Below are 104,658 nucleotides of genomic sequence, written 5' to 3'. Positions count from 1 at the left end.
AGATGAGTGAGAATCTCATCCACCGATTGACTAAGGTTTCCTGAGGAAGGCTCGTCCGCTCAGGGTTAGTCGGGACCTAAGCCGAGGCTGAAAAGCGTAGGCGATGGACAACAGGTTGATATTCCTGTACCACCAAAATCCGTTTGAGTGATGGGGGGACGCAGGAGGATAGGGTAAGCGCGCTGTTGGATATGCGCGTCCAAGCAGTTAGGCTGCAGGTGAGGAAAATCCCACCTGCGTGAAGGCTGAGCTGTGATGGCGAGGGAAATATAGTACCGAAGTTCCTGATTCCACACTGCCAAGAAAAGCCTCTAGCGAGGATTAGGTGCCCGTACCGCAAACCGACACAGGTAGTCAAGGAGAGAATCCTAAGGTGAGCGAGAGAACTCTCGTTAAGGAACTCGGCAAAATGACCCCGTAACTTCGGGAGAAGGGGTGCTTTTTAGGGTGTTAAAGCCCTGAGAAGCCGCAGTGAATAGGCCCAGGCGACTGTTTAGCAAAAACACAGGTCTCTGCGAAGCCGCAAGGCGAAGTATAGGGGCTGACGCCTGCCCGGTGCTGGAAGGTTAAGAGGAGAGGTTAGCCGCAAGGCGAAGCTTTGAATTGAAGCCCCAGTAAACGGCGGCCGTAACTATAACGGTCCTAAGGTAGCGAAATTCCTTGTCGGGTAAGTTCCGACCCGCACGAAAGGCGTAACGATCTGGGCACTGTCTCAACGAGAGACTCGGTGAAATTATAGTACCTGTGAAGATGCAGGTTACCCGCGACAGGACGGAAAGACCCCGTGGAGCTTTACTGTAGCCTGATATTGAATTTTGGTACAGCTTGTACAGGATAGGTAGGAGCCTTGGAAGCCGGAGCGCCAGCTTCGGTGGAGGCATCGGTGGGATACTACCCTGGCTGTATTGAAATTCTAACCCGCAGCCCTTATCGGGCTGGGAGACAGTGTCAGGTGGGCAGTTTGACTGGGGCGGTCGCCTCCTAAAGAGTAACGGAGGCGCCCAAAGGTTCCCTCAGAATGGTTGGAAATCATTCGTAGAGTGTAAAGGCACAAGGGAGCTTGACTGCGAGACCTACAAGTCGAGCAGGGACGAAAGTCGGGCTTAGTGATCCGGTGGTTCCGCATGGAAGGGCCATCGCTCAACGGATAAAAGCTACCCCGGGGATAACAGGCTTATCTCCCCCAAGAGTCCACATCGACGGGGAGGTTTGGCACCTCGATGTCGGCTCATCGCATCCTGGGGCTGTAGTCGGTCCCAAGGGTTGGGCTGTTCGCCCATTAAAGCGGTACGCGAGCTGGGTTCAGAACGTCGTGAGACAGTTCGGTCCCTATCCGTCGTGGGCGTAGGAAATTTGAGAGGAGCTGTCCTTAGTACGAGAGGACCGGGATGGACGCACCGCTGGTGTACCAGTTGTTCTGCCAAGAGCATCGCTGGGTAGCTATGTGCGGAAGGGATAAGTGCTGAAAGCATCTAAGCATGAAGCCCCCCTCAAGATGAGATTTCCCATAGTGTTAAACTAGTAAGACCCCTGAAAGATGATCAGGTTGATAGGTTTGAGGTGGAAGCATGGTGACATGTGGAGCTGACAAATACTAATCGGTCGAGGACTTAACCACACATTCATGATTGTCTAGCATACATTATCTAGTTTTGAGGGAGCAATACCTCAAACATAATAGTCTGGTAACAATGGCGAGAAGGTCACACCCGTTCCCATCCCGAACACGGAAGTTAAGCTTCTCAGCGCCGATGGTAGTTGGGGTTTTACCCCTGTGAGAGTAGGACGTTGCCAGGCTGATATTGGCCCGTTGGTCAAGCGGTTAAGACACCGCCCTTTCACGGCGGTAACACGGGTTCGAATCCCGTACGGGTCACCATATGGAGGATTAGCTCAGCTGGGAGAGCATCTGCCTTACAAGCAGAGGGTCGGCGGTTCGAGCCCGTCATCCTCCACCATATTTGCCGGCCTAGCTCAATTGGTAGAGCAACTGACTTGTAATCAGTAGGTTGGGGGTTCGAGTCCTCTGGCCGGCACCAGGCTTCATTGTCCTGAACATGCTAGGTGAACTTAGTATAAAATCATTGTATTCGTACAAGTTATATTGAGCCATTAGCTCAGTTGGTAGAGCATCTGACTTTTAATCAGAGGGTCGCAGGTTCGAATCCTGCATGGCTCACCATTTTGCGGGTGTGGCGGAATTGGCAGACGCACTAGACTTAGGATCTAGCGCCGCAAGGCGTGGGGGTTCGACTCCCTTCACCCGCATCATTTTCTCTACGTGATATGCGGAAGTAGTTCAGTGGTAGAAGATTGACCGCCTCGAAGAGGCTCAATCTGCAATAAAAGCCATAGGCTTTTAGCGCACAAGACCACAGACCTCATTCTGAAATAATTCCGAAATTCAATATGCGGAAGTAGTTCAGTGGTAGAACACCACCTTGCCAAGGTGGGGGTCGCGGGTTCGAATCCCGTCTTCCGCTCTATCGTAGCCGGCCGGGGTGGCGGAACTGGCAGACGCACAGGACTTAAAATCCTGCGGTAGGTGACTACCGTACCGGTTCGATTCCGGTCCTCGGCACCATCTAATATAATAATGCGCCCGTAGCTCAATTGGATAGAGCGTCTGACTACGGATCAGAAGGTTATGGGTTCGACTCCTTTCGGGCGCGCTTTTATTTTTTAAAAAAACGGGAAGTAGCTCAGCTTGGTAGAGCACTTGGTTTGGGACCAAGGGGTCGCAGGTTCGAATCCTGTCTTCCCGACCATGATTTTTACAATATTGGGGGCTTAGCTCAGCTGGGAGAGCGCCTGCTTTGCACGCAGGAGGTCAGCGGTTCGATCCCGCTAGTCTCCACCATATTCTTTAAAATCTTCTATATTATTTTGGCGGCGTAGCTCAGCTGGCTAGAGCGTTCGGTTCATACCCGAAAGGTCGTAGGTTCGATCCCTATCGCCGCTACCATTTTCATACGATTGTAAAACGGAGGAATACCCAAGTCCGGCTGAAGGGATCGGTCTTGAAAACCGACAGGCGGGTTAAACCGCGCGGGGGTTCGAATCCCTCTTCCTCCGCCATTTACATTTACTATTATTATCGCGGGGTAGAGCAGTCCGGTAGCTCGTCGGGCTCATAACCCGGAGGTCGCAGGTTCAAATCCTGTCCCCGCAATCTGGTCCGGTAGTTCAGTTGGTTAGAATGCCTGCCTGTCACGCAGGAGGTCGCGGGTTCGAGTCCCGTCCGGACCGCCATTATTTTATCTAGTCAGTAGCAACAAATTGACTTTAAACTAGCTTTAGGAAAGTATCTTTTATACGGCTCAGTAGCTCAGTCGGTAGAGCAATGGACTGAAAATCCATGTGTCGGCGGTTCGATTCCGTCCTGAGCCACCATATTTCCCTATGTCCCTAAGGTTTTGGAGGGGTAGCGAAGTGGCTAAACGCGGCGGACTGTAAATCCGCTCCTTCGGGTTCGGCGGTTCGAATCCGTCCCCCTCCACCATATACATTTATATAGGGGTATAGTTTAAAGGTAGAACGAAGGTCTCCAAAACCTTTGGTGTGGGTTCGATTCCTACTACCCCTGTTCTAAAAACTTTATAATGGCGGTTGTGGCGAAGTGGTTAACGCATCGGATTGTGGTTCCGACATTCGTGGGTTCGATTCCCATCAGCCGCCCCATTTAATTTGATACTATTGGGCTATAGCCAAGCGGTAAGGCAACGGACTTTGACTCCGTCATTCGTAGGTTCGATCCCTGCTAGCCCAGTTTTTTTGGCGGCATAGCCAAGTGGTAAGGCCAAGGTCTGCAAAACCTTTATTCACCGGTTCGAATCCGGTTGCCGCCTCCATACGTTTTAGCCGGTGTGGCGGAATTGGCAGACGCGCACGACTCAAAATCGTGTTCCTTCAGGAGTGTCGGTTCGACCCCGACCACCGGTATCGAGAGAATTTTTAATATATGCGGGTGTAGTTTAGTGGTAAAACCACAGCCTTCCAAGCTGTTGTCGAGGGTTCGATTCCCTTCACCCGCTCCATACATAATGGGCCTATAGCTCAGCTGGTTAGAGCGCACGCCTGATAAGCGTGAGGTCGATGGTTCGAGTCCATTTAGGCCCACCATTTATATATTAGAATTGTTCCGCAGTAGCTCAGTGGTAGAGAAACGAATCGTCCCGCAGGGGATTCGTTTTGCAACAAAAGCAAATCGCTTTTGGCGCACAAGTTCGACCACAAGCAACATTTAGGACAAAATATTTATTACTCCGCAGTAGCTCAGTGGTAGAGCAATCGGCTGTTAACCGATCGGTCGTAGGTTCGAATCCTACCTGCGGAGCCATTTTTATTTTACGGTTGAAATCGTTTACAGTTTTCGATGGAGAAGTACTCAAGTGGCTGAAGAGGCGCCCCTGCTAAGGGTGTAGGTCGGGTAACCGGCGCGAGGGTTCAAATCCCTCCTTCTCCGCCATTGAATATACATATGAATCAACTTAAAATAGAGTGACAGGCACCCTCCAGAAACTGGAAGGTGCCTGTCACTCTATTTTTTTATTTTGTAGTGAACGATTTGCACGTGGTGGTCGTCTTATGATTGGAACTAAAAAGAAAGGGGCTTACTATGGAACTTGAGGAGGACGGAGTATTAATCCAAATGGCACTTGATGGCGATGATGATGCGTTTACAGCCCTTATACAACGGTATTATTCTTTTTTATACAAATATTTACTTAAGCTTACTCTTGATGAAGAGTTAAGCAGGGATATCGCCCAAGAAACCATGTTGAAATGCTATACCCATTTATCCTCCTATAAGGGTGAGGGGAAGTTTTCAACGTGGATGATTTCGATTGCGTCAAGGCACTATATGGATTTACTTCGCAGAAAAAAGCGTGAGCGAAAATGGTTGGACCAAGTTAAACGTACCCTTTCTCGTCAGTTGACCTGGCAGGCAGACCAAAAAGGAATGGAATGGAGCGACCTATTTTCGGATTTTAATCAGCTCGATGCCGATGTAAGAATTCCGGTTTTGCTGCATCACTATTATGGGTATAGTTACAAGGAAATTAGCCACATGATTGGAATAAAGGAAGGTACAGTCAAATCGCGGGTGCATAACGGGTTAAAACAATTGCGAAAGGAGTGGAACGATGAAAAGGAATGATGAAACGAACATCAACCAATTAAAGCGAGATTGGCGGCAGCTTGATGAATTAGGAGAACAATCGGTTTCAAAGGTGGAAGTGAAGGAGTTACTCCATGATTATCGAGAGAAAAAGAGAAGGACGTTTTACAAGGAATTAGTGATCTTCTTATGTACCGCTTTTGTTATATTAAGTTCTTTTGCGTTTAGTTTTGTTCGGGCACCTGGAATTTTTATCGTCATTCAAGTTGGCGCAAGTCTATTACCGCCTATAATTCTATTTGTTTTAGTAAAAAGAAAGAATAAAAGAGGGAAGACAATCTTATGACAACAGTGGAACAGTACATTTTAATACCGCTCCTTGTGATCATTTTATTCCTTCAAAGTACACTTCTATTTATACATGCTAAGAAACATGGCAGTTATGCTTGGTTTTGGGGGATTTGGGGACTCATTCAATTTCCTTTGCCTACTGTGTTTTATTTAATATTTGTGGTGTGGCCGCGAAAAAGACAACAAAAAATGAAATAAAAGGAGAATGGAAGATGGATATTTTTCAAGAAGTAAATTGGGAGTTAGTAGCACCGCTTTTTGTATTACAACTGATTCTCATGACCACGGCTCTTGTTAGTTGCCTGCGGCAAGAAGAAACCAATGGACCGAAATGGATGTGGGCACTTATCATTATTTTCATCAATATATTGGGACCGATTCTTTATTTTGTCATAGGACGTAGAAATGGATAGGGGGGAGAGAAATGCTCGTTTCAATCACGAATTTATCAAAGCGTTTTAAGGAACATCAAGCAGTGAAGGGCATCACGTTTTCAATCGAAAAAGGGAGCTGTGTGGCCTTAATCGGTCCAAATGGGGCTGGAAAAACAACGACTTTGCAAATGTTAGCAGGTTTGGTCTCACCGACGACCGGAAGCATTCAGTTTGTGGGGAATGAGAATGTGGATCCACGTTCATTAATTGGCTTTTTGCCGCAACATCCCTCTTTCTTTAATTGGATGACGCCAAGGGAATTTCTGCAGCTTGTTGGAAACCTCTCCCATGTCCCGAAAAAGCAGCTTCTTGCTCGGATTGATGAAACATTGGCATTTGTCCGTTTAGATAAGGTAAAAAATAAGAAAATTGGTGGTTTTTCTGGAGGAATGAAGCAAAGATTAGGGTTGGCGCAGGCTTTACTTCATGAGCCAGAGCTATTAATTTTGGATGAGCCTGTTTCAGCACTTGATCCAACGGGAAGACGTGAAGTCCTTGGGCTTATCCATAAGTTAAAAAAAGAGATGACGATTTTATTTTCAACCCATATTTTACATGACGCTGAGCAGGTTTGTGAGGAGATTTTGATGTTAAAAGATGGGGATTTAAAATGGAACGGGACGCTAGATCAATTGAAGAAGCAGTTTGATTCATTTGCCATCAAGCTTCAAACGCGAGAACCTCTTGCGGGTGTTTTAGAAGATACAGGGTATATTGAAAGTATCGATTATTCCGATCCATATACAGCGAAGATTACGTTGAAGGATATGGAGAGAACCAATGATTTGTTGCAACATATTCTTTTTAAAAAAAGGACGGTCACGCACTATGAAATGATGCAAGGTTCATTGGAAGACGCTTATTTGGAGGTGATGGAGTGATGAGAAACTTTCTTACCCTATTTAAAAAAGAAATGCAGGAAAGTCTTCGTAATGGGAAATGGATTTGGCTTCCCATCGTCATGATCATCATTGGAATTACCCAGCCGATCACAAGCTATTATATGCCGCAAATTCTTGAAGCAGCGGGCAATCTTCCTGAAGGAGCCGTGATTGAAATTCCAACGCCAACGGGTGAAGAGGTGTTAATGGGGACGTTGTCACAGTACGGAACGATTGGAACTCTCCTATTTGTTCTCGCTACAATGGGAGTCATATCACAGGAGCGACAAAACGGCTCGTTAACTCTTCTTATGGTAAGACCGATCAGTGCTTTGCAATATATCTCTAGTAAATGTGTAGCCCAGCTTTTTATTTTGCTCGTGGCATTAGGGGTAAGCTATCTGTTTACTTGGTACTATACAAACCTCTTGTTCAGTTATGTGCCATGGGATCGAATGCTAGGAAGTCTTGTTGTGTACAGTCTTTGGATTGTCTTTATTGTCGTTGTTACGGTTTTGTTTGGAACCTGGTTGAAAAGTAGTGGAGGGATTGCAGGTGCAAGCGCCCTCTTACTTGCAGTGATTAGTCTAGCAACCACGTTGTTTCCAAAATATACAGAATGGAGTCCTGGAAATCTACGCGCACAATCCTCCGTGGTTTTATTAGAAGGACAATGGCTCAGTTCTGTTTGGACCGTTGTATGGAGTACACTAGGACTATCGGTTGCATTATTTGGGATGGCGGTATATTCCTTTAAACGACATCATTAAGGAGTGCCAGACACCTTCCATAAATTGGAAGGTGCCTGGCACTCTATTTTTTAACCGAAAAGGGCATGGAGACCTTGGTACCCGAAGTATAGGCCAAATCCGACTAGGGAAACGCATGAGGCCATGGAGATAAATCGAAGGCTTTTTACGGTTAAAAATCTCCGGAAGCTGTTGGTTAGGGCGGCTACGAGAACATCCCATAGAGCTAGTCCGAGAAAAATCATCCCACTATAGATGAGGAGTTGTTCGGTACCGAAAGCTTGGGCGGTTTTCGCCAAGATGGAGCCATAAATCCCGAGCCAAAACAGAACGGAAAGTGGACTTGAGATCGACATGATAAATCCAGTTAGAAAACAATTAAATAAAGAGTCTTTTCCCCTGTTATTCGCCAACGTAATGGAATCGATGGTGAAGATTCCTTCAAATCCTGAGTAAAGCAAAACAAACGCCCCAAATAACCAAAGAAAAATTTGGACAATTGGTATTTCGAGAAAATGAACCATACCCAAATAAACGAGCAGCATAAAGATGCCATCCGCAATCATCGAACCCACCGCGACAACCCAGGCATGCCAAAAACCGTTTTTAATTCCTTTATCGAATCGGGTTGAATTGACAGGCCCAATAGGTGCAGCTAATGTAAATCCTAGTAAAAGATAACTTAATAAGGTGGTTAAACTCAATACAATCACTCCACTCACGAGCCTAAATCATAACTTGTACATTTTTATGTGAAAAAGAGGAGCGCTATGATTTTATTTTCATAAAGTTGTTAGAAGTTGGTTTGTTGATATAATCAATTTAAGAGTTTTTCTAGATAAGGAGTTATTAAACATTTTACTATCAACTATTGTATTTATTCTTGCGGGATTATTGGGGGCGTGATATTGGCTATGTATGGCGTCATTGCAACTTTCCAGTCCTTTCCGACGTTTGGTCGGGTTTATGCAGCCTATGGCGGGGTATTCATCGTTCTTTCCATCCTATGGGGCTGGGGAGTGGATAAGAACACCCCTGATCTGTATGACTGGATTGGGGCGGGGATTTGCCTAGTTGAAGTAGGGGTTATAGTTATATTATTAGCACCGAGACATTAGGAGCTAGGGAGGTGATGAACCAATGAGAAAAGAATTAGAGAAGAGATTTTTCTATTTATGGACAGGCGAGTCTGTATCGTTAATCTTATTTATGATGTTAAGTTTTGTTGTAAATCGAGCTTACCCTTCGTTAAAGCTATATTCTCTTTTTTCATTTTGGGTTTCATTTTTTCTTTTGGAGTTTCTTTTAGTACAGGGAAGCATGTATTGGTATGCAAAATGGAAGAGGTTAAAGAAAGAGAATAGGTCTGCAACTCCTATTGGGATGGTTAAAATCTTAAGAATTTTGCAGAAATGGAATCTGGGCTTAATCGTCGTATCTCCGTTCATATTTATTTATGACTTTTTCAAATGGGATTCATCGCTACCAATAGGTGGTATGATCCTTTCGGGTCTTATTTATCTATTTGCAATCCTTGAGTATATCAACTATTTTCATATTCAACTCTCCTACGATAGTCGTGCGGACCTTAAGCATTTATTGAGGACAAAGAGATTAAAACAAGCCAGTTTAAATAAAGATTTTGAGCGCAACTTGAAGGCATAATGGGGGATAAGATGAAGAGGTTGAAGAAATATCTCAAGAGATTTTTTATATTTTTATTTATTTTAGTATTATTCATGTACATAAATAATACCTCATTTTTCACAAAAAATAGTGACCAAGAACCATGGTTGCTCGCCCATCGTGGATTGGGACAGACTTTTCCAATGGAAGGCATTACGGGAGAAACGTGTACGGCGGAGAGAATTTATGAGCCTGAGCATCCCTACTTAGAGAACACGATCCCTGCCATGAAGGCGGCTTTTGAGGCTGGTGCCGATGTGGTTGAGCTGGATGTTCAGCCCACAACGGATGGAGAGTTTGCTGTTTTTCATGATTGGACACTAGAATGTCGAACAGATGGCGACGGTGTTGTAAGGGAATATTCAATGGATGAGTTGAAACAATTAGATATTGGCTATGGATATACGGCTGATCATGGAAAAACCTATCCATTCCGTGGCAAAGGGACAGGGCTTATGCCAACTTTAGATGAAGTGTTAACGACTTTTCCTGAAAAATCTTTTTTAATTCATATCAAAAGTAATGACCCGAATGAAGGAAAGAAGCTGGCGGATTATCTGTCAAAAGCCAGGTTGGAAACTCTATCCGTTTACGGGGGTGATGAACCCATTGCGGCTCTAAAAGAAGCCCAGCCTGACATGAGAGTCATGTCATTAGATACAATGAAAAGTTGCCTGTTTCCCTATCTAGCAGTGGGGTGGACTGGTTATATCCCATCAGCTTGTGAAAACACGCAATTGCATATCCCAGAAAAATACGCTCCATATCTGTGGGGCTATCACAGTAAATTTGTTGGACGAATGGAATCTGTTGGAACAAGAGTCATCCTCGTCGCAGGGGACGGCGGTTGGTCCGAAGGCTTTGATACAAAACAGGACCTAGAACGTATCCCTGAAAACTATCGCGGTGGCATATGGACAAACCGAATAGATAGAATCGGAGAATGATCAATTAGCAGAAATAGAGCGCCAGGCATCTTCCAGTTTCTAGAAGGTGCCTGGCACTCTATTTTGTCTAGTAAAACATGCAATGACACTGGTCTTTTTTTAAGATATACTAGAGTGGAGTAGGAAAAATAACCCAATTCTTTTTTCTTAATATGGATCGTTTTATCGTTTATAGCATTTTGCCATACATACGTTTACATAGAATCAAACATACAAAGCGAGGGGAATGAAGATGAAAGCTAAAGGTCTATCGGTGATTGGAACTCTACTAGTGTTCGTTTTGGGGATGGCGTTGTCCCAACTAGCATATGCGGAGGAAGCCCCATCAACGAATCTTGAAAATGAAGTAGTGGAACCGAAGCCAGCACAGGATCCGATCATAACGCCTGAACCGAGTGAAGAAATCAAACCACCCCCACAACCAGAACCGACTCCTGAGCCTGTAGTAACGGAACCAAAAGAACCAGTAAAACCATCAACCGAACAAGACACGCAAAAATCAGAACAGCCGAAAACGAGTACACCAGCTAAACCTAAGTCTACTAAACCAGTGGAGAAGAAAGAGTCTACAACGACAACCCAGCCAAAAAGGCAATCAAGCACAAGTACAAACACGACTTCTAAAACCAATAACTGGACTCCTACATCAACTGTCAAAGATACAGACAATCGGAAAGCCACCACTACGGTTTCAAAGGATGATGAATCTGATCAAAATGATTCCTCTACGGTAGCTAACGATCTAGAGTCAGCACCTAATGAGGAGGAGTTAATAGAAGAAAATATGGCGGAAGAAGAGACAATAGAAGAAGATAATAGTGTGCTAGAATTGGTGAATGATAGCGATAAAGACAGTGAGATTGTGACCGAAAAAACATCGATTTCCAATGCAGTCGCTCCAAGCAATGAATCTCCATTCGAAATGCAACGAAATATATTTAGTGTTTTTGCTGTGATCCTAAGCGGAGGGATTATTGCTTATTGGGTGATAAAAAGAAGAGCTAGTAACTAAAGAAAAAAACTAGGGTGTCAGGACCTTCCAGTTTATGGAAGGTGCCTGACACCCTTTCTAAATTTACTCTCCCATGAATATGATAATGTATGGTTCATGGGAGGGGGATGGTTGTGCGGAAAACATGGTGGAAAGAGGCGGTTGTGTATCAGGTGTACCCAAGGAGTTTTATGGATTGCAATGGTGATGGAATTGGGGACATCCAAGGCGTGATTACCCAGTTAGATTATATACAGGATCTTGGCATCGATGTCATCTGGATGTCACCGATTTTTGACTCGCCGAATGACGATAATGGTTACGATATTCGGGACTACAAAGGGATCATGAAAGAGTTCGGCACAATGTCGGACTTCGATCAGCTTTTAGAGGAGGTTCACCGTCGTGACATGAAACTCATCATGGACCTCGTTTTGAACCATACCTCTGACGAACATCCATGGTTTATCGAATCGCGTTCTTCAAAGGAAAACCCTTATCGCGATTATTACATTTGGCGTCCTAGCAAAAATGGAAAAGAGCCAAACAACTGGGAATCGATTTTTAGTGGTACCGTCTGGGAATTTGACGAGAAAACGAATGAATACTACATGCATCTTTTTTCCACAAAACAGCCTGACCTGAATTGGGAAAATCCACAGGTTCGGCATGATTTATATGACATGGTCAATTGGTGGCTTGATAAAGGGATCGATGGGTTTCGTGTGGATGCAATTTCTCATATAAAAAAGCTCCCGGGGCTTCCAGACCTGCCAAATCCACAACAAAAACGATATGTTCCGTCTATGGATGGACATCGAAATATTAACGGAATCAACACTTTTCTCAAGGAGTTGAAGGAGAAAACGTTCGCCAACTACGATATCATGACCGTCGGCGAAGCCAATGGCGTGGGCGTTGAACAAGCGGGTGAATGGGTGGGTGAAGAAAATGGTTATTTCGATATGATTTTCCAATTTGAGCATTTGGATCTTTGGGGAAAAAGCATCACCGGTGGACTGGACATTCATTCCTTAAAGAAGACGTTAACGAAATGGCAAAAGGGTCTTGAAGGTGTGGGCTGGAATGCGTTATTCCTCGAAAACCATGACCAACCACGCTCTGTTTCCACGTGGGGAAATGATGGCGAATTCCGTGAGCAGTCGGCGAAATGCTTGGCTACTCTATATTTTTTTATGAGGGGAACTCCATTTATTTATCAGGGACAGGAAATCGGGATGACCAATGTACGGTTTCAATCTATCGATGACTATAAAGATGTGGCGATCCATAATTTGTATAAAACGGAGCGGGCTGAGGGAAAGATCCATGAAGAAATCATGAAGGTGATTTGGAAAAATGGACGTGATAATGCAAGGACCCCAATGCAATGGAGCAACACTGAGAATGCCGGCTTTACTACTGGCACCCCGTGGTTAAAGGTGAATCCAAACTATGACAATATCAATGTGGAAGCTGCCATGAAGAATCCCGATTCCATCCTTCATTTTTATAAAAAAATGATCCTACTACGTAAAGAAAATGAGGCACTCCTATATGGACGTTACGATCTAATCTTAAAAAATCACAATGATGTCTATGCCTATACAAGAACATGGGGTGAGGAGACCTTTGTGATTGTGGCGAATCTTTTTGCAAAAGAAACGGAGTATGTGCTCCCGAGGAAATTCAGAGGTGCCCAATTGTGCTTAAGCAATTATCCTGTTACCATTAAAGATATCAAAAAATTGAAACTTCGACCTTATGAAGCAAGGGTTTATAGAAAGGGCGGTTAGTGAGCCGCCCTTTCGAGGGGGAGGAATAAGATGTTAAATGAAATCAAAGAAAAACTAGAGATGAATTTTTCAGATGTTGTGAATTGGCGTCGGCATATGCACCAGCATCCCGAGTTGTCTTTTCAAGAAACAAAAACCGCTCTGTATATTAAAGAAAAGTTGACGAGTTTTGGAATCGAAGTCAAAACGAATATCGGCGGCAACGGGTTGGTTGGGATTTTGCGCGGGGACAAGCCTGGAAAGACCCTTGCACTAAGAGCTGACTTTGACGGGCTACCGATTCATGATGAAAAGGATGTTCCCTATAAATCGCAAACTCCTGGTGTGATGCATGCGTGCGGTCATGACGGGCATAGTGCTGCTCTACTTGGTACAGCACAGGCGCTCAGTCAGTTCTGCGAGCATATGAATGGCAGTATCCTCTTTATTTTTCAACCAGCGGAAGAAACCCCACCAGGCGGGGCAAAGTTTATGATCGAGGAAGGAATCTTGGAGGGCGTTGACTATGTGTTCGGTGCTCATTTGGGCTCGCAAATTCCGCTTGGAAAAATAGCGGTCGGTGAAGGCTATCAAATGGCGGCGGTTGATAAATTTAAAATCGAGATTAGAGGAAAAGGCGGACATGGGGCGCGCCCGCAAGACTCGGTAGATTCGATTGTGATTGGCAGTGAGGTGGTCAGCGGATTACAAAAAATTGTCAGTCGTGGCACGGACCCTCTTCAATCAGCCGTTGTTACGATTGGGGTTTTTCAAGCGGGAAGCGCCTTCAATGTGATTGCTGATAAAGCGACGCTGGAGGGAACCGTTCGCACCTTTGATGGAGACGTTCGTCTGGCAACAGAGATGCAGATTCGTAGAATTGTAGAAGGGATTACATCAGCTTACGGTGCCAGCTACTATATCGATTATTTGAATGGCTATCCAGCCTTGTATAACCATCCTGAAGAAACCGAGGTCGTTCGAAGTTTGTTGACCCAGGAGTTTTCAGAGGAAAATATGATTGACATGGTACCGACAATGGGTGCTGAGGACTTTTCTTACTTTTTACTAGAAAAACCAGGGACCTATTTCAGAGTGGGTGCTCAGTCAAGTGAGGAAACATCCTATCCACACCACCACCCGAAATTTGATATCGATGAACGCGCACTACTGAATCTTGAAAAAGCCTTTGTGAAAATTGTGGCTCATTATTTATTTTAAAGGAACGGTTCAAGTTCAAATAAAAAGCTCAGAGTCCATAGTAACTCCGAGCTTTTAAAGAATCTACGATCATTTTATTTTTTATCACGATTAGTGGTTTTATATTTTTGCCCCTTGCTATCATAGGTGACCCATTCACCAATAGGTTCTCCCATTTCAAAATATCCGGAACGTTTTATGGTTCCGTCTGAACGATACCATTCCCAATATCCGTCTGGTTGATCTTCAATCATTTTTCCTTTGGACCACATGGTTTTTCCGTTAGCATGGTACTTGATTGTATATCCATCAATCACTTCTAGTTTCTTTTCTTTAACTCCGTTTGGGTGTACCAGGTCACAATTGTCCTTTTTCATCGTTTACCTCCAATTTATTGCCCATTCATACAACTTATTCAACCATCATCCTTCGTATTTTAACATAGATTAGCTATTTCTTATTTCGTGCAACCTAGCTTTTCGAAGCCTCCCAACAACCAGCAACAATAACGGCAAGAACAGGCTAATCAACAGCGAGATCGGTACTGACGTCACAAGCATGAGCCGTTGGAACATAACGATATTTGGAAAAAGGTGGATGGCACTCCCGATAATGAGCAGTGCTAATGGAAAGAGCAGGATTTTGTAACTGTTTAAGTTAAAAAGCTGGGCCAAACCAAGGCTGAGTGCATAATAGGAAACCGTTAATTTAAAATAAATCGTCAAAAACCAAATAATCGCTACAAGAATTTCAAACCGTTGGAAAAAATCTAAGACACTCACTTTTTTTCCTAAAAGATAGGGAGCGTAGGCTTGACGAAGGGTGGTTTCAGGTCCGAGCGATAAAATGGTGCAGAAGACCATTAGGAATACAGCAATGCCGCCAATGATCGTTCCTTGGTAAAAGGCTGATCTCGCCTTTTCATGATTTTTCACAAACGGAAAGATCATCAGAAAAAAGGATAACTCCAAGAAAGGGATGGCGAGGCTGTGATAGGTCCCCTTTAGAATCGGTTTCATCCCTCCCTCGAAAAAGGGCTGCAAATTCATGAGGCTATATTCAGGAATCAGCAGCAACAATAACATCGCCAACAGTCCTGTTATCCAAGGCATAAAAATCGTGGCGGTCCGCCCAATGACTTCAAGTCCCAATCTGACTCCGACTAGACTTGTAAGAATAAACATCGTCATAATGATTTGAATCGGGGTTTCAACCAGAACATTGGTTGTGATAAATTCTCCAATTTCCCTCAGTAACGAAATACAAATTTGAAAAAGATACAGCAAAAATAAAACGGAAACGAATTTTCCTATCGGTTTGCCGAGAATTACTTGGCTATACTGAACAAAGGTCATTTCCGGAAAATAAGAAGCTAAGCGATTATAGAGAAAAATAAAACTGAGGCTGATCAAAATAGCAAGTAAAAAGGATATCCAGCCATCTTGTTTCGCAAAACCCGCTAGTAAGGAGGGGGCTAAAATAACCGAGCTGCCGATTGAAAAAATGATCACCAGCACTCGAAAGTCGCTTACACTAATTCTACCTTTTTCAAGCATGATATCGCCCCCTTAAGAAAAAATCCTTTCAATAAAATCATCCATCGGACTAAAGAGCTTTAACAGCCAATCGCTTGGATTGGGCAGCTCGACATTAAAACTTAATAAAATATTAAACGTAATCCCTGTTAGTAAAAATAGCGAGAAAATGGTCAATTCCCTCCGTTCTTTATTTTTCAAAAGAGGAGGGACCTCAAAAAGTATAACCGCAACGCCAATCACCAAAATTCCAATCATGCCCCACATAAATTATTCCACTCCCCCATGATCATTTTGGTAAGAGTTTATGATGTTCCCTAAACGACGTAGTTCTGCGTTCACATGGACAGTTACGTTGATGTCCTGTAAATGTTCGTCCCAATCGGATTCCAGTTCATGCCATGCCTTCGGATCACTGATATGAAGAACTTCTCCCAAACCAAAAATATCACTATGTAAATCATTTTTAATACGATCAATCGCTTTGGTGATCTTGTCTTTAATTTCAGCTTCATATCGTTGTTCAATTTTCTTAATGGTTTCAGGGTTTTGTAAATCAACATCACATAACACTTCACCGATATTTCCCTCCGTTGTCAAAGTAATGTCAAAGTGCGGTTTGCCTTTTTTCATTTTGGACTTAATATCGGTTTCGGAACGAATCGTTTCAATCGAGATTTTCCCGTCTTGGCAAGGAGTGGTGACAAGCGTATTGTAGACATTATTTGTGATATAATTAAACCCTTTACTTTCATCATCGGTCAGCCAGCCGATGAGTTTCTCGCCTTTTAAAACACCAAGTTCACCAATATGGAAATAGGTTTCAGGTGTTGATTGTTGAACAACCGAAAAGTCACTGCCTTGTTCGGGATCTCCCTCAAGATGGATCGCCGTTAGCACGCCTTGTTTTCCTTTGCTGATTTTGCTATTAATGACTTCATCCAACTTCACCGTTTTCGTGACCGACCATGACCGCTCCGAGTTATCAAGAGCGTTATACATCTTATTAACGGGTATATTTTCAAGGGCTGATTGAACTTTTAACACATTATAGGCCGTGGTTCCTTTCGCAATCGCGATAAAAAAGTCTGGTCGTACTTCATGATCTCGAGCAAGAAATTCGAGTGCGTGATTAATTCCTTCACGCGCCAACTCCTCACCAAATACGACTTGATGAAGGTGGGACATATAGATTTTTCTTGGGGAAACAGTGGACAGTTTCCTTAAGGCTTCAAAGATGGTTTCGCCCTTGATTCGACTTGTAATGACTTCAGAGCGCCCCGATCGATTTCTCCCAGTCAGTTCACCAGGGTTCACAATTTGAACGGTCACATGATACCCATCTTCAGCCTTATCAATCCCAAGTCCCACACAAATGGCCAGCTCATTTAACTCTCTTTTGCTCCAACAGCCGGTCAGTAAACAAAGAGAGAAGAGCGAAAGTAAAATTTTTTGAACGTTTCGTTTCACAGGGTACCCCTCCCTTATGATTCAGGTTCTGGTTCCGGTGGTTTCGGCGGTGGTGTTGCCGAACGAGTCATATTGTTTTTATTGATCAAATGTGGTCTTGTCCGTAAAAGCCAACGCGGCAACCGCACAAAGTTATCCTTTTGGTCTTCTAAAATAAACGGTGAATTTGGAGCAAGGTATGGAACCCCGAACGATCTGAGGCTGCTGAGATGAAGCACCATCACAATCAATCCTAGTAAAATTCCAAATAAACCAAAGGACGCTGCCAAAAACATCAAAGGAAATCGTAAAAGTCTAGCCGTAATGGAAATATTAAAAGCCGGCGAAACAAAGCTACTAATCGCCGTTAATGCCACCACAATCACCATGGACGCAGATACAATCCCCGCCTCAACCGCTGCTTGACCAATGACTAATGCACCTACGATCGAAATCGCAGGACCAACAGCTCGCGGCATCCGAATCCCCGCTTCTCGTAGGATTTCAAAGGTAATTTCCATCATGATTGCCTCCACAATTGCAGGAAGCGGAACCCCTTCTCGTTGAGCAGCCAAGCTGATCAACAGCTGACTGGGTAGCATTTCTTGATGAAAGGTCGTCACAGCAATAAAGGCTGACGGAGTAAGCAGGGCTAGGAAAAAGGCCAAATAACGAAGAATTCGGAGAAAGGTTGAGATATCAGATTTTTGATAGTAATCCTCACTTGCTTGGAAAAAATGAATAAATAGCGACGGTGCTAAAAGTACAAACGGAGTCCCATCAATCACAATCGCAACTCGACCTTCAAGGAGCGCTCCTGCAACCACATCGGGTCGTTCCGTATGCATGATCGTAGGAAAAGGAGAAAACCGCGCATCCTGAATGAGTTCCTCAATCTGCCCACTCTCCAAAATTCCATCAATATCGATTCGTTCTAGCCGTTCTTTTACTTCTGTAACGGTTTCGTTGTTGACAACTCCATCGATATACATAATCGCCAGATCGGTTTGTGTTCTTCGACCAATTTTCATGGAATCAACTCGAAGACTTGTATCTTTAATTCTACGTCGAATTAAAGCGGTATTGGTTCGAAGCCCCTCCGTGAATCCATCTTTCGGTCCGCGAACCACGGTTTGAGAAGTGGGTTCTTGAACGCTACGTTGAGCGCCGCCTTTTGAACCGAGAGCAAATCCGATTTGAAACCCGTCGAGGATCAAAACGGTATTCCCAGACATGATATGAGAAAAAATATCCTGGTAGTTGGTCACTTCCTTTAAATCGGCCATCGGAAGGATCCTAGCTTTCAACGTTCTAATGATTGGAGCATTCTCTGCATGGATTTCTTTACTATCAATCATCAAGGCTTCTAAAATAAAGTCTTGAATAAAAGTCGAGTCCACCAATCCATCTGTGTAGATGACCGCAAGATGATGTTCTTGCTTGATGCCAATGTGAAATTCCCGCAACACAAGATCCGAGCTATTTCCAAGGGTTTCTTTGATATAGACCAGGTTCTCCTCTAAATCCGAAGACAGACTCAGGGGAATCGCCCCGTTCTCATCGTTGGTAGGATGTTGTGGTTGTTTCTGTTTTTTTAAAGGATTTGGCATCCGTGGTTTCACCCTCATCACCTCGCCTTTAACCAGTAATTATGTATGTGGATTACCTCTTAAGCTTTCCAGATTTTTGGATTTTATGTAGAGGGTGGGGGGATTTGTAGGATGTGTGTTATTTGAGAGGGTGGGTTGTTTGCTGTTGAGGGGGGGTGCGAGTTATTATGGTGGAGTTTTGAGGATTGCTGGGTTCTTGGTATGCAGAGAAGTTTACATATGGCAGAATTTTGAGGTATGGAAGGTTTTGCCGTGATTAAGAGCTAAACGCGTCAGAATTGGTAGTATAACTCGAGAATGGAATACCACCATATTTCGGCTTTTCAGTGGATTTTTGGTAGCATAACGGGATAATATAACCATTTATTTAACTTCTAATGAATTTTTGGTAGTATAACTGGAAAATACTATCATTCTTTCACCTTCTAATGGATTTTTGGTAGTATCTCCCCCGAGAACACCTCCTGAAATTCACCCAACTCACCCCATCTCAGTCAAGGTCACCCATCATTTTCCAAATTCCTCTCTATTTTTCAATAAAAATCGTATTGTGTTGAAAGTTTAACAATTCTGTAAACAACATTATCTGCAAAATATGGTAGAATTGTTCTAAATAACTAGATTGGTATAAAGTAACTAGGACATCTAGAGGGAGGTTCAAATGAAGAAAGTAATTTTGCCTGGTATAGCCTTTGCCGTTTTATCGACTCCAGCTTTTGAAAAAGCCATCGAAGCAGCAGAGCAGGATGGCACTTCGGTCGTTTCAAATACGATTCAGTATGTAAAGGTAAACTCTGGCTCTCTTAACATGAGAGAGAGTGCATCAACAAGTGCGTCTATCATTACAAATCTAAAAAATGGAACAGAGGTCAATGTTCAATCGGTAAGCAACGGCTGGGCTGAAATTGTTGTGAACGGACAGGTAGGATACGTTAGTACTAAATACCTAACAACGAAATCGAGCGAAATAAATGAATCGAAAGAACTAGTTGAATCCACAGCTGCACAAACGGCGACCACAACTAAATTTGTAAAAGTCAGTGCAGGTTCTTATTTAAACATGCGCACAAGTGCCTCAACTACATCATCTGTCATAAGCAGACTCTCGAGCGGGACCGAGGTAACGGTTTTTTCTGAAAAAAATGGCTGGGCGAAGATCAAAGCAGACGGAAAAGAAGGCTATGTCAGTACAGGATATCTTTCTAATACAAAAATAGAAAGTACGACTAAAAAAGAAACGGCACAGGCAACAACATCAACAATCAATACATATGCGCTAACAAAATTTGTTGACGTTAGCAAAGATTCATACTTAAACATGAGAAGTAATCCATCCACCACTTCAAAAGTGGTGACCAAACTGAAGAGTGGAACCGAGGTAAAGGTCCTTTCAGACGAACATGGCTGGTCCAAAATAGAAGCGGACGGAAAACAAGGATACGTCAGTTCAAAATATCTTGCGGGTTCAAAAGCGGAGTCTAGCACAGCATCTGCACCTACAGCAACGGCAACTTCGACAAAATATGTAGATGTAAGCCCAAATTCGTATTTAAACATGCGTTCAAGTGCATCAACGAGTGCTTCTGTTGTAGCTAAACTTCAAGCCGATACAGTGGTAGAGGTTTATACGGTTGCAAATGGTTGGGCGAAAATTAAAGCCAACGGAAAAGAAGGCTACGTGAGCGCGGAATTTTTAAAAGAGGGTAAAAGCAATACCCCAGCACCAGCACCAACTGCGCAAGCGACAGAAACCAAATATGTAGACGTAAGTCCGAGTTCGTATTTAAATATGCGTTCAAGCGCATCAACAGGTGCTTCAGTAGTGGCCAAGCTTCAAGCTGATACAGCAGTAGAGGTTTATACGGTTGTAAACGGTTGGGCAAAAATTAAAGTAGATGGAAAAGAAGGCTATGTGAGCGCGGAGTATTTAAAAGCGGGTAAAAGTAATACTCCAGTACGGACACCGGCACCAACTGCGCCAACGTCAGAAACCAAATATGTAGACGTAAGTCCGAGTTCGTATTTAAATATGCGCTCAAGTGCATCAACAGGTGCTTCAGTAGTGGCCAAGCTTCAAGCCGATACAGCGGTAGAGGTTTATTCGGTTGTAAACGGTTGGGCAAAAATTAAAGTAGATGGAAAAGAAGGCTATGTGAGCGCGGAGTATTTAAAAGCGGGTAAAAGTAATACTCCTGTGCCAACACCAACAGCCCCAAAAACAGAAACTCAATATGTAAAGGTCAGTGAAAACTCGTATTTAAATATGCGCACAAGTGCATCAACGAGTGCGTCGGTGGTCACCAAACTCCGAGCAGGTGAAGCAGTAGAAGTGTACTCTATCTCAAACGGTTGGGCAAAAATCCAAGTAAATGGAAAAGAAGGTTATGTGAGTGCGGATTATCTAGCAAAAACCCAAATTGTTGAAACAAACAATCCGACACCAACCAAACCTGAGGAGAAAACGACGACCATGTATGTCAACGTAGATTCACGGCTGAATTTGCGGTCAGCAGCTTCCACATCCTCCAATATTCTGGGTAGATTGGAAAATGGAATGGCGGTCACCGTTTATTCAACAAGCAACGGCTGGTCCAAGATTAAGGTGGACGGGAAAGAGGGCTATGTCAGCAGCGAATATCTGACTGAAACCAACCCTCAGCCAGAACCGGCTCCAAGCAATCCGAATCCAGAAACAACGCTGAAATATGTAGATGTACAGCCAGGCTCTCATCTGAATATGCGTAACAGACCAAGCACAAGTGGGTCGGTTATCGTGAAACTAGCGCCTGGAATTGAGGTTACGGTTCTTTCTGAAGAAGATGGCTGGGCGAAAATTAAAGCCTATGGTCAAGAAGGGTATGTCAGCACAGAATATTTATCTTCTGTTAAACCAGGAACGGGTCAAGAAACAGAGGAACCAAAAGAACCAGAAAACCCTGATATTGGAATCGAAAACCCTAATCCGGAAACAGATCCATCCGATTCAGAAGAGGATCCAACGGCTCCGAATGATTCGGAACCAGGTTCTGAAACCGATCCTGATGATTCAACCAACGAAGATTCAGATCTAGATCCAGACGAAAACAAGCCTGACGGTGAAACAGGAAAGACTAATTTAAAATATGTGAATGTATCGCCGAATTCAGTACTAAATATGCGCTCAGGTCCTTCCACGAGTACATCGGTCATTACAAAGCTTTCCCCTGGAACAGCCGTGACAGTCCTAACCGAAGAAAACGGTTGGTCTAAAGTCACCGCGAATGCAAAAACAGGATATGTAAGCACGCAATATTTAATAAGCAAGGCAAACGATATACCGAGTGGAAATATCAATGTGGTTTACACCGATTATGATATTACGTTAGAGGAACTAACCAATATTCAAATGCAAGCAAACCCGCAAACGGACCAGAAATATACAACGTACATCCGTGAAGATGCATTAAAAGTGAACAACGTTCTGAATCCGACAAGTGGCGTTGTTCAAGGATCAAACTGGAGAGTCAGAGGGGGAGCGGGCACGGAGTTTTGGTCTGTTGGAAAAGTTAAGAACGGTGAAAAAGTTAATATTCGAAACGTTGTCAAAGGGAGCGATGGGTATAACTGGTATCAGATCGACTATAATCGCTCATGGGTCACTGCAAGCCCTGAAGATGTAGCCTATCAATTAGATCCAGAAAACTTTCTAAATGATCCAGTGGCATCCTTCCAATTTTTAAAACTATCAGAGGCAACCGGCGTCGATCAATTTGAGGTCAATGAACGAATTTTATCTGGAAAAGGGATTCTCCAGGGGCATGCGGCTACTTTTATTGCGGCAAGTGAAAAGTATGGAGTCAATGACATGTATCTCATTTCCCATGCATTGCTCGAAACGGGCAACGGAAAATCGAAGCTGGCCACTGGTGTCGAGATCTACGGCAAAACAGTTTATAACATGTTTGGAATCGGAGCCTATGATGGAAGTGCAGTTGAAAGTGGAGCGAAGTTTGCTTATGAACAAGGCTGGTTCACGCCAGTAGAAGCGATCATTGGCGGAGCTAAATTCATCGCATCCAGCTATATCAGCAAAGGGCAGGACACTGTCTACAAAATGAGATGGAATCCAGAAGCCGCTGCAAACAAAGGCGTAGCGACCCACCAATACGCAACCGACATTGGCTGGGCAAGCAAACAAGTCAAGCAGATTCATAATCTATATAGTTTGCTAGATTCCTATAAAATTACATTGGATATTCCTTTTTATAGGAAGTTTTAGTGGGAAAAACCAAGGTCGAGAGACCTTGGTTTTTTTTCCATGTAGCTAGAGAATGGAACCTAAACAAGTGATTCTTTCACCCAAAAAAGAGAGTAGAATCGTAATTGACGATATTTGGATCCCAAAATAGGGGAATTATAACTCAATGACTTAAACGCAGCTAAAAAAATAGGGATTGAACCAAAAATGATGGTAATTGAACCAAACCACAACATAATTGAAATAATTATTTTTTTCGAAAAAAAAACCCCCTCAAAAGAGGTCCAACAAACGTTTGATTAGATTCTAAAATCCTTACAAACTTTTTCCTGAGAAACCAGGTATACTATAGAAAAGGAGGGTTTGTGATGAGGAAGGTTATCATTCTGTTTGTAGCAATCTGTTTATTTTTGGTAGGCTGTGGGAAGGACGAGAATCAAGGAAACACAGCCATTTCAGAAGATGTAGAATACGGAAAAAAAGATTATGAGAAAATTGCTGAGGCCAACAATGCACTAGGGATTACCTGGTTTGCAGAAGCAAAACCGAATAAAGCTGGGAATATTTTTATCTCCCCAACGAGTCTTTTTATGGCCTTATCCATGGTTTATAACGGCGCAGACGGAACCACCAAGGAAGAGATTGAAAAGGTGTTGCATGTTGAAGGAATGGAGTCAAGTGAATTGAATGCGGCCAACGCATCCCTGATGAACCTATTGCATAATCAATCTGGTCAAATTCAGCTGAATGTCGCAAACTCAATTTGGTTAAACGAAAGATACCATTTTCAACCTGATTTTGCCACAAATAATCAAGACTACTATAATGCTGAAATGGAAGAAATAGATATTTCTGACCCCGAGTCCCCAAAGAGAATCAATAACTGGGTGAAAGAGAAGACAAATGGAAAAATTAATGACTTAGTCGATTCGCCGCTCGATCCCGATTTAGTAACGATGTTAATCAATGCGATTTATTTTAAAGGGGATTGGAAGTACGAATTTGATGAGTCGCTAACAGAGGATCGACCTTTTTATCTAGGTGATGGAACAACAAGAGACACCCCACTTATGACTCTCAACGAAAAAATTGCTTATATGGAAAACGAAGATTTTCAAGCCGTTTCCCTTCCATATGGAGAAAATCAGGAAATGAGCATGAACATTTTCTTACCAAAAGAAAGTTTAGAAGAGTTTACTAGAATCCTAACAGCCCAAAATTGGCAGAAGTGGAGTGGTGAATTCAAGGCAAAAGAAGGAACGCTGCTGCTGCCTAAATTTAAACTAGAGTATGAAGCTTCTTTAAAAGAAACCCTGCAAAAACTCGGCATGACCACAGCCTTTTCAAAAGGAGCCAACTTTGGCAAAATGATTCAAGAACCGGATCCACTTTGGATTAGTCAGGTTAAACAGAAAACCTATATTGACGTGAATGAAAAAGGCACAGAAGCAGCGGCGGCAACATCCGTCGATGTCGTAACCGAATCCTTCGACATGAACGGTCCTTTCTACATGGAAGTCAACCGACCCTTTTTCATCGCCATCACTGAGAATACATCCAACACCATCCTATTCATGGGAGCCATTGCGAACCCATCATACGAGTGAGATGCAATAATCAATGCCTAGCAAATGCTAGGCATTTTCCAATTCCTTACAGGTGCCTGGCACCTGTTAATTTTTGTAGAAATAAGGAAATTTATGTATAATTATTTTCATGAGTTTTTGAGGGGAATTTCGGATGATTCATTTTATTTTATTAAAAGAGGAGAGATGTGTATGAAAGAGGCTGATGGAAAGCCAAAAACGAAGCATATAGGATTACCTATAGGCAGTATTGTAAAAAGGGCCCTGTTTATTACGATTGGTGCGATTATAACGGGGTATGGGTTAGAAGCGATTTTAATTCCAAACCAGATGATTGATGGCGGGGTAACCGGTCTATCGATGATTCTTAGCCATATCACCCCGATTAATTTGAGTGTATTTCTTGTCCTCTTAAACCTTCCTTTCTTTTTCCTAGGATATAAGCAAATTGGAAAAACCTTTGCGATCAGTATGTTATATGGAATTATCGCATTATCCGTTGCCACTTCTTTGATGCATTCTGTGGAGCCAGTTGTGGACGACCACTTATTGGCGGTTGTATTTGGGGGATTGACCCTTGGAATTGGTGTTGGCTTAACCATGAGGAATGGTGGGGTGTTGGACGGTACGGAAACACTAGCGATTCTGATTGAAAAGAAATTACCTTTTTCAGTCGGAGAAGTGATCATGTTCATCAATGTCATCATTTTTGCGTGTGCTGCCTTTGTTTATGGGTTGGAAAATGCCTTATTTTCTATGCTAACATATTACATTGCCTTTAGAACGATTGATATTGTGGTGAAAGGGATGGAAGATATGAAGGCGATGTACATCATCAGTGATCATTCAGATGCGCTTGCGGACGCCATCAATGACCGGTTGGGACGTGGAGTGACATTTCTACATGCGGAAGGCGCGTACAGTGGGGAGGACAAGCGTGTCATTATGGCCGTATTCACAAGGCTGGAAGAAACAAAGATGAAAGACATCATTCGAGATATCGATGAAAATGCCTTTATCATATCAACAGACGTCGCCGAAGTACGCGGCGGTCGCTTCAAAAAAAGAGATATTCATTAAACCAAAATTTGACAGGTGTCAGGCACCTTCCATTTCCTGGAAGCCATCTGACCTGTTATTATTTATAGAATTAGAATGTGCCTTATATTTGTCATTTTTTCCTTTTTTATTTTAGGGGACTTTATGTATAATTATATTGTGACTGCATGAGCATATACATATAGTAGTTAAGTCAAATTTACAAACGAAAAGGAGAGAAACGATTGAAGATTATTAAAGTAGAAAGTTATGACCAACTTAGTAAAACAGCTGCAGAAATGGTAATTGAAAAAGTACGTAGGGAACCCAAGACGGTGTTAGGACTTGCAACAGGAGGAACACCGGTTGGCTTATATAAAGAACTTGTAAAAGACCATCAAAACGGAGGGACTTCCTATAAAGAAGTGTCTTCATTTAATTTAGATGAATATGTAGGACTTTCTGGGGATGATCCGAATAGCTACCGTTATTTTATGGATGAGCATCTTTTCAATCATGTTGATATTTCAAAGGAAAACACCCATGTTCCACTAGGGAATACGGAAGATCATCAACAGCATTGTCAAGATTACGAGAACCTATTGAAAGAACGAGGTGGGGTTGATTTACAAATCCTAGGAATTGGACCAAATGGGCATATTGGTTTTAATGAACCAGGAACGTCATTCCAATCCGAAACACAAGTTGTTGAATTAATGGATTCTACGCGTGAAGCGAATGCAAGATTTTTTAACAGCATTGACGAGGTTCCGACTCATGCCATCTCAATGGGAATCGCAACCATCATGCGTAGCAAAGAAATTATCTTAATGGTTTCAGGAGAGACAAAACGAGAAGCTTTAGCTCAGCTACTTAATGGTGAAGTCAACGAAAACTTCCCAGCATCAATCCTAAAAAACCATCCAAACGTAACCGTTATCGCCGATAAAGATGCAGTAGGTGAATAGAAAATAGTAAAAAATGGGAGGTGCCAGGCACCTTCCATTTTTTGGATGGTGCCTGGCACCTGTTATTATTTGTAAGTCTACCTTATCAACTGTATCCCTATTTTAATCCGTCCAATAACAGCCATCCATAGCGGGATGCTCAAGGCTGTTCCCCATAGTAATCCATTAAAGAAGTTACCTTTTTCCTCCATATGTAAATCCGCTCCCCTTATCCGTTTCTCTTTTAAACTGTTAAAAGGATTGCCAATGAGTCCTGATTTTATGCATGAAAAAAAGCGGGACAAGTCTTTGCCCCGCTCTCAAAAAATCCAATCGTTTTATTGTTTTCCTTTAGCATTCGGATCCATTGTATTACCACCATAATCCGGCACATGGCTAGCATGCTCTTGGTGATAAGCAGAACCAGAACCCTGTCTGTTCTTCGCTGAAGCCTTATTAGATTGCTGCTTTTTCATCGACCTCACACCCCCTCTTTTTCTCTAATAGGATGCATCGAAAAGTCATAATTATTTGGATTATGATAAAAAATAGCCAATAAAGAGAACCGTAGCATAAGCCAACACCTAAAAAATGGAAGGTGCCTGGCACCTTCCATTTTTTTGCTAACCCCTATACATATGAATGAGATTCTGATTCTGTCCTCTGGCAAAGACGTAGATTCGGTTGCCTCCCCAGGAGACGGCTGCTGGGGCGGAGGTGATGGTACCGCCAAGATTTTGCCAATTGGACCAGCGTGATCCATTCCAAGTGATGGTATAAAGATTGCGATTGTTTCCGCGAGCAAAAACTTGTAAACGATTCACTCGTGTCGAAGCGACAGCTGGTTCAGAAGTGATAGTACCGCCAAGGTTTTGCCAGTTCGACCAACGGGATCCGTCCCACCATTTATGGACCAACTCTTCATTTCGCCCTTTTGCAAAAACATCAATTCGGTTCGGTCCCGAGGACACAGCCGCTGGACCAGAAGTTAATGTCCCACCAAGGTTCTCCCACTCGGACCATTGTGATCCATCCCAATACTTATGATAAAGTGCATTGTCGGTTCCTCTTCCAAACACATCCAATCGATTAGGCTGCCACGAAGCGACCGCTGGAGCAGAGGATAACACGCCCCCAAGGTTTTCCCAGTTGCTCCATACACTACCATTCCAATATTTATGGTAAAGGGCATTGTCCGTTCCTTTTACAAAAAGATCAATTCGATTTGGTCCCCATGACACAGCAGCAGGTGCCGAAGTGGCGATGCCTCCTAGATTTTGCCAATCACTCCATTGGCGCCCATTCCAGTATTTATGGTAAATGGCATTATCACTACCTCTAACAAACACATCAAGTCGATTCCGCTGCCACGAAGCAACCGCTGGAGCAGAAGTCAACGTTCCGCCTAAGTTTTCCCAATCACTCCAGCCTTCCACCGGCTGCTGACCACCTTGCCCAATCTGATTTAACGTTAGCCTAATCACTCTTGTAAAAACACGATCCGCCACGTTCTGATTCACATTCATCGATCTTAACAACCGTTGAATCCATGGTGTTTGTCGCTGAAAACCTTCATAGAGTTGATCGGCATTTTGGTTTGATTGAGCCTGATTTAGGGTATAACCTACCAATAACGAAAAAATATAATCAGCCATTGCCCGATTCAAATTAGCTTGTTGCAATTGAGTAAATAAATCATTATGTTGAGTCCGAAGAATTCGCATCATTTCCTGAACGGTTACCGCCTGACGCATATAATACAGTTGACGAGAATCATAAACCTGCCCGTAAGACGGCGGCTGATATGGATATGGATATCTATACATAGACCTACCTCCTCTATACTACATAACAATATATGCTACAGAGCCTAAGAGGGTGACGTGGGTGCCAGGCACCATCCTTAATTTGGAAGGTAAATTTATACTTTTAAATATTAAAAATAATATTTTTTATCTTCGACAAGAAACAACAATATGTTTTTTGTTTCTATATTAAAATAGATTAAAGTTAATAAATACCCGTATTCTACCAAAAATTGGTATCTAAGTAGTAGAAAAGGTAGATAGAAAAGCGGGTTATAGGTCTTACAAAGACGACAATCAGCTAATGATAAAAAACTTTTTGCTTATTATAGAAAAAATTTTCTCTCAATGTGATATTTGTCGCTTAAATCGTTAGAAATTTCCTTTAAAATTAGTAATTGTTGTGAAATGTTCCAACTTAGATTTGACACAAAAGAAAAAGTTTTTCAACACTACCGATCAGACAATGATAAAAATTAAAGGAGCATGGAACATGAAAGTAGATTTTGAAAAATTAGAAGAAAATATCAACCAATTAAAAAAAGAACTCATTCAAATTGTCGAATCAACCGGACTAAATAGCTATGATGCCATATACTGCAGCCAAGAGCTTGATAAACAAATCATCATGTACCAAAAGTCCGTATACCCTACACTAAAAGCAACTGTTAAATAAATTTGAAATACTGACTCATATTCTATGCTATCATGAGGTGCTATGCCAAACCGTGGAGTCCGGCACCTACTGTCTTATGTCTGTAAAGGGATGAATAGGATAAACATCAGTTTTGCTAATGCTTTGCCTCGGTATCTTCAAAAAATGAGAAAAGCCAAGAGCCAGGTAGAATTGTTCAGAAAATGAAACTTAACATCTACATCGATAAGAAATTTACTATAAAAAAGTCTGCTTGCACATGTGAAAAATGCGCAAGTGGGCTTTTATTGTTTTTTAAAATGAAAATAAGCTAGAAAACCATTATTTACTAATCTAAATAAAGGTTACGCAGGCTCTTCCTATTTTTCTTAAAATTATTACTTCCTCTTGAATTACTATCCTAAAAAACAGGATGAACATTATATCTTCAGCGATGGAGAGTATAAAAAAGGAAAACTATTATAGCAATCTTAAGTGGGACTTTTGTAAATAGTTTTACTATTTATTTTCGTATTTTCACGTAACCCAAGCTATGTTACGCTCTAACTAAACGGAATTTGTGAAGAATACAAAGATTTTCGAAGAGGTGTTTCGGAATGGAAACGTTCGAGCGGAGTCAAAGTGAAAATTTAAAATTGATGGAAATGATGTTTTTACGCAATCGCCTTAGTGAAATTCATGAACAAAGCGGTCCCAATAGCTCCAAATATATCGACCTCAAAATCCAACTGAATTTACTCGAAAAAGAATATATTGATGAAAAAATAAATACATTTAAGCGCAAGAAAACCTGCTTCTTTCTAACAAACGCCCCAAGAAGTTTTGAAAAATAAGAACCAAGCGGATTTAAATGGACAGAGTGGAGAGAAAAAGTGAGTGCCGAGTCCTATAGGCGGTTTCAAACGGACAGGAGCAGAAGATAAAGTGGTTCTGGAGTCCAATAGAGAGGTTCAAACGGACAGAGGAGATAGAAAAAGCGATCGTCAAGTCCAAAAGGGAGCCTCAAACGGACAGAGGAGATAGAAAAGGTCGGCGTCGAGTCCGAAAGGGAGCTTCAAACGGACAGGAGCAGAAGAAAAAGGAATCCCTGTCCGATAGAAAGGCTCAAACGGACAAAAGTAAGAAAAAAGGCTCCCCCAAGCCGATAGCATATTCTCAAACAGACAAAAACCAACAAAAACAGTCCAAGTCCGAATCAACTTCAGATTCGGACTACTTAATCGTACCTAACTGTATTCTCGAGTTTCTATAACAACCTCATAAACCCCTACCACCGCAACGCGATTAACAATTGACAACAATCCCCTTCAAACTTTGAGTTACTTAATTCAATCCGAATCCCTGTTGGTGTAAAACTGGTGTTAATTTTGATGGAAACCCCCGTTGAACGGATTAACTGATTCACGCGTTGCTTGTTGGACTCTTGGGCTGCACTCATCAGGTCTCTGGCAAACTCTTTTGAATTGGCTAAACGATTGATTAATAAACTGGCTTGCTGTATAAGTTCTTGGAACCGCTGAATCGATTTTTCTAATTGGTCGATATCAACTGGTGGGAATTGTCTGGGAATGTAATAATCCAAGGATGGATAATTAGCAACAGGTACATAGGGCGATCCCCACGCTGGATAATAAGGATTCACTCCATATGGATTAGGAAAATAAGACAAAGATAGCTCCTCCCTCACAAATTAACGTAGTCACTCACCTATCCTATGCATATCTGCTTGCCTAGGTTAAAGCGGCATCGCATATAGATCGGTGAAAGGTGAGAAGGATTGCTACTACAAACACACAAACTCAGCAAAAAGTCACTGTAATTCTTTTGACAGACACCATAAGCTTTTATACGTGTATTACAATTTGTATCAGTGATTGTACAGGATTAGGAATAATATCTGTCCTCACAAAGGAGTTGTTTGAATGGGGACATTATTGTTTCGTCTATAGATATATATGATGTAAATAACCTACTTCTATCTTATACATTAAGTCGTAAATGTTTTATTATTATGGATATGAGATAAGTTAGGAGTGAGGACCTTGAAGGGTAGACCAATTCGTTTAGACTATCAACCGAGCGAAACAGAAGGAATAACGGGGCTAAAGAAAAAGGAACAAAAGCAGTTAAAAAGTGTTTTAGCTGGGGATAACTCGGGGACAAGTATTACACTTTTAGACGGAACACATCTTTTTCTTGAGGTAATGACAGATGAGGAAATAATAACCATTGATGTAAGAGAAGACATATTGGCTGTTTTTAATCGAAAAAACCTTGGTGGTGATTTCTATATCGATTTATTTAGCAGTATGCCACAGTATGTTGAATTAAAAGAAAGGAATGGAGATTTTAAATTGTCAAAGTCATCATTAGAAGAATGGAAATCAAACTATGAAACCCAAAAATAAATAAAGGCGTGAAATTCCGACACAGTAGATTGATTCAATATTCTGTTCCAAAATACTCTTTAAACTTCTGGGGGATGGCACGACTTCCACACCATCCCCAATCTCTTCTATAAATAAATCTACAAATGATGCTGCCCGGCATCCGGACCAATCGTTTGCCGCATTTTCTTTCTTTGTAAAAGTAAAGCCTCTAGTGTTCCGGAACCCATAATCACTCCTGAAACAATAAAGATCATCCCAACAAAGTGAGCGAAATGAATGGTTTCAGTTAGAAACAGAGCGGCCCCTACAACCGAAAAGAACGTACTTAAATTTAAAAAAATAGAGGCTTCAGCGGCTCCGACTTGGCTTATCGAATAATTATAGAGCATATGTCCCAATCCTGTTGCCATAATCGCTGAAATCAAGAAAACAATCACATAGGAAGGCGTAACATTCACAAGAGCGGCTAATCCATGTGGCTCTATTACTAGGCTAATCATAAACAACATGATCGAACCAAACAATAACATATATCCGGTTAAGAGGACGGAATCCATCGTTTTTGTGGCCTTATTTATTAAAATGAAGCTAAAAGCCTGGGATAAAATGCATAAAAAGATTTGGAAGTCCCCGATGTTAACACCTTGTAACTGACCATTTCCATATAAAACGGTAATGCTTACCCCAATTCCACCCACGATAAAACCTAACCCTGTAATGAGGCTAGGTCGCTTTCTGAAAAAAATGATGGAGAGAAGTACTGTTAACAAAGGCCCCATACCCAAAACTAATCCAGCGTTTGTTGCTGAGGTGGCGGTTAATCCCGATGATAAAAAATAATGATGGATTACGACACCCGTAAAGGTTCCTCCTATTATGTAGATCATTTCACTTTTTTTCGGTAAACGAACACGACGTAACAGACCCAGTGCAATAAAAACTGTTATAGCAGCAGTAAATATACGAAATGCTGTAATGGTAACGGGAGGAACGGTTCCAACCAAAATCTTTACAAACGACACATTAAAGCCCCAAACAACCGTTAAACCAACTAATAAAAGATAGATCATTTTAGCATTCAAGGATTCGTCATCACCCTTCAGGATTCTCATAGAAACCATTTTACCACTTTCAGACTTGTCTGAATAATAAAAGGCTCAACCGATATATATACATCATTCAACAACAAGTGCCTACTCATTTCCGCGAATAATGGCAAATTCCATCAAAATTTCCCAGGAAAAGTACAGACCTTTTGTCGAAATAGATGTTGAAGGAGCTAAAGAGTATATAAATAAGAATTTGAAGTAGGCTACAAAATGAAGGATTTTTCCTTCAAAAGAACAAGCAGATTACTTTACCTTTACGGTCCATTTTTTTATCCTTAGTACCATAGACCTTTAAAGGGGGAAATACAAAAAATGAAAATTACAGATTTAGCTCGAGAGGAGTTAATTCCAGTATTAGATGCACAAAATGCAGCTGGAATTCGAATTTATTTCAATGGCTTTGGCTGAGGTGGTCCAAACTTTGGAGTGTCTCTGGACGAGCCTCAAGAAGATGATCAAGTAGAAGTGATCAACGGAATTCAAGTAGCCATCGATTCATATTTAGAAGAATACATCAACGATCTTGTCTTTGACTATAAAAAGGAATATGGACAATTCGTATTTACTGGATATGAAGGCAACGGATGTTAACATAAAGACCTTTTTAAATAGAAGCACAGACCATAGCGCTGGTTTGTGCTTCTATTTTTTTACAGGTGCCAGGCACCATCCATTTTTTGGAAACAGCTAAAAAAAGACACTCTGTGATACATAAGCAAAAAACGGTATAATAATTCTTAGATGAATAAAAGGAGTTGTCCGTATGATTTTAGTAGTTGGTGGAGCTGGCTATATTGGCAGTCACCTCGTGAAGGAATTAGTCAAAGATCGGGAAGTAGTGGTTCTCGATAATTTGTCGACAGGTCATCGATGGGCGATTGATGAGAAAGCGATTTTTGTTCAAGGTGATTTAGGGAATGAAAGTGATTTAGAAAAGGTATTCTCTACCTACAAAATAGAGGCAGTTATGCATTTTGCCGCGAATAGTTTAGTTGGGGAATCAGTTGTAGACCCGATGAAATATTATGAAAATAACGTAGCTGCTACGTTAACGTTGTTAAAAACGATGAAAAAATATGATGTGAAGAATTTTATTTTTTCATCAACAGCTGCTACATATGGCATACCAGAAGTGAACATTATTACGGAAGAGACGCCAACGAATCCGATCAATCCGTACGGTCGTTCAAAATTAATGGTCGAACAAATCCTTGGGGATTATGCGAAGGCTTATGGATTGCATTATGTCGTACTCCGCTACTTTAACGCAGCAGGGGCCTATGAAACAGCGGAAATCGGCGAAGACCATAACCCTGAAACCCATCTCATTCCGATTATCTTACAGCATTTGTTAGGGCAAAGGGAGAGCATTGCGGTATTTGGCAGTGATTATCCAACTCCTGATGGCACCTGCATTCGCGATTATATCCATGTGACAGACTTAGCATCTGCACACATATTAGTCCTTGAAGCATTGCTTTCTGGTAAAAAAGAAACGGCAACCTATAACCTTGGAAATGGTTTAGGCTATTCGGTTAAAGAGGTCATTGAAACATGCGAGAAGGTAACGGGCAAAAAAGCCAATGCGATCCTATCAGACCGTCGTGAAGGCGACCCAGCTCAACTCGTCGCTTCATCAGGAAAAATCGATCGAGAACTAGGCTGGAAAGCACAATACAATTTAGAAGACATCATTTCAAGCGCTTGGAAATGGCATTCGAAATAACAGGGAGATAGACTCTTTTTGTAAAAATAGGACGATTATTCTAAAAACCACAATTTGTTGGTTTGCGGAATTCGTCCTTTTGTTTTTGACCTTTCCGAAAAGAGCCATTTTTAAAAAACTAAGGGTCTCTTTCGATATATGGGGATGAAGCCAAACTACGGTTGAAATCTAAAGCAATCGGTCTTCATCAAGGGGATGAAGACCCAACTACGGTTGAGTTCTAAAGCAAACGGTCTTCATTAGGGGAATGAAGACTAAACTATGGTTAAATCCTGGAGCAAATGGTCTTCATAAGGGGAATGAAGATCAAACTGCGATTAAATCCTTAAGCAAACGATCTTAATCACTCGTCTCAAGGACGTTATCAACAAGAAATCCCCAAAAAAGGTCCAGGAGCACCGGTCTCAAGGACGTTATCAACAGAAAATTCCTAAAAAAGTCCAAGAGCACCCTTCATTCTCAAGAACGTTATCAACAAAAAATCCTCAAAAAGGTCCAAGAGAGCTGATCTCAAGGACGTTATCAACAAAAAATCGCCAAAAAAGTCCAAGAGCGCCAATCTCAAGGACGTTATCGACAGAAAATTCCAAATAAAGTCCAAGAGCGCTGGTCTTAAAGAACGTTATCAACAGAAAATCCCCAAAAAAGTCCATGAGAGCTCATCTCAAGGACGTTATAAGCGGAAATTCACTAAAAAAGTCCATGATCCATCATCATCTCAAGAACCTTATCAACAAATAATCCACAAAACTCCATGACGCCCATCCAGAAGGTACCCTAATATGCTCCCCACCCGACCCAAAGCAACTTCTTCCATTAAAAACCCACCCAACCCAAAAAAAGAAGCCAACAACCTCAAGCTGTCAGCTTCTCCTCAAATTCAATCAAACATTTATTTAACTCTTCTGTTCTCATTCTAACAAAAATGCAACAGGGAGAACCGTCCCCCCGTTTCAGCAAGAACCCCATGTTTCACTGTTCCCGTTGCCCTTCATGAGCCTTCAAGTCATCGCGCACACTCTTATTCCACAGTTTCACCCCAGAGTTATAAGCAGCGCGATTAATCAAGTGCCCCGAAACTGGCGATGTTAGGAATAGGAAGACGATGGTTAGGATCAACCGAGCATCGACCAGTCCGCCTTCAACATAAAAATAAACAAAGGTAGCTAGTAAAAGGAACGATACGCCAAGTGTTGTAGCCTTAGAAGCTGCGTGATTGCGGGTATAGACATCAGGAAGTCGGAAGACCCCAAACGCCGCAGCAAGGTTTAAAAACGCGCCAACGACAATTAAAATGATAATCAACCAATCAAGAATCTCTTTCATCTTCGATAATGACCCCCTTTTCAAGGTATTTTGAAAAGGTGACGGTTCCGATGAAGGAGAGGATCCCGATTAATAAGGTAATATCGAGAAATGCACTTGTCCTCAACACGATCGACCCGAGCGCCGTAATCGCCACCAGATTGATTCCAAGCGCATCAAGGGCAATGACTCGGTCAGGTGTGGTAGGTCCTTTAATCACCCGGTAGATGAGCAAGGTCATCGCAACCGCAATTGCCACGAGTGCGATATAAATAATATTATCCAGCATTATCGAGACACCTCCTTGATTAATCGTTCAAAACCGTTTTTAATGCTACCAATCGAGTCTTTAACATCTGGAACGTCCATCGCATGAATGTAAAGGAGCTTCCGGTCATTCGATACCTTCATAACAAGCGTTCCAGGAGTTAACGTAATCAGACAAGATAAAATATAAATCTCCCAGCCTTTTTTCACATCAAGCGGAAGGGCGAAGATGCCCGGTTTCATATCAAGCTTTGGTTTTAAGACAATTTTTAACACGGCCAAGTTGGATAGAATCACTTCTTTTATAAAAACAAGAAGTAAATGGAGAATGGCGAACACCCGACCTAAGTAGAAACGGGTACTGAAAAAACGTCTAAAAATAAACAGCATAATCAATCCAATGACGTACCCCATAAAAAAGTTAATAGGCTCATAGGAATTTTTCATAAACATCCAAAGAAAAGCAAGAACAAGATTCAATAAGATTTGAAAGGCCATCTACATTACTCCTTTCAACACGGCATCGATATAGATGTTAGGATTTAATAAGGTTTCTACAGCCATAGAAAGATACGGGTAAATGGCTTCCGTCCCGACTCCCATGGCGATCGATACAATCACTAACAAAACAGGAGCAATTAATAAGGATTTAACAGGCGCTTTTTCCTCGCCCGGATAGCTTTGCGGTTCACCCCAAAAGCCGTGAATAAAGATTTTCATGATGCTAAAGAGAATCAATAAACTTGAAAGCAGCACGACAACCGCTCCAAAGCCAAATCCTTCTGCAAAACCACCACTGATGATCAATAGTTTTCCGAAGAACCCACTCAACGGTGGAACCCCCACTAACGATACAGCTGCGAGGAAGAAGGTCCAAGCAAGCCCTGGATAACGTTTGATCAATCCGCTGATTTTCCGTAAATCACTTGTTCCTGTAATCTTAATCATAATACCAATTAGTAAAAATAATGCAGCTTTGATAATCATATCATGAATAATATAATAGATGCTGCCAGCTACAGAATCCGGTGACATGACGGCAAAGCCGAATAAAATGACGCCAATCGCGACAATGATGTTGTAAATAATAATTTTCTTTAAATCCATATAGGCAATCGCGCCGATACAGCCAAACACAATCGTCAGCACCGAAAGGGTAATAATCAGGCCATGCGTATACGCCTGATCGTGATAAAAGAAGAGGCTATACGTTCTCATAATCGAGTAGACCCCAACCTTTGTTAGCAAGGCACCAAATAACGCCATAACCGGTGCAGGTGGAGCATAATAAGAACCTGGAAGCCAGAAATATAATGGGAAAATGGCTCCTTTTAACCCGAACACAATTAAGAACATAATCGCAATCACAGTTAAAATTCCGTTTTGCCCAACCTGGGCGATTCGCTCAGAAATATGGGCCATATTTAAGGAACCGATCACGGAGTACAAATAGCCCACACTGATAACGAATAAAGCCGATGAAATCACGTTAACGAGAATATATTTAATCCCTTCACGTAATTGAATTTTCGTACCGCCAAGTACAAGCAGTACATAAGAAGACATCAGCATCACTTCAAAGAAGACAAACAGGTTGAAAATATCGCCTGTTGTGAAAGCACCATTTACTCCGACAATTAGAAACTGAACGACGGCATAGTAATAAGATCGTTCGCGTTCTTTTCCAATGCTGAAAAAAGAATAAATAATGCTTGCAAACGCAATGATGCTCGTTGTTAACACCAGTGACGCAGATAAAATATCTGAAACGAGCGTGATTCCAAAGGGAGCATCCCAGCTACTGACATTCAGCGTTTGGATTCCGTCATGATACACTTTTTGAACCAGAAGAGCTGAAAGCACAACGGTTGTCAGTGCGGACAGTGCGGAAATCCAGCGCTGTACCTTCACATATCGAGGCAGAAAGAGCAAAAGGATTCCCGTTAGAAGCGGGATGAGTATCGGTAATATTAAAAAGTTAATCATTTCCTTCTGTACCTCTCAATTTTTCAGTATTGTCCGTTCCAAGTTCTTGGTATGTTCGGTAGGCAAGAACAAGGAAAAAGGCGGTAACCCCAAAGCTAATCACAATCGCGGTTAAAATTAAAGCTTGAGGAATCGGATCCGTATAGCTAGCCGCATTTTCACCTAAAAGCGGAGGAGCTCCTTTCTTTAATCCACCCATCGTTAAAAGTAGTAAATGTGCTCCATGACTCAAAAGACCTGTCCCCACAATGATACGAAGAAGACTTTTGGAGAGCATTAAATAGGTGGCTGACATAAATAAAACGCCAATGACAATCGCCATTAAAAATTCCATTATTCACCCTCCCCAATCGTTAGAATAATGGTCATCGCTACACCGACAACAACTAAATACACACCTAAATCAAATAACGTCGCGGTATGCAGTGCCGTTTCTCCTAAAAGCGGAAGCACGACATCTCCAAACGCATGAGTTAAAAATGGGACATTAAAGAGCAATGAGCCAGCAGCTGTCCCAACGGCAAACAATAAACCGACGGCAATCATGATTTTATAATCAATCGGCAAGACTTTTTTTAATGTTTTTTTATCAAACGCAACAACGAATAACACAAGTGCACCTGATGTCATCAGACCGCCGATAAACCCTCCACCGGGATTATAGTGTCCAGCGAAGAAGGAATGAACGGAAAACAGAATAATAATGAACAAAACGACTTTCGTACAAATTTGTAAAATCATATCATTTTCTTTTTTCATCATTGTTCTTTCCTCCCCGATAGACGTAGCTTAATCATCGTGAAGATTCCAATAGCGGCAATCGCCAGCACGGTAATTTCAAACATTGTATCAAATCCACGGAAATCAACCAGAATTACGTTAACCATGTTTTTACCTGCTGCTTCTGTGTACGTATTATCAACATAATATTGAGAAATGGAATCAAACAGCTTCTGGCTGTGCGCTGAAACGGCAATAAGCGCGACCGTAACGCCAACTCCAATGGAGATAATTAAATTCGTTAATTTGAAGCTGTGTTTTTCTTCGTTACGCTTTTTCGGCAAGTGATAGAAGCATAGCAAGAATAACGCTACCGATACCGTTTCAATGACAAGCTGTGTTAATGCTAAATCCGGTGCACGGAATACGACATAGAACAGAGATACGGTATACCCAACCGATCCTAATAGAATCAGTGAGGTCATTCGAGATTTCGTGAACAACGCAGCGATGCTTCCAATGATGATTAACAAGGAAAGGATGACTTCCCAGATGCCAATCGGCGCTAAATCATCAGTTGAAACGGTAAATCCATCTTTCACTGCCATCGTTGTCGCTAAAATCACGATGAAGAACGCGAAAATATAAAGCAAGTAGGAACGAATCGAACCGTTCATATAAAAATTAGTAAAACGATTAGACGCTTTTTGCGAATAGACTAAAATGCCGTCATAAATATTGCTGAAAAAGCGATCTGGAAACGCTTTGTAGATTTGCTTCCATTTGTCCCTAGTGATGAATAGAAGCGTTCCTAGTATGATAACCCCAATCGTCATATAAAGCTCAGGCGTAAACCCGTGCCATGCGTAAATATGAACATTGAAGGTTTCACCAGGAGTTAATAAGCTTGGTAAAATGGAAGCCATCGCTGGCGCAATAATAGATTCAGATAATAGATTCGGGAAGAAGAAAATAATAATCACGATTGAAGCAAGTATAATTGGTGAAATGAGCATACCTATTGGCGCTTCATGCGGTTTCTTCTCTAATTTTTCAGGCTGATATTTGCCTGTGAAAGTTTTAAAAACGAAAATCATACAGTAGATAAACGTAAAGACGCTTGCGATCCATGCGATAGTTGGGAAAAGAATGCCCCATGTTTCAACATTAAAGAAATTAAACTCTTGAATTCTTAGCATTCCAGTAAAAAACATCTCTTTACTGAGGAAACCATTAAACGGTGGTAATCCAGCCATTGAAAAGGCTCCAATAATCGATAGTGTAAAGGTAATCGGCATGAACGTCATTAATCCACCGAGCTTACGAATATCCCTTGTCCCGGTTTCGTGGTCAACAATCCCCGCAACCATAAAGAGTGACCCTTTAAAGGTGGAGTGGTTAATCAAATGGAATACAGCAGCCGTTGCTGCAACTAAATAAAAGTTATCTTGTGCTCCGCCAAAATGAAGGGCTGCTGTTCCAACTCCAAGCAAGGACATAATCATTCCAAGCTGACTGATGGTTGAATAGGCAAGAATTCCTTTTAAATCCGTTTGTCTAACAGCATTAAAGGATCCCCAGAAAAGTGTCAATAGACCAACGCCCGATACAAGCCAGAACCATAAGGAATGTTCTCCAAAGAATGGCGTGAAACGAGCAACTAAATAAATTCCTGCTTTTACCATTGTCGCTGAGTGCAAGTAAGCACTAACAGGCGTAGGCGCTTCCATCGCATCTGGTAACCAAATGTGAAACGGAAATTGAGCTGATTTGGTAAAGGCTCCTAGTAGGATGAAAATCAGAGCAGGAATAAAAAATGAATGTTGGAAATTATCTGTATGTGATAAGGCAATAATTTCAGAAATACTAAAGGTTCCTGTCATTAAATAGAGGAGAATGATTCCCCCAAGCATACACAGTCCACCAAATACTGTAATTAGCATTGATTTTTGTGCGCCAAATCTTGATTTGTCACGCTTGTACCAATATCCAATTAAAAAGAATGAAGAAAAGCTGGTTAACTCCCAGAACATATAGAGAACCACTAAGTTATCGGATAGGACAACCCCTAGCATGGCACCCATGAATAAGAGTAAATAAATATAGAAGGTGTTCAGTTGTTCTTTATTTTTATTCAAATAATAAATGGAATAAAGAACAACGAGGGCCCCAATCCCTGTAATGAGCAGGGCGAATAACAGCCCAAGCCCATCGACTCTTGCTGTAAAATCGATGCCGAGCGATGGAATCCATGAGAAGGTTTCACGAATCGCTCCGTTTTCCCTTGTCACGGGGAGAAAGGTTAGAAAATAGCTGAATAACAGAATGGGGATTGGAAGGATAAACCATCCCGTATGTACGTTGCGAAACAACTTATATACAATGGGCACAATAATTGTCATAAGTAGCGGCAATAAAATAGCCAAATGCAATACTGACAAAACAAAACCTCCTTTGAAAAATATAGTGAAAACTGGATAGACCTTCTATTAATGGATTATATCTTACTTTAAAATTCTTTGCATCTGAGCGCATCACAGAGAAATCACTCATTTTTCAAATAATATTAAATAGGAAGAAACAGATAAAAAAGCGTCAAAAAAATATTTTTTTGGATAAATATTTTTTATTATTTTGTGCTAAATTAATCATCTTAGTATATCTTTTTTCATTTTCATCCATCCTAAGAAAGGGTGATGAAAAGATGAAAAAGAAAATAGGTGTGGCGGTAGGCATTTTTCTGTTGTTATTTTCGGGTTCATGGTTTTTAAATGAAGCGCAATCCCAACCAGAATTGGAAACAAGAACAACCGATCCGCAGTCTGGACTCTTGAATATTTCCAATATGAATATGAAAAGTTACGACAGCCCTCCGGAAGAAGAAACGTCTAGTCGATTCATGCCGCGAGAATATATTAAGATTAAGCAGAGGTAGGGAGTTTGTTGTGGAAAAATAACCGCAGGGTGGTGGACACCTTGCGGTTATTTTTAATTTGGAATTGGGTGATTAGGCTGATTGGATTTTTGGGAGTTATCGTTATTTGAAAATAGCTTTTTAATTTGAAAAATATGAAGGGCGGTTGATTTTCGAGTAGGTATAAGAATCATAGACGGAAAATTTCCAGCTAATGTGTAGTGAGGAGGCGTAAGAAGCTGATATAAGCGGAGATATTCCGGTTAGCTGTTCTGAATAAGGCAAAATCCAAGGATTTGGATTATGTAAGCGGAAAAACTACCTTTATCTTTAAGAAAAAAGGGGGTACTTCTTCGTTTAAACGGAATTTTTTCGGTTATTTTTTCAAGCACAGTGAAATCAACATTCACCTTTAACCGAACGGACAGGAATGCTGTTTTTACAAGGGATTGAGTCCGATAGAAGGTGTCAAGCGGACAGGAATGCTGTTTTTACAAGGGTTTGAGTCCGAAAGAAGGTGTCAAACGGACAGGAATGCTGTTTTTACAAGGGTTTGAGTCCGAAAGAAGGTGTCAAACGGACAGGAAACCTGGTTTTACAAGAGTTTTAGTCCGATAGAAGAGTTCAAACGGACAGGGGTCCTGTTTTCATGAGAGCTCGAGTCCGATAGAAGGCTGTCAAACGGACAGCAACCCTGGCCTTACAAGGGATTGAGTCCGATAGAAGCCCTCAAACGGACAAGCTCCCTGCTCTTATCAGAGATTGAGTCCGTTAGAGCCTCTCAAACGGACTCAATCCTAACTTTATCACTCAATCGTGTCCAATTGAACGAACACCAAAACCTAACTGAGTAAAAAAATCCATGTCAAGCCCATCACCTATTACTTCCGATACACCTTCGCATACGCCGTATACTGATCGACCACTCCACGATTGACTTCATACCCAATTCCAGGTGCAGTAGGAACGGTAATAATGCCATCCTTCATGGTAACTTCTGGATCGATGATATCGCGTTCCCAGTAACGAGAGGAGGCTGCGGTATCGCCTGGTAATGTGAACCCATCTAATGTCGTAATCGCAATATTATGGGCTCGTCCCACACCAGACTCTAGCATTCCGCCGCACCAAACCGGAATTCCGTGTTCCTTGCAGTAGTCATGAATTTTGATCGACTCACTAATTCCGCCAACACGACCGATTTTTACATTAATAATTCCACAGCTGCCCAACTCAACCGCTTTGCGCGTATCCTCAAGAGAATGCATGCTTTCATCTAAGCAAATTGGCGTCTTAATCTGCTTTTGTAACGTCCCGTGATCGATGATATCATCGTACGCTAATGGCTGCTCAATCATCATTAGATTGTAGTCATCAAGCTGTTTCAGTAAATCAATATCCGCTAACGTATAAGCCGAGTTTGCATCAGCCATCAATTGAATATCGGGAAACCTCGCGCGAATCGCCGCAATTACGTCGACATCCCAGCCTGGCTTAATTTTTACCTTCATGCGGCGGTAGCCTTCAGCCACAAATCCCTCGATGACGGAAAGCTGCTCGTCCACCGAATTCTGAATCCCAATCGAAATCCCGACTTCAATTTCCTGTCTCTTTCCTCCAATCACGGCACTTAACGGCTTCCCTTGTTTTTTCGCATACAGATCCCAAACCGCGCCTTCAATCGCAGATTTGGCCATATTGTTTTTTCGAATAAAACCAAAGCGATCGTTCAGCTCATCCGGGTGTTGAAAGGGTTCCTTTATACTCAATGGAATTAAATAATCCTCGAGCATATGCCAGTTCGTTTTCAACGTTTCCTCGTTATACCAGGGAGATTGGAAGGCGGTGGATTCGCCCCAGCCAGAAACGCCATCCTCATCGATGACTTCTACTAAAATAAATTCCTTTGTGGTCACCGTCCCAAAACTTGTAGTGAATGGAGATTTTTGCTCCATCTGCAAATGTCTCAACACAACTCGATCTAGTTTCATCCCATAAACCTCCATCTAATTTTGAAACAGGGGGACGGTTCTACATGTTTCATGTTTATAACGACTGTCGTGAAACAACGAGAACCGTCCCCGTGTTTCAGATTAATTCATCTCGCCTGCAGAGCACGTAGTATTCACAGGGCTCGTCTTTTTTTCGGATGACGTGGCAGGCTGCCCAGCCTTGTGAGAATAAAGATACAAAAACTTCTCGTGTTTTGTAACGCCAGTCTAATGCTAGTTCAGGATTCTGTTTTTTTAAACCGTGATTGTCAACTGGGATTGGAACAAAGAGGTAAGGGACGTCCGAATAGTCTTTGTTCCGAGCCTCGACAGCTTGTGGCAGGCCATCCGGACGTTGCTGCCAATCCAGTGCTAACCCTTCAGGAGTCACTTCCAGTTCAACAAACCAACTCCTGCGCTCTTCTAGATAAGGATGGTCAATGTACCATTCCACATTAAAGCGGTCAGAAGGCATTCCAGCATTGAGTCCATCCTTCATTTCACCATAGCAATTCTCCACATAATCTGAACAAATTGCCCCGAGCTTTGCTAAATTTAAGTACCCATTTCGGCTTTCCAGTGGATCATAGGTCCAGCGGATTTTCTTGTAGCCCAACTCACTGGCGATCTTGGCTTGCTCTTGTTTCAAGCGATAGCCGATTCCTTGATTACGGTAGTCCGGATCAATTCCCATCATATGGGAGCACACATAGGCTTCGCCATCCTTGAACCCGGCAAAGCTATATTGAAACCCAATACATGTTTCTCCATCAAAGGCGCCGATGACAAACCCGCCATTTTTCGCTGCTGTCATCGTTTGGTGGGTGGGGACAGGATCGGCGCCCCAAATTTTTAAATCTAACTGCTGTACTTTTTCAAAATCCTCGATGTCCTTGAGGTTTCTGATGGAAATCTCCAATGGTCTTCACCTCGTTTTCTATCTATCTGCGGGACCCTTTGGGGCTCTGCTTTTCAAATGTCTTCATTATAGTTGTGGCTAAAATTTCAATTCCCGTTAAAAGGTCTTCATGTCGAAAAGTCATATCTGGATGGTGCAGACCTGGCTTCAAATCACACCCAAGACCGAGCATCGTGGTTTTTAGATTTTTTTTCATGAGCGAATAGAAATGGAAATCCTCGCCTCCAGAAGTAACGACAGGTTCTGCGCAAAATGGAGCGCCGATGCAATCAAAAATCGCACTTCTCATAATCTCCACCGCCTCCGGGTCTGGTTCGGCTGCGGCAAGTTTAATGTCCGACTTCAAATGAATTTCCGCGTCGTACATCGCCGAGAGACCTTCTGCTATCTGGGTCAGCTTGTATTCCAACACATTCATGACATCATTATTCTGTGACCGTAAATCAAGGGTAAACGTCGCTTGGTCTGGAATAATATTACCATTTGGTCCGCCGGAGTGAAACGAAGTCATTTTAATGCTGGCCGGTACCTGTGGATCGATATGAATGTTGCGGATTGCCTGAATCAGACTGCTTCCGACTTCAATCGCATTCACACCTAAATGAGGTCGAGCGGCGTGAGCGGTTAATCCTTTAATCTGTCCGTGGATAAATTGAGCGGCTCCATGGAGGATGGCCGGCGAAACATAGCCTGAGCGCAATTCCTGAATGGGCCGCAAGTGAACACCGTATAAATAATCGACGTCATCCAACACTCCTTTTTCCAGCATTTTCAGAGCACCGGCTCCTTTTTCCTCAGCCGGTTGAAAAATCACCTTGAGTTTACCATTTGGCTTGAAGCCAATTTTGTTAAGTAACTTTACGACTCCGAGAGCCATAGTCGAGTGGGAGTCATGTCCACAGGAATGAACCGCCTGCCACTTTCCGTCCTTTTCCTGCCAAAGCGCATCCATATCAGCACGAAGCGCAACCGTGAAATCACCTTCACCAATCTCTCCCACAACCCCTGTACAATCATCAAAAGTCTGAGTGCGAAATCCTTCCTGCTCCAACTGCTTGCGAATAAACTCCGTTGTTTTTACCTCTTTCCAACTAATTTCAGCATTTTGATGGAGATGATTGAAGATGGAAAAGATCTCGCTCTTAAGTTCCTTCAATTTAGCTTTCATTTCTTCATCTCCTTTATTTTGAGTCATGAGTCAGCGGGACAGGTTCCTTGACTCATGTAGGTGCCCCAACTCTCTGTCCTTAAAAAAGTTTTATATCAGGGTCGAACTAACAAAAGCATCAAGTCTTTTTTTTCATTCTCCGCATCTTTGACACTATAGGCTGCCGTCAAACTATGCAAGAGCGATAGTTATGGAACGGAAACATCAATAGTGGATTGCTGTCCCAATCCTAGCGAAACGAGCGTATCGGCATGCGATGCAATAGGGGAGAGAACCGAATCAGTAATGGCCAAAACCTGCGCACCTCGTTTTTTTGCTTCCTTTGCGACCCGGAGGCTGCTTGCCCTATAACGATGAAACGTAATAATGAACACCGTGCTGTTCGCGTTCAGTTCATCGGTTAAGAAAAATAATCGATCACTGTATTCTCGATAAACGGTTACATTTTTTCGTAAAAGATTTAACGTATAGTGAAACCATAATTCCTGGATACGATGCATGAACTCCTACTATTAGTATATTCTCCGCGTCTATTAAATGCCGCGATTTCGTCCAAAGTTTTTTGCCTAGGACAGAGGGATGAGATAAGGGACCTCTGAATCATCCCTCTGACTAAAAAAGCAAATACTTTTTATTTTTACAATAATATAACTTAATCGAGATCCCTGCAACGCTTTTAGTTTAACGTCAAAGGTGAGTCAGAAAAGAAGTCGGAATAAATGATTTGGTCTAGGAATATGATTAGGTAATTTTTTAGATGGAGGGGACGCTTAATGAAAAAAGTCATCTGTGTTTTGGGGATTTTAATAGGGGTTGTTTTTTTCTTTATAGGATTTGAGTGGTTGGGGATTATTGTGGCGGTGGTTGCTTTGTTTTTCCTTCCGAGTAAGGAGTCAACAAGTACGTTGGATTCTTATTATCATGATGAATATTATGATGGGGAGCGGGAAGGTTCAAATAACGAGGCTACGGATAGTGGCGATTCTGGTGGGGGAAACGATGATTAATTTAGCTGATAGATAAATATTGGATCTAATCAAACGATTGATTGGATATGTGTTTGCTAGGTAATTGAATTCATCAAAACTAGCGTTCTCTCAAACTAATCAATCGTTTGACTAGAGTTTATGTTCGCTGAAGAAAACAACTTTGTAGGTCAAAGATACAGGTCTCCTTGTCCCTCCCTATACCTTAATTTAGAGAATGAAGGAAGGTCCTGTGGAGTGCAATCTCTGCAGGTATTTTTTTATTTTATTTTACAAAACCAACACGGTAAGAAATTGTTACCTAGAAATTCGATAATCAATTCCTAATAAAAGCTATGTATCGTCTAATCCGATTACTCCTATTAAATAGAGGTACATTTTCCTAAACGTTAGGTCGATGTTTAGTTTTCTGGGGCAATCCATATGAATGGTGTTACAGTCTTGAGAGTTTTTGTAACAAATTGGCTAGGGGGTTTATTACAAAAGTACTAGTTATGAAGATGTCGTCCATAGTATAATTTTATTAGATTCATATTACTTATTTAAAAAAAGGAAGAAACCTTTGGTTGTACTTCAAGAAAAGGATGTTGATGGAATTGGGAATAGCAATTGGGATTGATTTAGGTACAAGTAATTCTGCTGCAGCCGTTTATCGTAAAGGGAAGGTGGAGAGTATTCCGATTGATGGGAGGAAAATACTACCTTCTGTTATTTCTTATAAAGAGGATGGTCAAATTCTTGTAGGCAGTGCTGCTAAGGCAAGGCTGTTTATTGATCCTCTGAATAGTATTGCATCATCTAAACGATATATAGGGGATCCGAAGAAAACCTATCAGATCCATAATCGAACTTTAACGCCTATTGATGCGGCAAGTGAAATTCTAAACAAAATTAAAATAGAAGCAAGTAAATACTTAGGAGAAGAAGTGAAGGAAGCGGTTATTACCGTTCCGGCTTATTTTACGAGTGAGCAGCGGGAAGCCACAAGAAAAGCAGGCGAACAAGCAGGCTTAAAGGTATTGCGATTATTGCCTGAGCCTACGGCGGCCGCCATTGCCTATGGGTTGGATAAGGAAAGAAATCAAACGATCATGGTGTATGACCTTGGCGGTGGAACCTTTGACGTATCCATCTTAAAGGTGGAAGGAAATTCATTCAAGGTTGTGGCGGTTGATGGAGATTCGATGCTGGGTGGGGATGATTTTGACGATCGCATTGTTCAGCATCTCATCGATAAGGTCAAAATTGGCGGTCAAATCAAAAACAAAGCGCAAGCCTCACTCGATCTTCAACGATTGAAAGAAGCGGCTGAGGAAGCAAAGAAAGAGCTGTCCGAAAGTGATATCACCGATATTCTGATTCCAGATATCATGGGTGTTCATATTGATGAGGAATTAACGATTGAATCTTTAAATCAAATGTCTCAACCGTTGTTGAACAAAACGATTGATAAAATCAATGAGGTAGTAGAAGAAGCAGGATTGACGAAAAGAGATATTAGCCGAGTGATTCTGGTAGGAGGTTCCACCCGAATGAGGGCGGTACAGGAAATTGTCACTCAACAAATTAAAAAACCTTTTATTGCGGACAATGTCGATGAGATCGTCGCCCATGGGGCAGCGATTATGGCCGCTAATTTATGTGCACCTGACCTTGATACCGCTCCTGTCCCAATCGAAGTTGAAAATGCAGTACCGCATTCGCTCGGGGTAGGTCTATATTTTAACAACGTTTATAAAGTCAAACATCTCATCCATAGAAATACACCAGTTCCAGCTATTGGAGCAACTTTGTGCTATACGAGGTTTCCGTATCAAAAAGAGGTTGAATTACCGGCTTATCGGACAGAATCAGATGTTCCTGATAGTAAGGATAAGTTGGGAGAGTTGATATTAAGGGTAACACCGCAGAAGTCTCCTGTTGATATGGTAGCGATCTTTGAACTGGATGAAAACGGGATCTTGATCTTATCAAGTGCTGAACTTTCTCCTTCCAATCCGCTTATTGGTTATTATGACGAAACTGGTGAAGTGGATGAGATTCTCCTTCAAAGGATGATTGAGAATCGTCAAATTACTTTGGAACGAATTACGATTGACACAAATAAATAATTGGAGGCAACATGATGGCCATAATTGAAAAAAACAGCCCATATATTTTAGGTATTGATTTAGGAACATCTAATTCCGCAGTTTCCATCTATCGAAAAGGAAAAGCGCATATGATTAAGTTAGGGAAGGAAACCTCCATCCCCTCTGTCGTTAGTTTCCGATCGGAAGAAGATATCCAAGTAGGGGAAGCAGCCAAACGCCGAATTTTGATTGATCCCGAAAACACAGTTTCTTTTATTAAACGTGAAATGGGAACCGAATGGACCCGTGAATTCTACGGCAATTCTTATAGACCTGAAGATATTTCTGCTGAGATTCTTTCAAAATTAAAGGAATATGTCATCGCCCAAGAAGAATTTGATTTGAACGGTACTCCAACGTACGCAGTTATTTGTGTACCAGCCAATTTCGACGACAATAAAAAGCGTGCGACGAAGGAAGCGGCAGAACTAGCTGGTTTGAACGTGACGTATTTATTAGAAGAACCGGTTGCGGCTGCAATTGCCTATGGAATGGAAGTAGGGCGTAACCAGACCATTATGGTCTACGATTTAGGTGGGGGTACATTTGATGTCTCGATTTTGAAAGTAGATAGTACATCAGAAGAGGAACCTGCTACTTTTACCATTTTGGCCAAAGAAGGAGACCCCAACCTTGGCGGATACGATATTGACCAAGTCATCATGAAGCTGGTTGCGGAAGATTTTAAAACAAAAAGCAATTTAGATTTGTTTGATTTGGAGGCAGATCAAGGGGTTTCGGTAACGGAATTGCTTGAGGCTCAACAAAAGCTACAAGAGGCCTGTGAACAAGCCAAAAGAGAATTATCGGAAATGGAATTTGCAGCCATTGAGATTCCGAATCTGATTAAGGATGAATTTGGAACGATTCATAACGTGGAATATGAATTAACCCGCGAGGATTTTGAAAAGGCGATCGAACCGTTAATTGACCAAACCATCATCACGATGAAAAAGGCATTGGAGCATTCAAAATTAGACACTAGAGATCTTTCAAGAGTCATCTTAGTCGGAGGTTCCTCGCGAATTCCTCTTGTTAGCAAAAAAATTAAAGAGGTCTTAAATAAGGAGCCGTACTCCAATATTGACCCAGATACAATCGTTGCACAGGGAGCGGCTATTTTTGGCGCCAGCATTGGGGTACCAACTGATAAAATTCATGAAACCAATGAAACCGATCAAGAAGATGTCCTGGATACAACGATTGAAATGAATAATATTGTCACTCACTATCTTGGCATCGAAATTAGAGGAGGCCGCTTCAATACCATTATTGAAAAGGGATTGGAATTAACAGACGAACAACCGGTTGTATCAAGAGAAAAGGTATACAGTACGCCTGAAGATGATATGACGGAAATGCGTATTTCCGTTTTTCAAAGTCCAGAGGAAGTTGAATATGTAGGAGACGATCGCTGTATATGTATCGGGGAGTTCTTCTTATCAGGAATTCCAAAGGCTCCAAAAGGAAAACACCGAATCGCGGTCAATTTTGACGTGAATAAACAAAATGAAGTGATTGTGACAGCTAGTCTTCAAGGGGAAGAAGGTATATCCAATCAACTTACAATACAAAGAAATTAGGAGCCGATACTATGGAAAAATCAGAGTTATTGAAGAAATTTATCAGCAATCAAAAGGTCTACTCTAAAAAAAGACAAGAGATGGATGACTGGAAGAATGATTTCAAGCGATTAGAAATTGAAACGAAGAATTTGATGGAGTCTTTTGAAAAAGGCTACCAGGGATTAGAAGGAACGGACCATTTTTCAGAAGATCTAAAAACAAAGCTTGAGAACCGGAGAGAAGGCATTCGTTTATCAGCAAAAAGTGTCAGCCGGCTTTTGAAAAAAATGGCTCCAGAAAAACCGCTCATGGATGTTGAACAGGACATTATGACATCGGATGAAGTGGTCAAAATGATCCAGAACAATCATGAACAGTCCAGCGAGACATCGGACAACGAGCTGAAGAAAGTAGAAATAGAAACGGTGTTGGAAGGGGATTCTCCGTCTCCTTCTGTTCCGGAACAGAACATAGAGCTAGTTACGGAGGAAATGGTCCCGCACAACGAACTAGAACCGACTCTCGAAGTTCCGGAAGCAGAACAAGAGAAATCGATCACTCCCCCGCTTGAAAAAGAGATTCATGAGGATGGAACGACTTTACCTGAAGGAAAGACAGATACAGCCATTATTGAAGAGGCGCTTGAAACCAATGAAGAAATTCTCAAGGAATTAGAAGAGTGTGTTACCTCTGCAGAAACGAGATTTTTCAAGTTTATGGAAAAAGGGGTATCCCCAATTCTTGACGGGCTTTACAGTGGAAAAAAATACGGGAACGATCTGATTAAAGAGTTAGGTCCCGATCATGAGCAGCTTGAGCAAACCAAGGAATGGCTCACGATTTATGATGAATTAATGGATCAAATTCGACAATTCTTTGCGACGTTTTCGATTAACCTCTTTATTCCTGAAGCGGGATCCTTATTTGATGAACATACACAAGAACCGATTGGCGTAGTAGAGGATGAAGGGTTCCAAGATGAACAAGTAAAGGAAGTCGTTCGGTTTGGCTTGATTTATGAAAAAGAGATCGATCAGCAGCCATCTTTTCTATTGCGTCCTGCACAAGTGATTGTGGTGAAAAATAAAAAGCAACCAGATTTAGCGTCCGGAAAGGGTAATGAAGATGAAAGTAGATAACGAGAAAAAACCTGTACTGGGGATTGATTTAGGAACGACGTATTCCGCCATTTCCAGATGGACGGAGAAGGGTCCTAAAGTATATCAAAATCCAAGAAGAGAATATTCATGGGCATCGGTCGTATACTTTGATGATCGTCAGGAAAAACCATTGGTGGGAAATCTGGCCTTAAAGCGGGCGATCATTGACCCTGAGAACGCCGTTATCGGTGTTAAGCGCATGATGGATGACGCTAATCAGACCATTCGATTAGGCAATAAAGAATTTAGTCCGATTGAAATTTCTTCGTTAATTTTACGAGATGTTTATGAATATGCAGAAAAAACGACACCAGGTTTTGATCCAGCCGGTGTTGTCGTGACGGTTCCATACTATTTTACCGCTGTCCAAAATAGTAATACAGCAGATGCAGCCAAGATGGCAGGGTTGAATGTGCTAGGGATTATTCAAGAACCTGTTGCGGCTGCTCTTGCATATGGCGTGCATGAAGAGGAAAATTTGAGTGATGAAATCATCATGGTATTTGATCTTGGTGGCGGAACCTTTGATTTAACCATATTTCGATTCACGAATAATCAAGACAAAATTACGTTCGAAGTGTTAGCCACTGGAGGGGATGACAGACTGGGAGGGTTGGATTTTGATAAAAAATTATCAGAACTGATTGAGAAAAAAGCCAATCTTAACTTAGATGGACAGTCTGAAGTGGACCTCCTTAAAGCGAAATCGGCTTTAATGGAAGCAGCAAAGGAAGCAAAAGAAATCCTGTCTTTTGAAGATTCCACTGAAGTAATTAAACCGAATATTCTCCCAGGTCAACATATCGAAATCGAGATTGAAAGAGAAGAATTTGAAGCGTGCATTGACCATTATTTTGTCAAAATGGATACGATCATGGACAATGTCATTGAGAAGGCATGCCTCTCCAGAAGTGATATTAACCGTGTCATTAAAGTCGGGGGTTCAAGCCGCATTCCGAAAATCGATGAGCTCTTATCCCAAAAGGTAGGCGGCAACAAAACGTTTGGCAATATTGATCCAGACCTTTGTGTCGCACAAGGAGCTAGTATCTACGCAGCCTTTTTGGACGAGCGGATTGATTGGGCGAAGGAAATAGAAATTAAGACGGCCACTGCCCATGCTTTAGGAGTGGGGTTAGCGGATGGAAGAGTAAGTGTGCTGATACCAGCTAATCGACAAACCCCATGCAAAGAAACCCGCACCTTTACAACAGACACGGATAACTGTGAGGAATTGGATATCGATCTCTATCAAGGGGCTTCGAAATTTATTAAAAACAATAAAAAAATTGGTACGATTCATGTACCAGGTCTAGTCAAACGACCAGCGGGAGAATTGGATATTAAGATTACCTTTCAAATTAGTCAACAACAATCCGTTTCCGTTACGGTGATCCAAGAAGAAAGTCATATAAGAAAAGTAGAAACCGTTAAGCTAACTTAGTAGGGAGTGCTTAGAAAGTGAATATAGAAGGGTATGAGCTCATAAGAGAGCTTTTTTCCAATCGAAATGGATTAACCGTATATGTAGCCAAAAATCAGGAAAATGCTCAGCTTTGTATCCTGCGGATAGCTGATGTATCCAAAAGTAGAGGCGAATTTAGCTTAGATGATTGGTATGAGGTGTATACAGACTATCAACAAAAAGTAACCAATTATAAGTATTTACCACAAGTATCCAATATCACGATGATGGACCCGACCACCGTGTATACGACATTGGATTGTGAAGAAGGAGCCACGCTTCGGGAAGAAGGTGTCCTTCGATTAGAGGCAATATCGAATTTAATCGATGCCCTTCAACATCTGCAAAAAAAAGGTTTATCCCATGGGTCCATTCATGCAGGAAACATCTGGCTGACCAAACAAGGCAAAGCGGTCTTATTCGGTGCGGGTGAGGCAAGTGTTTTTGAAAAAACAACTCCATCCTCTGATGTCAGTCAGTTGGTCGAAGTGATCAAGACATATTCTGTACTAGCAGATGAAGATATCGAGAAGATGGACCTCAATAAACCGGTTACCCTTGATGAATTAAGAGAGCTTTTAACAGGGGCAACGGAAAATGTAGAAAAACAGCCGAAAAAAGCAAAGCCCGGGTTGGTCGAACAAGAGAGTGAGGAAGAAACAGCTTCTAAACAAGTCGCTCCGCCTGATCCAGTGTTAAGTAGTACCACAACCAATACAGATTCTCCAAAGGATACAGAAAACCTGTTTCAAAAAAGAGAAGAAGAAACGGTAAGACCGATCGAGAATGAACAGCAGCGCTATGATCAGAATCAACATAAACATTCAAGGTTTAAGTGGATTATAGGCGGAATTGTTGGGGTTGTGGCTATAATTGGTGCCGTCGTTATTACTGGTATTATCTATATTGGTAATGTGATGGATGAAAAGGATGAACCTTCCTCCGGGACCGCTTCCGTGAACACGACGATAGAGGAAGAACCAGAACCTGCTTCTGTTGAGGAAGAAACTCAACCACAACCGGAAGAACCTGTTGTGATCCCTGTTAGTTTTACAAGGGGAGAAATAGAGGAATTCATATATAGTTATGGAATGGCGAGTGTAGAAGCCGTGAATTCACGTGATTTCTCTAGAGTAGAGCCATTATTAGACCCGAATGGAAAGAGCTATGATAGCCAGCGTGATTATATTAACTATCTAGAAGAGAAAAACATTACAGAAAAATTTGTTAACCTGCGTTTAAATGATTCTCAAAAAATGAACGATACTACCTACAAAATTTCGACTCAAGAAGAATATGAAATTTATTATAACGATGGGTCAGCAGTTTATAAGAAGTTTAATAGTGCTTATCATTTAACCGTATCTGAAGATGGTCGGCTTTTCGTAAATGAATTGTTGTATACAGATGAGACATACTCTGAGTTGATTCGTGCAGCGGTCACGGAGGAATATACGTATGAATCTGATCCAACGAATAATCTGTCAAACTATAACAACTATGTAGCACCGCCAGGAGACGAGACAGGAGCTATTGAAAGTGCGATACGATTACACTATGGCAGTATAAGCAATAACGATTTTTCTACAGCGTATAATGTTTTTTCAAAGAATAGAAGAAGTAAGGTAACACAATCTGGTTGGGAAAAAGGACTTCAGCAAAACCTTTATGATGAGCTGACTAGGATTGAAGTGGAACAAATTGATGGCTCAAATGGCGTGGCCTATATAGAGTTTACTTCTTATGACGATAACAGTGATGGAACGATTTTGGTTCAAGAATGGGCTGGATATTGGCACCTTATCAAAGAAGGTGGAAGTTGGACTCTTGACACCCCAGATCTGTCAAAAGTAAATTCATGGGTGGAGGTTCAATAATGAGTCGATCTAAACGAAATAAACGAAATAAACGCCATCCACGCTTTTCATCCCCTTTTTCACTGATCGTTGCTGCCATCGTTTTTGTCTTGGTATTAGGAGGGGTTTCGTTTTTTATATTTAACGATTCCGAAAAGGCAAAAGAAAAGGAAGAGGCTCCATCTAGTAGAACAGAAGCAACGGTATCGGATCAAAAGGAAGAACGTATTGTAGAAGAAACAAAACCTACAGTAGAAACAAAGGAAGAGTCAAGCATTACTTTTTACGAGGAAACGGACAACACAGAAGAGAAAGTCAATCGTCTTGTCGAAAATATGACGCTTCAAGAAAAAATTGGTCAGTTACTGGTAGTTGGTTTTCAAAGCACTGAGGTGGATGAACACATTCGATCGATGATCAACGATTACCATGTCGGAGGGGTCATCTTATTTGATCGTAATATGAAAACGCCCGAACAGGTAGCGTCGTTAAACAACAAGCTACAAGACTTGGCAAAGCAAAAGGATGATCAGATTCCCTTATGGCTAAGTGTGGATCAGGAAGGTGGACAAATCATGCGCATGAAAGACCAAGTCACGGCGATTCCTTCCCAACAATCACTTGGGAAACAAGGGAATCCAGAGGAGGTCTATAAAGTGGCCCAACGTAATGGGAAAGAACTCGCTACGATGGGATTCAACCTCAATTTTGCTCCTGTTTTAGACTTATCTGCTACCGATAGTCGATCATTTGGAGAAAATCCTGAACAAGCGGCTCAGTTTGGTGAGAAGGTAGTCACGGGATTAAATGATGCAGGGATCATTTCCACCTTAAAACACTTTCCAGGTAATGGGAGAAGTAATATCGATCCCCATATCGAATCATCTTCTGTGGCAGTGGATAAAGGGGATTTAAAGTCTAGTGACATTTACCCATTTAAAAAGATTATGGACACGGTTGATCATCAGCGATTATTTGTGATGGTGACCCATATCAAATATCCTGCCTATGATCGGGAAAACCCGGCTAGTGTTTCACCCATTATTATTCAAGATCTATTAAGAGAAGAACTCGGATTTACAGGGCTTGTCGTAACCGACGATTTAGAAATGGGTGCCGTCAATAAATACTACAGTTATGGCGATCTTGGCTATAAAGCCGTCAATGCTGGCGCAGACATCTTGCTTGTATGTCATACACTGGAACATCAAAAGGAAGTATTTAATGGTATCCTAAAAGCAATTGAGACGAAAAAGATTTCTGAAGAAAGAATTGACGAGTCTGTAAAAAGAATTTTAACCACTAAATTAGCAACCATTGAGGAAACACACGTTGACCCTGTAAAAGCTAAAAAATTTGTTGGGAAGTAAAGTGGAAAATGAGTCAGAGGGTCAGGTCCCCTGACTCATTTTAGTTATGGGTGTGAGACAGGGGACATGGGCTCAAAAGAGTTACATAGTGAGTCAAGGTACCTCTCCCTCTGATTCAAAAAAACCTACTTGACAGGTAAGAATTATTAGAGTAATATTCTTACTATTATACTAGTATACAAGAAAGTGAAATGTGGAGGAGAAAAAGTGAATACAGGTCTTATTATTGTTAATCTCATTGTGTTTATAGCTTTACTGGCATTATTAGTTATAATGCAGAAAAAACACGTTTCCTTTTCTAAACGAGTGTTTGCTGGTTTGGGACTTGGAATTGTGTTCGGATACATACTTCATTTAATCTACGGAATGGATTCTGAAGCGACAACCGGAACGATTGAATGGGTAAATATTGTAGGGAGCGGCTATGTGAAATTTTTACAAATGGTCGTAATGCCACTTGTGTTTATTTCCATCGTTGGCGCATTCACAAAGATGAAAGTCACAAAGAATCTTGGAAAAATTGCCTTGCTCGTGATTGGGATTCTCGTTTTAACAACGGGAGTTTCAGCAGCAATCGGCATTGGTTCAGCACTTAGCTTTAACCTAGATGAATTCCAATTAACAGAAGGGGAAGCGGAAAAAGCTCGTAATGAGTCACTAGCGGATCGAGTTGAAACAGCGGAGAACTTAACGATTCCTCAGCAACTCTTAGAGATGATTCCAAGTAATCCATTTGCTGACCTGACAGGTTCACGCCCAACTTCAACAATTGCCGTCGTTATTTTTGCGGCATTTATTGGGGTAGCTTACTTAGGAGTTAGACGGAAAAATCCAACGGAGGCAGAAACTTTTGCGAAAATCATTGATTCGATTTATGCAATCGTGATGCGTGTCGTGACACTTGTTCTTCGTCTGACTCCATACGGAATTTTAGCATTAATGACAAAAGTTGCGGCTACAAGTAACTATGAAGCGCTCGTTAGCCTTGGGAAGTTCGTCATTGCCAACTATGTGGCGATCATTATCGTGTTTATTATTCATTTAATCTTACTGGCGCTAGCCAAGCTAAACCCAGTTCTTTATATGAAAAAGGGATTTCCGACTTTGGCCTTTGCATTTACATCGCGTTCATCAGCAGGTACGCTACCGATGAATATTAAAAGCCAAACCGATGATTTCGGTGTATCAGAAGGGGTGGCCAACTTCGCTGGACCTTTCAGTCTTTCAATTGGTCAAAATGGTTGTGCCGGCATCTATCCAGCTATGCTTGCGATCATGGCAGCACCAATGGCGGGAATTGACCCAACAAGTATTTCGTTTATTATTACATTGATTATCGTTTGTATGATCAGTTCATTTGGAGTCGCTGGAGTTGGTGGCGGTGCAACATTTGCTTCTTTAATCGTTCTATCTGTGATGGACCTTCCAGTAGCGATTGTTGGATTAATGGTAACGGTTGAGCCATTAATCGACATGGGTCGTACAGCACTAAACGTGAGCGGTGGAATGACATCTGGTATCTTAACAAGCAGAATCACAGGTGATTTCACGGAAGAAACATACAACCGTCCGGAAATTGCCCAAGCACAATAAAAAAGATAAAAAGCGGTTCTAATGCTACCATGCGTAGCGTAGAATCGCTTTTTTTAGGTTGATTTAGCAGGGCGTGATGGAACCCAAGCTGCGGTGAGTCAGAGGGTGAGTCATTAAGCACCTCATCCCTTATTGGAAAAAATTTGATAACGCGTAGAGCAAATGATTAGGACAAGGGTCTAACCCTTGTCCTTTTAATATACAAAAATCGATAGCGTCCCAGGTTTCAAAACATGTAAGTACAAAAGTAACCCCAACATCTTTCCCTAAACCAAACAAGAGAACCGTCCCCATGTTTACCAAAAGGCATAAAGCCCCATTTGTTAGATTTTACCGAATATTTCCATAGAGGGTTTAATATAGATACTTTGAGATTACGTCATTATTTCTGGATAGAAAAAGGCAAGTGAGATTACTTTTTTAAAAGAGGGTACGAGGAGGAGAACATGGAGGAGACCATTCATCTAAAGGAATTATTGCGAACGTTAAAAAAACGACTCGGGTTAATCGTGATGTTGACGACATTGTCTGTGATGGTCAGTGGAATCATGAGTTACTTTGTCATGACCCCCATTTACCAAGCCTCAACACAGCTTTTAGTCAACAAAACGCAGGCCGATCCAACCGTCTATAATCCAGGTGAGGTTCAAACAAACCTACAACTGATCAATTCCTATAACGTCATCATGAAAAGTCCAGCGATCCTCGATAAAGTAATTGATGAATTGGAATTGGATTTGACGGTAGCCCAGTTAAACGAAAAAATGACAGTTTCAAGTGCAGAGGATTCTCAAGTGGTGAACCTGACCGTCGAGGATCCGGATCCCCAAATGGCAGCAAAGATTGCCAATGTAACAGCGGAAGTCTTCCAAGAAGAAATTGTAAAACTGATGAACATTGATAATGTAAATATTTTAGCACAGGCAAAGGTGGAGGACAATCCATCTCCTGTTCAGCCAAAGCCACTATTAAATATAGCCATAGCACTGGTGATTGGGCTCATGCTGGGGATTGGAGTGGCCTTTTTACTGGAGTATTTGGATAACACGATCAAAAGTGAACAAGACATCGAAAGACTATTACAAGTACCTGTCCTTGGCTCGGTTGCTACATTTGATCGTAAGAGTGAGTTGCGAAATCGGAAAAAGATGAAAGAAGTAGCAAGAGGGGGATCATATGGCTCTTAAGAAAAGGTCAAAAAAGAAAACAACAAATTTAAGACGGAGCTTAATCACGAATACAGATCCAAAGTCACACATCTCTGAGCAATATCGATCAATCCGAACGAATATTCAATTCTCATCCGTTGACAAAGAATTAAAGACCTTGGTTGTAACATCGTCAGGACCTGAAGAAGGAAAATCAACGACCGTTGCCAATTTAGCGGTAATCTTTGCCCAACAAGGGAAAAAGGTTCTACTGATTGACTCTGACCTAAGAAAGCCAACCGTTCACTATACGTTTAATCTGACCAATTCAAAAGGATTAACGAATGTCCTTACCAGACAATCAGCGCTAGAGGAAGCGGTACAGGAATCGGGTGAAGAAAATTTAGATATCTTAACAAGCGGACCCATTCCACCGAATCCTGCTGAACTGCTTAGTTCAAAAGCAATGGAAGCGTTAATGAGTGAAGTAAGAGAAGCGTATGACATGGTACTTTTTGATTCGCCCCCCTTATTGGCTGTAACAGATGGGCAGATATTAGCAAGTAAATGTGATGGGACTATTTTGGTTATTAGCAGTGGAAAAACAGAAGTCGAGCAAGCAATCAAGGCAAAGGATCTATTAAACTCAGTGAATAGTCACCTTTTGGGTGCCATCCTAAATGATAAAAAGATGAAAAACACCCATTATTATTCTTATTAGGGTGAGAGGTAAAACAAATGTAATAAATTTATAATATAGTTTATTAATATCTTAAAAAATGATGAAATAATATCCTAATATACGAGGAAGGCAGCCTATTAAAGGAATTCATATCATCGTTGTCACATCGAATCATAAAATTTATCTATAGATAAAATCAGAAATTTAAATATTTGAATATTCTCATCACAAAAAAATCCGAGTCGTTGTATTCCTCTAAGGCAGCTCACCTGAACCATCTTTGTTGAGGATTCCTTTCAACCCTTGCTGGATAAAATCCAAGTATGCACATGATTTTAATACAAATTAACAACTGTAACAAATCCGTTATTAACGTATTTGTTTGCTTCTAAATGAGAGAACATCTCATTGAACAAGGTTGTCCACTTAAACCTTAGCATCACGTCTTTTTAAACTCTTTAGACAAGGAAGGTTTTAAATGACATATGAAAAACGGGTTCCCCTTCTAGTCTGTTTAGATTCAATCATTGTCTTGACCTCCATTTTTGTTGGGTATTTATTGTTGCATCCCTACACCAGTTTTTATAAAGAGCCCATGCTTTGGGTTAGTTCCATTACTTTATTAATCAGTCACCATTTATTTGCTTCCATCTATCATCTTTATCAGAAGGCATGGGAGTATGCGAGTGTTGGCGAGCTAAAAGCGATCCTGAAAGCAGTCACCTTTTCCATCATTATGACAGCAATTGTCCAATCCCTAGTATATCTAGATGTATACTTTAGAATTTTAGGCATTACATGGATGATGCATGTCTTATTAATTGGGGGATCTCGTTTTTCATGGAGAGTATTCCGAGACCATTACATATCCCCTCATCCTAATCAAAAACGAACGTTGATTGTCGGAGCGGGTTCTGCTGGAACGATGGTAGCACGTCAGCTAATGAAAAATAACAAGGAGCAGCTTTATCCAGTTGCTTTTGTCGATGATGATCACAGTAAGCATCGATTGCAAATCTATGGAATTGAAGTAAAGGGTGGAATTCAAGATATCCCATGTATTGTCGAAAAATATAAAATCAAAAATATTGTGATTGCGATCCCTTCATTAAGCAAGCAGGAAATCAACAAGATTTATGAGGAATGCGCCAAAACAAAGGCGACGACAAAAATTTTCCCATTAATCGAGGATCTGGTAACAGGAAAGGTTTCCATCAATCAAATCCGAGATGTTGAGGTGGAAGATCTACTGGGCCGTGAGCCTGTTGAATTAGATATGAATAGAATTTCGGATAAATTAACGTGTAAAACGGTTCTAGTCACAGGTGCAGGTGGATCGATTGGTTCTGAAATATGCAGGCAAATTGCTAGATTTTCACCGAGAAAGCTACTTCTGCTCGGTCACGGGGAGAATAGCATCTACACCATTGACATGGAATTAAAGCAACAATACGGGCATGAATTTGAAATCATCCCCATTATTGCGGATGTTCAAGATGATGCACGAATCCTTGAAATCATGGATGAGTATCGACCAGATGTGGTGTATCACGCAGCAGCCCATAAGCATGTTCCATTAATGGAATATAATCCGACAGAAGCGGTGAAAAACAATATCATCGGCACAAGAAATGTAGCGGTTGCGGCGGATGCCTTTGGGGTAAAAAATTTCGTTCTGATTTCAACTGATAAGGCCGTGAATCCTCTAAATGTTATGGGAGCCACCAAACGGATCGCGGAGATGATTATACAAAATATGGCAAAGGAAAGTGAAACGAAATTTGTGGCCGTCCGGTTTGGAAATGTTCTGGGGAGTCGCGGGAGTGTCATTCCTGTATTTAAGAAGCAAATTCAAGAGGGCGGTCCTGTTACAGTTACACATCCAGAGATGACCCGTTATTTTATGACGATTCCTGAGGCTTCAAGGCTTGTCATTCAGGCGGGTGCCTTAGCCCGAGGCGGCGAGGTGTTTGTGCTGGATATGGGAGAACCGGTTAAGATTGTGGACCTGGCTAAAAAACTCATTACGCTTTCGGGTTATTCAGTAGAGGAAATTGGAATCACCTTCACGGGAATACGACCAGGTGAGAAGCTGTTTGAAGAGTTGTTGAATGAAAATGAAGTGGGAGAAGCCCAAGTGTTTCCGAAAATTTTTATTGGGAAGGCAGAGCCACTTGGGAAAAAAGAACTTTACTCTGTGATGGAGACATTAATCGGTAAAGATGAAGATGAACTGAAGGAGACGCTTTTGAGGATTGCCAATACGAAAATAGATGTGTGAGTGTAAAACCTCAACAAGGGAGGGTTGAATGGAATGGTCGAAAAGAAAACGGGGACAGGGAGAGAGCGAATCTATCTTTCATCACCACATATGAGTGAGGAAGGATATGAAAAGCAGTATATAAAAGAGGCCTTTGATACAAACTGGATTGCCCCTGTCGGCGAAAATGTGGATGGATTTGAAAAGGAACTGGCAGCGATGGTCGGTTCAAAAGCAGCGGCCGCCCTTTCAACGGGTACAGCAGCCATTCATTTAGCCTTGAAAGCAGCGGGCGTGGGTTCGGGGGATATTGTCTTTTGTCCAACACTTACATTTTCGGCAACGGCGAATCCGATCATCTATCAAAATGCCACTCCTGTTTTTATTGATAGCGATTATGAAACGTGGAATATGTGTCCGCAGGCGCTGGAAGCTGCTTTTTTGAAATATCCAGACGTGAAGGCTGTGATCGTCGTGCATCTCTATGGATTGTCGGCAGATATGGACCCAATCCTGGAGATTTGCCAAAAGCACGGTGTCCCAGTGATTGAAGATGCTGCTGAGTCTTTAGGTACCTATTACAAGGGAAAGCATACGGGCACCTTTGGGGATTACGGGGTTTTCTCATTTAATGGAAACAAAATTATTACAACCTCAGGCGGCGGCATGCTGGTTTCGGACCATGAAGAAAAAATCGAGAAGGTTCGATTTTGGGCAACGCAAAGTAGAGACAAAGCCAGACACTATCAACATAGTGAACTAGGATTTAATTATCGAATGAGTAATGTGCTTGCCGGCATTGGGAGAGGGCAGCTGAAAGTGTTGGATCAAAGAGTAGCAAAGAAGAAAGCGATTTTTGAATTTTATCAGAGAGAGCTGTGTGGACTTGAGGGAGTCCAATTCATGCCAGTGAATGACTGGAATGAGCCGAATTACTGGCTAAGCTGCATGACCGTCAATGGTCGAATTCGTCCCGTGGAGCTGCTGGAGGCACTTGAGAAAGAAAACATTGAATCAAGACCCCTATGGAAACCGATGCATTTGCAGCCATTCTTTGAAGCATATGATTATGTGGGAACGGACGTGACAGAACGGCTGTTTGAAAATGGCGTGTGCTTGCCTAGTGATACAAAGATGAAGGAAGAAGATTTGATAAGAGTGGTAGAGACGATTAAGAAGCTATGGTGAGTGACTGACAGTAGAATGGTTCAACTATGAAATTATGAAAAGTAAGGTGAGTGAGTTGGCAGCGAAGCTAAATATGTACAGAAGATATATAAAAAGACCCATGGATATTCTATTGTCTTTGATGGCGCTGGTCGTTCTGAGTCCTTTCTTTTTAGTCGTTGCCATCCTTGTGAAAATAAAGCTTGGCAGTCCCGTGCTGTTTAAACAGAATCGTCCGGGGTATCGGGAGAAAATCTTTACGATGTATAAGTTTCGAACGATGACCGACGAGAGGGATGAGAAGGGGGAATTATTGCCGGATCATGTGAGATTGACGAAATTTGGAAAGTTTCTTCGCTCCACTTCACTTGATGAGCTCCCTGAGCTTTTTAATATTTTAATAGGGGATATGTCGTTTGTAGGCCCAAGACCATTATTAGTCCAATACCTGCCTCTTTATAATGACCATCAAAAACGACGCCATGAAGTAAGACCAGGCTTAACGGGCTTGGCACAGGTGAGTGGAAGGAATTCGATCAACTGGGATGAGAAATTGAATCTGGATGTCCAGTACGTAGACAACGTTACTTTTATTCATGATTGGAAAATTATCCTTCTCACGATCCAAAAGGTGTGGATCAGAGAAGGGATTTCTCCGGAAAATGCAGCGACAATGGAGCCTTTTGAAGGAACAAAAGAGAAAGGACGAAGCGATGAACAATAAACTTCTGATCATAGGTGCTAGTGGTCACGGGAAAGTGGTTGCTGATATTGCCTTAAAAATGAGTAAGTGGAACAGAATTGCCTTTGTAGATGATAACGAAAGTCTAACATCGTCCATGGGATTCGAGATAGTAGGTAAAACCTTTGATGCCTTCAACTATATTGACGAATACGACATTTTTGTAGCAATTGGAGACAACCGAACAAGGGAGACCTTACAGAAAACACTTGAAATCAAAGAGGCAAGCATCCCTACGTTGATCCATCCTTCAGCGGTATTGGGAGAAGAGGTTGAACTCGAATCAGGAACCGTGATCATGGCGGGTGCTGTAGTGAATTGCTGCACCAAAATCGGCAAGGGCTGCATTATTAATACAGGTGTCACCATTGATCATGACAACGTACTGGAGGATTTTGTTCACGTATCACCAGGGGCTCATGTAGCCGGTACGGTCAAAGTCGGAAAAGGTTCATGGTTAGGTGTCGGGTGCACCATAAAGAATAATGTGTCGATTACAGCCCATTGCATGGTAGGTGCAGGTGCTACAATTGTGAAGGATATCACGGACCCTGGTACCTATATCGGTGTACCGGCGAGGAGAGTATAAAGGATGAAAAGGAAAGTTTGGATATGGAATCATTACGGTACCAAAATGTTTAAAGATCAGGCGGGCAGACATTATTGGTTTGCCGAAAACTTAGTAAAACTTGGGGCTCATCCAACCATATTTTGCGCATCCACCATGCATAATTCAAATGAAAGCATCCCAATGGGCGGCCAGAAATATGCTTCAGACCAGCTCAATGGTATTCCATTTGTGTTCGTCAAAACACCCGAATATAAGGGAAATGGAAGATCGCGAATTCTCAATATGATCACGTTCTATCGAAATCTTTTTCCCGTAGCAAGGCAATATGCCAAACGTTTCGGAAAGCCTGATGTGATTTTGGCTTCAAGTGTTCACCCTCTTACCCTGATTGCAGGGATTAAAATCGCCAAAAAGCTTGGGATTCCATGTATTTGTGAAATAAGAGATTTATGGCCTGAAACGATTGTTGCGTATGGCGCATTAAAAAGAAGCAGTATCATCGCAAAACTTTTATACCTTGGTGAAAAATGGATCTACAAAAAGGCAGATGCATTAATTTTCACAATGGAAGGCGGAAAGGATTATATCGTTGATAAGGGCTGGGATCAAGAAAATGGTGGGCCGATTGATCTAAACAAGGTCCATCATATCAATAATGGCGTTGATCTCGAGATGTTTGACTATAACAGGGAATTTCACACGGTAGAGGATGAGGATCTAAACAATAAAGAAACCTTTAAGGTGATTTATACAGGGTCGATCGGAAAAGCAAACAACGTGAAAAAATTGGTGGAAGCAGCCGAATATATCGAATTCTTGGGATATCAACATATAAAACTTTTAATCTATGGGGATGGACCAGAGAAAGAAGCATTAGAAAAATACTGCCAATCTAAGGATCTGCAAAATATTACGTTTAAAGGGTTTGTAGAGAAAAATAAAATCCCCTACATTCTCAGTAAATCAAACGTGAACATCATGCATTTTGAACAAAATTCGCTTAAAAGATATGGAGCCAGTCTGAATAAAATGTTTGAGTATTTTGCTAGCGGGAAGCCGACTATTTCGGATTGTGAGTTTGGCTATGATCAGATTCAAAAATATCAGTGCGGGATGGTGGTCGACAACGCGAATGTCAAACAACTAAGTGAAGCGATCATTCAATTTTCACAAATGTCTAAAGCCGAATATACCCTTTATTGCCAAAATGCACGGATTGCTGCACAGGATTATGACTTTACTAGATTAACAGAGAAACTGGTGGATGTATTAGGAGTTGAAAAGAAGGAGATTCAGGAGACCTACGTGGGATCGAATATAGATCGATGATTGAAGGTTCTGGGAATAGGGAGAGTCGTAGGATGATGTCTCACGCCCTTTTTCAAGCGAAGGAAGAAGGATTATGTCCTTGAGAAGGGGTCTCACGCCCTTTTTCAAGCGGAGAAAGTAGGATTATGTCCTTGAGAAGAGGTCTCACGCCCTTTTTCAGTCAGAAGAAGAAGGTTTATATCCATGAAAAGGGTTGTAAAGCCCTTTTTTCAAGCGAAGGAATAGGGATTACGTCCTTGAACAAAAAGGAGCGAAACGGGGGGAACAACAGGATGAGCGTACAGAAACCAAATGCGGATAGCTTGAAACAAAAATTGTTGAACAAAAGTGCCACACTTGGAGTGGTCGGCTTGGGTTATGTAGGGCTGCCACTTGCTGTAGAGAAAGCGAAAGCTGGGTTTAAAACGATTGGTTTTGATATACAAGAGCACAAGGTAGAGATGGTAAATGCTGGTCAAAATTATATTGGCGACGTCGTGAATGAGGACCTTCAAGAAATCGTGCATTCCGGACTTCTTTCTGCGACAACCGATTTTGCCCAGGTCGCGAAGGCGGACTGTGTGTGTATTTGTGTCCCTACGCCGCTTGATGTCCATCAGCAGCCAGATATTAGTTATGTGAGATCTAGCGCAGAAGCAATCGTTCCCCATATGCATAAAGAGATGCTAATCGTATTAGAATCAACCACCTATCCAGGAACGACAGAGGATCTCCTGAAGCCGATCCTGGAAACATCCGGGCTTAGATGTGGGGTAGACTTTTATCTAGCCTTTTCTCCGGAGCGTGTCGATCCCGGAAATCTAATTTATAAGACGAAAAACACTCCCAAAGTCGTTGGAGGAATGACTCCCCATTGTACGGACGTAGCCGCTACCCTATACGAAAGCATTCTAGAAGCACCGATTCATCGCGTCTCATCTCCAGCGGTTGCCGAAATGGAAAAAATCTTAGAAAATACCTACCGAAATGTCAATATTGGACTTGTGAATGAGCTAGCGATTTTATGTAACAAAATGGGTCTTAATTTATGGGAAGTCATCGATGCGGCAAAATCGAAGCCATATGGCTTTCAGGCCTTTTATCCAGGACCAGGACTGGGCGGGCATTGTATTCCGCTTGATCCATACTATCTTTCCTGGAAGGCGCGTGAATATGGCTTCCATACCAGCATGATTGAATCCTCCATGATGGTGAATGACCGAATGCCTGAGTACTGTGCCGAGAGAGCAAGTAAAATCCTTAATCAAAGCGAAAAAGCGATAAAGGGTTCCAAAATCCTCATGCTTGGCGTGGCCTATAAACAGGATATTGATGATTACCGGGAAAGCCCTGCTATCAGAGTCATTGAAGAGTTAGAAAAGGGAGGAGCAGAGGTCGTTTACTATGATCCTTTCGTGAAGGAGTATCGTGATCATGGCATAGTAAAAAAGGGAGAATCTCAATTATCAGCGGAACTGATTCAAAGCGCTGACTTAGTAATCATTACGACTGCCCATACAACGGTCGATTACTCCTTTGTCCAACAACACGCAAAGGCCATCTTTGATACGAAAAATGCAATGAAGGAAATTCAGAATCGAGAAAATATCGAATTATTATAGAGGGAGAGATTCTGTTGAGTTTACGATTTGTCTTAATTGGATGTGGAAGAATTTCGCCAAATCATATTGCTGCGGCGATCGAAAATAAATTGGAATTGGTTGCTTTATGTGACATCGTACCTGAAAAAATGCAGGAGAAAATTCGTCAACATCAACTTCCTCCAGCTACTGCTCAATATACCGACTATAGAGAGATGCTCCAAAAGGAAAAACCACAACTCGTAGCAATTTGCACGGAGAGCGGAAAGCACGGGCAAATCGCGTTAGATTGTATTGACGCCGGCTGCCATGTGATTATTGAAAAACCGATTGCTCTTTCACTGCAGGAAGTGGATGAAATCATCGCTAGAGCAAAGGAAAAAAAAGTGAAGGTGAGTGCATGCCATCAAAATCGGTTTAACAAATCGATTCAAAAGATAAGAGAAGCAGTCGAACAAAATCGATTTGGAAAGCTTCTACATGGAACGGCCCATATCCGCTGGAACAGGGGGGAAGATTATTATAAGCAAGCTCCTTGGCGAGGAACATGGGAGCAGGATGGCGGTGCCCTGATGAACCAGTGTATTCATAATATTGATCTCCTCCGGTGGATGATGGGCAACGAAATTACTGAAGTCATCGGGCTGACAGATAACCTGAACCATCCCTTTATCGAAGCGGAAGACTTAGGGATGGCGCTCATTAAGTTTGCCAATGGAAGCTATGGGGTCATAGAAGGAACAACAAATATTTATCCCAAAAATCTAGAAGAAACGCTCTATCTATTTGGAGAAAAAGGCACGGTCAAAGCAGGTGGGAACTCGGTTAATAGAATTGAAGAATGGCAGTTTGCCGATGGGCTGGATGATCCAGATGAAGTGAAGCAGGAGTTTCAGGAAAACCCTCCAAATGTCTATGGATTTGGGCATATTCCGTTATACGCGGACGTCATAGACGCTATCCAAAACGATCGAGAACCATACGTGACGGCAGAGGATGGAAGAAGGGCGTTAGAACTTGTTCTGGCGATTTACCAATCATCGCTACAAGGGAAAAGTGTGAAGCTTCCGATGGAAAAGGGCAGCACGTTGGATTTCAGGGGGAGTATGTAGATGAACTACTTTATTCATGAAAGCAGTTATATCGATGAAGGAGTAACAATCGGGGAAGGCACTAAGATTTGGCATTTTTCTCATATTCAAAAAGGGGCTGTTATCGGAAAAAATTGCTCGTTAGGTCAAAATGTGAATATCTCAAACCACGTCAAAATTGGAAATGGGGTCAAAATCCAGAACAATGTTTCCGTATACGAAGGGGTCGAGCTAGAGGATTATGTATTTTGTGGACCGTCTATGGTCTTTACCAACGACTTAACACCTAGAAGTAAATATCCGAAAGGAGCTGCAGGATATAAAAGGACACTTGTGAAGCACGGGGCGACGATTGGGGCAAACACGACGATTGTGTGCGGAATTACGATTGGTCGGTGGGCCATGATCGCAGCCGGAGCGGTCGTAACAAAGGACGTTCCGGACCATGCCTTAATTTTCGGAGTACCTGGGAAACAAAATGGCTGGGTATGCGAATGCGGGAAGGCTCTAAAGGATGGATTGACATGTATGGAATGTGGGAAAGCGTATTTCCTTTGCGAAGGAGGACTAAAAGAGATATCAGAATAGACGAATGATATGGAGGTGGAAATGAATACATGATGGAATTTAGAGACTTAAAGACTCAGTACCACACCTATAAGAAGGAGATTGATTCTGCCATACAGGAAGTCCTGGAAGGCGCCCATTTTATTGGAGGTAAACAAGTGGGAGAACTCGAAGAACAATTAGCTCGCTATGTCGGGGTCAAACACTGTATTTCTTGTGGTAATGGAACAGAGGCCATGACGCTGGTGTTGATGGCATGGGGGATCGGAGAAGGAGATGCGGTATTTGTCCCAGACTTTACCTTCTTTTCAACAGGAGAAGTCGTATCCTTTAGAGGGGCTACACCGGTTTTTGTCGATGTCGATCGGGATACGTTTAATATCGATCCGAACTCATTAGAAAAAGCCATTATGAAAACAGTGGAAGAAGAAAGGTTAACACCAAAGGCGATTATTCCGGTTGACTTATTTGGTCTTCCGGCAGATTATGAAAAAATCGAGAAAATAGCGAAAAAGTATGGGTTACTCGTATTAGAAGATGGAGCACAGGGTTTTGGAGGGAGTATGAATGGAAAAAGAGCCTGTAGCTTTGGAGATGCCGCTACGACTTCCTTTTTTCCTGCGAAGCCTTTAGGCTGTTACGGGGATGGGGGAGCGATCTTCACGGATGATGACGAATTAGCAGAGTTAATCCAGTCCTTGAAGGTTCATGGGAAAGGAACTCATAAATATGACAATGTAAGAATTGGTGTCAATTCCAGGTTAGACACCATCCAAGCAGCGGTTTTAAAGGTGAAGCTAAAGGCATTTATCGACCATGAATTATCCGATATTAATAAAGTATACAGGCAGTATAACGAAAGACTCTCATCTATCGTCGAAACCCCTGTTATCCCGGAAGGCTACTATTCAAGCTTTGCACAGTATACCATTAAGCTAAAAAGTAAAAGACAAAGAGATTACTTGCAGGCTAAGCTTAAAGAATACGGCATTCCCAGTATGATTTACTACGCTAAACCGATGCACAAACAAAGGGCATTTGAAGAGTACGATTATGATGACAAGGAGTTTCCCGTAGCGAATGAGCTTAGTGACATTGTGCTGTCATTACCGATCCATCCTTATATGGGTGAAGATGAAGTGATGGCGGTCACGAAGGTGATCAAGATGGTTTTAAATGGAGACAATGTCATATGAAAATATTGCATATCAACTCCTACTATGGCGGCGGAATGTTTTATAAACATTTATACGATAGGCAAAAAGACCAAGGGGTAGAGATCGATGTGTATGTTCCAGTATCAAATGCCGTGAATCTATCAAACGTAAATCTTGGCGATTACACAACAGTCAGTACCAATCACAGTAAATATGATCGATTTTTCTTCCATATTAAACATCATAAAATTGTAAAGGACGTCAAGAACAAATATGACATCCGGGATTATGACATGGTCCATGCCCATTCTCTATTCTCTAATGGTTATATCGCATGGAAGTTAAAGAAAGAGTTTGGAATTCCTTATATGGTAGCTATAAGAAATACGGATGTGAATTATTTTTTCAAATATATGATTCATCTAAGAAAACTGGGTGTTGAGATTTTAAAAGAAGCAGACAACATCATTTGTTTATCGGAATCCTATAAAAATACGGTAATGGAGACCTGCGTTCCTGAACATCTTACATGTGAAATTAGCAGAAAAGTAGAAATTGTCCCAAACGGAATTGATGACTTTTGGTTTAAAAATAGATCCCATTATAAAGAGTCTCCTTCTAAAGATGATTTGAAATTAATGTATGCAGGAGTTGTTAATAAACGAAAAAATGTGTTAACCACCACAAAAGCAATCGAACTTCTCATACAGAGAGGATATCAGGTTACATTCACAGTTGTGGGAAGAATGGAAGACCCAACGATCGGTCAGACATTAAAATCAATGCCTTTTGTTCAATATATCGAGCCGAAGCAGAAGGAAGAGCTAATCAACATTTATCGTGATCATGATATTTTTGTGATGCCATCGATCTCAGAAACGTTTGGGCTCGTTTACCCTGAGGCGATGAGTCAGGGATTGCCCGTTATTTATAGTCAAGGTCAGGGCTTTGATGGACAGTTCGACGAAGGAGTCGTGGGTTATTCTGTCACCTCTACCTCTGCAGAAGAAGTCGCGGATGCGATCGAGGGGATTTTGAATAACTATGAGGTCCTGTCAACTAATTGCGTGGAAAAGGTGGATCAGTTCCATTGGAATAAAATATCGGAGGACTATTTCAACCTTTACACCCAGATCATGGAACAAAATAAGTGAGGCTTATGAGCATGAAAATAGTGAAAACGATATCTGATGATAGGAAAATAAGCATCGCGTTAATGGCTTCCTATGTGGTGCTTACCATCCAGTATTTTATTTTAATCTCCTTTAACTTAATGGATACGGGCAGTGGTGCGGTGGTACAGCTCCTGTCAAAAGGATTGGTAGGATTCTTTTTCCTGTACTCTTTGCCTGTCGTGCTGAAAAAAAGGAGAATGCTATTGATAGGAAGCTACTTTATCGCCATTTTGGTGTTTCTCCTTCATTTTCTGTTCTTTCCGGAAAATCGAATCTATATAGGAGAAATAAGCTTTTCCTTTTTCTTCATGTGCATGCCCGCGTTTTTGTATAGCCTATGCCTTAATGACTGGAAGGTTCTAAAGGATATTATGAAAAAGGCAAGCTGGATTGTGTTTGGATTTGGAACGATTGCCGGCATTCAAATCGTCTTAGGCGGGGCTGAAGCAGGTACATACAGTATGGCACTTTCCTATTATCTTCTCCTGCCGGCCATCCTACTGATTGATGAATTTTTTGATACGTTCTCCCTCAAAGCCCTATTTTGTGCGTTGGTTGCAGTGCTGGTCATACTGGCATTAGGAGCGCGAGGGGCGATCCTGTGTATCGCGATCTTTATGGTGTTGAAAATGCTTAGCCCTCAATCGAAGCTTCATTATAAAAAGATCTTTTTCTATCTCACTGTTATGGCGAGTACGATGTTGGTGCTCGTTAATCTTGAAAACATTCTTGTCTCGCTTTACGATTTTTTATTAAAGTTTGGGATTAATAGTCGGAGCTTAATGCTCTTTTTAAATAATGAAGAGATTCATTTAAGCGGCAGGGAACCTATTTATCAATATGTTCTGGGGGAAATCGCGAACCATCCCTTACGAGGAGTAGGTATTGGCGGGGATCGAGTCGGAGGATTAGGATACAGTCATAACTTTTTTTTAGAAATAGGGGCTAATTTTGGCGTGATGATGGGCGGAATACTGGCGATGGGACTGATCAGCTTAATTGTACGTTCCTTCTTTTTAAAAAATAAAGAAAAAAGCAATATGGTGATCATCTGGCTGTGTTTAGGGTTCGTCCATTTAATGGTGAGTGGGTCATATTTAACGGAAATGAAATTTTGGATATTGCTTGGTCTGTTGATCAATGTTCATTTTTTAGTTCCGTCAAAGGGAGAGAGCATACATGCTCAAAAAGAAAATCATCATCGATACGATTTTAAATATCATCGCTACGGCTCTGCCCATCCTGATTCTTCAGCTCGTGATTTTACCCGTCATCGGTTCAAGACTCGGTGATGTTCAATATGGCTTGGTTATCACATTAGTCAGTCTTTCCACTTTACTAAGCCAGCCGTTTGGGAATGTCCTGAATAATATAAGGCTACTGACCAATATCGATTATGAAAAGAAGCAGATAGAGGGTGATTTTAATATTCTGCTTCTTGGTGCTGTTGTCATTAATGCATGTATGATGATTGTCGGTACGATCTACTACGAGGGGGCTTTTTCCTTTAGTAGTGTACTCTTCATGATTTTGCTTTCCTGTTTAAATCTAACGAGAGAGTATTTAATCGTGAGTTTTCGGATTACGTTAAATTATAAAGCCATCCTCATCAATAATGTCATTTTAGGGATTGGATATGGATTGGGCTTGCTCGTCTTTTGGATAACAGGGTATTGGCCATTTATTTATATCGTAGGGTCAGCCTTGAGTCTGCTTTATATCATGAGACATTCGATTCTTTTAAAAGAAAAACTAACAAGAACCCCGTTATTTAAAAAAACAACGTATAAGAGTTTCATTTTATTTTTGTCAACGTTTATGAAAAACGTTTTAATCTATGCAGACAAACTTTTAATTTTTCCCTTAATCGGACCAGCGGCGGTGTCCGTTTATTATACGGCAACCATTTTGGGAAAAATCATCTCCATGGCAATTACACCGGTGAGCAGTGTCATGCTAAGTTATTTGGCGAGAATGGAAAAAATGAAAAGGCAGCACTTTTTTTATGTGTTGTTCCTTTCCCTTGTCATCGGGGTAATCGGTTATTTTGTCACGGTATTGATCAGTCATCCTGTTTTACAATTCCTATATCCAAAATGGGCGGAGGAGTCGATGAAATTAATCCCGATCACGATAGCCACGGCGATGATTGACATGATGGCCTCTACGATCCATCCGATTGTACTCCGGTTTAACCATATGAACTGGCAGATGGTCATCAGTGCCACGAATGTCATCATCTATATGGTAGGGGTCATCCTCTTTTACCATTTATACGGTTTAATGGGATTTGCGATAGGGGGATTAGCTGCAAGTATCGTGAAAGTATTACTCATGATATCGATCTACCTCTTAAATGATTTCAAGAAGAAACAAGTGAAAACGTCTGCTGGTGCTTAGAAAAGGAAAGAAACACAGGGACGGTTCTTTTTGTTTCACTCTGAAGATGTCTGCTGATGCGCAAAAGTTGGGCATGAGGTGTTTCATTCCCAAAGGTGTCATTTAATCGGAAAGGAATGAATGGAATGATCACATTATCAAATATCCATAAGTCCTATAGATCAGCTGCTGGAAAGGAGTTAGTGCTGAAGAATTTGGACTTCTCTATAGACAAAGGTGAATATGTGGCCATTATGGGTTCATCGGGGTCAGGGAAAAGTACGCTAATGAATATTATAGGAACACTTGAAACGGCGGATGCTGGTGAATATAGGTATGAAGACAGGAGGATTAACACCCTGAGTAAGGGGAAGCTGACGCAACTCCGGAATGAACAGATGGGGTTTGTTTTTCAAAACTTTCAGCTGATCCCGAATCTATCGATCTATCAAAACGTCATGCTTCCACTTATTTATAATCGAAAGTGGTTCATTCGTAAAAAGGAATACGTGCGAAAAGCAATCGAATCAGTTGGGTTACAGGCAAAAATGAGGCAGAAGCCCCATCAGCTATCAGGCGGTCAAAAGCAACGTGTAGCCATTGCGAGAGCGATTGTGAATGAGCCGGCCCTTTTGTTGGCAGATGAGCCGACTGGGAGCTTGGATGAGGAAAATACAGAGTTTATCCTGAATATTTTCGATGATTTACATCAAAAAGGGGTGACCATTATTTTGATCACACATGATGCAGAGGTAGCGAAAAGAGCTCAAAGGACCATGATGTTAAAAGGCGGGGTGCTGAAGGAGGTTCAGTTATGAAGCTCGTTACTTCATTTCAATTAGCATGTCTAGGACTTTGGGCGAATAAATTTCGTGTGCTGTTATCCATGTTGGGCATTATCATTGGCGTATTTGCTGTTATCGTTTTGTCATCGATTGCGCTTGGAGTCAAGGATACCATTATGAAGCAATTAGGTGGACTAGGTGCAGAGCAGATGATGGTTGTTCCTGGACGGGTGTTAGGGGACGAAACCGGCAACTTTAATTTTATGAGCGGGATGTCTGGTGCTCCTAGTACGTTGACCTACAACGATGTGAAGGAAATTGAAAAGGTGGATTCCGTGGAGTCCGTTACACCTATACTTGAAACAGTCGGAAGAATTGACTATAAGAAAAGTGAACAAAAGAATGCCGTAGCGGTTGAAGGGCTGATCATCGGGACGAGTGTGACTTATCCAGACGTAATGCATACGGGTTTAGCGGAAGGACGCTTTTTTTCAAAGGAAGAGGCAGAAGGGATGGAGCGGGTTGTTGTACTCGGCAGTAGAATCCATTCCGCCTTGCTGGAGGAGCAAATGCAAGAACCGGTGATGGAAGAGGGCGGTAACGATGGACAGAATCAGAAATGGTGGCAGAGGATGTTCGATTGGCTTATCGGAACGAGCGTAAGAGCGGAAGAGGTCAAACCAACATTAGTGGGAAAGGAAGTTCTGATCCATGGTGTGCCCTTTAAGGTAGTGGGTGTATTAGAACCGCAAGCAACCCTCGGGATGACGACGGATAATAGTATCGTGATTCCTATTGAAATGGTACTAGAAGTGACGAGTGTGAAGAACTTAACGAGTATTTATGTACAGCCGAATGGGGTTGACGAGCTAGAACAAGTGGAAAAGGACGTGTACTCCGCTGTTCGGGTCCATCATTCAGAAGCCGATTTTAGTATTGTCAAACAAACGGAGATGCTAGAAGCCATTAATAAGGTGACACAAATCTTACAGGTGATGCTGACGGGCATTACAGCCATCGCTTTACTCATTAGTGGTGTCGGGATCATGAACGTCATGGTCATGTCCGTTCGAGAGCGGACACGCGAAATCGGAATTCGAAAAGCATTAGGGGCTTCCACCATCGAAATCCTATACCAATTTTTCTTTGAAACCCTGCTGCTGTGCACATTGGGTGGAGCAATCGGGCTCGCGTTGGGCTTTGGTTTTGTAGAATGGTGGAATGGGTCCATATCGATCTTTTCCCTATCCATGCCGATATGGCTTGTCAAACTCGCCCTGTTCTCATCAATCGGGATCGGGTGCATTTGCGGCATCTATCCAGCCATTAAAGCTGCGCGATTGCAGCCTAATAAGGCGTTAAGGTTTGAGTAAGGGAACTGGGGCGCAGGGACAGGACCCGTGACTCATTGAGTTATGAGACCTGTCCCTCACTCAAGACGAGATAGAAGATAAAGCGGATCTTATGTTTGCGGAAGCGAACTAGGGGTCCGTTTTTTTGTTGTGTAGTAGTGAGAAGGGGGGAAGGGAATCTCACTTTGATGTCTAACTCTAGGTTCAAAATGAAACGCTGAGAACCGTCCCCCATGTTTCTTCGGAAGTTGCAAAAGCACAATAAGTGGGACCTGTTCCTCTGACTCATAAAAAAGATACAGGAAGCAGAAATTGATTCTATTACTCTGACAGGATAAAATGTAGAAGCGGAACTAAAATGAGAAATTGTAAAGGAACTCTATTTTTATTGATTATTTACGATTGCTTGCTTAGAAAAGCAGGGGAAAAGTTAGCTAAAGAACTAAAAGGCTTTTTGCATACAGGGGAAAATGAAACGCTGAGAACCGTCCCCGTGTATCGAGAAATGAGGGGGTAAATATGAATTCTTATCTAGATCCAAATTTGAAGGTATTTTCTTTAAGCTCCAATCGTGAGTTGGCTGGGCAAATTGCGGATGCGATTGGGCTTGAGCTTGGCAAATGTTCTGTTGCTCGATTTAGCGACGGAGAAATTCAAATCCATATTGAAGAAAGTGTACGTGGATGTGATGTGTTTGTGGTTCAATCCACGAATGCTCCGGTGAATGAACACTTAATGGAACTATTAATCATGGTGGATGCCTTGAAACGCGCCTCGGCGAAATCCATTACAGCGGTCGTTCCGTACTATGCCTATGCTCGTTCAGACCGGAAAGCGAAACCGCGTGAACCGATTACGTCCAAGCTAGTTGCCAACCTTCTGCAAAAAGCGGGAGCAACCCGGATGATGACAATTGATTTTCACGCTCCACAACTACAAGGTTTTTTCAATATCCCAATCGATCACTTAGTCGGAATGCCGATTTTGGCTCAGTACTTATTGGACCAACAGTTGGACGGAGAGGATATTGTCGTTGTAACGCCGAACCACAATGGCGTGTCACGTGCTCGTAAATTAGCGGAGTATTTACATGCACCGATTGCGATTATTGACAAGCGCAGACCTCATCCAGATGAAGTGGAAATCACGACCATGGTAGGGGAAGTCAACGGAAAAGTGTGTATTCTTATTGATGACATGATCAACACTGCAGATACAATCACATTGAGTGCAAAGACATTAGTCGAAAACGGGGCGAAGGAAGTATATGCGGCTGTTACCCATCCAATCCTTTCTGAAAATGCGATTGAAAAAATTGAACGTGCCCCGATTAAAGAATTAATCGTCACGAATACAATTAAACTCCCTGAAGAGAAGAGAATTGATAAACTAACATACTTGTCTGTAGGGGAATTAATAGGAGAAGCCATAATTCGGGTTCACGAAGAAAAACCCGTCAGTGTGTTATTTGAGTGAGGACCTGTCCCTCTGACTCATCACTCTGTCCAAAAAGGGGTATTCTAGCGTTTGCGATAGCAAATGCTAGAATACCCCTTTGTCATGCTCTATTATTGAAAGTGATTAAAATGACAATGATTAAGAGTAGGCAAAAAAAGATGATGCCTTGCGGCACCATCTCTAGTAATTCTTGCTCAAAAGTGAAACAAGTAGAACCGTCCCTACGTTTCAACAACGGCCCCAAGAATCATCTAGTAATACACCCCAACACCAGGCCCAAATGGAATTCCTAAGAATACAAAGATTAGCAATAGGATAATCCAGACTGCTAGGAAGATTAGGTTGTATGGTAGCATTAGTGAAATCAATGTTCCCATACCGGCTTTTTTATCATATTCTCTGATAAACCCTAGTACTACTACGAAATATGGGTTCATTGGAGTTAAGGTATTGGTAGCTGATTCAGCGATTCGGTATGCTGCCTGAATGAATGCTGGATGATAGCCTAATAGATAGAACATTTTTAAAAACACTGGAGCCTCTAGTGCCCACAACGCTGCTCCACTAAAGACCAACAGGTTTAACAAAGCGGTTAGCAAAGTAAAAGCAACCACGACAATAATGCCTGTAACCCCAACGTTTTGTAAGAAGTTTGCGCCGCTGACAGCTAACCATGATCCAATATTGGACCATTCAAAGTAGGCAATAAACTGTGCTGCCGCAAAGATCAGAACGATAAAACTGGACATGTACTTTAACGCTTCTCCCATATATTTTGGGACATCTTTGGAGCTATTAATTTTATTAACCGTCACTCCGTAAGCAACCGCAACGGTAATGAAGAACAAGGTAACAATCGGTACAATCCCAGCAAGTAAAGGCGATGGGATTAAACCGCCATTTTCGTTACGAAGGAATGAGTCCGGAATAAAGATTAAAACCAATAATAAACCAATATACACGAGCGCTGCAATCCCTGCATTACGCAAACCTTTCTTTTCAAGAGGGGTTGTATCATGAAACTCCTTTTTCATGTCTCCCTCATAGGTGCCAAGTCTTGGTTCCACGATTTTCTCTGTGATCCATGCCCCTACGATAGAGAGTACGATGGCTGATACCGCCATGAAGTACCAGTTATCCACTGGCGTAACGGTAACACTTGCATTCATTGATTCCATAACTTGGGATGATATCCCGGACATTACGGCATCTGTGTTCGTAATTAGAATGTTAGCGGTAAAACCTGATCCTACTCCGGCAAATCCGGCAGCAAGACCGGCTAATGGATGTCTCCCTACGTTATAAAATACCATAGCGGCAAGTGGGGGAATGATCACAAAGGCTGCATCTCCAGCGATATTCCCAATGATTCCCGTAAAAACGACCGCGTAGGTAATAATCGCTTTTGGTGCCCGTAGAATTGTATTTTTAATAAATGTTTCAAGTAACCCCACCTTGTCAGCTAGACCAATCCCAAGCATCATCGTTAATACAATTCCGAGTGGTCCGAACCCGACAAAATTCTTCAATGTGGAAGTCAGCATAAACTGAAGTCCTTCTTTAGATAACAAACTCTTAATCGCAACGATTTCCCCGGTTCCGGGCTGTTCAAAGGTTATATTAAATAAAGAGATGACCCATGATACAATCGCGACGAGTACAGCTAGTGAAACAAACAGAATAAACGGATCAGGAAGCTTGTTACCAACCCGCTCAATCCCATTTAAAAATCGAACAAATTTACCTTTTTCTTGATGTGTGTCCATATTTGTTTTTTCTCCCTAAATCTATTATTTTATTAAAATTAAATCTATATAAATACTAGGAAATGAGTCGCAGGGAAGGTCCCCTGACTCATTTGTGACTCACGTTGATAGCAAGCTGGGTAAAGTAGTTGGCTGCTACGATTAGGGCGTTTTCGTCTAATGTGAAAGCAGGGTGATGCCATTCTTTTGGACCGTCTACCCCCATCCAGACGAAAAATCCAGGGATTTTCGTTAAATAATGAGCGAAGTCTTCTCCTGCAGGACTTTGCTCAGCTTCCACAACTTCGTAACCAAGCTCAACCGCCGTTTCGGCTGCCACCTTTTTAAATTCTGGAGTGTTTTCCAATACCGGCATGTAAGGATACCAACGAAATTCTGCTTTAGCCCCAAAGGATTGAGCAATTCCTTCGGCTGTGCGCTTCATTAATTCGGGAATCGCTTCACGAGCTTTTTTTTGAAACGTTCTGACCGTTCCCTCAAGCTCTGCCTTTTCAGGAATGACGTTCCATGTATTTCCTGAAGTCATCCTTGTCACACTGATGACCGCATTATGAAACGAGCTTAAATTCCGGCTAACGATGGACTGTAATGCCGTAACGATTTGACTGGAAATGACAATCGGATCAATGCTGTTATTGGGAATTCCAGCGTGACCGCCAACACCTGTTACTTCAATTTCAAACCGATCCACACTAGCCATTAGAGAGCCTTCGCGTACGCCGATCGTTCCAACAGGTAGTTCAGGCTTATTATGCATCCCGAAAATCGCCTCGACTCCATCCAATACACCCGCCTTTTCGATGAAAGTGGCGCCTTGTGCAATTTCCTCTGCTGGTTGAAAAATAATACGGACGTTCCCTTTTACTTCGTTCTTTCGTTTTTGTAAAAGAATTGCGGCACCAATCATAGAAGCGGTGTGAAAATCATGCCCGCATGCATGCATCACTCCATCGTTTTTCGATGAAAAGGGCAATCCTGTGTTCTCTTGAATCGGCAAGGCATCAATATCCGCTCTCAAGGCAATCGTAGGACCGGGTTGCGCTCCGGCAATCTCTGCAACTACTCCGATTTCCAATGGAAATTCTAATATCGTAATTCCAGCCTCTTGGAGCCAGCGTCTAATTCTATCCGTTGTTTTGTATTCCTTCATGGAGAGTTCAGGATGTTCGTGCAGTTCTCTTCGATAATCTACTAGTTTCTTTAATAGTAAATCTTGCTCATCTACCATTTTTCAACCCCTCCTTCTATTCTGAAAGGGGCAGTTCTTGTTGTTTTTCTCTTATCGGTTTAGGACAAGATTTCACTCAATGAAACAAACAGAACCGTCCCCATGTTTCATGTTCCTGAAGCATCTCGGTTCTTTATGATGGCTTCAAAATCAGTGGTATCGCCAAAACCAGGCGTCTGATACAAGTCTCGAGCATATCCCCATAAATTTGGAAAATCGATCAGCCGATTGCGATTGGCTTTATGCTTTGTGTAATAGACAAGATCAAAACGGGCTAAGGTAACATAAAGCCGTACATCAGAATCGGTAATACTATCCCCAAATAAGTAGCGCTGTGAAGATAGGCGCTGTTCCAGTTCATCCAATCTGGCAAATAAAGCATGATACGCTGTTTTGTACTCTTCTTGGGACTCAGCGGAACTGCATTTATAGACACCTTTATTAATATCGCGGTGAATGATCTCGTTCAGCTTATCAATATCGCTTCGCAAAGGTTCAGGGTATAAATCTGGCGCACCCTTTTTATGAAAAGGAGCCCAGACCGTTTCCAAGTAGGGTGGGTAATGCAGAAAAATCATTGTTTACAACCTTTTTGGTTTCGATGTCTACAAGAGCTGGAACCGTAGCCTTTCCTGTAAATTCAGGATCGCTGTTAAAATAAACCGCACTTAAATAGCGAATTCCTAAAACGGGATCGACACCATGTTCATCAAGTGAAAACTCCCATCCTTGTTCAGAGCGAATCGGATTGACACTTCCAAGGCTAATCACATCCTCTAATCCAAGAAGCTTGCGAACAATGACCGACCGATGTGCCCAAGGGCAATGTGGGGACCATATTAACCGATACCTACCTGGTTCAACTGGCAGATCTCCTGGATGATCACCAAACGGAGTCGTAAATCGATTCTTTTGATGCTGATTCTGTGACATAGAATAAAACCAACCAATCTATAACTCTACCAATTCCGAGTTAGTTTATATAATTAATTATTTTACTGTTATTAATCTGGCTATGTCAATATGTGAAAGAGGATTCGTGGAGTGAGAGAGGGGGAGGGAAGAAAGTCTGACTCCTCTAAATAAACGTTTGATTAAAGTATGTGTTCGTGAATCCTTTCAATAATAACGCTTAGATTCCTCATTTATTAGAATGTTTAAGAGACAGGGGGAGACGTCCCCTGATACATTATAGGTTATAAGTATGAGTTAAGGGACCCGTCCCTCTGACTCAACTGTCCCGGAAATATTAAAAAAATGAAGGAAATAGTGTCTGATTTTGCTGAAAAGGATAGCAAAATTGAAAAATTGGAAATAAATAATTAAAAACTAGTGAAAAATAACTAGTTCTATAGTTATAATAGTAATGATTTTCCAAAACAGGAAATTACGGGAAATGACTAATTTAAGGAGGTTAGTAGTGTTGAAGAACAGAAAATGGCTAAATATCGTTCTGATTATGACGATGATTTTCTCATTCTTTAGTCCGATCGCATCAGCACAAGGGTCGCAATTGGCATCTTGGATTCTGGATTTAAAAGATCCAGTCTATCAAGATGGTCAAGTGACTCTGACATGGAGCGCACTTCTAGATCAAACTACGGACAAAGAACAAGAAACGTATTCAGTCATTAAGAATGATGAAGAAATTCAAGTGGAGGCCAAATTGGTATCTTCACAAATTAACGAAGAAAATCAATTGGTCGTTCGCACATACGAGTACATAGACTCGAATGTTGAGAAGAACCAGAAGTATGAATACCAGATAAAAGGGAAAGTAGGTGAAAAAGAACTTCAAAGTACGGTGAAAATCGTGTCTACGAATGACGCAACCGCGGAAACTACTAATGAGCCCGATGCAGTTCCAAACGAAACGGAAAAGGAAATAACGGTACAAGATTCAAATCAATCTTCTGAAGAAGTGGTACAACCAAACGAAGACGCTACCACGCAACCAGATGACGAACTTGTAGAAGAAGACACTGCAACACAACCTGACCAGAGTGTTGAAGAAGAAATAACAACACCCGTTTCAGAAGAAAAAGATAGCGAGTCTAATTCAAATGAAGCTCCTGAAAAGCTTACCCCTGAATCACTACAAGAAGCGGAGCTATCAGCAAATGCTGAATCTGACGAAATCGTTACGTTTGAAGACGAAAATTTAGAAGCGATCATTCGCGAGTATTTAGAAAATGTCGACCAGCCTATTACGAAAACGGAAATGGCTGAAGAATTACACTACCTAGAAATCGATAATCGATATGGTGATATTACGAGTTTAGCTGGTTTAGAGTATGCGATAAACGTAGAAAGTCTATATATTATTAATATCTCAGCAACCAACTTAGACGTAGTCGGTCATCTGCAAAATATTCTCGATATCTCATTAATTGATTTAGAGGCAACAAGCTATGATTTTCTATTAGATCTTCCTTTTTTATTTAGTGTAGAATTCAGCAATCTAAACTTAAGTGACTCTACAGTAATGGAACAATTAATTGCAAAGGGAGTCCATGTATACGGTTCAGGAGAATATGAGGAATATATTCATCTAAGCGATGACAGTATAACGGAATCTTCCATCACTTTATCTTTTAATTACAACGGTCCACAAACGGTACAAAACTTTCATTTGTATATGGACGGAGAATTAATCGCGATAATCGATGGAAATGAGTATGAATATAAAGTATCCGGTCTCCAACCACTTACGGAGTATTCTTTTAAAATTGAAGCAGTTCTTGAAAATGAAGAGACCATCTCAGACGAACTCACTTTAGAAACAAAAGATGTGCCGACTGGAGCACCGGTTGAATTCGCTGATTCAAATCTCGAACAGGCGATTAAAAACCAATTGGGTCTCGATCGTGAAATATACGAAAGTGATATGGAAAATCTAACATATCTGTATGCAGTGAATAATGGGATTCAATCCTTAGAGGGAATACAGTATGCTAAAAACTTAAGTACTCTCTATATTTATGGAAATGAAATCTCTGACATATCGATTTTAAAAGAATTAACGGCATTAGAATCACTGGATATTTCGGAAAACCCGATTAAAGATTTTTCAGCTTTATCCCAGTTAACAAAAATGAGGGATCTCGATTTATCGTATTTACAAATTAACGATTTAAGTTTTCTGAAAGACTACAATGAATTAGTTTCTGTAACTTTATATGGGCAGCCATTATTACTAGATAATCCAGAAAACCAAGCCATCATTACGGAGTTAGAAACCCGTGGTGTGGACGTATATTATGATCCAAATGAAGATTATAATATGTACGCGTACACTAACTTTGTAAATGAATCAGCCATCGGAATTTCGTGGGATTACTATTATCAAGAAAACGGATATGCCATTTTACCGGATCAATTAACGTTAACAGTAAACGGTGAAGAAAAAACCATTGACCGTACATCAACATCAACCGTACTGGACAATTTACAACCCGAAACAGACTATTCGATTGTTTTAAAAGCTTATGAGAACAATGTCCTGGTAGGGAGAGCCACCGTTAATGAGAAAACGCTCAAACTTCCAGAAGGCGAAAAGGTTGACTTTGAAGATAAAAATCTAGAACAAGCGATTAAAGATCAATTTGGTCTAGAGCGAGATCTTCAAACAAGCGATATGCAGAATCTTGAACATTTATACTTGTATGCAACAGAAGTTTCTAGTCTTTCTGGTTTAGAGGGGGCAACCAATTTAAAAAGCCTTTATTTAGGTTGGAATGAGATTAAAGATCTTTCCCCTATTGCAAACTTGACATCATTGCAATATTTAGATATCGGATCGAATCCGGTTAAAGACTTTTTACCTTTAAAATCATTAGCAAACTTAGAAGGTCTATCTATTTCGCAAACAGAAGTGGACGATACAAGTTTTATTAACGAATTAACCAATTTAACTGATTTATCAATCATAAATGCAGGTTTAAAGGAAATCCCAGACCTATCCAATCTGACAAAGTTGGAGCGCTTGGATCTGAGAGATAATGAGATATCAGGCTCATTAGATTTAAGTCATCTTACGAATTTATATAGTCTAGACCTTTCTTTTAACAATCTAGAGGAAATGCCTAATCTGTCAGGCTTAACCAAATTATATAATCTTAGTCTATATCACAATCAACTCTCTAATCTGAATGGACTAGCGAATCTATCAAATCTAGAATTCTTATATGTGAGCCAAAATCCGCTAACTGACTTTTCAGGGTTAAACGGATTAACATTACGTGAATTGGATATCTCTAATACAAATATCACCAATTTAGACGATATAAATTCACAGACAGAGCTTGAAACGTTACACATAAGCGGAAATAATATTGACGATTTTAGTTTGTTAACGAATTTTCCTAAACTCACTAGCTTATTCCTTTATGATACAAACATTACCGAAATTAGTGTTTTACTAGATTTACCGCAATTAAACATGGTGAATTTGTATCCGAACGAAAATCTTGATCTATCAAAAGGATCGGAGAATAAATCCGTTATTGAGCAATTGGAGGAAAAGGGTGTAAAAGTATATTACGGGCAAAATGAAGGTTACTTATATCCTGAATCAACTGAGTACGGTGACGATGAAGTTACAGTTTCTTGGAGTTATGAAGGAAATGCCGAGATCACTGAATTCAGAATCTATTTAGATGGAGAATTGATAGATAGCATTGATCCATCCCAAAGATCATACAGATTCCAAGGTCTAACTTCTGGTGGGAATATCCCATATACCGTAGAAGCATGGAATGAAGATTATCTTGTTGCAGACTTATACGGGAATCTCTGGTTGCCGGAAGATCTAAGTGTGTATAACGTATACAGTACGACCGATTCTCTTGAGATTTATTGGGATTATTTTGGAAACGAAGAAGTAGCAGAGTACAAAATTTATGTAAATCAACAAGAAGTAGGAACAACGAAGGAAACGTACTTTTATATTGGTGATCTTAATTCACTTACTTGGTATGAGATCACAATTGAGGCCGTAAATGCAGAAGGTGAAAGTATTACCAGCACAACATTGGATACTGTAACCTCTAGTAATGGTCAACTCTATGTCAATGATTATAGAATAACGCAAAATTCCATAGAACTCTTCTGGGAGTATGAAGGAGTAAGAATTGATAGTTTCCAATTATTGATCGATGGTAATCTAGTTGATACAGTAGGTGCGGATGCGAATTCTTATGCGTTTACTGGATTAGAACCAGAAACAGAGTATGGAATTGAGATTGTTGCGCTTATGGATGATGAGCTGTACGCATCTACTTATCACTATATTGCAACAGACAGTGAGCCAGTTGGAGAAGCCGTCTCATTTGTTGATGGAAGTCTTGAAAAAGCCATTCGAGACCAACTTCATATTTCTGGGCGAGACATCACGACAGGAGATATGAAAAAAATCACTGATCTATATGCGAATGAGTACGGGATTAAAGATTTATCAGGGATTGAATATGCCGTAAATCTTGATACGCTATATGTAGGTTATAACGACATCACGGATCTTTCACCGTTAGCAAATCTAACAAATCTAGAATATCTATCTTTATGGGATAATAAAATCAATGACATTACTCATCTATCCAATTTAACGAATTTAGTTTATTTGGATCTAGATGATAATCAAATTGAAGATCTATCACCATTAAGTGAACTAGATTCTCTTGCAACCCTATTTCTCTCTGGAAATCCAATTACGGATATTTCAGTACTTACAGAATTAACAAATCTAAACAGTGTGGACGTGTATGATATTGACATTGATTTTGCTACAAACGAAGAAGCGAAACAAATACTTCAGACTTTAAAGCAAAATGGCGTTTACGTTTATTACAAGGGTTCAGAGCCTTTATTATTTGTTGAAGAAACGACAAGTGATTCAGTAAAACTTTATTGGTATTCTGACATTCCAACAGAAGAAATCGAAAAGGCTGAGATTTACGTCAATGGAGAGTCCTATGGTGTGATCCAGGATCTCGATAATCCATATTATATGGTAGAAGATCTACAAGCGAATTCAGGATACTTTATCGAATTAGTGATCACGGATATTTATGGTTTAGACTATTGGACAGTCGTGGATGCTCAAACAGACGCGGATCCAGAACAAATGGTGAATGTTCAATTCAAAGCAGTTGGATCAGATGAAAATGTCTTAAAGAACTTTAATTACAGCCTTGAAGGAACTGAAGAAAATAGCCAGTATTATCGCTATGGTCATACGAATGAAGAGGGTTTATTTGTAGAATGGAGCGGATCGAACCCGAACATCAGTATCCCAATAGGAACCTATGCCATTACTGTGTTTGGTCAAGGTGGATATGAAAGTTATTACGAGGAAATCGAAATTACGAAAGATGATGACGGTAACACAATTGAAATCGTCTTAAATGAATTTGAGGACGTTGCAACAGATGTATCCTTCGAGGTGTCTAACACTGAGGGAGAGCCGATAACAAAGGTTGAATCCATCTATCTATACAGCAATGCAGTTAGCAGAATGACAAACTATTATGATGGTTATTACTATCAGTATCAGCTTGAAAATGGTGAAGGAACGTATGTCATTCCGAATGTTGTTATGGGGGATGATTATTATCTTGAGGTGCGTGCTGACGGATATAAACCGTACATCCTCAATAGAGCAACCATTAAAGAGGATAGCGCCTTCGGGATTACTTTAGAACAGGGCGCTAGAGTAACCGGTACCCTGACAACAACGGACGGTAGCAGTCTAGCAGGGGCAAGCTATTACATTTATGGTCAAACTAGCTATGCCTATGGAGAGATTGATCAGTCGGGTAAAATCAACATTGGTGGATTAGAAGAGGAAAACTTGACCTTATCGATTAGTTTCGCTTCATATCAAACCATCACAAAAGAAATTCGTAAATCTGATTTTACGGATGGAGTGGTCGATTTAGGGGGGCTGCAATTTGTTCAAGCCTCATCGATTGAAGGTACTGTCTTTAAACCAGACTTATCAAAAGCCTATCGGGCAAGTATTTATTTGACAAAAGAAGGCGATCGTTGGTCTTCCTTCTGGGCACAAACCGACGCCAATGGAAATTTCATGATTCATGGAATGGAGCCTGGATCTTATACCTTAGAGGTAGAAGGATATAATCTACCAAGTTATGAAAAAGAAATACAGGTTTCAGAAGGGCTAAATCGTGTTGAAGATATTTTACTAGAATACGATACTTCAGGCGCTTTCTCAGGTGAAGGAAACTCGATTAGTACAGCTAAGAATTCTGCGACTCCTGGTGAAGAAGTAGAATATCGGATTAATTATCAAAACAATAGCCAATCACCACAAGAATTGACCGTAGAATTGAATGTACCAGAACTTCTTGATTTTAATTCTCAATCTATTTTAGTGAATGGAAATAAATTAGGAGATCATCAATATGAAGATGGTCAAATTCATTTAGGTGAAGTAGGCGCAGGTAAAAAAGGAAACATTTCCTTTAAAGCTACTGTATCGAATGAAGCACAGGAAAGCATTGTAGCATCCGCAACATTTATAACAGAATCGGAAGAAGTAACATATTCGATTTCTCTTAGTGTGTTATTTGCAACCCTACAAGCTCCTGAAAAAACAGCAAGCGATAAAATCAAGGTATATGGAAAAGCAAAACCTGGTTCAATCGTGAAAGTCTATGCTGGAGAAACGTTATTAGCGGAAACTGTAGCAAAAGGGAATCTATGGTATGCAGATGTAAAATTACCAGTGGTTTCACAAGAAAATAGTGTATTTAATTTAGTGGCAAAAGTAGAAGATGAAACGAAATCTGTTTTCTCAAATTCAGTGAATGTCTCCTATGAGCCAAATATTCCATCAGTTAAGGATGTAACGGTATCAGCGGGCTGGAACTCAAATATTAAATTGAATCCATACGCTGGCATCGTCAAAGCAGCTATTACCGAATTTACACCAATGGACATTGATGTACAATTTGATCAAGAAATTGACGAGGCTGCGATTCATTTCCTTGGTGAAAAATATGCATTAGAGAACACAGGGGATTCTTCTTATAAGGTCTATATTCCAGGAGATTGGAGCTCTTACGGTGTTCAATTAATGGAGATTTCCTTTAAAAAGGGAGAAACAGAAATTACGCTTCCATTAATGGAGGTCATCGTGTTAATTGACCCATCAGGATATGTATTTGAAGGTAGTATGGACAAGCGTCTACCGGGTGTAACAGCTGTTGTGGAGGAATATGGAAATAGCAAATGGATTCCATGGGACGCTGAATTCTTTGGGCAAATTAATCCGCAAGTTACAGATTCAGATGGTCGATACGGTTGGGATGTTATTCAAGGTGATTGGCGAGTGATCTTTACAAAAGAGGGCTATGAATCTTATACAAGCCGAATCGTTACCGTACCACCGGCGGAAACGCAGTTGAATATTCCGCTTGTTCGCAGCTACGGTCCGATGATTAAAGGAGTAACAGCCGTTTCAGAGGAGCAAACATATAACTCAAAAGCGATTGCTTTAGACAGCTCTTTCCAAATTAAATTTGACCGCTTGATGGATATCGATCAAGCAAATGCTGGAATCAAACTTATCAATGTTTCAGATGATTCCGCAGTATCAGGTGTTGTGACAGCGGATAAGGTTTACAACGGCTATAAAATGAAGGCTGGACAACCTGGATTCTATGAGGAGGATCGGAGTAAGCAGTTGGCTGAATCGTTTACATTTAAGCCAGATGAGTTACTAGATCCAGAAACAAACTACAAGATCGTTATTGGCAAAGATGTTGTTGATTATGATGAGAAGTCATTAGGAACTGAACAATTATTTGAGTTCATGACCGTTAAAGAAGAGCCAGTCGAAAACGAAGGTGAAGAGCCAGTCGAAAACGAAGGTGAAGAACCAGTCGAAAACGAAGGTGAAGAACCAGTCGAAAACGAAGGTGAAGAACCAGTCGAAAACGAAGGTGAAGAACCAGTCGAAAACGAAGGTGAAGAGCCAGTCGAAAACGAAGGTGAAGAGCCAGTCGAAAACGAAGGTGAAGAACCAGTCGAAAACGAAGGTGAAGAACCAGTCGAAAACGAAGGTGAAGAACCAGTCGAAAACGAAGGTGAAGAGCCAGTCGGAAACGAAGGCGAAGAACCAGTCAAAAACGAAGGCGAAGAGCCAGTCGAAAACGAAGGTGAAGAACCAGTCGGAAACGAAGGCGAAGAACCGGTCGAAAACGAAGGCGAAGAGCCAGTCAAAAACGAAGGTGAAAAGCAAGTAGATAACGAGGGTAAAGCCCCAGTAGATAACAAAGGAGAAAAACCGGGCAATAGCAAAGGAGAAACTCCAACTGTTAACAATGGTAAAACGATCTCCTTCCCAATTACAAAGGGTCAGATTAATGGTGGACAGAATCACCTTAAAGTTACTCTAGACCCATTAAGCGTCGAAGTTCTATTACCATTAGATATTCTTCCTAAAGATCAGGGAGTTACATTGATCGTTACGAAGAAGTCTTATAAGGGTGCGATTGGACCGGTATTAGATTTTACGCTTAAACGAGAAGATGGAAGTCTAATTACAGACTTTGGAAAAACACCAGTTACGTTAAAAATCTTAGTGAATCCAAAAAATGTAAAAGATTGGGAAAATGTAGTGGTATATTATATTGGTGAAGATGGCAAGAAACCAGAACCTGCTATTTATCCGAAGCAATATGATGCAGAAGCAGGTTATATCTTAGTCGATGTTACCCACTTCAGTACGTATGGTGTATTTGAAATCGCTGATGAAGGAAGTAGCAAAACTCCGTCAGTAGATAAAAAGTCTAAGGATCAAGATGAAAAGTCTAACGAACAAGTTACAAGATCTAATGATCAATCAGATAGTAAAAAGCAAGATTCAAAAAATAAACTTCCAAATACAGCAACAAATATGTATATGTGGATGTTAACTGGGTTACTTCTTGTTGCGGCAGGTAGTATACTTATGTTAGTCAAAATGATGAGAAAGAAAGCTTAATAATGAAAGATGGGGCTGACCACCAAATGAAATCGAAAAGATGGACAGCCCCCATCTTTTCCCTACTTATTCTGAAATTAGGTAGGAAATAAGAAGATTGAAGTGCTGGAGGACAAGGTATGAGCAAGAAAAAACTTTTAATGGTGAGTATAATTGCAATCGGATTACTTTCTGGATGTAATCAATCAGAAGAACTGGTAAAAGAAAAGGATGCGAAAATTTCACAATTAGAGCAGAAAATCAAAGAATTAGAAATAGAAAATAGTGAACTAAAAATGGAAAATGCACAAACATCAAAAAAATTACAAACGCTTTTAAAAGAAAGAGGAAAATCAAGTCAATAGATAATGAGACATGCACATTATACGGATGGATCTTCTATTAACATGGAAAATTCAACGTAATGTGCTATTTTTTTTGTAATGACATAAGAAATAGATGCAAATTAATGTGGTTTTTTAAATTTTATTGTTTTTTTGGGATAAAATATATAGTAAATGTTCCGCGAACCCAGAAAAGTACTGTTTTATAGAATTTATAGGGTATGTAATGGTAGTGCAGCATCATTCAAAATTAATTGTGATCTATAGTTTCATGTCAGATATCTGTGTAATCCATTTACCAATAAAAATTGCCCAGCAGTTTATTCTCTGTAAAATTCCTTGGATTTAAAACTTGGAATTTCCCTGAAATTCTTAACACTTTACTATTCTAACAACAATTTTATGGTCTCCGTAATATCATTGACCGTTTTTTTTTATTTAATTAATAAAATACTTGTTATTTTCTACAAATGTTTTTAAAATAACTTCCAATTTTAAGGAGAACTTTACAAAAGAAACCTAACTGTAATAGTATCTACATAAAGTGTGTGGCAAATAAGGTTGCGAATAAACAAGAATTTGTCACCTAGACGATATTGAATTGCATACTATTTTATCATAAAATAATATGAGTACAAATTAGACCATACTATTTATAGTAATAATGGACTAGTTAAGATGTGGGTTTAAACCTCTTGTTATGAAATTTCAATACCATAAGTTTCTCCTCACTTGTAGGCGAAAAGTTATATAACTAAAAGAAATTAATTTGAGTTAAAACATTATAAATGATTATTGTATGTTTACTTTTATTAAAAGTTTGATAGTATTTGAAATTATCGTAAGTAAAAGGAGTAAAATAAGGGAGTACATTAGATGAAATTCTCTGTCTTAATGTCAGTTTATGCTGGAGATATAAAAGAGCATTTTGAAAAGGCTCTAGAAAGTGTAATACATCAGACTTTAAAACCAAATGAAATTATAATAATTGTAGATGGAATTATTGAACATAGAATACAAAATATGTTAAATGAATATAAAAAAAAGTATCCTCAATTAATAAAGATTTTTCATTTCAAAGTTAATGTTGGTCTTGGAGAAGCAATGAATAGGGGAATTAAGTATTGTAAACATAATGTAATTGCACGAATGGATTCGGATGATATAGCTAGGGAGAAGAGATTCGAAAAACAAATTAATTATTTGAGGGAAAATCCTGAGGTTGATATCGTTGGATCCTATATCTCTGAGTTTATTGATGATCCTTCCTATATTGTTTCTATTCGGAAAGTACCTGTTAACGATCGAGATATAAAAAGGTATGCTAAACGTAGAAGCCCATTTAATCACATGACCGTAATGTTTAAGAAAGAAGCTATATTACGTGCTGGCAATTATCAAAAATTTCCTCTTTTAGAAGATTACTTTTTATGGGTAAGATTATTAAGTAATAAAGTTATTGCGCATAACATTCCAGAATGTTTAGTATACGCAAGGATTGGTAATGGTATGTTTAATCGAAGAGGTGGGAAAAAATATTTTTTAAGTGAACTTAAGCTACAGTTAGTTATGTATAAAATGAGTTTCATCAACCTATTCGAACTATCAACAAACATACTTATCAGGTTAATTTTTAGAATGGTTCCTACTGTATTTCGTGCAAGATTATATAATTGGTTTTTACGTGAACATGTTTGAAGGGTAATAAGAGCAGTATGAGTGTATAATCCTTTTATAGTAGCAGGGGATTTCCTGAAAATGGAAAGCGCTTGTCTCCCTATATATTGTAATAAAAAGTATAGTTAGAAATGATATTATTAATAATATCTATTTATGAAGTCATATTACAAATATAAATTTTTTAAAGGATAAGGAGAACAATAATGAGTAAACCTGTCATCAAAATTGGAGAAAGATTAATTGGAGAGGAATATCAGCCTCTTGTAATTGCTGAGATTGGAATTAATCACGAGGGTAGTTTAGAAGTAGCCAAAGAAATGGTAGATGCAGCATATAAGGCTGGTGCTGAAGTTGTAAAGCATCAAACCCATGTAGTCGAGGATGAAATGAGTAAAGCGGCTAAGGAAGTAATTCCTGGGAATACAGATGTTTCTATTTACGAAGTTATGGAAAGATGCGCATTAAATGAAGAAGATGAAAAAGCATTAAAAGAGTATGTGGAATCCAAAGGAATGATTTTCATAAGTACTCCATTTTCTAGAGCTGCTGCAGAAAGACTAGAGAGACTAGGTGTACAGGCTTATAAAATTGGTTCAGGTGAATGTAATAATTATCCATTAATAGATCTAGTAGCATCATTTGGAAAGCCAATGATTGTTTCGACTGGTATGAATGATATTCCAAGTATTAGAAAAACGGTTGAAATTTTAGAAAAACGCCAAGTTCAGTATGCATTATTACACTGTACTAATATTTACCCTACACCTCCTGAATTAGTAAGGTTAGGCGGTATGCAAGAGCTTCAAAAAGAATTTCCAAATGCGGTGATCGGGTTATCAGATCATACGCTAAATAATAACGCTTGCCTAGCGGCTACTGCCTTAGGGGCTTCTGTGCTAGAAAGACACTTCACTGATAGTAAATCGAGATTTGGTCCTGATATCTTGGTATCAATGGATCCTCAAGATTTAAAAGAGTTAATAGATGGTAGCGCTGAAATTGCGAAAATGAGAGGCGGAAAAAAGGAAGCTGCAAAAGAAGAGCAAGTAACAATTGATTTTGCATTCGCAACAGTTGTAACGACTGCTGATATTAAAAAGGGAGAAATCTTTACTCAAGATAATATTTGGGTAAAAAGACCTGGAATAGGTGAAATTAAAGCGGAAAATTATCATGAATTACTAGGTGAAAAAGCTGCAACTGACCTATCTAATGATGAGCATGTTAGTTGGAAAGATGTTGAATAAATACAGTTGGTTTATGATTAATCTTATTTACTAATGATTATTACCCCGTTCCTGAGAATGGAATGGGGTTTGTTTTTGGTTAATAAATTTCAAAAAAACATACCCATTTTTCCTGTTTTTCCAGTATTTTTGTTTTATTATTTTGTTACTACTAAATTACTAACACTAAAGTATATGTTACAATACTAATTGTAGTTTTTTAAAAAAAGTAATAGTTCTTCTATAAAATTGAAATAAATACTAAAGACCTATTAAATTAGGAGGATTAAGGAACTGAAGAAATGTACTTTATGAAAAAAATAAGAAAAGTATTTAAAAATATGAGTATCATTCTATATAATATTTTACCTGCATTTATATACATTCATATTTTTTATCTGTTTAGTTATATAATAAATGATTTGACCGTTAGAAAAGTTGCTAAAAAGCATAGTTTGAAAAGGCTTAGACAATTTCCGAAAGGCTCTATTGTAAAGAGTGATACTTTATTCATACTTGGGAGTGGAAGCTCGATTTGTGACTTAAATGAGGAACAATGGGAAGTAATAAAAAGTAAGGATAGTTTAGGTCTGAATTTTTGGTTATATCATGATTTTGTGCCTACTTTTTATGTCTATGAGGAATCCCTAGATCCTAACAGGAATAGTCAGTTTTACAACATATTGAACCTAAAGAAGGGTCCTTATAAGAATACTCCTTTTATTGTTAAAGATATTGAGTATAAAGGGATTACATTCAAAAAGGTACCAATAGAACTAAGAAAGAATTTATATCTTTCCACAGAGATGGTTATTTTTGGGGATAAGATTTCTTTTAGTAAATTTTTAATAAAAGGATATAGCTATATCAACTTTATTAATAGGAAAAACCCTAGGGTATTCTTAAAAAAGAGTGGGAGTTTAAGTTATTTATTATTATTAGCGGAGAATTTAGGTTATCAAAATATTGTTCTTTGTGGTATAGACTTGAACAATAGTAACTATTTCTATTATGAGTCGAAGTATAGACATTACTCAATACCAAACAATTATGTAGAGGCCAAACATCATCACCCTACAGATGTAGAGACGAAAAAGAATATCCCGATATCGCATGTTGTGCTCGAAATAAATGAACAAATTTTGAAAAAGCAAGGCATTAATTTATATGTTGGTAGTAAAAACAGTGCTTTATTCCCTAGTTTAAAGTGCTATTTTGATGAAATTTAGCTTAAAAATATATATTGTCAAATTTTAAAATTGCGAAAAATCTAAATAATAATACCCGATATATTAAAGAAAAATGTATAATTTTAACGGTAATAATTTTTAGTTTTAGGGGGATACTAATTTAATGAAAAAGATTGTTTTTCTAACTGGAACAAGAGCGGACTATGGGAAAATTAAATCTCTTATGAAAATGGTTGAAGAGAGCCCAAAATTTGAATTACATGTATTTGTTACGGGGATGCACATGCTTTCTCGATATGGGTCGACATTTAAGGAAGTAGAAAATGATAAGTTTAGAAATATTTATAAATATGTAAATCAAAAGTATGAAAATGGGATGGATATTACCTTAAGTAGTACAATTCATGGGTTTAGTAATTATATATCTGAAGTAAAACCAGATCTAATTGTTGTACATGGTGATAGAGTAGAGGCATTAGCAGGTGCAATTGTTGGGGCACTTAATAATATTAAGGTGGCACATATCGAGGGTGGAGAAGTATCAGGTACAATTGACGAGTCAATAAGGCACGCTATTACAAAGTTTGCTCATATACACTTAGTTGCTAATGAAGAAGCAAAACAGAGAGTTATACAATTGGGGGAGAAGGAAGATTCAGTATTTGTAATTGGATCACCTGATATAGATATTATGTTTTCTCCTACCCTTCCGAATTTAGAAACAACAAAAGATAAATATCAAATAGAATATGAAGACTATGCTATTTTAATGTATCATCCAGTTACAACACAGCTATCAGAACTTAATCAAAATATTAAAAATGTTGTTGACACCGTTATAAATTCAGGTAAAAACTATATTGTTATTTATCCTAATAATGATGAAGGAAGTAATATTATATTAAATGAGTATGAAAGACTTAAAGGTAACCCGCATTTTAAAGTTTTCCCATCAATTAGATTTGAATATTTCTTAACATTATTAAAGTATTCTGAGTTTATGATAGGTAATTCGAGTGCTGGTATCAGAGAAGCGGGTGTATATGGTGTTCCATCAATTGACTTAGGCACTAGACAATCAGGTCGATACAAAATTGAAGTAGGAAGCAGTATACTTCATGCAAAAGAGGATATAACTCAAATAGTTAAGGCGATTTCAAAAGTTACTTTTATGACATTTACTAGCCAATCCCTATTTGGTGAAGGGGATAGCGCTAATAAATTTATGGGAGTATTAAATAATGAGTTAACTTGGGATAATGACTATCAAAAACAATTTATCGAATTAAGCATTTGATAGGAGGATTTATAAATGCATAAAGATAAAAAAATTCTTGCCGTTATTCCAGCAAGAGGTGGAAGCAAAGGAATACCAAATAAAAATATAATTGATATTAACGGCAAACCTCTCATTCAATATTCGATAGATGCTGCTAAAAAATCTAAATATATTGATAGAATAGTTGTTTCAACAGATAGTGTAAAAATAGCGGATATTGCAAAAAAAAGTGGGGCAGATGTTCCGATGTTAAGACCTCCCCATTTAGCGTCTGATCAGGCTAAAACGATCGATGTTCTGACTCACATGGTAGATGAATTACGAAAAGTAGGGGAAGTATATGACTATCTAGTTCTTTTGCAACCAACCCAGCCTTTACGACAAAGTTTCCATATTGATGAAGCTGTTGAATTAATCACAAGCAGAGGTGCTAGGTCACTAGTTAGTATCTCTTTGGTAAATACACATCCAGTACTTATGAGAACTAAAAGTCCTGATGGAACTTTAAAAAATATTTTAACTCTAAATAGTACGATGAGAAGACAGGAGTTTCCAGATTATTATTATGTTAATGGATCCATTTATATAAATATTTTAGATGACTTATTTGATAGTAATACTAGTTTAAACGATAATGAGTTAGGCTATGTTATGGAAAAAAAGTACGATATTGATATAGATGAACCTATTGATTTGGAAATGGCGAAAATTAAATTAGGATATATAAATGATCAGGGTAGTTAATGATTTTTTAAGTTAAGTTCGTTTAATTTTAGAAATACTAAACCATTAACGGTTTAGTATTTTTCATGTAGATAGTAATAATAGATATATAATGGACTAAATTTTAAATGAAGATTAGCAAATATGAATAATTACTTTTCAAGGTATTATTATACAGTTATATAATCTGTTTTGGTTTTGGAAATTAAATCATTATATATTACTTTCAGATCTACAGGGAAGGATGTAGGACAATGAATTTATTTATAGTTTCAAATTTAGGGCAACTGTTTCAAGCGCAAAATGTAATCAAACAATATAAACTCAAAAAAAATGTTATGGTAGTGTTATGGACAAAAAGAAATACTGTTGTAAGGGATAATATTGTTAATAATGTGGATAAGCAATTATTTGATATTGTCGAAACACTTCAGCTTCCTAATTTTCCTAATAAATTAGTAGTAAATAATTTACTTAAGATCCGTAATAGTTACAGAGTTTTAATAGAAAAATACCCTACTACAGATATTTTTGTTTGTAATTTTAATTCTCATTATAATTTTTTATATGATATAGCAAAAGAAAAGGGTATTCAAATTAATTTGTTTGAAGAGGGGTTAAGCACTTATAAATTTAAACTTTTGCTCGATAGAAGTGCACAACAGGATAAACCCAATTTGTTACAGCGAATTAAAAAATCTGTAAGAGTATCCATAAAGGATACCAAAAACACTATTAAAGAAACAGATTTCTATCTTTGGATCCGCTTTTTTATCGCTTTTATTTATAAAAATATATTTAGGCCTGTATATATAATTGTTAAAGGTATTGTAAGAATAATATTAAGTGTTTTACCTGAAAAATATATGGATAAAATAATTAATCTGAAACTACCAAAGCAGATAAGAAGTTTTAAAGGGACTATCCCGAAATTTGATGACGTTTATTTGACTTTTCCAGAACGTGGGAGAGAAATTTTTGAGGCAAACGCATATCATGAACTTAATTTGGACTACGAGTTAACAAATGAAGTTCGAAATATCTTTAAACAGAGTGTTACTTTACAATCAATAAATAAAGAATCTGTAATATTTTTAGATCAGGTATATAATGTACCTCCTGAAATCCATACGGAAGTAATAGTAAATTATCTACATGAAAGGTTTCCAAACAAGAATGTTTTTATTAAGATGCATCCAAGAAGTAAGAAAGAATTAAGAAAATTATTTGAAAAAAAAATAGGGAAGTATAAACATATTCAATTGTTAAATTTAGATGTTGAAGTGCCATTTGAAGCAATTTTATTAGAAAAAGGACCAAGGACGGTTGTAAGTGTCGCATCAACATCTTTAGTATATGCTCCAAAGTTAGTGAAAGAAACTAAAGTAATTAGTTGTGCGAATTATTATTTAAGTAAAATAAACCATTCTGATGTCAAAGATGTTGTATTAGAGGACATTATAATAGATAGAGATACGATAGTTACAATGTGTCAAGTAAAGGTTGAATAAAAATATTTATTAAAATTAATAAATATACTCTTAAATTTAAAAGGATAATAGTGCACACATTAAAGGTAGCAAATTTTAGGAGGATAAAATAAGTAATGGGATTAATTCACAGTTTGCGGGATTTTGGTGTTCATGTTACACTTTCAAATTTAAATAATTGGAGTAAATTTGCAAAAAGTACGGTTACTTTTGAGTCTCCTATTGATTTAAATGGTAAATATACGGTATTTGAAGTTAATAAAATTGGTGGATTTACTTATTTACAAGGCGGTACTTATTACGCAATACAATCAATTGGAAGGTTTTGTTCACTTGCATCTAATTTATATACTGGACCTGTAGAGCACCCAACTACCTTTTTATCTTCAAGTCCAATATTTTATACTAACTCCAACAAAACCAAATGGCCGTCTTCTACAGAATTTAAAGGTTTTATTGAAAGAAATAAGTATCATATCGAAGATACTTATCTTAGAAAAAAGCAGATGTCGAGTGATAAAAATTTTATAACGATTGGAAATGATGTTTGGATTGGTCTAAATGTTACCATTCTTCGTGGTGTGACTATAGGTGATGGAGCAATTGTTGCTAGTGGGGCTGTTGTAACAAAAGATGTACCTCCATATGCTATTGTTGGAGGGGTCCCTGCCAAAATTATAAAATATAGATTTAATAAAGATATCATTGAATCCTTAGAAAAACTAAAATGGTGGGATTATCAAATAGAAATTTTAGATGGGTTAGATTGGACGCGAGTAGAAGAAATAATTCCCATTTTGGAACAGAGAATTAAAAGCGGTAATTATTCTCCTTTTAAATTAGATACGTTAACTTTAAGCAAAGAAGGAAAGTTGCTCTAGTTTTAATTTACTGATGTAGTGGTTTTGTTAATTATTCTTCTATCTTATTTACTTTACTCTGGTTGGCTTTATTGGTACCCTTTAAGGAAAAAGTCTTTGGGTGCCTATTAATATTTGTACAAAAGTAAAAAGTTTTTCCTATTACTTATTCTAGTAAGTTGAAGAAAGGCTTTTGACACATTTTGATGAAAGAGCACTAATTTAGCATAAATATTCTATCTGTAGAATGAATTTAAAATTAGTTAGCATTAATATCAAACTAATTTTTAACAGGAAATGTATTTTGAAGAATTTCTAAGTAGGAAGGATTAGCTTATGCGTTCAGTAATGACAATCATAAAAGAACAAATAAAAAACTTATATTTAGTTAGACGTTTATCTGTCTATGAAATGAAAAGTACTACTAACAATACCTATCTTGGGATACTATGGGAAATTATTAACCCTATGATTCAAATAACTATATTATGGTTTGTATTTGGTTATGGAATACACGGGGGGTCTGGACGGGCTGATGTTGAAATGAATGGAGAATTCATCCCTTATTTTCCCTGGATGCTTTCAGGCATGATTCTTTGGTTCTTTATTAATCAATCGATAGTGCAGGGTTCTAAGTCAATTTTTTCTAGACTAAATATGATTTCAAAAATGAGTTTTCCTATGAGTGTTGTACCAACCTTTGTCATATTTACAAGGCTATATCAACATTTAATGTTACTAGGAGTAGTTCTGATTATTTTTCAATTTATTGGATATCCTATTAACAAATATTATATTCAGCTCCCTTACTTTATAGTTTCAACAATCATTTTTTTAGTGTCCTTATCTTTGATAACATCAACAATATCAACGATTATACGAGACTTTCAAATGTTACTTGGTTCAGTGGTTCGTATTCTAATTTATTTATCACCTTTTTTGTGGCCGCCGTATAATCTTCAACCGGAAATTATCCATACAATTTTGAAGTTAAGTCCTATATATTACTTAGCGGAAGGGTATCGAGCCTCAATATTAGGTTTAGGTTGGTATCCGATAGAAAATTGGGAATATACATTATACTTCTGGTGTATAATAGCGATTATATTCTTTATCGGTTCTATGATCCATATTAAATTCCGTAATCGTTTTGTAGATTTTATTTGATTTTTACTCGTGATAAATTAAAGACGGTTTATTTTATCTATTTGATAAAGGGGCTAGATTATTATTAGCCTCTTTATCCATTTAATAAATGGATGTAATTTTAGTGTTTTTATATTCGTCATAAAATCCGTATTTTTGTGTAGTTTTATTGCGATAATAAAAAATGTAATTATAAATGGAGAGAAAAAATGAGTTATTCGATTATTTTTAACAAAGTAACAAAGAAATATAAAATGTATAAGAAAAACTCAGAAAAACTTTTAGATATATTGATACCAGACCATTTTGGAGAAGATTTCTATGCTTTACAGAATATTAGTTTTACCGCTAAAAAAGGCGATGTTATCGGTTTAATAGGAGTTAACGGCGCTGGAAAGTCTACATTAGCGAATTTAATAGCGGGTATTATTCCGCCTACATTTGGTGAGATAGAAATTAAAGGTACTGCATCATTAATAGCTATTGCGTCAGGATTAAATAATAATTTAACTGGTAGAGAAAATATTGAACTAAAATGTTTAATGCTTGGTTTTAGTAAAAAACAGATTGATGAATTAATCCCTGATATAATTGATTTTGCTGATATCGGAAAGTTCATTGATCAACCTGTTAAAAGTTATTCTAGTGGTATGAAGTCGCGCCTAGGATTTGCAATCTCGGTTAATATGGATCCAGATATTTTAGTGATTGACGAAGCATTATCTGTCGGGGATCAGACGTTTGCTGATAAATGTTTAGATAAAATGAATGAGTTTAAACAAAAAGGTAAAACTATTTTCTTTATCAGTCATTCAATCGGACAAGTTAAGAAGTTCTGTCAAAAAGCTCTATGGTTAGAAGCTGGAGAGGTGAAAGCGTATGGTACTATTGAAGAAATTATTCCGCAGTATGAAAACTTCTTAAAAGAATTTAAAGCTATGTCAAAAGAGGATCAAAAGAACTTTAAACAACTTGTCATAGAAAAACGTAGTAAATTAAGGGAACAAGAACGAGTAACGAATTTAAATGAATATGAAGGAATAGTTCCTCAAAGACACTCAAAAAAAAATCGAAAAAAGAAAAAATCTGTGTTTAAGTGGTTAATAATCCCAATCATACTTTTAATAGTTATTTTATTCACTGTTCTTAATACTAATGTATTGTCCTACTTTTTGAAGGAAGAACCTGAACCTGTAACGTCTATTATAGAAAAGCCAGCGAATAATGATGAAGAAGTTGTGGATGATAAAGATATTCGATATATAAATGTATCTAAGGCTAATATTAGAATTAGTCCGGATATTAATAGTATTGCTGTAGGAATAGCTAATTTTGGTCAGTCATTCCAGGTGATTGGTACAAAGCAAGACATTAATGGAGATGAATGGTTGAATGTAATTACTACTAATCTTAGTAACGATACAGGTTGGATTAGTAGTAAACTTATGTCTCCTTTAGAGTCAGAATTGGATGATAATGAAATAGTTGCTAAATTAGATGTGTTAATCGACTTTTCTCCACCCTTAGAGGAATTAGTACCTATGATTGGTAAACAAATAGGGGGAGAACAACAATTTAATAATGTCGAATATTTATATATTGATAATACTGTTGATACAGTTAAAATCACCATTAATAGTGCCTTATCAATAACAGAAGTAATTGAAACAATCGGAGAGCCTCATCTTAAATGGGATAATACCTTACTATATCATGGGAATAAATATGACTTTGTAATTATCATGTCATATACTGGAGCCATTGATGAATTAAGAATTATCAATTTTAATAACTAACCTTTAGATTTGATAGTAGCTGATATATCATTAACGCTAAAAACCTATAAAATAGTATTTAAATACTATTTTATAGGTTTTTTATTGATAAAATCTTTTACAGTGTTTAATAGTACTGTTATTAATAATTTACTTTACAATAAGATAGATAATAAATACATTGAGCCCAAATTTGGCATTACGTTTTGTCTTTTGCTATTGATCCCTTGAAACCCACTGTTTAGGGTCTAACTAGGTTTTTTCTGTCTCAACATTTACTTGAAAAATTAGAATACTATCTGTTGGTCACTAATGTGTATATTTAAGCAATAGGTACAAATCGGTAGTACTTCCGACTTTCTCTTTCTAACGGGATCCTACCTTTCGCTTTGCGACAGACACGTTTTATTATTCAACTGTGCTGCTCTTAGAATCATAACGCATACAATAAAAGATATGGTATCACTTATATACATCAAACGGTATTCTCCTCAATGTATTTAATATCTTCGAAATCATTCTACCTAATTAATTTATCCCATATTGATTTTCTTTCTTCACAATATGAATTAGGTAGGTATCGGTTAATATCAACATGTAGGTCAAATGAGACTAATTTACTAAATGTATTTCAATTTTAACTGAAAAAGGAAACTAGATGTGGTATAATTGTTTTGTTTTTGTGAAAAATAACATTATATAAAAAGCCTTGGTGGTATGCAAGAGTAACAGAGAGCATTTCACGAAACAATTGAGAATTAATGGTTTGTTGTATCTAGTAGTGAGATGGTCGAAATGAGGGTTGAAGAAGGAATCAACGCCAGAAAAACCGGTAATAATTGATTTTGCCTTTGCTACGATTGTTACAAATAAACTTAATGCTAGTGATGTTAAATTTAACAATGCTAACAATGGTGGGAAATATATATCATATTAGGAAAAAATAAATAAGGTTATTTAAATGGATAGGATTCTATCTTAGAATAATTTAGAGGAGGATTAATGATGACTTTTTCAGTTATGTTTCATTACTTTCACGATAACAATAGATACAAAAAAGCGCAAGGAAGTTTAAGTTCATTAGAACTAGAGAGTATTATTAATAGTGACAAATACGAAGTTTTATCTGCAGATAATTGGTTACAGATGTATAAAGAAAAGTCTCTGAAAACAAATCAGGTATGCTTTTCTTTTGATGATGGATTAAAGGAGCAACTTGATATTGCTTTACCTGTACTAGAAAAGTATGGGTTAAAGGCTATATGGAATATAAACACAAATCCAACATTAGGGAATCTTGATAAATTAGAAGCCTATAGAAATTTCAGAAACTACTTTTTTGCTGACATAGATGATTTTTATAATAAATTTTTTATTGAAGTCGAAAAATTGAGTCAAGTTGATTGCGAGAAAATTTGTAATAATGTAGATTTTAACCAATATCTAAAGGATTCAACATTTTATTCTTTTAATGATCGGAAATTTAGATATTTTAGAGATGAGATCCTAAAGGATGATTATTTTAACATTATGGATAATATGATAAAGGAAAAAGTTGAAATAGATACACTAAGGGATAAATTATGGATGAATAAAGAAGATATTAAATCTCTAGCAGATAAAGGGCATAAAATTGGTCTTCATACACATTTGCATTCTACTAATTTAGATAGATTAGATTATGAAGAACAGTATGAGGACTTTAAACTTAATAAAACTATTTTAGAAGAAATTATACAACAAGAAGTAACGGTTGCTGCCTATCCGTGTGGAAAATATAACACAGAAAGTATCAGAGTTCTAGAAGAATTGGGTATTGAATATGCGTTTTTAGCACATAAAAAGGGGAGTAATAATAATTATGAAATAGATAGAATAGATTGTGCTGATATTTTAAAGGAGGTCTGAAAAATATGAAAGTAACAGTTTTTACGTCTAATGGACTAAGACATAAATATCTAATTAATAGTCTTTCCAAGAACTTCGATGTTAATGCAATAATAGAAACGACTAGTTCTGTGTCAACAAATAGTAATGTTTCGCCTATCCTAAATGAGTATTTTAGTTATGTTAAATCCGCTGAAAGAAATGTATTTGGTGATAATACAACTATATTAGCAAATAACTTAAAAGAAATAGAAAAAGGTTCTCTTTCAAAAATCGACTTCGATCAAATTAACGAATTTATGAACTCTGATATTTTTATTGTATTTGGGTCATCGTATATTAAAGAACCGTTGATTGACTTTTTAATTGATAAGAAATGTATAAACCTTCACATGGGTTTATCTCCATTTTATAGAGGTGCTGCTTGTAATTTTTGGGCACAATACGATAAACGTTATGATATGATAGGCGGTACCATTCATTACTTATCAAAAGGTTTAGATTCGGGAGATATTATTAAATCTGTAAATTTAGAAAATGGAAGCTATGATAGGTTTGAAGTAGGTATGATTGCTGTCAAGAAAACAATCGACCAATTAAATGATTTAATATTACAGAACAAAATATTTAATATTATTCCGTATAAACAAGATAGGGAAAGAGAGATAAGGTATTCAAAAATAAAGGATTTTAATGAAGATAAAGCAAAAGAGTTTTTAAAACTATATAAAGAAGATAAGTATATAAAGATAGAGTAGGAGGGAAAACTCCTTTTTGAAAAAATAATGGTAGACTCTCTAGGGTAGCGTGAGTATAAATTTATGTAAACATTACTAGTTAACTCCTTACTTTAAAGTAAAATTGGAACGGGTTTTCTTTTTTTGGGGGAACCTCATGCTTTTAGTGCAAATAGTATTAAAATTAACATAAAAGAGAATAAACGCCCTGCTCTATTTTATTAATGCAATTAATTAATAAAATAAATTTTAGAAATAAAAATAAGGCAGTGGGAG

The 104,658-nt window shown here is 39.7% G+C and carries 84 protein-coding genes, 25 tRNA genes, 2 rRNA genes and 2 pseudogenes (1 of these 113 cut by a window edge); 88 read left to right on the top strand and 25 right to left on the bottom strand.

Annotation, left to right across the window (positions count from 1 at the left end; all coding sequences use genetic code 11):
• The 33 genes from Q5760_RS23270 to Q5760_RS23110 all read left to right on the top strand — a co-directional run.
• Positions 1 to 1,618 (top strand): 23S ribosomal RNA (locus Q5760_RS23270); it begins 1,318 nt to the left of the window's first position.
• Between the two features lie 63 nt (positions 1,619 to 1,681).
• A 5S ribosomal RNA gene (rrf, locus tag Q5760_RS23265) occupies positions 1,682 to 1,797 on the top strand.
• A 7-nt stretch (positions 1,798 to 1,804) separates the two neighbouring features.
• Positions 1,805 to 1,879 (top strand) — tRNA-Glu (locus Q5760_RS23260).
• Positions 1,880 to 1,882: 3 nt separating this feature from the next.
• Positions 1,883 to 1,958, top strand: a tRNA-Val gene (locus tag Q5760_RS23255).
• Between the two features lie 5 nt (positions 1,959 to 1,963).
• Positions 1,964 to 2,039: transfer RNA gene (locus Q5760_RS23250), tRNA-Thr, on the top strand.
• 67 nt (positions 2,040 to 2,106) lie between these two features.
• A tRNA-Lys gene (locus Q5760_RS23245) sits at positions 2,107 to 2,182 on the top strand.
• Positions 2,183 to 2,186: 4 nt separating this feature from the next.
• Positions 2,187 to 2,268 (top strand) — tRNA-Leu (locus Q5760_RS23240).
• A 143-nt stretch (positions 2,269 to 2,411) separates the two neighbouring features.
• Positions 2,412 to 2,483 (top strand) — tRNA-Gly (locus Q5760_RS23235).
• 12 nt (positions 2,484 to 2,495) lie between these two features.
• A tRNA-Leu gene (locus Q5760_RS23230) sits at positions 2,496 to 2,584 on the top strand.
• A 14-nt stretch (positions 2,585 to 2,598) separates the two neighbouring features.
• Positions 2,599 to 2,672, top strand: a tRNA-Arg gene (locus tag Q5760_RS23225).
• A gap of 19 nt (positions 2,673 to 2,691) precedes the next feature.
• Positions 2,692 to 2,768: transfer RNA gene (locus Q5760_RS23220), tRNA-Pro, on the top strand.
• A gap of 16 nt (positions 2,769 to 2,784) precedes the next feature.
• Positions 2,785 to 2,860 (top strand) — tRNA-Ala (locus Q5760_RS23215).
• Positions 2,861 to 2,888: 28 nt separating this feature from the next.
• Positions 2,889 to 2,965, top strand: a tRNA-Met gene (locus Q5760_RS23210).
• Positions 2,966 to 2,985: 20 nt separating this feature from the next.
• Positions 2,986 to 3,078 (top strand) — tRNA-Ser (locus Q5760_RS23205).
• Positions 3,079 to 3,098: 20 nt separating this feature from the next.
• Positions 3,099 to 3,172 (top strand) — tRNA-Met (locus Q5760_RS23200).
• A 3-nt stretch (positions 3,173 to 3,175) separates the two neighbouring features.
• A tRNA-Asp gene (locus Q5760_RS23195) sits at positions 3,176 to 3,252 on the top strand.
• A 65-nt stretch (positions 3,253 to 3,317) separates the two neighbouring features.
• A tRNA-Phe gene (locus Q5760_RS23190) sits at positions 3,318 to 3,393 on the top strand.
• 25 nt (positions 3,394 to 3,418) lie between these two features.
• Positions 3,419 to 3,502 (top strand) — tRNA-Tyr (locus Q5760_RS23185).
• A gap of 13 nt (positions 3,503 to 3,515) precedes the next feature.
• A tRNA-Trp gene (locus Q5760_RS23180) sits at positions 3,516 to 3,586 on the top strand.
• A 19-nt stretch (positions 3,587 to 3,605) separates the two neighbouring features.
• Positions 3,606 to 3,681 (top strand) — tRNA-His (locus Q5760_RS23175).
• 16 nt (positions 3,682 to 3,697) lie between these two features.
• Positions 3,698 to 3,769: transfer RNA gene (locus Q5760_RS23170), tRNA-Gln, on the top strand.
• 7 nt (positions 3,770 to 3,776) lie between these two features.
• A tRNA-Cys gene (locus Q5760_RS23165) sits at positions 3,777 to 3,851 on the top strand.
• Between the two features lie 9 nt (positions 3,852 to 3,860).
• Positions 3,861 to 3,942: transfer RNA gene (locus Q5760_RS23160), tRNA-Leu, on the top strand.
• A 21-nt stretch (positions 3,943 to 3,963) separates the two neighbouring features.
• A tRNA-Gly gene (locus tag Q5760_RS23155) sits at positions 3,964 to 4,037 on the top strand.
• A gap of 8 nt (positions 4,038 to 4,045) precedes the next feature.
• Positions 4,046 to 4,122, top strand: a tRNA-Ile gene (locus Q5760_RS23150).
• A gap of 142 nt (positions 4,123 to 4,264) precedes the next feature.
• A tRNA-Asn gene (locus Q5760_RS23145) sits at positions 4,265 to 4,339 on the top strand.
• 38 nt (positions 4,340 to 4,377) lie between these two features.
• Positions 4,378 to 4,468, top strand: a tRNA-Ser gene (locus tag Q5760_RS23140).
• Positions 4,469 to 4,618: 150 nt separating this feature from the next.
• On the top strand, positions 4,619 to 5,161 hold the full coding sequence (gene sigY, locus Q5760_RS23135) for an RNA polymerase sigma factor SigY (RefSeq protein ID WP_428909903.1): 543 nt from the start codon (positions 4,619 to 4,621) through the stop codon (positions 5,159 to 5,161).
• Positions 5,148 to 5,468: a YxlC family protein gene (locus Q5760_RS23130; protein ID WP_428909902.1), complete on the top strand. Its 321-nt coding sequence runs from the start codon at positions 5,148 to 5,150 to the stop codon at positions 5,466 to 5,468. The genes sigY and Q5760_RS23130 overlap by 14 nt, the downstream gene beginning before the upstream one ends.
• Entirely contained in the window at positions 5,465 to 5,671 is a 207-nt protein-coding gene (locus tag Q5760_RS23125) for a transcriptional regulator (RefSeq protein WP_428909901.1), read from the top strand. The genes Q5760_RS23130 and Q5760_RS23125 overlap by 4 nt, the downstream gene beginning before the upstream one ends.
• A 14-nt stretch (positions 5,672 to 5,685) precedes the next feature.
• Positions 5,686 to 5,886 carry a PLD nuclease N-terminal domain-containing protein gene (locus Q5760_RS23120; RefSeq protein ID WP_428909900.1) on the top strand — a complete coding sequence of 67 codons (201 nt, stop codon included), beginning with the start codon at positions 5,686 to 5,688 and terminating at the stop codon, positions 5,884 to 5,886.
• Positions 5,887 to 5,897: 11 nt separating this feature from the next.
• Positions 5,898 to 6,788, top strand: coding sequence for an ATP-binding cassette domain-containing protein (locus tag Q5760_RS23115; protein ID WP_428909899.1), 891 nt, complete (start codon positions 5,898 to 5,900; stop codon positions 6,786 to 6,788).
• A complete protein-coding gene (locus tag Q5760_RS23110; RefSeq protein ID WP_428912667.1) occupies positions 6,788 to 7,558 on the top strand; it encodes an ABC transporter permease in 771 nt (256 codons plus the stop codon). Before Q5760_RS23115 ends, Q5760_RS23110 begins: the two co-directional genes overlap by 1 nt.
• Positions 7,559 to 7,608: 50 nt before the next feature.
• On the opposite strand, the gene Q5760_RS23105 is transcribed toward Q5760_RS23110, so the two are convergent.
• On the bottom strand, positions 7,609 to 8,241 hold the full coding sequence (locus Q5760_RS23105; RefSeq protein WP_428909898.1) for a LysE family transporter: 633 nt from the start codon (positions 8,239 to 8,241) through the stop codon (positions 7,609 to 7,611).
• Positions 8,242 to 8,424: 183 nt separating this feature from the next.
• On the opposite strand from Q5760_RS23105, the pseudogene Q5760_RS23100 reads away from it, so the two are divergent.
• The 6 genes and pseudogenes from Q5760_RS23100 to Q5760_RS23075 all read left to right on the top strand — a co-directional run.
• Positions 8,425 to 8,655, top strand: a pseudogene (locus Q5760_RS23100) (YnfA family protein); the annotation flags it as partial.
• 22 nt (positions 8,656 to 8,677) lie between these two features.
• Positions 8,678 to 9,202, top strand: coding sequence for a general stress protein (locus Q5760_RS23095; RefSeq protein ID WP_428909897.1), 525 nt, complete (start codon positions 8,678 to 8,680; stop codon positions 9,200 to 9,202).
• Positions 9,203 to 9,213: 11 nt separating this feature from the next.
• Complete coding sequence (locus Q5760_RS23090; protein ID WP_428909896.1) at positions 9,214 to 10,170, top strand: glycerophosphodiester phosphodiesterase family protein; 957 nt, start codon at positions 9,214 to 9,216, stop codon at positions 10,168 to 10,170.
• A gap of 232 nt (positions 10,171 to 10,402) precedes the next feature.
• Entirely contained in the window at positions 10,403 to 11,182 is a 780-nt protein-coding gene (locus Q5760_RS23085; protein ID WP_428909895.1) for a hypothetical protein, read from the top strand.
• A 113-nt stretch (positions 11,183 to 11,295) separates the two neighbouring features.
• Positions 11,296 to 12,957, top strand: coding sequence for a glycoside hydrolase family 13 protein (locus Q5760_RS23080; protein WP_428909894.1), 1,662 nt, complete (start codon positions 11,296 to 11,298; stop codon positions 12,955 to 12,957).
• 30 nt (positions 12,958 to 12,987) lie between these two features.
• Complete coding sequence (locus Q5760_RS23075) at positions 12,988 to 14,157, top strand: M20 metallopeptidase family protein (RefSeq protein WP_428909893.1); 1,170 nt, start codon at positions 12,988 to 12,990, stop codon at positions 14,155 to 14,157.
• 74 nt (positions 14,158 to 14,231) lie between these two features.
• Here Q5760_RS23075 and Q5760_RS23070 read toward each other — a convergent pair whose 3' ends face one another.
• From Q5760_RS23070 to Q5760_RS23050, 5 genes are all read right to left on the bottom strand, one after another.
• Positions 14,232 to 14,513: a hypothetical protein gene (locus tag Q5760_RS23070; protein ID WP_428909892.1), complete on the bottom strand. Its 282-nt coding sequence runs from the start codon at positions 14,511 to 14,513 to the stop codon at positions 14,232 to 14,234.
• A gap of 69 nt (positions 14,514 to 14,582) precedes the next feature.
• On the bottom strand, positions 14,583 to 15,692 hold the full coding sequence (locus Q5760_RS23065) for a GerAB/ArcD/ProY family transporter (protein WP_428909891.1): 1,110 nt from the start codon (positions 15,690 to 15,692) through the stop codon (positions 14,583 to 14,585).
• 12 nt (positions 15,693 to 15,704) lie between these two features.
• Entirely contained in the window at positions 15,705 to 15,929 is a 225-nt protein-coding gene (locus Q5760_RS23060; protein ID WP_428909890.1) for a hypothetical protein, read from the bottom strand.
• 12 nt (positions 15,930 to 15,941) lie between these two features.
• Positions 15,942 to 17,141 carry a Ger(x)C family spore germination protein gene (locus tag Q5760_RS23055; RefSeq protein WP_428909889.1) on the bottom strand — a complete coding sequence of 400 codons (1,200 nt, stop codon included), beginning with the start codon at positions 17,139 to 17,141 and terminating at the stop codon, positions 15,942 to 15,944.
• A gap of 14 nt (positions 17,142 to 17,155) precedes the next feature.
• A complete protein-coding gene (locus Q5760_RS23050; protein ID WP_428909888.1) occupies positions 17,156 to 18,748 on the bottom strand; it encodes a spore germination protein in 1,593 nt (530 codons plus the stop codon).
• A 643-nt stretch (positions 18,749 to 19,391) separates the two neighbouring features.
• Between Q5760_RS23050 and Q5760_RS23045 the strand changes: the two genes are divergently transcribed.
• From Q5760_RS23045 to nagB, 4 genes are all read left to right on the top strand, one after another.
• On the top strand, positions 19,392 to 22,988 hold the full coding sequence (locus tag Q5760_RS23045) for an SH3 domain-containing protein (RefSeq protein ID WP_428909887.1): 3,597 nt from the start codon (positions 19,392 to 19,394) through the stop codon (positions 22,986 to 22,988).
• 347 nt (positions 22,989 to 23,335) lie between these two features.
• Positions 23,336 to 24,574 (top strand): serpin family protein, encoded by a 1,239-nt coding sequence (locus Q5760_RS23040; protein WP_428909886.1) that lies wholly within the window; start codon positions 23,336 to 23,338, stop codon positions 24,572 to 24,574.
• Positions 24,575 to 24,745: 171 nt separating this feature from the next.
• A complete protein-coding gene (locus Q5760_RS23035; RefSeq protein ID WP_428909885.1) occupies positions 24,746 to 25,633 on the top strand; it encodes a YitT family protein in 888 nt (295 codons plus the stop codon).
• Positions 25,634 to 25,836: 203 nt separating this feature from the next.
• Positions 25,837 to 26,559: a glucosamine-6-phosphate deaminase gene (gene nagB, locus Q5760_RS23030; protein ID WP_428909884.1), complete on the top strand. Its 723-nt coding sequence runs from the start codon at positions 25,837 to 25,839 to the stop codon at positions 26,557 to 26,559.
• Between the two features lie 317 nt (positions 26,560 to 26,876).
• Here nagB and Q5760_RS23025 read toward each other — a convergent pair whose 3' ends face one another.
• Complete coding sequence (locus Q5760_RS23025) at positions 26,877 to 27,014, bottom strand: hypothetical protein (protein ID WP_428909883.1); 138 nt, start codon at positions 27,012 to 27,014, stop codon at positions 26,877 to 26,879.
• 147 nt (positions 27,015 to 27,161) lie between these two features.
• A complete protein-coding gene (locus Q5760_RS23020; RefSeq protein WP_428909882.1) occupies positions 27,162 to 28,364 on the bottom strand; it encodes a sialidase in 1,203 nt (400 codons plus the stop codon).
• A gap of 445 nt (positions 28,365 to 28,809) precedes the next feature.
• Here Q5760_RS23020 and Q5760_RS23015 point away from each other — a divergent pair, with 445 nt between their 5' ends.
• Both Q5760_RS23015 and Q5760_RS23010 read left to right on the top strand, forming a co-directional pair.
• Complete coding sequence (locus Q5760_RS23015; protein ID WP_428909881.1) at positions 28,810 to 29,019, top strand: Spo0E family sporulation regulatory protein-aspartic acid phosphatase; 210 nt, start codon at positions 28,810 to 28,812, stop codon at positions 29,017 to 29,019.
• A 575-nt stretch (positions 29,020 to 29,594) separates the two neighbouring features.
• Positions 29,595 to 29,831 (top strand): hypothetical protein, encoded by a 237-nt coding sequence (locus Q5760_RS23010; protein WP_428909880.1) that lies wholly within the window; start codon positions 29,595 to 29,597, stop codon positions 29,829 to 29,831.
• 434 nt (positions 29,832 to 30,265) lie between these two features.
• Here Q5760_RS23010 and Q5760_RS23005 read toward each other — a convergent pair whose 3' ends face one another.
• Positions 30,266 to 30,667 (bottom strand): hypothetical protein, encoded by a 402-nt coding sequence (locus Q5760_RS23005; protein ID WP_428909879.1) that lies wholly within the window; start codon positions 30,665 to 30,667, stop codon positions 30,266 to 30,268.
• A gap of 373 nt (positions 30,668 to 31,040) precedes the next feature.
• Here Q5760_RS23005 and Q5760_RS23000 point away from each other — a divergent pair, with 373 nt between their 5' ends.
• A complete protein-coding gene (locus tag Q5760_RS23000) occupies positions 31,041 to 31,406 on the top strand; it encodes a hypothetical protein (protein WP_428909878.1) in 366 nt (121 codons plus the stop codon).
• Positions 31,407 to 31,525: 119 nt separating this feature from the next.
• On the opposite strand, the gene Q5760_RS22995 is transcribed toward Q5760_RS23000, so the two are convergent.
• Positions 31,526 to 32,500 (bottom strand): DMT family transporter, encoded by a 975-nt coding sequence (locus Q5760_RS22995; RefSeq protein WP_428909877.1) that lies wholly within the window; start codon positions 32,498 to 32,500, stop codon positions 31,526 to 31,528.
• 423 nt (positions 32,501 to 32,923) lie between these two features.
• Here Q5760_RS22995 and Q5760_RS22990 point away from each other — a divergent pair, with 423 nt between their 5' ends.
• Both Q5760_RS22990 and galE read left to right on the top strand, forming a co-directional pair.
• Complete coding sequence (locus Q5760_RS22990; RefSeq protein WP_428909876.1) at positions 32,924 to 33,088, top strand: hypothetical protein; 165 nt, start codon at positions 32,924 to 32,926, stop codon at positions 33,086 to 33,088.
• Positions 33,089 to 33,260: 172 nt separating this feature from the next.
• Positions 33,261 to 34,223: a UDP-glucose 4-epimerase GalE gene (galE, locus tag Q5760_RS22985; RefSeq protein ID WP_428909875.1), complete on the top strand. Its 963-nt coding sequence runs from the start codon at positions 33,261 to 33,263 to the stop codon at positions 34,221 to 34,223.
• A 972-nt stretch (positions 34,224 to 35,195) separates the two neighbouring features.
• Here galE and mnhG read toward each other — a convergent pair.
• Genes mnhG through Q5760_RS22950 form a run of 7 tightly spaced genes read right to left on the bottom strand, consistent with a single transcriptional unit; the run spans position 35,196 to position 40,942 of the window.
• Positions 35,196 to 35,549, bottom strand: coding sequence for a monovalent cation/H(+) antiporter subunit G (gene mnhG / locus Q5760_RS22980; protein WP_428909874.1), 354 nt, complete (start codon positions 35,547 to 35,549; stop codon positions 35,196 to 35,198).
• Positions 35,533 to 35,817: a Na(+)/H(+) antiporter subunit F1 gene (locus tag Q5760_RS22975; protein WP_428909873.1), complete on the bottom strand. Its 285-nt coding sequence runs from the start codon at positions 35,815 to 35,817 to the stop codon at positions 35,533 to 35,535. Before Q5760_RS22975 ends, mnhG begins: the two co-directional genes overlap by 17 nt.
• Positions 35,817 to 36,293: a Na+/H+ antiporter subunit E gene (locus Q5760_RS22970; RefSeq protein WP_428909872.1), complete on the bottom strand. Its 477-nt coding sequence runs from the start codon at positions 36,291 to 36,293 to the stop codon at positions 35,817 to 35,819. The genes Q5760_RS22975 and Q5760_RS22970 overlap by 1 nt, the downstream gene beginning before the upstream one ends.
• Positions 36,294 to 37,781: a Na+/H+ antiporter subunit D gene (locus Q5760_RS22965; RefSeq protein WP_428909871.1), complete on the bottom strand. Its 1,488-nt coding sequence runs from the start codon at positions 37,779 to 37,781 to the stop codon at positions 36,294 to 36,296.
• On the bottom strand, positions 37,774 to 38,115 hold the full coding sequence (locus Q5760_RS22960; RefSeq protein WP_428909870.1) for a Na(+)/H(+) antiporter subunit C: 342 nt from the start codon (positions 38,113 to 38,115) through the stop codon (positions 37,774 to 37,776). Before Q5760_RS22960 ends, Q5760_RS22965 begins: the two co-directional genes overlap by 8 nt.
• On the bottom strand, positions 38,115 to 38,540 hold the full coding sequence (locus tag Q5760_RS22955) for a Na(+)/H(+) antiporter subunit B (RefSeq protein WP_428912666.1): 426 nt from the start codon (positions 38,538 to 38,540) through the stop codon (positions 38,115 to 38,117). Before Q5760_RS22955 ends, Q5760_RS22960 begins: the two co-directional genes overlap by 1 nt.
• The gene (locus Q5760_RS22950) at positions 38,540 to 40,942 is read right to left on the bottom strand and encodes a Na+/H+ antiporter subunit A (protein WP_428909869.1); all 2,403 of its coding nucleotides are present in this window, start codon (positions 40,940 to 40,942) and stop codon (positions 38,540 to 38,542) included. The genes Q5760_RS22955 and Q5760_RS22950 overlap by 1 nt, the downstream gene beginning before the upstream one ends.
• A gap of 170 nt (positions 40,943 to 41,112) precedes the next feature.
• On the opposite strand from Q5760_RS22950, the gene Q5760_RS22945 reads away from it, so the two are divergent.
• Entirely contained in the window at positions 41,113 to 41,436 is a 324-nt protein-coding gene (locus tag Q5760_RS22945) for a hypothetical protein (RefSeq protein WP_428909868.1), read from the top strand.
• Positions 41,437 to 42,296: 860 nt separating this feature from the next.
• On the opposite strand, the gene menC is transcribed toward Q5760_RS22945, so the two are convergent.
• The 4 genes from menC to Q5760_RS22925 form a co-directional block, all read right to left on the bottom strand.
• Positions 42,297 to 43,406 carry an o-succinylbenzoate synthase gene (gene menC / locus Q5760_RS22940; protein ID WP_428909867.1) on the bottom strand — a complete coding sequence of 370 codons (1,110 nt, stop codon included), beginning with the start codon at positions 43,404 to 43,406 and terminating at the stop codon, positions 42,297 to 42,299.
• A gap of 97 nt (positions 43,407 to 43,503) precedes the next feature.
• Positions 43,504 to 44,325: a GNAT family N-acetyltransferase gene (locus tag Q5760_RS22935; RefSeq protein ID WP_428909866.1), complete on the bottom strand. Its 822-nt coding sequence runs from the start codon at positions 44,323 to 44,325 to the stop codon at positions 43,504 to 43,506.
• Between the two features lie 22 nt (positions 44,326 to 44,347).
• On the bottom strand, positions 44,348 to 45,493 hold the full coding sequence (locus Q5760_RS22930) for a M20 peptidase aminoacylase family protein (protein ID WP_428909865.1): 1,146 nt from the start codon (positions 45,491 to 45,493) through the stop codon (positions 44,348 to 44,350).
• 188 nt (positions 45,494 to 45,681) lie between these two features.
• Positions 45,682 to 45,993 carry a MurR/RpiR family transcriptional regulator gene (locus tag Q5760_RS22925; protein WP_428909864.1) on the bottom strand — a complete coding sequence of 104 codons (312 nt, stop codon included), beginning with the start codon at positions 45,991 to 45,993 and terminating at the stop codon, positions 45,682 to 45,684.
• Between the two features lie 273 nt (positions 45,994 to 46,266).
• Here Q5760_RS22925 and Q5760_RS22920 point away from each other — a divergent pair, with 273 nt between their 5' ends.
• From Q5760_RS22920 to Q5760_RS22795, 26 genes are all read left to right on the top strand, one after another.
• Positions 46,267 to 46,500 (top strand): hypothetical protein, encoded by a 234-nt coding sequence (locus Q5760_RS22920; RefSeq protein WP_428909863.1) that lies wholly within the window; start codon positions 46,267 to 46,269, stop codon positions 46,498 to 46,500.
• Positions 46,501 to 47,069: 569 nt separating this feature from the next.
• Positions 47,070 to 48,590 carry an Hsp70 family protein gene (locus Q5760_RS22915; RefSeq protein ID WP_428909862.1) on the top strand — a complete coding sequence of 507 codons (1,521 nt, stop codon included), beginning with the start codon at positions 47,070 to 47,072 and terminating at the stop codon, positions 48,588 to 48,590.
• Between the two features lie 14 nt (positions 48,591 to 48,604).
• A complete protein-coding gene (locus Q5760_RS22910; RefSeq protein WP_428909861.1) occupies positions 48,605 to 50,194 on the top strand; it encodes an Hsp70 family protein in 1,590 nt (529 codons plus the stop codon).
• Between the two features lie 11 nt (positions 50,195 to 50,205).
• A complete protein-coding gene (gene grpE / locus Q5760_RS22905; protein WP_428909860.1) occupies positions 50,206 to 51,315 on the top strand; it encodes a nucleotide exchange factor GrpE in 1,110 nt (369 codons plus the stop codon).
• Entirely contained in the window at positions 51,302 to 52,780 is a 1,479-nt protein-coding gene (locus Q5760_RS22900; protein ID WP_428909859.1) for an Hsp70 family protein, read from the top strand. The genes grpE and Q5760_RS22900 overlap by 14 nt, the downstream gene beginning before the upstream one ends.
• Before the next feature lie 17 nt (positions 52,781 to 52,797).
• Entirely contained in the window at positions 52,798 to 54,678 is a 1,881-nt protein-coding gene (locus tag Q5760_RS22895; protein WP_428909858.1) for a TcaA NTF2-like domain-containing protein, read from the top strand.
• Complete coding sequence (gene nagZ, locus Q5760_RS22890) at positions 54,678 to 56,027, top strand: beta-N-acetylhexosaminidase (RefSeq protein WP_428909857.1); 1,350 nt, start codon at positions 54,678 to 54,680, stop codon at positions 56,025 to 56,027. The genes Q5760_RS22895 and nagZ overlap by 1 nt, the downstream gene beginning before the upstream one ends.
• Before the next feature lie 207 nt (positions 56,028 to 56,234).
• Positions 56,235 to 57,620, top strand: a complete 1,386-nt coding sequence (locus Q5760_RS22885; protein ID WP_428909856.1) for an L-cystine transporter — start codon at positions 56,235 to 56,237, stop codon at positions 57,618 to 57,620.
• A gap of 446 nt (positions 57,621 to 58,066) precedes the next feature.
• Positions 58,067 to 58,807, top strand: a complete 741-nt coding sequence (locus Q5760_RS22880; protein ID WP_428909855.1) for a YveK family protein — start codon at positions 58,067 to 58,069, stop codon at positions 58,805 to 58,807.
• A complete protein-coding gene (locus tag Q5760_RS22875) occupies positions 58,797 to 59,489 on the top strand; it encodes a CpsD/CapB family tyrosine-protein kinase (RefSeq protein WP_428909854.1) in 693 nt (230 codons plus the stop codon). Before Q5760_RS22880 ends, Q5760_RS22875 begins: the two co-directional genes overlap by 11 nt.
• Before the next feature lie 439 nt (positions 59,490 to 59,928).
• On the top strand, positions 59,929 to 61,731 hold the full coding sequence (locus tag Q5760_RS22870) for a polysaccharide biosynthesis protein (protein WP_428909853.1): 1,803 nt from the start codon (positions 59,929 to 59,931) through the stop codon (positions 61,729 to 61,731).
• A 33-nt stretch (positions 61,732 to 61,764) separates the two neighbouring features.
• Positions 61,765 to 62,898 carry a DegT/DnrJ/EryC1/StrS family aminotransferase gene (locus Q5760_RS22865; RefSeq protein WP_428909852.1) on the top strand — a complete coding sequence of 378 codons (1,134 nt, stop codon included), beginning with the start codon at positions 61,765 to 61,767 and terminating at the stop codon, positions 62,896 to 62,898.
• 34 nt (positions 62,899 to 62,932) lie between these two features.
• Entirely contained in the window at positions 62,933 to 63,601 is a 669-nt protein-coding gene (locus Q5760_RS22860; protein WP_428909851.1) for a sugar transferase, read from the top strand.
• Entirely contained in the window at positions 63,591 to 64,208 is a 618-nt protein-coding gene (locus tag Q5760_RS22855) for an acetyltransferase (RefSeq protein WP_428909850.1), read from the top strand. The genes Q5760_RS22860 and Q5760_RS22855 overlap by 11 nt, the downstream gene beginning before the upstream one ends.
• A gap of 3 nt (positions 64,209 to 64,211) precedes the next feature.
• Positions 64,212 to 65,519 carry a glycosyltransferase family 4 protein gene (locus tag Q5760_RS22850; protein WP_428909849.1) on the top strand — a complete coding sequence of 436 codons (1,308 nt, stop codon included), beginning with the start codon at positions 64,212 to 64,214 and terminating at the stop codon, positions 65,517 to 65,519.
• 272 nt (positions 65,520 to 65,791) lie between these two features.
• The gene (locus tag Q5760_RS22845) at positions 65,792 to 67,120 is read left to right on the top strand and encodes a nucleotide sugar dehydrogenase (protein WP_428909848.1); all 1,329 of its coding nucleotides are present in this window, start codon (positions 65,792 to 65,794) and stop codon (positions 67,118 to 67,120) included.
• Positions 67,121 to 67,134: 14 nt separating this feature from the next.
• Positions 67,135 to 68,211, top strand: coding sequence for a Gfo/Idh/MocA family protein (locus tag Q5760_RS22840; RefSeq protein WP_428909847.1), 1,077 nt, complete (start codon positions 67,135 to 67,137; stop codon positions 68,209 to 68,211).
• Complete coding sequence (locus Q5760_RS22835; RefSeq protein ID WP_428909846.1) at positions 68,212 to 68,778, top strand: DapH/DapD/GlmU-related protein; 567 nt, start codon at positions 68,212 to 68,214, stop codon at positions 68,776 to 68,778.
• Positions 68,779 to 68,807: 29 nt separating this feature from the next.
• Entirely contained in the window at positions 68,808 to 69,953 is a 1,146-nt protein-coding gene (locus Q5760_RS22830; RefSeq protein WP_428909845.1) for a DegT/DnrJ/EryC1/StrS family aminotransferase, read from the top strand.
• Positions 69,950 to 71,068 (top strand): glycosyltransferase family 4 protein, encoded by a 1,119-nt coding sequence (locus Q5760_RS22825; RefSeq protein WP_428909844.1) that lies wholly within the window; start codon positions 69,950 to 69,952, stop codon positions 71,066 to 71,068. Before Q5760_RS22830 ends, Q5760_RS22825 begins: the two co-directional genes overlap by 4 nt.
• Positions 71,069 to 71,187: 119 nt before the next feature.
• On the top strand, positions 71,188 to 72,381 hold the full coding sequence (locus Q5760_RS22820) for an O-antigen ligase family protein (protein WP_428909843.1): 1,194 nt from the start codon (positions 71,188 to 71,190) through the stop codon (positions 72,379 to 72,381).
• Positions 72,269 to 73,489: a lipopolysaccharide biosynthesis protein gene (locus Q5760_RS22815; protein WP_428909842.1), complete on the top strand. Its 1,221-nt coding sequence runs from the start codon at positions 72,269 to 72,271 to the stop codon at positions 73,487 to 73,489. Before Q5760_RS22820 ends, Q5760_RS22815 begins: the two co-directional genes overlap by 113 nt.
• A 125-nt stretch (positions 73,490 to 73,614) precedes the next feature.
• Entirely contained in the window at positions 73,615 to 74,286 is a 672-nt protein-coding gene (locus Q5760_RS22810) for an ABC transporter ATP-binding protein (RefSeq protein ID WP_428912665.1), read from the top strand.
• The gene (locus Q5760_RS22805; RefSeq protein WP_428909841.1) at positions 74,283 to 75,626 is read left to right on the top strand and encodes an ABC transporter permease; all 1,344 of its coding nucleotides are present in this window, start codon (positions 74,283 to 74,285) and stop codon (positions 75,624 to 75,626) included. Before Q5760_RS22810 ends, Q5760_RS22805 begins: the two co-directional genes overlap by 4 nt.
• Before the next feature lie 337 nt (positions 75,627 to 75,963).
• The gene (locus Q5760_RS22800) at positions 75,964 to 76,122 is read left to right on the top strand and encodes a hypothetical protein (protein ID WP_428909840.1); all 159 of its coding nucleotides are present in this window, start codon (positions 75,964 to 75,966) and stop codon (positions 76,120 to 76,122) included.
• Between the two features lie 2 nt (positions 76,123 to 76,124).
• The gene (locus Q5760_RS22795) at positions 76,125 to 77,081 is read left to right on the top strand and encodes a ribose-phosphate diphosphokinase (RefSeq protein ID WP_428909839.1); all 957 of its coding nucleotides are present in this window, start codon (positions 76,125 to 76,127) and stop codon (positions 77,079 to 77,081) included.
• Between the two features lie 233 nt (positions 77,082 to 77,314).
• On the opposite strand, the gene Q5760_RS22790 is transcribed toward Q5760_RS22795, so the two are convergent.
• From Q5760_RS22790 to Q5760_RS22775, 4 genes are all read right to left on the bottom strand, one after another.
• Positions 77,315 to 78,829 (bottom strand): AbgT family transporter, encoded by a 1,515-nt coding sequence (locus Q5760_RS22790; RefSeq protein ID WP_428909838.1) that lies wholly within the window; start codon positions 78,827 to 78,829, stop codon positions 77,315 to 77,317.
• Positions 78,830 to 78,917: 88 nt separating this feature from the next.
• The gene (locus Q5760_RS22785) at positions 78,918 to 80,057 is read right to left on the bottom strand and encodes a M20 peptidase aminoacylase family protein (RefSeq protein WP_428909837.1); all 1,140 of its coding nucleotides are present in this window, start codon (positions 80,055 to 80,057) and stop codon (positions 78,918 to 78,920) included.
• Between the two features lie 107 nt (positions 80,058 to 80,164).
• Positions 80,165 to 80,635, bottom strand: coding sequence for a glutathione S-transferase C-terminal domain-containing protein (locus Q5760_RS22780; RefSeq protein ID WP_428909836.1), 471 nt, complete (start codon positions 80,633 to 80,635; stop codon positions 80,165 to 80,167).
• Positions 80,580 to 80,990 (bottom strand): hypothetical protein, encoded by a 411-nt coding sequence (locus Q5760_RS22775; protein WP_428909835.1) that lies wholly within the window; start codon positions 80,988 to 80,990, stop codon positions 80,580 to 80,582. The genes Q5760_RS22780 and Q5760_RS22775 overlap by 56 nt, the downstream gene beginning before the upstream one ends.
• A gap of 490 nt (positions 80,991 to 81,480) precedes the next feature.
• On the opposite strand from Q5760_RS22775, the gene Q5760_RS22770 reads away from it, so the two are divergent.
• From Q5760_RS22770 to Q5760_RS22710, 13 genes and pseudogenes are all read left to right on the top strand, one after another.
• On the top strand, positions 81,481 to 90,066 hold the full coding sequence (locus tag Q5760_RS22770) for a leucine-rich repeat domain-containing protein (protein WP_428909834.1): 8,586 nt from the start codon (positions 81,481 to 81,483) through the stop codon (positions 90,064 to 90,066).
• 119 nt (positions 90,067 to 90,185) lie between these two features.
• Positions 90,186 to 90,410: a hypothetical protein gene (locus Q5760_RS22765; RefSeq protein WP_428909833.1), complete on the top strand. Its 225-nt coding sequence runs from the start codon at positions 90,186 to 90,188 to the stop codon at positions 90,408 to 90,410.
• 855 nt (positions 90,411 to 91,265) lie between these two features.
• Positions 91,266 to 92,087, top strand: coding sequence for a glycosyltransferase (locus Q5760_RS22760; RefSeq protein ID WP_428909832.1), 822 nt, complete (start codon positions 91,266 to 91,268; stop codon positions 92,085 to 92,087).
• A gap of 185 nt (positions 92,088 to 92,272) precedes the next feature.
• Complete coding sequence (neuB, locus tag Q5760_RS22755; protein ID WP_428909831.1) at positions 92,273 to 93,316, top strand: N-acetylneuraminate synthase; 1,044 nt, start codon at positions 92,273 to 92,275, stop codon at positions 93,314 to 93,316.
• 290 nt (positions 93,317 to 93,606) lie between these two features.
• Positions 93,607 to 94,524, top strand: coding sequence for a hypothetical protein (locus Q5760_RS22750; RefSeq protein ID WP_428909830.1), 918 nt, complete (start codon positions 93,607 to 93,609; stop codon positions 94,522 to 94,524).
• Between the two features lie 124 nt (positions 94,525 to 94,648).
• Positions 94,649 to 95,782 carry a UDP-N-acetylglucosamine 2-epimerase gene (gene neuC, locus Q5760_RS22745; RefSeq protein WP_428909829.1) on the top strand — a complete coding sequence of 378 codons (1,134 nt, stop codon included), beginning with the start codon at positions 94,649 to 94,651 and terminating at the stop codon, positions 95,780 to 95,782.
• Positions 95,783 to 95,797: 15 nt separating this feature from the next.
• Complete coding sequence (locus tag Q5760_RS22740; protein ID WP_428909828.1) at positions 95,798 to 96,508, top strand: cytidylyltransferase domain-containing protein; 711 nt, start codon at positions 95,798 to 95,800, stop codon at positions 96,506 to 96,508.
• A gap of 233 nt (positions 96,509 to 96,741) precedes the next feature.
• The gene (locus Q5760_RS22735) at positions 96,742 to 97,998 is read left to right on the top strand and encodes an alpha-2,8-polysialyltransferase family protein (RefSeq protein ID WP_428909827.1); all 1,257 of its coding nucleotides are present in this window, start codon (positions 96,742 to 96,744) and stop codon (positions 97,996 to 97,998) included.
• Between the two features lie 497 nt (positions 97,999 to 98,495).
• A pseudogene (locus tag Q5760_RS22730) lies at positions 98,496 to 98,670 on the top strand (DapH/DapD/GlmU-related protein); the annotation flags it as partial.
• Positions 98,671 to 99,173: 503 nt separating this feature from the next.
• Positions 99,174 to 100,004 carry an ABC transporter permease gene (locus tag Q5760_RS22725; RefSeq protein ID WP_428909826.1) on the top strand — a complete coding sequence of 277 codons (831 nt, stop codon included), beginning with the start codon at positions 99,174 to 99,176 and terminating at the stop codon, positions 100,002 to 100,004.
• Between the two features lie 188 nt (positions 100,005 to 100,192).
• Positions 100,193 to 101,779 carry a teichoic acids export ABC transporter ATP-binding subunit TagH gene (gene tagH, locus Q5760_RS22720; RefSeq protein ID WP_428909825.1) on the top strand — a complete coding sequence of 529 codons (1,587 nt, stop codon included), beginning with the start codon at positions 100,193 to 100,195 and terminating at the stop codon, positions 101,777 to 101,779.
• A gap of 984 nt (positions 101,780 to 102,763) precedes the next feature.
• Positions 102,764 to 103,666, top strand: coding sequence for a polysaccharide deacetylase family protein (locus Q5760_RS22715; RefSeq protein ID WP_428909824.1), 903 nt, complete (start codon positions 102,764 to 102,766; stop codon positions 103,664 to 103,666).
• A gap of 5 nt (positions 103,667 to 103,671) precedes the next feature.
• Positions 103,672 to 104,403: a formyltransferase family protein gene (locus Q5760_RS22710; protein WP_428909823.1), complete on the top strand. Its 732-nt coding sequence runs from the start codon at positions 103,672 to 103,674 to the stop codon at positions 104,401 to 104,403.
• Positions 104,404 to 104,658: the final 255 nt, after the last annotated feature.

Source organism: Niallia sp. Kr1, from assembly GCF_050389805.1.
In the GTDB taxonomy this organism is placed as follows: domain Bacteria; phylum Bacillota; class Bacilli; order Bacillales; family Cytobacillaceae; genus Bacillus_BD.
Note: the sequence above shows the minus strand (reverse complement) of the source record. Positions and strands in the feature narration are given on the sequence as shown.

Bases quoted from the DNA above. Each gene is read 5' to 3' on its own strand.
- Q5760_RS23130 (WP_428909902.1), top strand. From the start codon at position 5,148: ATGAAAAGGAATGATGAAACGAACATCAACCAATTAAAGCGAGATTGG.
- menC (WP_428909867.1), bottom strand. From the start codon at position 43,406: ATGAAACTAGATCGAGTTGTGTTGAGACATTTGCAGATGGAGCAAAAA.
- nagZ (WP_428909857.1), top strand. From the start codon at position 54,678: ATGAGTCGATCTAAACGAAATAAACGAAATAAACGCCATCCACGCTTT.
- Q5760_RS23125 (WP_428909901.1), top strand. From the start codon at position 5,465: ATGACAACAGTGGAACAGTACATTTTAATACCGCTCCTTGTGATCATT.
- Q5760_RS22785 (WP_428909837.1), bottom strand. From the start codon at position 80,057: ATGGTAGATGAGCAAGATTTACTATTAAAGAAACTAGTAGATTATCGA.
- Q5760_RS22970 (WP_428909872.1), bottom strand. From the start codon at position 36,293: ATGGCCTTTCAAATCTTATTGAATCTTGTTCTTGCTTTTCTTTGGATG.
- Q5760_RS22760 (WP_428909832.1), top strand. From the start codon at position 91,266: ATGAAATTCTCTGTCTTAATGTCAGTTTATGCTGGAGATATAAAAGAG.
- mnhG (WP_428909874.1), bottom strand. From the start codon at position 35,549: ATGAAAGAGATTCTTGATTGGTTGATTATCATTTTAATTGTCGTTGGC.
- Q5760_RS22830 (WP_428909845.1), top strand. From the start codon at position 68,808: ATGATGGAATTTAGAGACTTAAAGACTCAGTACCACACCTATAAGAAG.
- Q5760_RS23045 (WP_428909887.1), top strand. From the start codon at position 19,392: ATGAAGAAAGTAATTTTGCCTGGTATAGCCTTTGCCGTTTTATCGACT.
- Q5760_RS22875 (WP_428909854.1), top strand. From the start codon at position 58,797: ATGGCTCTTAAGAAAAGGTCAAAAAAGAAAACAACAAATTTAAGACGG.
- Q5760_RS22915 (WP_428909862.1), top strand. From the start codon at position 47,070: ATGGAATTGGGAATAGCAATTGGGATTGATTTAGGTACAAGTAATTCT.
- Q5760_RS22910 (WP_428909861.1), top strand. From the start codon at position 48,605: ATGGCCATAATTGAAAAAAACAGCCCATATATTTTAGGTATTGATTTA.
- Q5760_RS22750 (WP_428909830.1), top strand. From the start codon at position 93,607: ATGAAAAAAATAAGAAAAGTATTTAAAAATATGAGTATCATTCTATAT.
- Q5760_RS23060 (WP_428909890.1), bottom strand. From the start codon at position 15,929: ATGATTGGAATTTTGGTGATTGGCGTTGCGGTTATACTTTTTGAGGTC.
- Q5760_RS22805 (WP_428909841.1), top strand. From the start codon at position 74,283: ATGAAGCTCGTTACTTCATTTCAATTAGCATGTCTAGGACTTTGGGCG.
- Q5760_RS22835 (WP_428909846.1), top strand. From the start codon at position 68,212: ATGAACTACTTTATTCATGAAAGCAGTTATATCGATGAAGGAGTAACA.
- Q5760_RS22710 (WP_428909823.1), top strand. From the start codon at position 103,672: ATGAAAGTAACAGTTTTTACGTCTAATGGACTAAGACATAAATATCTA.
- Q5760_RS22725 (WP_428909826.1), top strand. From the start codon at position 99,174: ATGCGTTCAGTAATGACAATCATAAAAGAACAAATAAAAAACTTATAT.
- Q5760_RS23085 (WP_428909895.1), top strand. From the start codon at position 10,403: ATGAAAGCTAAAGGTCTATCGGTGATTGGAACTCTACTAGTGTTCGTT.
- Q5760_RS23075 (WP_428909893.1), top strand. From the start codon at position 12,988: ATGTTAAATGAAATCAAAGAAAAACTAGAGATGAATTTTTCAGATGTT.
- Q5760_RS23120 (WP_428909900.1), top strand. From the start codon at position 5,686: ATGGATATTTTTCAAGAAGTAAATTGGGAGTTAGTAGCACCGCTTTTT.
- Q5760_RS22850 (WP_428909849.1), top strand. From the start codon at position 64,212: ATGAAAAGGAAAGTTTGGATATGGAATCATTACGGTACCAAAATGTTT.
- Q5760_RS22930 (WP_428909865.1), bottom strand. From the start codon at position 45,493: ATGAAAGCTAAATTGAAGGAACTTAAGAGCGAGATCTTTTCCATCTTC.
- Q5760_RS23110 (WP_428912667.1), top strand. From the start codon at position 6,788: ATGAGAAACTTTCTTACCCTATTTAAAAAAGAAATGCAGGAAAGTCTT.
- Q5760_RS22880 (WP_428909855.1), top strand. From the start codon at position 58,067: ATGGAGGAGACCATTCATCTAAAGGAATTATTGCGAACGTTAAAAAAA.
- Q5760_RS23065 (WP_428909891.1), bottom strand. From the start codon at position 15,692: ATGCTTGAAAAAGGTAGAATTAGTGTAAGCGACTTTCGAGTGCTGGTG.
- Q5760_RS22870 (WP_428909853.1), top strand. From the start codon at position 59,929: ATGACATATGAAAAACGGGTTCCCCTTCTAGTCTGTTTAGATTCAATC.
- Q5760_RS23050 (WP_428909888.1), bottom strand. From the start codon at position 18,748: ATGAGGGTGAAACCACGGATGCCAAATCCTTTAAAAAAACAGAAACAA.
- Q5760_RS22900 (WP_428909859.1), top strand. From the start codon at position 51,302: ATGAAAGTAGATAACGAGAAAAAACCTGTACTGGGGATTGATTTAGGA.
- Q5760_RS22865 (WP_428909852.1), top strand. From the start codon at position 61,765: ATGGTCGAAAAGAAAACGGGGACAGGGAGAGAGCGAATCTATCTTTCA.
- Q5760_RS23090 (WP_428909896.1), top strand. From the start codon at position 9,214: ATGAAGAGGTTGAAGAAATATCTCAAGAGATTTTTTATATTTTTATTT.
- Q5760_RS22960 (WP_428909870.1), bottom strand. From the start codon at position 38,115: ATGGAATTTTTAATGGCGATTGTCATTGGCGTTTTATTTATGTCAGCC.
- Q5760_RS22790 (WP_428909838.1), bottom strand. From the start codon at position 78,829: ATGGACACACATCAAGAAAAAGGTAAATTTGTTCGATTTTTAAATGGG.
- neuB (WP_428909831.1), top strand. From the start codon at position 92,273: ATGAGTAAACCTGTCATCAAAATTGGAGAAAGATTAATTGGAGAGGAA.
- Q5760_RS22800 (WP_428909840.1), top strand. From the start codon at position 75,964: ATGAGAAATTGTAAAGGAACTCTATTTTTATTGATTATTTACGATTGC.
- Q5760_RS23015 (WP_428909881.1), top strand. From the start codon at position 28,810: ATGATAAAAATTAAAGGAGCATGGAACATGAAAGTAGATTTTGAAAAA.
- Q5760_RS22775 (WP_428909835.1), bottom strand. From the start codon at position 80,990: ATGTCACAGAATCAGCATCAAAAGAATCGATTTACGACTCCGTTTGGT.
- Q5760_RS22820 (WP_428909843.1), top strand. From the start codon at position 71,188: ATGGATACGGGCAGTGGTGCGGTGGTACAGCTCCTGTCAAAAGGATTG.
- tagH (WP_428909825.1), top strand. From the start codon at position 100,193: ATGAGTTATTCGATTATTTTTAACAAAGTAACAAAGAAATATAAAATG.
- Q5760_RS22740 (WP_428909828.1), top strand. From the start codon at position 95,798: ATGCATAAAGATAAAAAAATTCTTGCCGTTATTCCAGCAAGAGGTGGA.
- Q5760_RS22855 (WP_428909850.1), top strand. From the start codon at position 63,591: ATGAACAATAAACTTCTGATCATAGGTGCTAGTGGTCACGGGAAAGTG.
- Q5760_RS23115 (WP_428909899.1), top strand. From the start codon at position 5,898: ATGCTCGTTTCAATCACGAATTTATCAAAGCGTTTTAAGGAACATCAA.
- Q5760_RS23025 (WP_428909883.1), bottom strand. From the start codon at position 27,014: ATGAAAAAGCAGCAATCTAATAAGGCTTCAGCGAAGAACAGACAGGGT.
- neuC (WP_428909829.1), top strand. From the start codon at position 94,649: ATGAAAAAGATTGTTTTTCTAACTGGAACAAGAGCGGACTATGGGAAA.
- grpE (WP_428909860.1), top strand. From the start codon at position 50,206: ATGGAAAAATCAGAGTTATTGAAGAAATTTATCAGCAATCAAAAGGTC.
- Q5760_RS22845 (WP_428909848.1), top strand. From the start codon at position 65,792: ATGAGCGTACAGAAACCAAATGCGGATAGCTTGAAACAAAAATTGTTG.
- Q5760_RS23020 (WP_428909882.1), bottom strand. From the start codon at position 28,364: ATGTATAGATATCCATATCCATATCAGCCGCCGTCTTACGGGCAGGTT.
- Q5760_RS22715 (WP_428909824.1), top strand. From the start codon at position 102,764: ATGACTTTTTCAGTTATGTTTCATTACTTTCACGATAACAATAGATAC.
- galE (WP_428909875.1), top strand. From the start codon at position 33,261: ATGATTTTAGTAGTTGGTGGAGCTGGCTATATTGGCAGTCACCTCGTG.
- Q5760_RS22925 (WP_428909864.1), bottom strand. From the start codon at position 45,993: ATGCATCGTATCCAGGAATTATGGTTTCACTATACGTTAAATCTTTTA.
- Q5760_RS22765 (WP_428909833.1), top strand. From the start codon at position 90,186: ATGAGCAAGAAAAAACTTTTAATGGTGAGTATAATTGCAATCGGATTA.
- Q5760_RS22860 (WP_428909851.1), top strand. From the start codon at position 62,933: ATGAAAAGTAAGGTGAGTGAGTTGGCAGCGAAGCTAAATATGTACAGA.
- sigY (WP_428909903.1), top strand. From the start codon at position 4,619: ATGGAACTTGAGGAGGACGGAGTATTAATCCAAATGGCACTTGATGGC.
- Q5760_RS22795 (WP_428909839.1), top strand. From the start codon at position 76,125: ATGAATTCTTATCTAGATCCAAATTTGAAGGTATTTTCTTTAAGCTCC.
- Q5760_RS22995 (WP_428909877.1), bottom strand. From the start codon at position 32,500: ATGAGAATCCTGAAGGGTGATGACGAATCCTTGAATGCTAAAATGATC.
- Q5760_RS22955 (WP_428912666.1), bottom strand. From the start codon at position 38,540: ATGAAAAAAGAAAATGATATGATTTTACAAATTTGTACGAAAGTCGTT.
- Q5760_RS22975 (WP_428909873.1), bottom strand. From the start codon at position 35,817: ATGCTGGATAATATTATTTATATCGCACTCGTGGCAATTGCGGTTGCG.
- Q5760_RS22810 (WP_428912665.1), top strand. From the start codon at position 73,615: ATGATCACATTATCAAATATCCATAAGTCCTATAGATCAGCTGCTGGA.
- Q5760_RS23040 (WP_428909886.1), top strand. From the start codon at position 23,336: ATGAGGAAGGTTATCATTCTGTTTGTAGCAATCTGTTTATTTTTGGTA.
- Q5760_RS22780 (WP_428909836.1), bottom strand. From the start codon at position 80,635: ATGATTTTTCTGCATTACCCACCCTACTTGGAAACGGTCTGGGCTCCT.
- Q5760_RS22735 (WP_428909827.1), top strand. From the start codon at position 96,742: ATGAATTTATTTATAGTTTCAAATTTAGGGCAACTGTTTCAAGCGCAA.
- Q5760_RS22920 (WP_428909863.1), top strand. From the start codon at position 46,267: ATGAAAAAAGTCATCTGTGTTTTGGGGATTTTAATAGGGGTTGTTTTT.
- Q5760_RS23095 (WP_428909897.1), top strand. From the start codon at position 8,678: ATGAGAAAAGAATTAGAGAAGAGATTTTTCTATTTATGGACAGGCGAG.
- Q5760_RS23070 (WP_428909892.1), bottom strand. From the start codon at position 14,513: ATGAAAAAGGACAATTGTGACCTGGTACACCCAAACGGAGTTAAAGAA.
- Q5760_RS22825 (WP_428909844.1), top strand. From the start codon at position 69,950: ATGAAAATATTGCATATCAACTCCTACTATGGCGGCGGAATGTTTTAT.
- Q5760_RS22965 (WP_428909871.1), bottom strand. From the start codon at position 37,781: ATGATTAACTTTTTAATATTACCGATACTCATCCCGCTTCTAACGGGA.
- Q5760_RS23010 (WP_428909880.1), top strand. From the start codon at position 29,595: ATGGAAACGTTCGAGCGGAGTCAAAGTGAAAATTTAAAATTGATGGAA.
- Q5760_RS23035 (WP_428909885.1), top strand. From the start codon at position 24,746: ATGAAAGAGGCTGATGGAAAGCCAAAAACGAAGCATATAGGATTACCT.
- Q5760_RS22815 (WP_428909842.1), top strand. From the start codon at position 72,269: ATGCTCAAAAAGAAAATCATCATCGATACGATTTTAAATATCATCGCT.